Origin of the sequence: Photobacterium lutimaris (assembly GCF_003025555.1) — a bacterium.
Classification (GTDB): Bacteria; Pseudomonadota; Gammaproteobacteria; order Enterobacterales; family Vibrionaceae; genus Photobacterium; species Photobacterium lutimaris.
The window spans coordinates 115,344-230,686 of sequence record NZ_PYMH01000005.1 but is presented as its reverse complement, the minus strand read 5'-3'; the positions used below and the strand labels follow the sequence as shown (position 1 = coordinate 230,686).

The following is a 115,343-nucleotide window of genomic DNA, read 5'->3' as shown; positions in this document are numbered from 1 at the left end:
TCTTCAAGGCCTTTCCATAAGGAATACTGGTCCAATCCGGTGCCACGTCGACGATGGGATACGAAATTGACCAAATAGAAGCCTCCGTGGCACCGCCGAGGCTGAGCAACTGAGTATCGGGTAGCAACGCCTTGCTGCGCTGCGGCAGATCGACCGGTATCCAATCACCACTCATCATGACATGCCGCAATGACTGAACTTGCTCGGTGTTATCGGCCTGAAGATCGGTGATCAGCAGGTCATAGAGGGTCGGTACGGTATTCCACAGCGTGATGTGATTCTCGGCAATCAGCTGCTGCCAATGTTCAGCTTCAACCCGACGAGAAGCGTCAGGAACGATCACCTTGCCACCGGCTGCCAACAGACCGAAAATATCGTATACCGACAGGTCGAAACTGAGCGACGATACCGAAAGGATGCTGTCACACTCCGTGACACCCAAACGCTCATTGATATCCAGCAAGGTATTGACCGCCCCCTGGTGATCGATCATGACCCCCTTGGGCATTCCGGTCGACCCGGAGGTAAAGATCACATAGGCCAAATCCGTAGGGCGGCAGCCGACATTCGGCTTGGTTACTGCCTTACCCCAGTATGGCGTATCTTCCATGACCGCAGCACTGACCCAGTTCGGCCAGTCAAAAGCCTCCCTCCACTGCTGCTGGCACAGGGCTAGCTTGGCTTCTGATTGCTCCAGCAACTGCATGCATCGAGACTCAGGTAAGGCCGGATCAATCGGTACATAGGCTGCACCGGCTTTCAAAATTGCCAGTACGGCAACCACCTGCTGCCAGGACTTTTCCATCACCACAGCGACCAATTGGTTGGCTTCTAACCCTTGCTCAATGAGGTAGTGAGCAACCTGATCACTCATGCTATCGAGTTCGCGGTAGGTCAAGCTCCGATCACTATGCACCACAGCTGTGTTATCAGCCCGGCACTGGGCTTGTCGCTCAAACAACTGGTGCATGAGCGCCTGTCTGACAGGCGTGGCGGTATCGTTGGCTTTCGCCACTAACTGCTGGTGCTCCCTCGGGGTCAGGGAAACCCGCTGCTCTTGCCACGCCTGCGCATCGGCAGCGAGCCTGCGAACAAATTGCTGGTATACAGAGAACATGTTATCGAGCATACCGGCCGGAAACACGTCTTCAACCGCATCCCAATCAACCACCAGCATTCCCCGGTCAAGAGCTATCTGGCAATCAAGCCATACCTGCGGAGTCTGAGTAATGACATAGTTTTCTTCACCCAACCACGAGAAAGGAGCCACACTGTCGCTTTGGCTAATGGCGCTGGTAAAGACCATCGGCATTGCGGCTGCGGCTGGACTGTCATTACGACGGGCAATATCTCGAATCACATCCACGCCCGAATAAAGGCTGTAGTCGATATCTTGCCATAGTTGAGTTTGCAGCTTATTTGCCCGCTCTTTAAAGCTCTGGTAAGCGGTCATATCGACTTCCAGCAACACGACAGAGGTAAAATCACCCACCAGCATATTGACCTGCGGATGAACCGGATGGCGGTCGAACAGCGTCAGGTTCAAGGTAAAGTGCGGATCCTTGCTCCATGTCGCAAGCACAGTGGCATAGGCTGCCAATAACGCCACCGACGGCGTCACCCCGGCACTGCGGCACTGCTTGCCAAAGTGGCTCCACTCCTCTCTATCAAGACGAAAGCTGCGGCGGCTAAATAGCGACGTTTTGCCCTGCGTCTTTTGGGCTACGATGGGAAGCTCCGGCGCTGCGGGGAGCACATCAACCCGCTCTTGCCAATAGGCTTGAGCTTCTTGGTAGTCCTGCCCCTGGTGCTTGCTGTGCTTATGATTTACATAGTCTCGGAAACTGGCTTCCAACGGCTCAAACTCCAGTCCGGGAGTGCGGTACAGTTGCTCCCATTCACTGCTCAGGATATCTAAACTCCAAGCATCGAGAATAAGCACGTCAAGACTGATGTGCAGCCGTGCGCGATTTGCTGACAAATGGCTGATCCGCATGTCAAACAGTGGCCAGGTCTCAGTATCAAAGACCTGGTGAGACATGGCGCCCCGGGTGGCCAGCAAAGCGGCATCACGATCTTCTGCCGCGCACTCGCACAAATCTTCCTCGGCCATTTGGTATTCCGGAACCTCTGGTAATACCCGCTGCCTGCCATCCTCATCCACGACAGCACGAAGCATATCGTGGCGTTTGACCAGCTGATTCCACGCCCGGTTGAGGTGCGGCAAATCCAAGTTTTGGCAATCAACCTCCATATAACCGTGGGCTGCAATCTCGCCCAAATCGAACCCTTCTCGGCGACCTACCCAATAAGCCTCCTGCACTTCCGTTAACGGAAAGGGCTCGAACCGTGCCTTCGGCGCGAGCGGTAACTCAGCCTTGTCTTGACGAGGTTGTGTCTGGCGAATCTTTTTCAGCAATGCAGCCCTGCTTTCTGCTGATAACTTACTCAGTTTGTCGCGAAGCGTGGCGTCAGGCGCTGAGCTTTCAGGGGATATCTCACTCATCGTTCAATACTTCCTTTAACAATCCTTCAAACTGTTCGGCATCTAAGTGGCCGATTTCATCCATAAATTCTTCAAGCTCAAGTGAGTCGCCTGTTGCCAGTGAATCAACATGGGTTGCTAATTCAAATAACCTAGGCGAGTTAATGACATCACTGAGATAAATTCTGATATCGAACTCTTGTTTAATTTTCTGAACCAAGCGCATCGCCAGGAAAGAATCGCCGCCTAATGCAAAGAAATCATCATCAAATGTAATTTCATCCAAGTTCAATACTTGTAGCCAAATATTCTTCAGCGTTATTTCAGTAAGGGTTTCTGTTCTATTTTCCGAGCATCCATCAACCACCACTTCAGGTGCACACTCGACCCAGGTCAATTTTGACCTATCAACTTTGCCATTGATGGTCAAAGGCAGTTTTTCAAGCACCTCGATGTGTTCAGGCAGCATATAGCCAGGCAGCAGGGCACGTAGCTGTCTATTGAGCTCATCACTCAACAGACCAGCGCTGTGTGTGCGATGTTGACTGCCAACAAAACCAATCAAGCGATAGGCTCCCTGGCCATTGGCAATAGCCTTCACAACCACTTCATCCACATCCGGTGACTGGGCAATAACAGACTCGATTTCACCCAGCTCTATTCTGAAACCATTTATTTTGACCTGATGATCTTTGCGTCCGATATATTCAATATTTCCGTTATGACGATAGCGAACAATATCGCCAGTGCGGTAAACCGCTCCCTTTTCTTTATTTGGTAATTTGATAAATGATGTTTTATTAAGCTCATCCCTATTCAAATATCCCGGCGAAACACTATCCCCTGCGATATATAATTCACCAGAAACGCCGATCGGCACTTCATTTAATCGTTCATCAAGAATATAGAAGCGAGTATTATCTATCGGCTTACCGATATGTACGTCGCGAGCACAGTGTGGCGGCAGTTCGGTGTAACTCACATAGGTGGTACATTCCGACGGCCCATAAAGATTAAATAGCTTAATTCCTTTGTACTGAGAATATATCCGCTCGACCAAGCTCGGTTTCAGCGGCTCGCCAGCCAAATTGACAACCGCTAGTGACTCTGGCAGCAAACCCCGTTCTAGCATCTCTACCATGACCGACGGCACGGTATTGAGTAACGAGTAACTCCCGCCTTGATCAGAATCAATCACCTCGAGGGCATTTTCGACCAATGTCAGCGCACCGCCAGTACTCAATGGCAAAAAGATTTCGAACACAGACAAATCAAAACAAATTGACGTCGAGGCTAGGACCTGCTTCAGTTCATCTCGACTGAATGTGTTTCGGCCCCATGCCAGCATTGCTGCAGCATTGCGATGGGTGAGCCTGACGCCCTTAGGCCTGCCGGTTGAGCCCGAGGTATAGATCATATAGGCCGTGCTATCTTCGGCAATCGCTATCTCCAAGTTCTCAGTACTGTATTGACCGAGTTGCTCGATGACCGTCTCGATCTCAACTAGCTTGGTACTTACAGATAACCTATGTGGCGTAGTTTGGGCTTGACCAATCACCACATCCACACCGGCGTCATCAATCATCATCGCCAGCCTGTCCTGAGGGTAGTTTGGATCCAGGGGAATGTAGCTGGCACCGGTTTTGAGTACGGCAAGCAACGAAACGATAAGTGCCGACGAACGGTCAAGGCATACACCAACGCGATCCCCAATCTTTACACCCTTGTCAACCAGGTACCTAGCCAGCTGATTTGCCTTCTCATTAAGTGCTTGATAAGTAAGGATCTCATCACGACAATACAGTGCCATCTGCTGGGGTGCTCCCCCCGCCAGCGCCTCAAAATCGGTAACCATTCCCCGATTACCAACCTGATAATCGGTCTCGGTTTGGTTCCATTGATCCATCAGGGCCTGTTCTTGGCTGGCCATTACCGATACCTCTTTCGCCGAAGCGTCGGTGGCGCTGAAGAAGCGGTGTAATAGTGCCTCCATCCGCTGCAGCAGCCTTACTGCGGTCTCATTGCTAAACAGCTTGCTGTTATAATCCAGCACCAGCTCAATCGCCCCATTCAGCTCCATGGCATTCATGGTGATATCGTACTTAGTGAACTGGATTGGCGGAATGGTGAACAGAGCCGATAGCGGTCCAAAATCGGGCTGCTCCACGGTTTCCATATTGAACAAAGCTTGGATTAAGGGTGCCCGGCTAGTATCTCGCGGTATATCCAGCATCTTCACCAAGTCGGCAAACAGCAAATGCTGATGTTCATAAGCATCGAGCAACTCGCTGCGCATTTTGGTCAAGTAACAGCCCAAGGTTTCATCGCTACCCACCTGGCTGCGGATGGGCAGCAAGTTGAGGCAATAGCCAATCAGGTGTTCAGCCTCTTGGGCGCTCGGGCGAATGGATACCGGTGTGCCGACCACAATATCGTCCTGGCCTGAAAGGCGATGGAGCAGCAAAGAGAACGCCGAGAACATAAACATAAACGGGGTACAGCCCCTTTGCTTGGCGAACACTTTGATCTGCTCGGTAAACGCAGGTTCCAACGTATGTACACATCGGCCACCGTTACAGGCCAGCACCGCCGGGCGCGGGAAGTCTGTCGGCAGATCTAGGGCCGGGGGCAACTGGCGCAGCTGATGCTGCCAATAGGCTTGCTCCTTGCTCAGTTCCGGCTTCTGCTGGAGCCACTCACAATAGGAGTGGAAGCCCATAGCCGGGGCAAGCGGGATACCTTTACTACCTGCATTATAATGTCGGTACAGCTGACCGATCTCATTGATCAATACGTGATATGACAGCCCGTCGATAATCGCGTGGTGCGCAACAACCACTAGGAAATGGTGCTCATTGCCAAGACGGGCCAAGCCAAAGCGGACCAAGCTATTGGTCGGCTCCAATGCAAAAGGTCTGGCGATTTCCTCTTCCAGCAAGCGGGTCAGGCACTGATGGCTGGTATCCCCTTCTTCGTCCAGCAGCCATGTTGCCAATTCAACCGTGGCGCCGGATTCGAAAGCCTGCTCGCCTTCGGTGATATTAACCCTAGTTCGCAAGGCCGGATGGCGCCCGACTACGTGCTCTATCGCCTGTTCGAGGGCAGCTACGTCCAATTGCCCCAGTAACTCCAACACTATCGGTTCGTTATATGCACTGGCGATATCCCTCGCGGCTTCGGACGCCACCAGCACATGCTGCTGGGCCGACGTCAGGGGAAGGCTCGATACATTGTTGCCCGCATCACCAAGCTGCGCCGCCGGCCCTGCCGGTGAACCAAAGCCCATTGACGTGACCCCCAACGGCTGAACATCCTTTCCGATCAGGAAGCCCGTTTCGACCAGGCCGCGGACACAGTCTTTGATTGACGAGACGATATAAGCAATGTCGTCATCGGTATGGGCCAGGGATAGGAAACAGTTGCGCCCCTCCCAAATAAACAGACCACGGTATTGCAGGTGGTAATACAAGATCTCCAGATCCCCGGTATACTGGAACCGGAACAAGGAGCCGCAGTTGAGTACCTTCAGCGGGGTCCCGATTTCGCCGAAGAACTGATTCAATTCGTCGGCCAACCGATCGGTTTTCGCATTGAGCCGCTCCTGAAGCGCTGGACCTTCGTCTTTCAGGCGCTGCAACGCCGCCCTTGCCGCTGCAAGCATCAGCGGGTGCTTGCAGAACGTCCCCGCAATGAACGTGGTATTGCTGCTTTCAGGAGCAGAATGGTCCCCGTACTGCCAAAAGCCACCGTCAACAACATCCATGACCTCGGCTTTACCGGCGACAATGCCACAAGGCAAGCCCCCGCCGGCGATCTTGCCGTAAGTTGCCATATCAGCTTGGATTCCATACCACCCTTGGGCGCCTTGCTGATGAATACGGAAGCCGGTCAGGACTTCGTCAAAAATCAGCACATTGCCCTGCACAGAAGTAAGCTCACGCAGGGTCAGCAAGAACGCTTTCGGCTGAAGTGTCGGGCGGCGGCTCTGGACACCTTCGACCAGAACTGCGGCAATGTCGCCACCGTGCTCGCGAATATAGTCAATCGCCACCTGCTCGCCATAAGGCAGTACCACTAAGTCATCAATCATCCCCTGCATGACACCCGGCGCGACCGGTACCGACTCGGCATTGTCTTGCTGGTGGTTTTCCCGTCCGAGAATACCGTCGAAAGTCCCGTGGTAGGAGCCACTGAAAATGACGATCTTGCTGCGATCGGTCGCGGCCCTGGCAATACGGCAAGCCGCCATCACCGAGTCTGATCCGGTGTTGCAAAATGTCACCCGCTCCATCCCGGTCAATTGGCACATTAAATCGGCAACCTCGCCCACCAGCGGAGACTGTGGCCCCAGCGGCATCCCCTCATGGAGCTGTTCGGCAATTGCTTGATTGATAAAGTCCGGATTGTGACCAAACAAGCTGGCGCCAAACCCCATGGTCAGATCAATGTATTCATTGCCATCAACATCGTTCAAACGCGCCCCAGAAGATTGCTTAACCACCAAGGGGTAGAGCATTTCCTTGGTGCTGACCCGAAACCCGGCCACCGTTCGATTGTCCGCCAGCGATGTGCGGTATTGCTGGGCATAGTGCTTCGAAGATGGGGTACGGCGGTTAAAAGTATGTATCCACTGATCAAGCAGCTGCTTCTGCTGCTCGCTGTAACTATTTTCGTCATCGGTACGCGGACGCCACGGTGGCAGCACGACTTTCTTTGCGCTGGCCTTCGCCTCTGGTTTGCCGCTCACATTGGCCACTTTATTACTGCTGTCGCTAACGGTTTGACCGGTACCCAGCAGTGCCAGTTGGGACTGGACCAGTTCCGAAACCAGCTTGATCTGCTGCTCGAACAATCCATGATATTGAGGGTTGGTGGCACGTTCCGGCAAAGAATGCGATACCGGCAAGCTAGCCGGCTCGCTGACTTCTGCACAGCACGCGGCAGTAGAGCTGGCTGAGACTGGCGGCGTGGCAACTTGGCTTTCTACCGCATGTTCGGCGACAAAATCAGCCAATGATTGGACATCCGTCAGCTGCTCAAAAATTTGTCGAATCGAAAGCTGCACCCCAAAGACGTCTTCAATTTGGCCTATCATCCGCACCAAAATGATCGAATCGGCCCCCAACTCGAAGAATGTGCTGTTGGGATCGAGCGACGAACGGTCGATCTTAAGCACGTTGGCAATCAGCCCGACAACCGGTTCGGACGATGCCTCCGCCCCGTTCTTGCTCTCTGCAACGAGCGGAGTGCCAACATCCTGAGACGGTGACAACTGACTGGCCACCCAATACGGTTTGTGGGTAAACGGATAAGTTGGCAACGGTACCTGACAACGACGCTTGCCCCCCAGGGCTGCAGACCAGTCGACATTCGCCCCGCGGGTATACAACCCTGCCAGTACCCGCCCAAAGCTTTGCTCAAGCGGCTGTTCGGTGTCCATACAAGCAGCAACGCCCTCTTTACCGACACCCGCAAGCTGCCTGACAAGTTGCGAAAGTACCGGTTTGGGACCGATCTCAATGAAAAAGTCACATCCGGCATCGACGGCGGTCTTGACCCCTTCGGCAAACTGGACCGGGGACAGCAGGTGCTCAGACCAATAGCGGCTAGCAATCGCCCTATCGCCGTCATGCTGTCGGCCGGTCACATTCGAAATCAAAGGATAACCTGGTGCCGAGAAGCGCATGGCTGCCGTAAACTTATCCAGCTCGCCAGCGACATCAGCCATCAGCGGCGAATGGTAAGGCTTGTTGACCTCCAGCCGGCGATAGACAATACCTTCCCCCTCTAACCGGTAGCAACAGCTCGAGATATCGGCTTCTGTCCCTGACAGCGTAATGGCTCGAGGGGCATTGCTGGCCGCAATGCTGACGCCCTTGCCCAGTAAGGGGAGCAGCTGCTCAGCCGTTGCCGATACCGCCAGCATCGCTCCAGTCGGAGAAAGTGCATCGATCAACTCGGCCCTGCGGATCACCAGCTCAAGGCCATCTTCGAAACTCATACAGCCCGCAATCACCGCACCGGCATATTCACCTAGGCTATGGCCAACAATCACCGCGGGTTCCACTCCGATGGCTAGCCACCAGCGGGCTATGGCAACTTCAAGCACATACAGCGCCGTTTGGGCAAAAGGCGGGGTCGCCAGCAGCTGCTCAGCGCCGGCATTCCCTGTTAGCAAGTCCAATAAGCCGCGGTGGCCATGGGCCGTGATCACGGTATCGGCCTTATCAAACAGCGCCCTGGCCTCTGGTAGTTGTTGATAGAGGGCTTTGCCCATCCCGAGGAACTGGGAGCCTTGGCCGGTAAAAACAAAACCGATACGGGGTTGACGGTCGGGACGAGCCTGGCCTATCAAGCCACTCTGCTGCGGCAGAGCCTCGATGGCCTGCTGTACCGAACCGGCAACCACGGCCAAGCGGTGGGTATGGTGGCTGCGTCTGGTAGCCAGCGCATAGTTTACGTCAGTCATTACCGAAGGGGCATGTTGCGCCAGCCTCCCTGCCAACTGCTCAGCCAGCGCCTGCAGGCTTGAGGAAGACTGGGCTGACAATAACGTTACCTCGGGACTGAAGTTCGTTGCCGGCTGACTGCTAGCAGCCTTGGCTTCGCGAACGATCACGTGCGCGTTCGCACCACCAAAGCTAAAACCACTGACCCCCGCGACGCGTGGCAACTCGGCCTTCCACTTCCGGCCAGCCTGTAAGAGCTCAATCCCTGAATGCTCTAGCTGGATATGGGGGTTTACCTGCTCAAAGTTGGCTAGCTTGGGGAGCCATTGGTTCTGCATCGACAGCACGGTTTTGATCAGTCCGGCGATACCGGCAGCGGCTTCCAGGTGGCCAATGTTGGTTTTCGCCGCCCCCAATGCCACCGCCGTTTTGCCAAATACCGCCTTCAGCGCATTGATTTCGATAGGATCACCCAGCGGGGTACCGGTACCATGCGTTTCCACGTAGCTCAACTCACTTGGGCAGACTTGGGCATCAGCCAATGCCTGGCGGATCACATCCTGCTGGGCCAGGCCATTCGGGGCGGTAATACCGTTACTCCGGCCGTCTTGGTTGGTTGCCGAGCCGATGAGCCATGCCTGAGGTCGGCTGTGCGCCAGGGAAGAACTGTCCGCCCGCGCCAGGATCACCACTCCGCACCCTTCGCCCCTTACATAGCCATTGGCCTTGGCATCAAAGGTATGGCAAGCCGCATCTGCAGACAGCATGCCGGCTTTGGTCAGCGCTTGGTTCCACTCAGGATTGCGGATCATGTTTGCCCCGCCGACAATAGCCAGCTCACACTCCCCCCGCTGCAAACTTTGCATGGCAAGATGAACAGCAACCAGGGATGAAGAGCAAGCGGTATCAACAGCTAGGCTGGGCCCTTTCAAATCAAGGAAATAGGAGATCCGGCTGGCCGCCAAACTGTGAGAGGCGCCGGTACAGGCATGGGCATCTATCGCGGCACCTTGCTTGGCAAGCTCGATGGCATAGTCTGACGCTGAAATGCCGACAAAGACACCTGTCCGGCTACCCGCGAGTGAGCGTGGTGGGATCCCAGCATCTTCGAGTGCATGCCAAGATTGTTCAAGCAACCAGCGTTGCTGGGGATCCATCTGCTCAGCCTCGAGGGGGCTGATCCCAAAAAACTCCGCATCGAACCCTTCGGCATCGTCGAGGTAACCTGCGTCCGGCAACTCACCGGCACAACGGATACTGCTCTGTCCTTCGGCCAACATGGCCCAGTATTGCTCTCGGTTAGCCGCGCCGGCAAACCGACAGGCCATGCCGACAACCGCAACGTCATGCTCCTGCGAGCCGCCGGCCTTGCGGCCCTCACCCTCAGAAACCGTCTCACCAGCCAGCGCCCGCGCCAAGTCTCGAGTCGTCGGATAATCGTAAAATACTGTCGGCGAGACAGCCTGGCCGTAGAACTCCTCCAGTTCACCAGAAAGGCCAACCAAGGCTCGCGATCCCAGCCCGAAAGAAGAAAAAGGCGACTGGCTGTCGATGTCATCCACCGGCTTGGCCGTTAACTCGCCCAATTTAGCGATCAGCCATGCCTCCAACTGCTGAGCAGTGTACGCGGTCCCAGAGCGCATCGCGGAAGCAACCGCTTGCGTGCCTGGTTCCTGAGCTTCGACAACCGGCAATAGCGCAGCGCTGTACCAGCTCGCGACCTGCTTCAAAGACTGTCCGAGGAACCCCTGTTTATTCGCGGCACGCTGCACTTTCCCCGATGTCGTCTTCAACAAGGCACCAGGGCGAAGAAGTACAATGCCGGCAACCTCCAGGGCATGATGCTTTGCGATCTGATCGCGGATCACCTGAAAGATTTCCTCACCAGACTCCGCTTTAAAATTGCGCTCAACCTCCTGGACGACCCCAAGGTGGTCTTTGCCGTCGATTGTAATGGGGAAGGCCGCACAGCCACCGGCTCTCACCAACGGATGGCATTTATCAACAGTCCATTCAATGTCCTGTGGATAGTGGTTCTCCCCATCGATAACCAGCAAATCTTTCAGCCGGCCGGTCATATACAGCTCGCCGTCACGAACGAAGCCCAAGTCTCCGGTTCGAAGGTAGCACTTGCCGTCGTCGACTTCAGTGCTGATTTTGAAGTGGAATGCATCGGCCGTTTTGCGACTATCCTTCCAGTAGCCTTGGGAGAGGATGTCGCCCTCAACCCAGATCTCGCCGATCTTGTTGTCCTCACATAAGGCAAAGTCCGATGGGTTGACGATCTTGACCACTGTATTTGGCGCGGGAACACCGCACGAGACGATCTCCCTTGCCGTATGCACGTCGGCAGCATCACGGATCCAGCCCTGCTCGAGCGCATGGCTATCGGCATACACGGTTCCGGGGATCCCTTCTGCTGGCGTGGACGTCACCTTGCAGGTTGCCTCGGCGAGCCCATAGGCAACACAAAAGGTTTCAGGGCGAAAACCAACGGGAGCAAACTTGTCACTAAACTGACTGAGGGTTTCCGTTCTCACCGTCTCGGCTGCATTTTGGGCAACTCGCCAATTACCCAGATCTAACTCTGACAGTTGCTCCTCGCTCACTTTGCGGAGACATAAGTCATAAGCAAAGTTTGGGGCCATTGTATGGGTAGCCCGGTGCTCACTCATTGCTTTAAGCCACCGGTATGGCTTCTGAATGAAAGTAACCGGAGACATGATATAGGTTGAGAATCCGTTGTAGACAGCCTGTAACATACCGTAAATCAAACCGAGATCGTGAAAGTGGGGCATCCATGTCACCATCCTCGAGTTTCGGTCATGACCCCACCGGTAATCAAAGCTGAACATGTTTTCAATCAGGTTGCGGTGGGTAAGTACGACACCTTTAGGCTCGGATGTAGAACCGGAAGTAAACTGCAGGTAGGCAACCTTTTCCGGAGTGATAGGTACCGGTTGCCAAGCTTGCTCGCAGCGCGATTCCAATGTATTAGTCGCAACCCAGTTGTAATTATCAAGCTCTGGGATTTTTTGCTTTAAATTTGCGAGCTTATTTAGCATCGTTGATGTGGTGAGGATCGTCGTGGTACCGGCTGACTCTGCTATCTTCATAATCTTTGGCAACATTTCAGGAAGCCTAGAAAAACCATGCATTTGTACCGGAATACCAATAATTCCACCGTAGAAGCAGGCAAATAATGATGTGAGAAAATCAAGTCCAGCGGGATAAAGCAATACTGCGCACTCGTCAAAAGATAGGTGCTCTTTAAGCTGAGTAGCATAAGATTTTGATATGCTGTCGAGCTCCGAAAACGTCAAGCTTTCAGATACAGTCTCTCCCCCCTTGAGAAAACTATAGACTGTAGAATCAGGATCAATTTCAGCTCTTCTGGATAATATTTTTACCAAATCATCGTATTCATTACCTAAAACATCACTTTGCATGGTCATTTAAACGTCCTGTTAAATTATATACCGAGTTCAAAACTGTCATTCAGTTTTTAGATGCAATTAAATAGACCTCCCCACGTAAGAAGAAGTCTTTAATATATTTAATCCGATTTATTAGAAGTAGTACTTAACGCCAAGATACAATACATTTTCTATATAACGAGTAAACTCACTACGTTTATCATCACCATGAGTCAATATAAGATTCCCCGAAACACCCACATTATCATTCAAGTAATAGTTAACAACTGAAGTCAACTCACTACTTTGTGTATCGATATCGTGAGCCAGAATAAAATTCACACTCAAATCAGGAATCACATCGCGTTTAAAGTATTGTGCATAAATGTAATTCCTACCTATTGTCCGCATTCCTGGATCAGAGGCTATATAGAGTAAATATTGAGATAAGGCACCTAAATGACCAGAAACTAGGTTTCCGCCTGCGGCTTGTGCCAAATCATAATAGATATCCAGCTGACTTTTATTATAACCCTCTTGGTTGTAACGGTATTCAAGGTTATAGGTCGACCCTCCCATCGTAGAGTAAGACAGGCCGACAACGCCATCCGTATAAAATTGCCTATTTGACGTTGATATCTCGAAATCATAACCTAGTGCATTGCTGCTTTTTACCGGTATATAGACTGTACTTCTATCTTTCACTCCGATATCTGTATAAAGCATCACAGAGTCAGAGACGGTCCACTGCCCGAACATGCCAAATAGATTTGTCTTATCCTGCCTTGAAATTATCGCTCCGGCATAGTAGCTGTATGATATATAGTCAGCTTTAATACTCAGTGTCTTCTCAAAGGGGTGAATAAGATTTTCTGTTCGCCCTTCGTTATAAGAATAAATCAATGATGATGAGAAACTGTCACCGTGATAGCCATCCAGCCTAATAAAGTCTAACGCTGGCTCCTCAACAAATGGATTGGATTGATCCGTTGTTGCGTAGAAAGGGTTGGATGGTGAGGTGAACAATGATGGTCCCCAAAAGTCCAATTCACGATAAATAGAGAGCTTCCAATTATCCAGGAGATAGCTAACATTATATTCCTGTAAATAGATCTCGTCATCAGAAATAGAATCAGAGTTAACTTTGCTTTTGGTGTACTTTATATTAGGTGCTAATGAAACGGTAAAGTCATCAAACTCGCCGAATATATAACCTCTGAGCAAGAGAGTATTTTCATAGTCTGGTAGTTCACCAATTGCATTCCCAGGGTTGAAGTAAGAATGATTATTTAGATCATATCTCGTTGTGTACGCTTCGGCGTTAACCCGATAGGAAACAGCACTTTCCCATTCAATGGCCCCTGTCTGGGTACTCAGCAACAAGCCAAGGACCATAAAGTATCGATTCATATTTTGGCTACCCTTGCATCAATGCCCGCCGATCGAAGCGTGAAGCCGGTATTGTCCTTGCCTCAATATCGAAGTACTTCATAATAGTCATACTGTCTTTACGGATTGCATCGTATACCTTCATTTCATCGATAAACTTTAATTGCGAATCCAGCAAGGTAATCGTATTACCGTAACTCATCAATGCATATTTGATCATCTTATCAGAGGCGGTAAAGAAATCAGACTTAAGCGCAAGATGGCTATCCTTGGCAATATAATACCTGACCTGTTGATATGTGACGTTCTTTTCTTTTGCTGTTAACCACAAAACATAGCTATCAATACCTTCGACCTTAGCTTCGCCAATCACAACGGCATCGTAGTCTCGACTGTAGTTGGTTGTGGCAATATCACCGTTATTCGCCTCCCCCAGCAACCTTTGCCTAGGTGATATCGGCACGGGACGCTTGGTAGTCGGTGACAAGAACCACATATTTCTTGACCGGACAAGTATGCTGATCCCCCGAGAGCGGGCTGGCGCTGTAAATGAAACTAGATTATCGTCACCAGCCGCTTCGATAAGCATACCAAAGCTGTTGACCTCCTCGCCTTCTTTGAATGAAGTGAGCTCCGCATTGAACCGAATGCCATCAAGGTTTCCCCCTCTGGCCATGTCACTTCTCTTGAGTAAATCATCGGCATCCAGAGAGATTGACTCCAGTGGCCTGATATCAGTCACGATTGATTGATCCTGATAGCTCGTCAAGCGGCTCAGTGGCTCTGCCTGTGCAGACATCACTGCAACCGCTGATAGTACTATGGAGAGTAAGTATTTATACATGACCAAGTGCCTCCGTTATCGGCTTCTTGGCTGCCTTTTTCGCAGGCAGATAGGAAGCAAAGGCCGCCAAGGCAATAAACACAATGGACGTCGAGATAAGGTTCTCGATCAATAGATCAATAATCAAGTTCACTTCGGACGAAGAATCTGGAGCTAGATAACGAATATCAGCATAATTTATTGCGCCACCGATAATATAGGTCGCGATGAGGCCGACAACACTCCCTATCGCGACAAGTAACATCCCTTCGTAGACAAATAATCCCGTCAGGGTTCTTTCTTTCATGCCAATCGCACGCAAAGTGCCAATTTCACGGGTACGCTCGACAATCGCCTGTCCCATAGTATTGAGTACGCTAAAAAGTACAACAAGCACAACAACCAGGCTAATAAATAGATGCATCATGTCGAACAAGCCTTTGACTTGAGAGTAGTACATCGACAGCTCTTTCCAATCCTTGATCTCGACATCCAGCCCCGACTGCTCTAGCAATGCAAGAATATTCGGCATTGCGGCCTCCGCCTGATCAGGCGTCTCCATCAAAATAATGACCCTGTCCGCCCCCTCAACATCATAGAGCTCTCTTGCTAGATCCAATGGAATAAGGACGAACTTATCGTTGGTCGCAACACTGCCTGTATCGGTCATGTCTGCGATATTGACATCACTCGCACTCATCATGCCATCGATGGTGGCGGCGACAATGACAAGATCTTGTGAGGCATAATTATCGGGATCGACATCCAGCATTTTGGCCAATCCGCTACTGAGCACGGCCCCTCGGTCATCCGTTGGATCCAAATAACCCGGCGCGTCCTCATAAATGTCCCCCTTTCTCAGCTGTAACAGGTCATCAGCCAAAATCCCTTCACTCAAAAATATATGGGATACATCACCATTACTGATTAAGCCATTAATATGTAACCGGGGACTGATCATCTTTATTCCATTAACCTGGACTAGGCGTTCAGTCATCGTTTCTAGTTCTTGACTATCAAATACGTACTTTTTGGGTTCAACCGAACCTTTCTCGTAAAAATCCGTTTTGACAATAGTCAAGTGACCTAATCTTTCACCTATAATTGCCTCTTGCTCTAGCGACCGATAAATGTATGTAAAGTATCCTTCAAATAAACTTAAAGCTATAAATCCAATACTAATGCTCAGTAAAGTCACGACACTTCTACGCTTGTTCTTAAGAATATTACGTGAAGCCATTTTGACTTTAGTTATAAAACTAAATGCCATGTTTTCATTACCTATTTGCTATGCACCGATGAGAGAAAGATCTGACTTATTACTAACTTTCTCGATAGGAGATGGATACACTTTCCCATCTCTCAAATAAATATTTCTAGAGGCGTGCTGCACCAAGTCCTGATCATGCGTAGATAAGATAAACGTTACGCCATGATCTCGGTTTAATGACTTCATTAACTCAATAATTGCCAGCGATGTTGTCGAATCAAGGTTAGCCGTTGGCTCATCGGCTAAAATAATACTGGGATCACTCACTAAGGCACGAGCAATTGCGACTCTTTGCTTTTGTCCACCACTGATATTATCAGGAAGTCGTTGTAATTCATTCTCCAACCCAACTTCGACAAGAATTTCACGGGCTTTATTTCTTGCCGCTTTTTCAGGCTCCCCTTTAATCAGCAATGGTAGCATGACATTCTCAACAGAGTTTAAGACAGGAATAAGGTTAAAGCCTTGAAATATATAGCCTAATTTATCACATCTAAACTCACTACATTGGTTGCTCGTCAGTTCATTAATACTAACACCATCAATAGTAACCGTCCCTGATGTTGGTGAATCGATTAAACCGAGAAGATTTAGTAAAGTCGATTTACCACTTCCTGACTTCCCCCAGATACAAACAAATTCCCCCTTATTAACCTTAAGGTTCAAGTCATCAATAGCTGTTACGGGTACTCCACTGGTATCATAAGTCTTTACCAGATTATGTAAGGTAATCATCACATTCATTCCATGAAAATAATGTCAATTACCGTACCACTCAAAAAAATAATTAACAACAAGAGTAGTATGTATTTTTTATTTTAATCAATACACTTCACACAACAACAATAATAATATTTACAACTTTGATTATAAACAACCAAGTCAATATAAAATCGACAAGTAACTGCATTACAAACAAGAAAACAAAATCATTCAACAACAATAAATATGAAAAACAACAATAAAGTTAAAGCTCTAAAATTCAAAAAATAAAGACAAGATCAAAAACAGTGAAAACAGTGAAAACAGTGAAAACAGTGAAAACAGTGAAAACAGTGAAAACAGTGATATAAAAGCCAACTGCAAAGCACTAACACGAATAAAACAGACATATATACTATTAACTCTTTAATATAGACTAGAATATATTGCAATCCATTTATATAAGACAATCTAGTTAAAGTGATTTCTTAAAACACAACATAAAGACTTATTAAAAATATGATATCAATATTGATTTTTAGTTTCATCGTTACAACTGCTATATAACCAAGTAGAATAATTAATTCTTACTGATAATCTCGATATTAAACTGTTCTCTACTAATTCAGTTTTCCAATTTATTAAATCAAGATCAAATACTGCCTCATCACTACTTTTCATCTTACTAACATAAAAAAGCCAGCACTAACGGTTAAGGCGGATAGATAAGCGCTCCCCCCCTACAGCACTTAGGAATTGTCAAATGGTGAAGGCTATCCAAATCGGATATGGCCATCATCGTGTAATTTTCTCCAGGCTTCTATGCAACATATAGGGCAAATTGCTGATTGCCAAGTTATCCGGTGGCTAGTTTTGAGGGTTAACCGCCAGTAACCAACATATTGTGGGCCACGATATAGATAATCGTTTAGGCCTTAGAGGGGCGTTGTTGATCAAATCATTGCTCAAGGCGCATTTATACCAAGGCTTCCCCGCAGTTATTCAGCGGGCTGATGCGCAGGCATACCCAGTCTTATGACTTTGTTCATCGCTTTCACTCCGGCCAGTACTTCGCCTACCTGTGCATCATAATCACGTAAGCTCAGCTTTGGATTTATGAGTTGCTTATAACGATACATTGCTGTTTCTGACAAAGAACGCTGATGATAACCGTTGTCCTTTTTCCACTGATTTAAAGTATCGTTTTTTAGTGCAAAAACTGCGTCATTACGTGGGTGTCCTTCTTCCCAATAACCAGCATCAGCTCGAGGCGGGATGGTGGGTTTTGCACGCTTCTTACGAAGTAGTTTATGGCATTCCTTGGTGTCATACGCTCCATCGGCTAACACTTGCAGTAACCGCCTTCGCAATGGGTTAAGTAACGTTGGCAGAACTTCATTATCGCCAACATTAACCAGGCTAACTTCAGCGGCAATAACCTCATGGGTGTCAGCATCGACAGCTAAATGCAGCTTACGCCAAGTCCGGCGCTTCTCTTTGCCATGTTTGCGTGTTTTCCACTCACCTTCACCAAACACTTTAAGGCCTGTAGCATCAACAACATGGTTTACCGGGCCACGGCTTGGGTTACGGTACTTCACTGGAACTGTCTTCTCTCGCTTGCTGATACTGCTGTAATCTGGTGATTTCAGCGGCACATCCATCAAGTCAAATAGCGAGTTAATAAAGCCTTCTAAGGCTCTGAGTGACACACCGAAAACGCCTTTTAGCATCAAGCCAAAAGGTAAGTGAACCACGATTTACCAGCGCTTGATTGTACTGCTTCCAGTTCGTGATTTTCCGATGCGGTTTGCTCATGGTGTTATTCCCAAATAAGTGCTTATGGGATCAGATCACCGATACTTCATAAGGTTCAATCGATTTGTTCAACAACGCCGAACAAACCTGGCAGTGACAAAACGCAGCTCCGTGTAGGCCAAGTCGTCTGTGTTATTAACGGTATTGTTGTTATCTTGATGGCCCAGCTATTTAGCAGCCTGAAAGAACTTAGCCTGTTTGACTTGATGATGACAGTGGCAACACTGGCTCAATCGCCAATTCTTGTTCCGCTGTTTATGGGCATGTTCATCAAGAAAACGCCTAAGTGGGCAGCATGGGCAACCGTGTTATTCGGTATGTTTGTTTCTTTCCTATGTATCAAGGTCTTTACCCCTCAAGCGCTTGGCCAGCTAATCGGTGTTGAATTTACCGGTCGTGAAATTGGTGAGCTACGTACCATGATTACTATTGCGGCGCACCTGTTCCTGACTGCAAGCTTCTTCTGGGCAACGACATTGTTCTATAAAGAAGAGACTTTCAGCAAAGAAGAGAAAGAACAAGTCGACACCTTCTTCGAGAACATCGAAACTGAGTGCGTTGCCGACGGCTCACAAGATGAATTCGACAAAATGCAACGTGAGAAACTAGGTAGCATCACCATGATGATGGGGGTTGGTCTACTCGCCATGGTTCTACTGCCTAACCCATTATGGGGACGAGCATTGTTCCTAGGTTGCTCAGGTATCATTTTGCTTACGGGCTACTTGCTTAAGAAAAGCGCCCAAAGGAAGCCGGAGTCAACCGGGGAGCTAGCCTCACAAAGTTAATCCCAAAACATCCCTTATCAATGCCGCCTCATTCAACTGAGGCGGCATTTTATTTTCAACAGCGTTCCATGCCAACTCGGCTAAATCGTTCATTGAAGAGCATGTTATGAAGAAGCCTTTTCTTGATCAGCACTTTTTGCTGCATACCCCAACAGCGCAACACCTATACCACAGCTATGCCAAAGATCTTCCCATTATTGACTATCACAATCACCTAAGCGCGCAGGATATCTATCAAGATAACCACTATCGCTCCATTGCCGATGCTTGGCTTTCTCACGATCATTATGTTTGGAGGGCAATGAGAGGAAATGGTATCGATGAGCACTACATTACTGGTGCTGCAAGTGACTATGAGAAATTTCAAAAGTGGTGTGCAACCGTCCCATACCTCGCTGGCAACCCTTTTTATCATTGGGCTCATATGGAGCTACAACGTTACTTTGGCGTCACTGACCTGATCTGCACTGAAAACTGCGACAAGATTTGGCGGCAGTGCAATGAGCAAATTGACGGTGACGGCTTCTCGGCAAGGCAGTTACTAGAACGGATGAATGTCGAGTCGCTCTGTACCACCGATGATCCACTGAGTGATCTTCGTTACCACCGTCACTTAGCGGAAACCGACTTCGCCGTTAAGGTACTGCCTACCTTTCGGGCCGATGATATTTTCAATATCGACAACAGCAAAAAGTTTGTCAACTGGGTGGCCAAGCTCAGCTCACTGACAGACTTAAGAATCAACAAGATTGAAAGTCTTTACCAAGCATTAGATCTGCGATTTGATTATTTCCATGAACATGGCTGCCGCCTATCGGATCTTGGACTTAAAACCGTTCCCTATAGCGACTCATCAACCCTCAAAGATGCCGACCGTGCCTTGAGCAAGGCCCTGGCCGGCCAGCCGTTGTCGGACAAAGAAATCAATCAATTCAAAACCAAGCTTTTCCAGTATTTGGGGCAAAAAAACTACGATCTTGGTTGGGTGATGCAACTCCATATCGGTGTACTGCAAGACACCAACCAACGTCGATTTGAACAGCTTGGGGGCGCCACTGGGTTCAGTGCGATAGACGATACCTGCATTGCACAAAACCTAGGAAAGCTGCTCAGTTTGTTGGATTATCATCGTGCTATGCCCAAAACCATCCTCTATTGCCTAAACCCTAAAGATAACTATGTGCTCGGGACGATGGCTGGCGCATTTCAAGACAGTGACTTTGGTCCGGGGAAAGTGCAGCTGGGTGCTGCCTGGTGGTTCAACGATCAAAAAGACGGCATTGTTAACCAATTAAAAACACTGGGTAACCTTGGTGTACTCGGGCGATTTGTCGGCATGCTCACAGACTCAAGGAGCTTCCTCTCCTACCCTCGCCATGAGTACTTCCGCCGGATTTTATGTAACTTGATCGGCGAGTGGGTTGAGCTAGGTGAACTCCCCGATAATGAAGCATTACTCAAGCGCATGATTAGCGACATTTGTTATTACAACGCAAAGAGCTACTTCAGCTTGTAATTGATCACTTAGGCACCGTTATAATTACAGCCAGTTTACGCATAAAAAAAGCCAAGTCGTATTACGACTTGGCTTAACTCTCAATATAACACTAGTTAAAAGCGATTCCTTACACGCCTCAACCATGAACCAGTTGTTTGTACCTGTCTCGTAATTAACGGCATCATCGCACTGGCTATTTACAGCAAAGCGCATTGACAGTATGTCAGTAAAATCACCCAGCTTTAGAAGAGACAACAAAAAACCCGCCGAAGCGGGTTTAAATAAAGCTATATTCGCAAAAATTAATACGTTTACGCTTTAAATTGCTCTGGGATATCAGCAATATACAGGCTTGGTACACCTTCAAAATCACTGGTAAACAGCACACCATTATCGTTTGGCGTAAATGATGGGTGCGGGTGGGTGATCTGGCGGTCACCGTCTAGTACTTCCCATGACGTTGAGTGCTTCGCCAGACGAACCGATGTCTTGTTCTTGGTGTTTAGGATATACAAGAATGGGTCATTCTCGATGTTGTAGCCATCACTGTCAGCCACATCTACTGGCGCATCACAACCATCACCCACCATTAGCGAGCCATCAAAGTTGCTCATTAGGTGTGAACATGGCGGCATCACCATCACTTTTTCATTCTCAAGCGTTACAGGATCTGCTTTATAGATCACTCGCTCAGTCTGGCCTTTGAAATAAGAAACATATGCCATTGCCGAGCCATCTGGAATCCAGAACTCATGAGTACAAGACTCACCTTCCTCATGCTCTTTGATCTTGCGAACGTTTGAACCATCCTCGTTAACCAGCCACATGCGCGCATCAACCAAATCATGCGGTCCTTCATGGCAGAAGCCAACAGTTGAATCATCGAAAGGACGATAGATAGGGTGGCCTAGCCATGCATCATCTTGGTGTACTACTTCCAGATCACCCGTTTCGATGTCCACTTTAATTAAGCGGCAGGTAGGGTTGGTATGATAGAAATCTTGGAACTTCTGCCAATCAGTCAATGGCTTCCAGCATGACTTCAGAATCTCGATACCCACGAGTTTGGTACAGTCAGAGTTTGCCACCCACGTACCGTAGCCCTTCCACTCGCTATCTACGGTATAAACAACCGTTTCTTCTAATGTTTCGAGATCCACCTTCATCAAGTGAAGCTCGTTTTTCACATAGAAAAAGTGCTTTTCATCAGTAGAAATGAAACCGCCAAAGGTATTATCCCCTGTGCCTTCAGTCAGCTGTATCGCCTGCTGCGTTTCTAAATTAAGTAGGTAATAGTTACGGTTACCGTCGAAATCACCAGCAAACAGCAACTTACTGCCGTCATTGGTAAAACACTTTTGGTAGAAGTAATTTCGGTGGCAAGTGATGCCTTTCGGCGTCAAGCGAGTTACCTTCACCCCAGTATCACTGTCTTCAAAAGACTCAAAGCTCAGATCAATTTTACTACCCTTGGCCATTCTATTTCTCCGATTCATGTTCTCAAGTGACTAGCTAGCAAAAAGTTAATACACCAAACATAAAAAAATTAACAATTAAAAAATCAAAACGTAGTTTCAATACCACTTATTATACGTCTACTCGAGCACTGACACACGAAGGAAATCAAAACAGCGGTTCATTTTGCCTATATAGATATAGTAAATGTGATATTGATCACCCTACGAGGCGACCAGCGTGACAGTTATAGGTCGCTAATCCTATCGAACGATATCGCTTGGCACTGTGAATAGCTCACCATTACACGGAAAAAATGAAACATCATTTCTTTTTTGTTGAAATGACGCGCAAAGATGATATCCTTTCATCAAGCTCAACCAGCCACTATCACGAGGAATTGGCATGATACTCAACGCATTTAATCTTGATGGCAAAGTTGCCATCGTTACTGGCTGTAACCGTGGACTGGGGCAAGGTATCGCACTGGGGCTTGCTCAAGCAGGTTGCAATATTGTAGGGGTAAGTTCGTCTGGCAGTGAAGAGACAAAAGCCAAAGTCGAAGCACTGGGCCGCAAGTTTATCGATGTCCGCGCCAATTTGATGAAGCTTGATGACATTCCTAGCATTATAGAGTTAACGCTAGAGCAGTTCGGAGCCATCGATATTCTGGTCAACAACGCCGGAATTATTCGACGCGAAGACGCAATCAACTTCAGTGAGCAAGACTGGGATGATGTCATGGACATCAACCTCAAGACCACCTTCTTCATCAGCCAAGCGGTTGCCAAACAGTTCATAGCCCAAGGCAAAGGCGGTAAAATCATCAATGTGGCTTCGATGTTATCTTTCCAGGGTGGTATCCGTGTCCCTTCCTACACCGCGTCAAAAAGTGGCGTGATGGGTGTAACGCGTTTGATGGCTAACGAATGGGCGAAACACAACATCAATGTCAACGCGATCGCCCCAGGCTATATGGCAACCGACAATACCGCGCAGCTTCGTGCAGACGAGCAGCGTAATGCACAAATCCTAGATCGAATTCCAGCTGAGCGTTGGGGTGAACCCGCAGATCTCGCCGGCCCTGCGGTGTTCCTTGCTTCAGAAGCCGCCAATTATGTTAACGGATTCACAGTGGCTGTGGATGGCGGCTGGTTAGCTCGATAAGCCATTTTCAAATTAAAAAGCCAGTCAAACAAAAAGGCCAGAGCAATGAAAGATGCTCTGACCTTTTTTTATTTCGTAAAGATTATGCCTCTACGAAATCCTTACGCATTGGCGTAAAGGTATCAATCAAAATACCCGCCTTCAGGCAACGGCAGCCGTGCAAAATTTCAGGCTCTTTGTACATGGTATCGCCTGCTTTGACGATTTTCGTATCATTACCAATGGTAAATTCAAACTCACCAGACAAGACATAGGTCAATTGCTCGTGCGGATGAGTATGCAGCGCACCGATTGCACCATCTTCGAAGTGCACTTCAACTGACATCATGTTGTCGTTGTGAGCCAGGATTTTACGGCTGATGCCTTCACCCAAATCTTCCAGTACGACATCGTTATTAAATACAAACATTTGAACACCTTTTCTATGGTTCTGAGTATCACTTGCTTGGCTACATCTTACATCAAACACCAAACAAGTGAAATAATTGAAATCACGTTTCACTAAATAAGGATAACAAAAAGGTAAACTCCACCATCTTCCATCGAAGGTAAAGACAAGGCAGGGAGCCACATCAAAACAAAACACCAAAAAAGATGATAACAACAATAAAACAAAGACTTAAATAGAACAAACCGCGACTAACTAACAGGATAAGTACAAACACAGCAGAAAACCAGTGCACTACATCAGTAGAATCCAATAGCGAGCCTTGGTAAATCAGCGCAAAATCACAGTTTAAAATAATTTAATTTTTATTTTTTTGAAAAGCCTTTTCATTTTTAAATCTCTATCTTATACTTACTGCATCAACGACAGAGAGATATTGTTATGAAAATCGCACTAATGATGGAAAACAGCCAAGCGCCAAAGAACGCTATGGTTGCAGCTGAACTAAACAACGTTGCTGGTGGCCTTGGTCACGACGTTTTCAACGTTGGTATGAAAGATGAGAACGATCACCACCTAACGTACATTCACCTAGGTATCATGGCGAACATTCTTCTCAACTCTAAAGCTGTAGATTTCATTGTCACTGGTTGTGGTACTGGTCAAGGTGCAATGATGGCAAGCAACCTGCACCCAGGTGTTGTTTGTGGTTACTGCCTAGAGCCATCTGATGCGTTCCTATTCAACCAAATCAACAACGGTAACGCTATCTCTCTAGCGTTCGCTAAAGGTTTTGGTTGGGCTGGTGAGCTAAACGTACGTTACATCTTCGAAAAAGCGTTTACTGGCAACCGTGGCGAAGGCTACCCTATTGAGCGCGCAGCACCTCAACAAGCAAATGCAGCGATCCTCAACGACGTAAAGGCAGCTGTATCAAAAGATGTTGTTGAAGGCCTACGTGCTATCGATCAAGAGCTAGTTAAAGCAGCTATTGGTAGCACTCAATTCCAAGAATGTTTCTTCGCAAACTGCCAAGATGAAGACATCAAAGCATACGTACTGGCGCTTCTTGAGAAATAATTTGTCATTACACTGAAAACACATAGATTGCGGTTTTCGAAATGATTAAGGCTCTGGGCATGCTCAGAGCCTTTTTGTTTATTAGTCTCTGTTAACCGGGCGTAAACTAGAGCGTGCTTGATACAAGCCTTGGCATTTATTGTAATAATCATAGGGAAGGAAAGCATACTCTGTTAGACTCCCATGCCCTCTTTTCCTCTGGGTTTAAGAGCCTGTAACACTGCCGTGTTTGATTGAAGACTAGAGCGTAGATCCCCAACCAGCCTTGGTTAACTAGATACTTAGGAACTCATTATGATGACTGATGAAGAAAGAATTGAATTACAACAGAACAACCCATTGCACGGTCTTAAGTTAGAAACGCTACTGCAAGAGCTGGTCGACTTCTACGGTTGGGACATTCTTGATACGGCAATGCGTTTTAACTGCTTTAACACCAAGCCATCGATTGCCAGCAGTGTAAAGTATTTGAAGAAAACTGACTGGGCGAGAGAGAAGCTGGAAAACTTTTACCTATACCGCTTTAAGCGTATGCCTCGCGCTTCGAGCGAAGAGTTTGAAATGTCACCACGCGCTCGCACCTTCCCGCACGGTCTTAAGCCGAAAGAGCCGATGGAACTGACGGTTGAGTCAATTTTAAAATCACAAGCGAAAGCAGCATCAGCCCACAAAGAACGCTCATCACGTGGTCGTCACTCGCGCCGATAGTTGACGTTGGCTGCGGTATTAAGCCGTAGCCTTAAGTCAATTGCGAAGAATCAGCTAAACCTGATTTACCTGTTGTTCCAAATTCGGCCTCTCCAGTTTGGAGCAATAAGGCCTGCACCCAATGCCCCCCCAAGGGGAGAGCTATCACGACTTATAGCTTGATCATAAGTATTGGCCACAAATGCTCACGAGATCACTCGGCGAGCGAATAATAAAATCAGGCTGAACAGCCCACTCTTCAGGTACTGCACCACTGTATGCAGCTGCAACTGAAATGACAGTAGACTGCAAACCCAGTGCAGATTGCAGGTTTCGGGCAAATTGCACATCGGCTTCATGATCACCAACATACATAATCACCTTCTTTTCGGGGTTATCGAACAACCTCTCAACGCACATTACCCCACCCTCAGGTGACGGTTTCTGGCTATTTCTAGAGACATCATCATAGCCTATTATCTCTTTGAAATAGGTATCGATCTGCGCCTCTGATAAAACATTCAAGATGTTCTTTGACGAGTTCTGCGAACAGATACCATGTGGAACAGCAGATAAATCTCGCACAGTATCATCCATCCCAGCAAACAGTGTTACCGGCATGGTATTGCTCAACTGGTGTTCCGCCCATAATGAGCCAGCAGTCAACATTTCCGGCTCAGTCATTCCATAGTATTTTATATAGAGCTCTTGCCAGTTTTTTGCCGCATGATTGACTTGATGGTACGCCGCTTCACTTCGGAGACAGCGAGGAAGGTTATCTCCTGTCAAATGCGGTGCGACGATGGATAAAATAGATTTAGTAATATCGATATTTTTGGGCACAGAGTTAACAATTGTGCCGTCATAATCCCATAAAATCGCATCTAGCCTCATAGCGCCCTCATAAACGTACATAGTAAGAACCTAAAATATATATGATTAATGACGCGCAAACTCGTAAATAGCGTCCACACAGAGAAACGATGCGTTGACGCTATTATCAGCGATAATTCGTTATCAATGATGATGTAAGCTATGGCTGCCAGGGAGGCTATTCAGAACGGATACGTAACAACGATTGACGCATCTATATGGGGATGTAATGAGTTTGTGGGTATTGGCAAGATAATGCAAAAAAGGCTGTTAGTTTCCTAACAGCCTTTTAAGTCAGAGTTGATTAGCTACTTGAAACGGTAACCTGCTGAGAGGATTGATTAAGTTGCGCACTCCTCTTCAAACCATATCCCACAGCAAATATCACTGCAGCACATCCTAAGAAAAGCAACCGTCCCCAAAGTGGATTTGGAATCAGCACCATTAAGGTCAAGCCCGCAGCCATGTATATGACCAATGTGCCAAGTTTTGCACGTTGCATACAGTCGACAATATCTTGGCCTTCTTCAGAAACACACTCGGTCTCCAGGTCCTCAAAAAACTCTTTCGTAGTCTCAATGTATGGGTCATTTTCTTCTTTGTAGAACAACGTTGTCAGGCAGAAGAAACCAGCAGTAAAAATAAGGTGAGCAGCAATAGTGATCATCGTGCGCATTTCACCCACTTCACGACCTGTTAGCTCTTCAATACCGAACCAACCAGCGACGAAATGCGGAGTAAATACCTTCACTACAGACCAAGATACCAGCATACCAACTACTACCGTTGCCCATGGCGCCCACTTAGGGGTCTTACGAATGACGATACCTAGGAACAGAGGAACCAAGATTGGCGACTGCAGCAGCGTTGCAACTTGCATCATTAGGTCAAACAGACTTAGGTGCTTCAGTGAATTAAAGAACTGAGCCATTAGGATGACCAGAATACCATTCACGAGACACGCTATCTGGCCTGCACGTAATAGCTCTCTATCGCTCGCCTGACCTTTTCTAACAATGTTTGAGTAGAAGCTACGAACAAAGATACCTGAGTTGCGGTTTAGTGCTGAATCCATCGAGGACATTGTGGCAGCAAATAAACCCGCCATTAGCAACCCAACCGTACCGATAGGCATAGTTTCACGAGCAAAAACTAAATAAACTGCATCACTTGCTTTGGCGCCAAGTTCAGGATAAGCCGAAGCGGCTTCTGGATACAGAATTGCTGATGCCCACGGTGGAATGAACCAAATAATCGCACCGAATACCATCATAACTAGCGCCATTGCAGCGGCTTTAGTTGCATTCTTGGAGTCTTTAGCGTTCAAGAAGCGATAAGACTCTTGCATGTTATTAATACTTTGCAACTGTTTAACCACAAAGAAAATAAACGTACATACAAGCAGCAGCGGATAGTTCATATCTGGTCCCATAATGAATCCACCAGGGAACTCATTAATGATCTCACTTGGACCGCCAACGAAATAAAGAGCAACGCCAGCACAAGCAATAGAAATGACCGCAACAACCAGTGTCTGGATGAAATCTGACGCCACGACACCCCATGCACCACTCAGCAGGGAAATCACAAGCACTGCGGCACCCGTGACATAGATAGTCGTGATGATATCGGCATTAAATACCGCTGAAGCAAACACGCCTAGGCCATTTAGCCATACACCCGCGTTAATGACACTAAGAGGAATGATGACCCAAGTAAAGAACTGTTCATTAACCGAGCCGAAGCGACGCTTAACACCTTCAGTTGGGGTATCCACACGCATCTGACGAAAGCGACGTGCAAAGTAGAGGATGGCAAATACATACGCCACCATGTTACCGATAAATACCGCCAGAACCGCAAAGCCATCATTAAATGCTTTACCTGCAGCACCGGTAAATGTCCATGCGGAAAACTGTGTCATAAACGCGGTCGCACCAACCATCCACCAAAGCATTTTACCGCCCCCACGGAAGTAATCACTGGTACTGTTACTTGCCATTTTTTTGAATAACAAGCTAATTGCCACCATTAGGGCAAAATAGCCAGCTATCACTAGATAATCATATTGCATAATCAACCTCAAAACGCCGTTTTATTTTGAGTGGATTATAGTTTCAATAACCTCTGGTTTCCGTGACAAAAATCGAAACAACGGTTCATTTCCTGACTTTTGCGTAAGAATGTGATCTCAATCACTGTCGTAGGTATTGTTCTATTCATTTATCGACACGAAACAGAAGCAGTCTTCTGCTGGCGATATAACCGTAGCATTGTCACCACATTCACACTCAATAGGGTAGCTTCAAGCAACGTACCGCCAATCGAGCCCACCACGATATTGTTACAGAGCCAGCACAACGCCCCAATCAAGAACGCTAGACGCATCTTGATCCCTTTGAGGCAAAATAATGCGTAGGTGCCGATACATGCCCCTGCAATCGGCATCAAATCCAGCCATTGCTCCGCCAAATAAAAACCAACCGCTAAGTTACAGGCAACAAAGAAATAAGCGAGGCCCCTCGACTGGAACTTTACTGACAGAGCAGTACGAAAAGCCGACAGCAAGGAGCTAAAACCCGCCGTCACGGCGCCAAGCAAGAAAAAGTGCAGCATATGGTTGATATTAAAAATCACCATCACCACTTTGAGTTTCTGGTCGTCTTTTTGGTAAAACGCAGTGATTCCCAATGCAAAACTGACAAATCCCAGGACTTGTGCAAGCGATAAATCACCCATCACTATCCGGCCCCTTTACTAACCATCACCAACAACGAAAACAACGGTTTTAACCTGCATGGCTCAATGAATTCAGTTGATATAAACAAAAAACGGCCGCACCCATACAGGTGCAGCCGCTGTCAGATATCTTTGTGATTAACGAGCTAACCAGCCGCCATCAACAGCCAATGTGTAGCCATTTACGTATGAAGCCGCATCAGAAGCTAGGAATACACATGGGCCCGCAAGATCTGAAGGCTCACCCCAGCGATCCGCTGGAATGCGCTCTAGGATTTCAGCATTACGCGTCGCGTCAGCACGTAGCTGTGCCGTATTGTTGGTTGCCATGTAACCCGGTGCGATCGCGTTCACGTTGATATTGTGCTTCGCCCACTCGTTAGCCATCAGGCGAGTCACGCCCATTACACCGCTCTTAGACGCTGTGTATGAAGGTACACGGATACCACCCTGGAATGACAGCATCGACGCGATATTCACAATCTTGCCACCGTGACCTTGAGCGATGAACTGCTTAGCAACAGCCTGAGACATAAAGAACACAGACTTGATGTTGATGTTCATTACGTCATCCCAGTCAGATTCGCTGAAGTTGATCGCATCTTCACGGCGAATGATACCGGCGTTGTTGACCAGAATATCGATTTTACCGAACTTTGTAACCGCCTGATCAACGATGCTTGCGATGTCATCCGTTTTCATCAGGTTAGCGCGGATATCAAGGAACTCACGACCTGTTGCTTTGATTTTTTCAATTGTTTCAGTCGGTTCAACAATGTTGACACCAACGATGTTACAACCAGCTTGAGCCAAACCCAATGCCATACCCTGACCAAGACCGGTGTCACAGCCTGTTACGATGGCAACTTTACCTTCTAGGTTGAATGTATTCAAAATCATGTCGTTTCCTCGATGTGTGTCCGCAGTCGTCAGACCCCGAACAAGAATTTGATGTTCCCGTTAATGTGGTGCAACTATATCAACACCAAAAACCCACATCAAGTTTTTTGAAAAGCCGTTTTAATTTTCACCTTCTCCTTTGATCGCAGTCACACAAACCGGAGTAATTCGCGCTGATTCATATTTTTTGAAAAAGGTTTTCATAAAAATAGATAGGAAAAACGTTAGGACGTATAATGCAGGTAACAACGAATATAAAGAAAGGAATGATAGATGGAATCCGCAAAACAGCCTGAAGCCGTCTCCTCAGTCATGAAGGTGTTCGGTATCCTTCAGGCACTGGGCGAGCAAAAAGAGATTGGTGTTACCGAACTATCTCAGCGCCTAATGATGTCAAAAAGTACCGTGTACCGCTTTTTGCAAACCATGAAAATGCTGGGTTATGTCTCTCAAGAAGGTGAAACAGATAAGTATGCGCTGACTCTGAAGCTATTTGAGCTTGGTGCAGCCTCATTAGAACATGTGGATCTGGTTGATCTGTGTGACAAAGAGATGCAGCTGATCTCCCAGCAAACCAACGAGGCCCTTCACCTTGGTGCATTGGATGAGAATGCCATCATTTACATCCATAAGATTGACTCTGGCTACAACCTCCGTATGCAATCACGCATTGGCCGACGTAATCCTCTCTACAGTACCGCTATTGGTAAAGTACTGCTGGCTTACCGCAACGAAGAATTCACTCGCAATGCATTGAATGGCATTGATTTTATCAAGCATACTGATAAAACACTGGAAAATATAGACCAGCTGTTAAGTGAGTTAAAAGCCGTCAAAGAGCAAGCCTTTGCCGAAGATAACGAAGAGCAAGAGCCGGGCCTGCGCTGCATGGCTACACCTGTTTTCGATCGCTTCGGCAATGTCATCGCTGGCCTATCGATCTCACTACCGACTATTCGCTTCGATGAGAAGCGCAAGGCTTATTATGTGGAATTGCTTCAGAATGCTAGCCGTAGAGTTTCAGAACAGCTTGGATATCACAACTACCCACAATAAATAGAAACGGTATTTCATTTTTATTGACTTGCAAGAGCTTATTGTTAAAAATACCCTCAACAACCAATCTTGAGGGTTTTTTTATGGCTTTAAAACGTGTTGCTGTGATCGGTGAATGTATGGTCGAACTGCAGCGTAAAGGCGAGCTCATCAAACAGAGTTTTGGTGGTGACACGCTCAATACTGCACTTTACCTTTCCCGCTTGACCCACCAGCATGGTGTCGAGACAAGCTATATCACAGGTCTCGGCACTGACAGCTTTAGCCGCGACATGTTGGCTGAGTGGCAGCAAGAGCAAATCAATACCGAATTGGTCTTTCAATCCGAAGAAAAGAACCCTGGCTTGTATCTGATCGAAACTGACGATACCGGCGAACGCACCTTCCACTACTGGCGCAATGACGCAGCCGCTCGCTATTGGCTTGATAACATCGACAGCCAAACACTGGTCGAAAAGCTAAGCGGCTTTGAAATGATTTACCTGAGCGGGATCAGCTTGGCAATTTTGCCAACAGCTGCCCTGGATAAGCTTTTCCTAGTTCTTCAGGCTAGCAAGGCGCAAGGCAGCAAAATTGTTTTCGACAATAACTACCGTCCTCGCTTATGGCAAAGTGCCGATATCGCAGCAAAACGCTACCAAACTATGCTGTCATTGACCGATATCGCCCTACTGACCTTTGATGATGAAATCATGCTGTATGGCGAGCATTCTGTTGAAGAGTGTATTTCCCGTACCCAACAATGTGGTGTGAGTGAAATCGTGATCAAACGCGGCGCTGAAGACTGCCTTGCGATTACTGCTAATGGTAGCCAGTCAATCGCAGCGACTAAGGTCGACAACGTTGTCGATACCACTGCCGCCGGCGATTCATTCAGTGCCGGTTACCTGGCAACACGCCTGACCGGTGGTAATACCGAACAAGCCGCAAAAAATGCCCACTTATTAGCTGGCACCGTGATCCAACATCAGGGCGCCATTATTCCAGCCACAGCAATGCCTGTGTTATTCAATTCGAATTAAGGAAGACATCATGACTACGCTAAATGCTCGTATGGCCGAGCTGAAAGTTATCCCTGTAATTGCTATCAAAGATGCTGATAAAGCAGTAAAACTGGCTCAGGTGTTATCTGAGAACGGCCTGCCTTGCGCCGAGGTGACTTTCCGTACCGAAGCGGCCGTACAAGCTATCCGCAACATGCGTGATGCCTACCCTGATATGCTGATTGGTGCTGGTACTGTGCTAACTGCCGAGCAAGTAGACCAAGCTATCAACGCAGGCGTAGACTTTATTGTCAGCCCAGGCTTCAACCCAACTACCGTGAAATACTGCCAGCAGCGTGAAATGCCAATCATCCCAGGCGTTAACAACCCAAGTATGGTTGAGCAGGCCATGGAGCTTGGTCTTGATACCCTGAAATTCTTCCCAGCAGAGCCGTCTGGTGGCGTTAGCATGCTAAAAGCGATGACTGCGGTATACCCTGTTAGCTTTATGCCAACCGGTGGCGTAAGCCCATCCAACGTGAAAGACTACCTAGCCGTTAAGTCTGTGTTTGCATGTGGCGGTACTTGGATGGTTCCGGGTAACCTGATCGACGAAGAACGCTGGGACGAGTTGGCGGAGTTGGTTAAAGAAGTGGCTAACGTAGTCGCTTAATGATCGCATTACCTTAGTACGGCTCAACATTTAATAGGTAGAGGGACGAAATTTCAAAAACGCATAGACACATCTATGTGGCTCCAAACCGTCATCCCTGACGGTTAAGTTTTTGAAATTTCCCTCTGCCTTTCTCGTTATACTGTCTTGCTATTGCCCTGCCCTTCCGCTGCAAACTTCCAGCCTGCTGTTACACTTGAAAGACCCTTAAATGTTTTCCAGCTAGAAGTCTTTCACAATGAAGAACGCCAAACAAAAGTCTCGCTATCTGCTCCCTTTAAGACTCACTATTTACAGCTCCGCATTGTTCGCTGTGGTTCACCTCTATGCAGAGCAAAGCAAGCTGACTGTCGCCATCTCAACCGATATGCCCCCTTATGTGATGCAAAGTGGTAGTGAAGGGCTTGAAGTGGATATTGTCAGGCATGCATTGGAAGGATATGAACTAGAGTTTGTCCAAATGCCGCTGAGTGACGTACAAAACGCAGTACAAGACAAGAAGGCCGATGTCGCTATTGGCGTATTAGTGGATGACGGTGACATTTTTTATTCAGATCACCTCGTCACCTTTGTAAATTTCGCCATCACTAAAAAAAGCGATGATCTCGCAATTGATTCTATCGATGATCTCAAAACCCACCCGGTACTGACTTGGCAGAACGCCTACCTTGAGTTAGGTGGCGAATTCCAGGATCTGTTCTCTCCGGGCTCAGAATACCGCTCCAACTACCATGAATTTGGTGACCAAGCCAAGCAGGTCGCGCAATTCTGGAAAGCAGACAAGCAAGTTATCGTCATCGACCGTAGTATCTTTGAGTTCTTCACTAAGGTCATGAAACAACCTATTGATAGTGTTAACTATCACAGCCTGTTCCCACCCGTGACGGAATTCAAAGCCAGCTTCAAAGACAAAGCGATCAAAGATTCATTCAACAAAAAGCTTAAGGAAATGTGCCAAAGCGGCAAGTACGTCAAGCTGCTAGAAATGTATGACGTCGAGTTGGAAACCACAGTGTGTGACAAACTGCCGCAATAGCTAGCCTAGAATATAGAATCGAACAAAAATACCACGGACACGCTTGTGTTCGTGGTTTTTTTATAAACAGCAGGCCCCCAATAAGATCTATATCAGAATAAAATACATATCCCCATCCCTTATATGAGCGCAGAGTCATTGTGACAAAAAACCGCTATTAACCATAGAGAATTTTCAACAAATAGTTTGCATTTTTCACTCAATATTTATTTCTTATTTATTTTCAATAACCTCAATATTTAGATAGAAATAATGAAACATCCCGAAACAAACTCGGACACCCAATGTCCGATTCCTCTTTATAATTGGGTACCAGCAACCAGATCTCATCACGTTCTCCCACTATTATTTCCCCACAAAGGAGGTTCCATGCTCAAGCAACAACGTATCAATACTATTCGCTCTTTATTACTTAAAGAGAAACAGGTGTCGGTTGCTGAGTTAGCAAGATTGTTTGAGGTAACTGACAGAACAATCCGTAGGGACTTAAAACAATTAGCAGAATCAGGCGTCGCAGAGCTGTTCTTTGGTGGAGCAAGATTCGCAACTATCGAAAATAATGCTTTATTCAAGCAAGTGGGTATTAACAATATTATGAATGCACTCTCTAGCAAATATATTAATGGTCAAAATGGAAAATCACCAAAATCTAATCATATGTTGGGTGTTTATATTCTTGGTTCTTTTAATATTGATATTGTATCTGAAGTGCCTGACTTTCCGAGAGAAGGCGAAACAATCCATTCCCTTTCCACTGGGTTTTATGCTGGGGGAAAAGGCTCAAATCAAGCAACAGCAGCCGCAAAAGTTAATGACCACGTACATTTAGCTGTGAAAATCGGTGACGATGAATTTGGCAGTAAAGCACGACAATATTTCTCCAGTACGGATATCCATTCATTCTCTATTTTCGAAGACAAGGAAACGCACACGGGTAATGCCTCTATCTTTGTCTCTCAGCAATCAGGTGAAAACTTTATTGCGATAGATTTAGGTGCCAATAAAACCATTACTGACCTAGAACTTCATCAAGAATATGAGCTTATTGAAAACAGTAGGGTTTTTCTCACCCAACTCGAAAACAATTTCGAAGCGACAAGACAAGCGATTGAATGTGCGAGTGCTACCGGGTCATTGGTGATGCTTAACCCTGCTCCTTATATCGACGAATGCAAATCGATTATACATCTAGTTGATATCGTCACCCCCAATGAAACCGAAGCCCAAGACATGACGGGAATTGAGGTCACCGACATTGAAACGGCTAAGCAGGCTGCTCAAGCCATCCATAACATGGGGGCCAAAGTTATCGTCATGACGATGGGCAGCAAAGGTGCACTGATGTTCGATGGACAACAATATCGGCATTTCCCACCTTATAAAGCCGTCGTTACAGATACATCCGGCGCTGGTGATTCATTCAACGGCGCACTGGCAGCTAGCTTAGCTAACGACCTACCTCTTGATTATGCAATTAAATTTGCTTCTGCTTACGCCTCTCTTGCCGTCGAGCGAAAAGGCGCCTCGAACATGCCCGAAGCATCACTGGCCGAAGCTCGACTAACAGAACAGGAAAAAATGTAATGGCAAACCACGAACTAGCTCTAACGCAGATGAAAGCTAAATTCTCTTCAATGACCCTCTCTGAGCGGATGGCAAAGATGGATATCCCTACTTCTGGGAATATTGCTACCGTTATTGATAGTGATACCTTCAATGAAATTGATGATCAGTTCGCCATTGCATGGGCAATGCTTAGGCATGATCGTATTGATCTGCAAGCAATTTATGCCGCTCCTTTTACCAACTCGATGTTTAACGATAGCCATGAAGCCGTCTCAGATCCTAACGTGGGAATGACACTGAGCTATGAGGAAATTGAGCGCGTTATTGATCGAGTAAAAGTAGAGAAAAAACCTGAGATCTTCAAAGGTTCAACTCGCTATGTATACCAGAGCACCACTGCGGAGCGTTCTGACGCCGTCAATGATTTGATTGCCAGAGCCCATGCCTGCGAAGAGGTACTTCAGGTGGTCAGTATTGGCGCACCAACTAACATTGCACACGCTCTTCTTGCAGACCCATCAATTACCGACAAGATCCACGTATTGTGGTTAGGTGGTCACAGTTTTGACTGGCATGACACCGAAGAGTTTAACCTGCTGCAAGACAAGGATGCGAGTCGAGTACTATTAAACTCAGGTGTCGCCCTTACCCTATTTCCTTGCATGGGGGTCACCAACACCCTAGCCACCTCCGTACCGGAATTGCAGTACTACCTTGCAGGTACCAGTGAAATTGGCGATTACCTCGCACAAGAAGCACCTAAGTGTCCATGGATTGGGTTTGCTAACCGAAAAGTGATCTGGGATATCGCACCGATTGGTTACCTTATTGACGCTAGCTGGTACACCGAAACATTTGTCGCCTCGCCGATACTAAATGACAACTTAACATGGAGCTTTGATAACCGCCGCCACCCTGTTCGCGTTATTAAGTTTATCGAGCGTGACGAATTGTTCGTCGATTTATTCAATCGATTAATCAAAGGGTAAGCATAGAAAATGCAAACACTAATTCCTCTTTTAGGCATGGCGGTTTTACTCTTTATTGGTTGGATATTTTCATGCAACCGAAAAGCGATTAAATTACGCACGGTAAGTATTGCCCTTATTCTCCAGGCTTCAATTGCAGCATTTATTTTATTTGTACCAGCAGGCCAGGTCATATTGATCGGCATTTCAAGCGCCGTTAGTTCAATCATGGACTACTCTGGCGAAGGGATCCGATTTCTGTTCGGAGAGTTAGGCGCTTACGGCTCTGGTTTTATCTTTGCCATTCATGTGCTACCAATCATTATCTTCTTTAGTGCATTTATGTCAGTGCTCTATTACTTAGGCATAATGCAACGTCTTGTAAAATATATTGGCATGGGTGTTCAGAAAGTATTAGGCACATCTCAGGCGGAATCAACAGCCGCAGCAGCCAACATATTTATCGGCAACACCGATGTCTTTGTCATGATGAAGCCATATGCCCCAAAAATGACTAAGTCAGAGCTTTTTGCGCTGATGACCGGTGGCTTTGCATCTATTGCTGGCTCGGTGTTGGTTGGCTTTGCGGGTATGGGGATTGAAATTAAGTACTTGGTATCTGCAGCCTTTATGTCAGCTCCAGCGGGACTGCTATTTGCAAAAATCATCTATCCTGAGACCGATGAGCCCGTCGAGGTCGATTTCGATATCTATAACGATGAAGACAAGCCAATCAACATCATCGAAGCGGCGACCAGCGGCGCATTCAGTGGTTTGAAAATGGCGTCAGCCATCGGTGTCATGCTGCTGGCACTAATTGCTTTGATCGCAATGTTTAATGGTATGCTGGGCAGCTTGTTTTCACTGATCGGTATTGACGGTGTAACTCTTCAGGCTATCTTTGGCTATCTGTTTGCACCTATCGCCTTCCTACTCGGCGTTCCTAGCAGTGAAGTCCTCATTGCCGGCAACTTCCTTGGTCAGAAACTGGTATTGAATGAATTTGTCGCCTTTATGAGCTTCTCTGAAGTGCGTGAAACCTTGAGTCATGAGACCCAGGCCATCATCACCATGGCACTGGCTGGCTTTGCCAACCTCTCAGCACCAGCTGCGATGATCGGGGTCCTAGGAACAATTGTCCCTAAGATGAAACCATTTATTGCCTCTATGGGATTCAGGGTCATTCTAGCAGCAACACTTGCCAACTTGATGAGTGCTGCTATTACCGGTTTATTCATCTCTTTCGTATAAATTAAAGTGGGAGTCATTGTGACTCCCTCCTATTTCAAATATCTCACATTAATTCGGCAATAAATAGCTGAGGACTTTGTGATGCCTAAATCCAAAACAATATGGTGAAATAAATAATGAAAAAGATTCTTGGTTCATGTCTTTTATGTTGCACGCTCGCAACAAACACAGCCATTGCTGATGAATATTCAGGTTGGGGAAACCTTCACTTTGATTACCAAGCATGGGGACATGGTGTCTCTGAGAGTGAATTTGATCAAGCATTGATCGGTATTGAAGGTGGCTTTAATTTCGAGTGGGGCGAACTGTTTGGTTTTTATGACTTCGAAGGGCTTGATCGAGATTCAGGTAAGCAAACAGCAACTTATAATTTGCAGGCACATACCTATCTAGGTGATTCAGGCGCAAGTGTTTTTTCTAAAGTTTACAGCTCCCATGGCACTGAAATTAAAGAGACAAACAGTTTCCTCGGCTTTGGCTATACCGATATCAGTGGTGACGGTTGGTGGTTTACACCTTGGGTTGCAGGTAACTATACAACGGTTTATAACGAGTTTGCGGATATTACCAACGTTAACGGATTCAATGGTGCAACATTAGGGTGGAGTGCAGGGTATGTCTTTGAGGCTTTTGGGCAGTCTTTCTTATTAAGTAACTGGACAGAAATTGAAATGTTCAGAAATGATGAATATGCGCAGAATAATTATGGAGAGACAGGAGTGAATGGTGGTCTTAATTTAGGTGTTGATATTACTAAAAATATCAATGCAACCATAATGTACCGGTACTATTATAATAAACTCGGCGCTGATGGCTATGGTGATATCATGATTTACCGTTTGGCATATAAATTTTAATTGAATACACACAGCCATTTATTACGAGTGTAAATAATGCTTAATCCGTCTATCCAAATATAAGTTAAACCATGCCCATGCTACGAGGATAACGATGCATGGGCACAACCAATACCATTGAAACTAAGTCACTCTTGCCTTTCGGCCCGTCATGAAGACAACCGAAATACCTGCTTACATTTACCGATAAATAGCAGCCAAATGCTACGAAAACGTCCGCTTTTGTCAGCTTTGTGTTATTTCAATCTGCCCACTAATTACAAACTGTATCCCACCCTCCATAATCCTCACGACTCCTATCCACACAGTAATAACGACAATGAAAAAGATACTCTCGACGGCTATTTTTCCTTTGCTGATCACCGCGCCCGTGATGGCCAACGCCCACCATGGCCCCAGCTACCACACGCACCACCATTACCATAATAGCAATCACAACCCTTATCAGGGGCCTCGGGTCGGGCTTGGGATCTCGTATCTCTCAGACCGCCACATCGATACCGATACCGGCTTCAAGCTTGAAGGGGGTTACGATTTCAACCGCATTGTTGGGTTTAACCTTTCCTACGAGGAATCAGGGTATGATTATTACCGTGGCTCTATTGATTACAGCACCGTGAAACTTGGAACAGACTTGGGCTATGCGTTCCCTCTCAGCCCAAGCGTGTCATTGAAGCCCTACGTATCACTTGGCTTTCATCGCACCACCGAAGATAACCGCTGGTGCTCAAGCAAAAACTGCTATTCCACAAATTATTCTGATACCGATAGCTATTACGGTATTGGTATGCGCCTGACCGCAGACATGTTCTACATTAATGTGTCTAACGAAGTGCTTAATATGGATGTCGGGCGTTACCGTCACGAGCTAGATCAGATCGCAGTGACTTTCGGCCTGAAGTTTAGATGACAAAAAAGGCCTGGAGATCCGGGCCTTCGTGCTTCAGAAGAAGTCATCCAACAAATCATTGATGATAACCATGTCGTTTTATCATCAGATACCTTAGTTCCACCCGACAACCGCGCGACGTGGAACCTCTATGACTTCTGCCCAGAGCATGGAGTGCGCCTGACCAGGGATCGCAATAAACCCGAAGAGCACTGTTGCCCTGTCGATAGCAAGGGCTTTACCGGCGAACCTTACGACGGCGCGTGGTGACGCTGGCGTCAGGGCCACAGCGATTGAAAGCCCAGTTGTTGAATCTCCCCTTGAAGGGCCGTTGGCTCGGATGTCCCAATGCCAGGTGGTTGAAGCCACAGAAAACATCACACGATTTGATTATGATGTCGGCCAAGCAACACCTTACCGCCAGTACATGAGTGTTGAAGGTGGCGAGCAGTGGCTAACCGGATTAGCGCAAGATAACCAGAGCCTGCAAGTCAACGTGGATTTTTCAACGGGTTTCATCACCAAGCAATAAAAAAAGAGGCAGCCTAGTGTGAACTGGGCTGCCCTTTCTCTAGGCTTTCATCGTTTATCGTCATGAAGGTGACGTCAAATGAGCAAACTCGAAAATTAGCTCTTAGGGGCAGCCTTCAAGCGGTAACTTGGGCCGATTTCATCCGCGGTCAGTACATGAAGTTTTGATACGTCCGCGCCACCTTCAGCGAACTGGTAGAAGTCGCCAACCTTGGTGTAGTTTGGTTTTTGTTGAGAGACGCCCTCTGGCACCCCGTCGATACCATGTACCTGACCAAAGTAGGTTTCGCCTGAATACATTGGCTCAGTCAACGGCGTTGCAAGATCAGCTCGTAATGCCTGCAAGGTTTCATCGAGGTTATACACGACGTTCTGGCTAAACTGGATCTTATCCCCAGTAAAGACGGTTTCCACTTGGCTGTTATCAAACAGGCTGACACGGTGGCCCTGGTTGCCGTGAACCATACCGAACTCAACATCAACCATGGTATTGTTTTCCACGATGACATTTTTCGGTGTCCACTGCTTGTTCAGCTCTTTGCCCTTGACTGCTTGGTCAAGCTGCTCGTTGTTCTTCACATCAATGATGCCGGTGTTGATCACCACACCACCGCGCACATCGGCGTTACCGGCGATCTGGCCACCGGAACCGCGCAAGCCTACAAGATAGTTATTGCGGACAACATGATTTTCATCGTAAATACGGATACCACCAGTATCTTGCTTGTTGTTACCAATGATCACGTTGTTCTCAACCGTATTCGCTTTGCCGTGGCGTAGCGAAATCATCGCGGCGCTTTCAAAAATGGTGTTGCCGGCAATGCGGTTCTCGCCCGATTTTATAGAGATCAGTTCACGCTCACCGTCGGAGTCCACCAGCAGATTGTTCACGAACTGGGTGCGAGAAGGCCACTGGCTGCTCTTCGAGTCACCGATGCGGATCGCTTCCCAACTGTTGCCGTTGTATCGTACCGCCTCTTTGATCGCCAACTCGTTGTAGCGATTCTTCTTCTGGGAATAAAAGATGTTGCCTTCGATAAGGTGGTTATCCGCCTTATCGTCAATATTCTTCTGGATACCAATCAAGGTGCCGCGTTTGTGCTTGCCCTCGAAGCGGTTGTTGACAACCTTGCTATCTTTGCCCCACAACGACACCCACAAAAAACGTGGGTACTCACTACGCCTTTCGTCCGGTTCGTACGTGTAGTCATCATTGAAGTAGTAGAACGTTGAGTTCTGTAACGTATTGCGCATACCTTCCAGACGCACGCCACCAAAGCGTTCAGCTGGACCACCTTCCGTGAACACTAGGCTATCAAGCGTAATATCGTCGCCTTTGGCTACCAGCTGTACCAAGCCAGTCAGCAAAACCGTACCGGCTTGCTCTGCTTTCACCGTGATATCATCCGCAGTCAGGTTTACCACGCCCAAGTTAGCATAACGACCCGGCGCAATAGTGATCACTTCGCCCGACTTGGCATTTTCAAGTTGCTGTTTCAGCGCCTTAACGGCGGCTTCATTGGCAGACTCTACGCTTGCGATATCAACGACTTCGCGGGTCGCGGCTTCAACTAACTGCTCAGCAGTGAGTGATTGCAGTGAAACGTTAGCCACTGATGGTTCAACAGCGTTCTCAGGCCGCTGAACGGGTACCGAGGCTGATGAATCTTGAGTTGCATGCACATTGAAAGACAGCGCAGCCAGCAATGCCAGCGTGATAGGCGTGTGTTTTTTCATTTTAGGTTCCTTATTCCGGGCGGCAGGATTACCGCCCGGGAATTACAGGGAGGGGGTTACAGTTTTGGATACAGCAGGTATGCGTCTCGCTCGGCCCACACTTGGGACAGGTTATTTAACTCGGCATTTTCAAAACCAATCTTCTCGATAACCTGATCGTAGTAGTCGGTACCCCAGGCCAAATCTGCTTTGCGATATACCGTCAACATACGGTAGGTCTGGAAACGGCCCTTCTTCACATCGTTGTCAGCGTGCGGCCAATCTTCGATACGCTGGTATTGCGCCACGTAATCAATCGCCGACTTCATGCTGCGACCACGATAATCATGGTTCCAGATATCGACACCCAGCTTATCGCCAAGTTGCGCCAAATACGCCATCGCATCCAGGTTGAAGTAGCTATAGTGGTAGCCTCGGGTACGTGCCAGCTCTTCTGGCTGAGTCCCCTTGCTATCCAGCTGCTCGCGGATACGCCACTTAGTTTGCGCAACGGTCATCTTGGCAATGTCTTCACGGCCGAGGTAGTAGGCAATACCGGCAATTTGGGCCTGCATCCAAGTGCCATGGTTGTTTGGCGAAAACTGCTCAGCCGTACCTTGCTCGGAAGTGATCAGCCAATCAAGGAAGTCATTGAGCCATGCCCGCATCGCCGTATCGTCTTGCTCGGTCCAGTGATCCGACAGCTCAATCAGTGCCAGAGCATCAACCAAACGGTCAGAGAAACTACGTGAGTCAATCATGCCACTGCGACGCTGGTCATCGACACCCGGAACCGCTTGTGCGTAACGTACATTCGGGTTCATGCGTGTCTCAGGGTTAATAAACCAATGACGAAGCATGTCAGCGGCCTGCTCGGCGTACTTTTCCTCACCCGAGAAGTAATACGCCACACCTAACGCCCTTACCGAGCGAGTGAACAAGCCAATGCGCACTGAGTCAGTAGCATCTGTTTTCGAGTCCGGATTGGTATTGCCATCATGGCGAATCCAAGGCAAACCGTCTTCGGTCTTCTCGTTCGGCCACCAGTATGGGCTGATAGAGAAGTAATCATGCTTGTCGCCGCTTGGCGGCATCAGGGTCTTGTCGGTCACCGACAAGGGCCCTACTTTCATTGCCGCTTCCGCTTCGTCCAGCAGGCGCTGGTAGCTTGCCTGCGCTTCTTCAGTCGCCGTATCGTTGTGAATACGCGCCTTGCTCTCGGCAATCAAATCAGCATCGAAGAATACGGTATTGGGTGTACCGTCTACAGCAAACACTGGAGCGGCAAACAAAGCACCGGCAATAGCCATTGAGGTTAACGTACGTTTCAACATGCTCACTCCTTAATCCTGTTCAGTCGCTAGTTCAGCATTTGCTTCGACTTTCTCATCCACCGCCTTAACCAGCAGCAGACCAACAGCCAGAACAATGGCACCACACAGAACAAAAATCATTCGGCCCCAGAATGGGTTCGGCAGGACAAACATGGCCATCACACCCACGCCCGCTGTCGCGATCAGTGAGCCCAGCATGCGGCGCTGTTTGTTATCCAGCTTCTTCTGTTCAGTGGATTCAGCAACCAACGGTGTTGCTAGGTTATTGAAGAAACGGTCAACGTCCTTCTGGCGCTCTTCCGTTAGCGGCTTGTAGAACACAGTCGATACAATGAAGAAACCAGCAGTGAAGATCAGGTGACCAATCAAACCGATAGCGACTTTCAGGTCAGCCCATTCTCGGCCTGTAAGCGGCTCAAGGTCGAACCAGCTCTGAATCATGTCTGCGGTAATAACAAAACCAACGAAGTATGAAACGATACCACCGACAACCAGCGTACCCCAACCAGCCCAATCAGGCGTCTTCTTGATGAAGAAACCACAGAATGCAGGAATAGTCATCGGGAAGCCGATAAGTGCCCCCACATACATCATGGTGTCAAACAGGCTTAGTCCTTTCAGTGAGTTGATAAATAGGGCAACCAGGATGATTGCGATACCGAAGAAAGTAGAAGTCAATTTAGAAACAACCACCAGCTCTTTTTCAGACGCATTTGGACGTACGATTGGCTCGTAGAAGTTTTTAACAAAGATACCTGAATTACGGTTAAGACCAGAGTCCATTGAAGACATGGTTGCTGCAAACATCGCGGAGATAAGCAAACCAACCATACCTGCAGGCATATACTGCTCAACAAAGTATAGGTAGGCAAAGTCACCCGCTTTAGAGCCCGCGTCTGGGTATTGAGCGACGAGGTCAACACCTTGACCAGCGATGAACCAAGAAGGCATGAACCAGATTAGTGGACCCATCGTCATCAGGATACACGCTAGCAGTGCTGCTTTTTTCGCATTCTTAGAATCTTTGGCCGCTAGGTAACGGTATGAATTCAGCATGTTATTGGTGATACTGAACTGCTTGAAGAAAAGGAAGAATGCCCAGATACCAAAGATGCTTAGGTAGTTAAGGTTGTTACCTGATACAAAAGATGCACCGTCTTCCAGAGGGAAGTTGTTAACGATCTCGCCAACACCACCACCCTGGATAATTGCGACAATCGCACAGGTAACGGTTACTGCCATGATGATAACCATCTGCATAAAGTCAGATGCAATAACCGCCCATGAACCACCTGTTACAGACATGATGAGTACAACCAGACCCGTTAGGACGATTGTCATGGTCATATCGAAACCAAAAATACCGGAAGCAATAATCGCCAGACCATTTAGCCAAATACCCGCAGTGATAACGCTATTTGGCATACCTGACCAGGTAAATACCTGCTCATTGTGCTTACCGAAACGCAAACGAATCGCTTCGATAACGGTAACCACACGCATCTGGCGGAACTTCGGCGCGAAGTATAGGTAGTTCATCAGATAGCCAAAAGCATTAGCCAAGAAGATGATCGCAACAGCGAAACCATCGTCATAGGCTTTACCCGCCGCACCAGTAAATGTCCACGCACTGAACTGGGTCATAAATGCCGAAGCACCTACCATCCACCACAGCATGCTGCCTCCCCCGCGGAAGTAGTCACTGGTGGTATTGGTAAATGTTCGGAACATCCAGCCTATTGCAATCAGAAATAGAAAGTAAATACCGACGATCATGATATTAAGATCCATCGTTTGAAGTCCTTTTGAGTAGTAATTTGCTTATACTATAAAAACTCCAACGGCAAACTTGTACTACAATATTCTTTAATCGGGATAACGATCACGAATAATTCACCCCAAAAGTAACACAAAACAATTAAACCCTTTAATTTCAGCCACTTAAAGTGTTTACATGTGATACTAAAGAAGCTCGACTATGTTTATTAAAATTAATATGTCTTACTATTATTGATCTGCTTCACGTTTACGACCATAAAATCAATAACAAAAATACTCACCACCAACCATCCATCCAATTGAATTATAAAGATATTAAAAGCAAGCCGTGATCATACTCACCGTTGATCATGATCACAAACAGCCCTAGACCCTGATTGACAGCAAAAAACAAAATAATAGTATTGTATTACTTATTTGATAACACCTTACAATTCAGGAATAAATATTATGTTCAAACACTCTCCCCTGATGATACTTATTGGCTCTTCGCTTATTGCAGGTCAAGTCAGCGCAGCTTCAATCGATTTCCGTCACGAATACAAAGGAAAATCAGAGCAGCATGCTAGCCGGGTTAAAATCAACGAAAGCATTGGTGATCTGTATTTCAGTGGTGAACTGAAGTTTAAAGGTGCTGATGGTAAGTTTATGGAAGACTTGCAAAACAATGGCTGGGAGTTTGACTGGGGATACCGCTTCCGTAACGGCAATTGGACCCTTCAACCAGGAATGCCAATTGAAGGCCGTAGCAGCGGTATGACTTATAAGCCGCAAATTCGTTTAACTTACGCCTTTGAACAAGTAGAAGGCCTGACACTAAGCGGTCGCTACCGTCACGACTTCAAAACCTACAGCAATAGTAACAGCACAGACAAGCGCCACCGAGTGACCGGTAATGTGGGCTACCGCATGAACGATTGGCAGTTCGGCCTAGAAATGAACTACTACAAAGCGGAAGGTTACGAGCTTTACGATGGTAAAGACACTAACTACGAAAACAACATCAGCATCCGCTACCGCCCTGGCGCTTGGAGCCCTTATGTTGAGTTCGGTGATGCGAACTACAACCGTAAAGATGCAAACGGCAACAATAATGACACCCGAGAACTACGTAGCCGTGTCGGTATTACTTACCGTTTCTAATCAGTCACTCATTCAATATCGAATTTCGATAAACGGTATACCGGTCCCAAAGAGGTTTAGCTACGATATTTAGTCACGATGTCTAAAGCAGATAACGCACTTACCGTACATCGCTCTAACAAAGCTCTGACAATTTTGTCGCTAGTAATTGCCCCTAACGGCAAAGTTTATTACGATAAAAAGCCGACGAAAGTCGGCTTTTTTGCCTGACAAATTCGAAACTACTCAAGTAAAAATACGAAATCCAGTATACTGTAGTCATATAGTCATACATATTGTTATCGAACCAAGGATTAACATGTCTTCTAGTTTTACCGCGATTGCGGGATCCAAACGCAGCCTGCATGTTCAGGTGGCCCGTGAAATCGCCCGTCGCATTCTCTCTGGCCAACTTGCGCAAGGCCAAGTGATCCCTGGAGAAATGACGCTTTGTGAGCAATTCGGCATCAGTCGTACCGCTTTGCGTGAAGCCGTTAAGCTTCTGACTTCAAAAGGCCTTCTTGAATCCAAACCAAAGATCGGTACCAAAGTCGTTAATCGCCTGAACTGGAATTTCCTAGACCCTCAACTGCTGGAGTGGATGGAAGGTTTAGAAAATGCCGAGGTCTTCTATCACCAGTTCCTAGGCTTGCGTAAAGCCATCGAGCCAGAAGCATGCGCGCTTGCTGCCCGTAATGCGACTGCAGAGCAACGTATCGAGCTATCTGAAACCTTCCAACAGATGTGTGATATTGCTGCTGACTTTGACCAAGGTCGCTGGGCAGAGGTCGATATGCACTTCCACCGCCTGATTTTTTTCTCAACAGGGAACGACTTTTACCTTCCTTTTGGTAATGTTATGGCGACCATTTTCATGAGCTTCATTCACCATTCATCAAAGGATGGCGGCGTTTGTATTAATGAACACCGAGCTATTTATGATGCCATCATGGCAGGCAACGCTGACAAAGCCCGTGCTGCATCGCAATTCCTGCTTCAAGAAGAGAAACATCGCCTGCCAAGCGAAGTCATGTAACTCGCCGTCTCACGCTAACTGTATATACCCAAGAGGCACCCTAAGTCGCTTGGATATATACAGTCATTTTTCATCTCGCTCCCTCATTCTGAGTTCTTAACACCACAGGCCTGTCATATCAGCAGCCACTGTTAAGGTTGATATCCTTGATCATTGTTCTGCCTTTTCCTCCGCGCGCACATTAGCCGAATCCTGTACCAATTTGAATAAGCACCTGTATAACTTTTATTACAAAATAGTATATAAAAACATACTAACCTCCCGTTATCATACCCACTCGAGGAATCGCAATCGATAATTGAAGAAGGTATTTCATGCTCAACTCGCTCAAAGGACAAACGGTTATAGTCACAGGTGGAAGCAAAGGGATCGGCAAGGGCATCGCAAGGGTCTTCGCCCGCCAAGGTACCAATGTGGTTATCGTTGCTCGTGGTGAGGAATCAGCACAACAAACGACGACTGAACTTAACGAGCTGGGGTTCAGCACTGAATATTTTCTTACCGATGTCAGTGACTGGCAGCAAATGCAGAAAATGGCAGAATATGTCAAAGAAAAATATGGCCGTATTGACATTCTATGTGCCAATGCTGGGATCTTCCCGCAAGCTAGCCTTTGCGATATGGAACCTGAGGATTGGGATCAGGTAATGAACACCAACCTCAAGAGCCTGTTCCTAAGCGTTAAGGCCGTTACCCCATTTATGAAGGAACAAGGTAAAGGCCGGATCATCGTAACATCCTCGATTACCGGACCTATCACAGGCTTTCCAGGGTGGTCCCACTACGGCGCCTCGAAGGCCGGTCAATTGGGCTTTATCAAAACGGCAGCAATCGAACTTGCCCGCAGCGGCATTACCATCAATGCGGTCATGCCAGGCAATATCTATACCGAAGGGTTGCAGGACCTTGGCCAGGACTACCTCAATACCATGGCCGCTTCCATTCCGCTCAATCGTTTGGGTGATGTCGACGATATCGGTAATACTGCACTGTTCTTTGCCTCCGATGAAGCCGGCTATATTACCGGGCAAACCCTGGTCGTCGACGGCGGTCAGATTTTACCTGAATCGCTGGAAGCGCTAGAAGGCTTATAACGCAATCACAGCGCGCCATCCGGTGCGCTGCTTCTACACTGCATATCGGCCGCAAAAAAACGATTAATTTCATATTCAACTTTACCTTTTAGTTACTTCTCTTCATATTAAAGGCAAGGAAGAACAACAAAAAATTCTGCAATGTGTTGGAGAGTATATGGATGTTATCAATCAACTTTATCCTTCAGATAAACAACTAGCGAGACTCAATACTGAGCCGGACACTGGCGAAATTCACCTGCTTAATTTATTTAAATTCCGTGAACAAGCTGAATATTCTGATGGCCGGACAACCAACCTCTCCGGCAAAGAAGCCTATGAAATTTACAGTAAGTCGATGGTTGAAGTCCTGAATAAATATAGTGCCGAAGTGGTATTCTTTTCAGACATTACAGGGTTAATCATCGGCGAAGTTGATGAATTATGGGACGCTTTCGTCATTGTAAAATACCCGTCACGACAAGCATTGTTAGACATGGTCAACTCCGATGAATTTAAGGCATTTAGTATCCACCGAGAGGCCGGGCTAGAAGGGCAATTAAATATAGAGACCAGCATACCCTAGGGGAATATAAAAAATAATGGACTACATATACTCGCTGGTATTATTTGCGGTTGTATCATCAGCAACTCCTGGCCCCAATAATATTCTAGTAATGACATCAGGTCTAAACTTTGGCATTAAAAAAAGTTTGCCTGTATTGTGCGGAATATGTATCGGCTTTTCCTTTATGCTGCTGCTTGTCGGTTTTGGTTTCGGTCAGGTCTTCGAACTATTTCCCAGCATGCACACCATCATAAAGATATCAGGTATTCTGTATCTCCTTTACTTAGCATGGCTTATTTCAAGCTCAAGTGGTGGGCTTAGCTCAAAAGAACAATCGCAGCCATTAACCTTTCTTAATGGTGCCTTATTTCAATGGATAAATACCAAAGCATGGGTGGTAGCCACCGGTGCCATTGCGGCTTTCACGGTATCTGGCAGTGAATTTACAACTCAAACACTGATTCTCGCGAGTACATTCTTGATTGTGTCTTTTCCTTGTGTAGGAATTTGGTTGTACTTTGGGTCATGGCTAAAAAAGCATTTAAATAATCACGTACACCGTAGATGGTTCAACTTTTCCATGTCGGGCTTATTGGTACTCTCAGTACTGCCCGTTATTCGTGAACTACTCAAGCCATTTGTTTGATCCATTACCACTAAGGAGAATACCATGTACCAACTGTATTATTACCCCAATAATGCCAGTTTAGCTCCCCACTTATTGCTACACCATATGGGACTGGAATACGAGTTGGTGTTGGTCGACAAGAAAGCCAATTCACAAAAGTCCCCTGAATACCTGAAACTCAATCCGGCAGGCCGGATCCCTACCTTAGTTAATAATGGCATGGCACTTTTTGAAAGCCCGGCTATCTGTATCCACCTATGTGAACGACATCCAGAGCATGGTTTAATACCGGAACTAGGTAGTCAACTACGTCCTTTATTTTTCCAATGGTTAACCTATCTTAACAACACCCTACAGGCAGAGTTGATGGTTCGCTACTACCCTCACCGCCACACCAATGACGAAAGTACCATTCCCAATGTCATTGCCGCGCAAGATGAACGCATCGCCGATGCTTTAGCGGTGATAGATAACCAACTGGCAGGCAACACCTACTTATTAGGTGATAACCTCACCGCCTGCGACTTCTTCCTGTTCATGCTGGCGGAATGGTCACTGCCTATCAAGAAATCCCCCCTGCACTTTGTGCATTTGGCTGCCTACCTCAAACGGTTGTCACAACACCCAACGATCCAGTCTGTCAGTGCATTAGAAGACATCGATCTCACCCCATTCCAGTGACGTATCTGGTTAAGGTCTCCGCCTGCTCCCAATAACCGAGGTAGCTTCACTGCACCCCGAGTTGTTCATGAGTGTATGCAAAAGCAACGCGGGAGGTTTTGGCTGGTGTTTGAACGGCTAAATAGTTGAATACAAGCGGAAGCAGAAAACAACTTCAGGCGTGAAATACAGGCAAAAAAATAGCGCTCCGTCCTAGAGCGCTGTTAGACAAGGCAAAGCTTAAGTTAGGAAGTAGGTTGTTATAATAAGTCAGTCTCAGGGTAGCCATTGAGGAACGGCTATCTCGATTGATGCGTACATCATAAGGCAACACAGACAAAAACGCAAAACGTTAAATCAAAAAAAATAAAACTTAATTTCATAAACAAAGAGGGTAGAAGGGGAGAGAGGTTAAAAAAATAGCGCTCCGTCCTAGAGCGCTGTTTAACAAGGCAAAGCTTAAGTTAGGAAGTAGATTGTTATAATAAGTCAGTCTCAGGGTAGCCATTTGAGGAACAGCTATCTCGATTGATGGTCTCATTATAAGATTACGCCCCTTGTAATACAATATACCAAGAGCATAAAAGCGTTATAATTTAAGATTATTAACAAAAGCATTGCTAGAGCGTGACGTGTATCATGCTTTTTTGGTATTCAACATCACCACCACCCCTATTAATAATACAAAAGACCTAGCAAATTTCTGATTTGGGCTTTGAACCAACCTAGGTGTTATAGGCGACACTCAGGTTATAGACGCAAAAAAGCCGGGCAAGCCCGGCTTTTCATTAATCACACTTAATGAGTGTTTGTTACAGCTGCGCGTATGGACCTTCCCAGCTAAAGGTCTCACCGGCAAAGCTCACTTCATGCTTGCCGTCTTGCAGACCACCGATTTGGTTCGATACGGCATAGGTCAGTACCTGAGCGTCAACAAGGTGAAGACGAACCACTGATGCAACATCATCCATACCCACCACTTCAACGCGTGCAACCTTACCGCGAGCATCAACCGATGCTTCAACCGCTTCGTTGAAGTAACCGTGCGTTTCTAGTACGTTGGCGAAAAGATGAGATTTCGCTTTCTGACGCAATACGAACATTGGCTCAGAACGCAGGTTGAAATCAGGGTCATTCGCACCAAGACGGCCGAAGATCACTTCACTATCGTTACCAGCAGAGCTAACTAGGCTGTAGTAGCTGCTGTCAGCTAGCCAGCTAACCAGCGTACTGTCAGCAGACACTTGGCCTTGCGCTACCTGCCAAATGTGCTGGTAGCCGTCACTTTCACCCATAGGCTTCAAGCTAGCATTGCCTTGGTATTCGAAATCGGTACGGATGATCTGCCCCTTGTGGTGAACAGGGAAGTCATACTCGTGCTCGTCTTCAGTGATCAATCGGTAAAGGTCAATCACCAAAGGGTTCTCAATACCGTCCACTTTCACCAGTAGCACGCTACGCTGCATATCAACACCTGCGTAGTATTCGCGTACGATGCCGCTCATGCCCTGGAAGTCTTCGTTGTCAGTTTTGAAGAAGTGCAGTTCACCGTTACGCGATTCAGCCATTGCTGTGTTGAATTCGTTCTGGGTCTTGCGATCAACAACGACTGTGTTGTGCGCAATAGTTTGCTTACAATAGCTCTTGTTCTCTGGAATGTAGCGACCACCGAACTTAGGCTCAACGTTTACCCAACGACCAAAGCCGTAATCGTGAAGCGTTTCATGGCCTTTGTTGAATATGCTTAGGTGCAAGCCGTCGTAGTGGCCGTGGTCTAGCGCAGAGTGGTACTGGTGATCAGAGCCATGCTGGCCAAACCATAGCAACGCCATCGTGTCTTGGTCTTTGCTGTCACGGTGACGCAGGATAGTCAGACCACCCTTGTCGCCGTCAGGGCCGTCTGTTACGAACAGGCTACCCCAGTTGAATGCCGGGATAGATTCTTCTTTTGCTACCGCGTCAGACAATTTCTTACCAGAAATATGTACCCACACATCTTGCTGGTGTGCAGCCATCGCCAACAGGTTGGCATCTTCTTCGTAACGGCCAAAACAAGCACTTGTACTAATTAAAACGCCTTCATCATTGATATCCATCGTCTTAGACGAGTCGTTCAACGCCGGTAGCGTACCGTCAGGGAATGCCGTTGACATTACCGCATAACTCGTTGTTTTAATGACACCGTCTTTGTGGGCGAAAATACCCACTTCAGGTTGACGACGCTCAATAGCTTCAGCAAACAGTTGGATTGGGCGCAAAGAGAAACGGTGGTAGTAAGGGCCTTCCATGTAGTAGCCATCTGGCGAGAACAACTGAGACAGCTGGGCCAGGAAGCCACCGCTGACGCTGTCGCCCTTCAGACCATACAGTGCTTTATCAACAATTTCTTGATTCTGGATGGCATAGCCACAAATACCCACACCCGCAACGGCCCATAGACCGTGGTTGTGAATAATGTCGAAGTCGTGCGCGTAAGTGTCGACAAACATATCTGCCATGATCTGGAACAGATCGTTTTCGATCAAGCTACGCTCATCATCAGTCAGCGTGTGGTGGATACAGCTGTACGCACATGATGCATAAAGCATCCACATGTTCTCGTTCAGCGTCTGGTGGAAGATACGACCTGGGTGGTTACTGTCAAGGCTGACGTTCAGCTCAAGTGACGGGTAAACCTCTGCATACGCTACCAATAGGTTACGAATGTAGTCACGGTACGCTTCGTTCTCGGTGATCAAGTACAAACGACCAGCAATATCCATATGGATGTAGTTTTGCTTGTGGCGGTTGTGCTCATAACCACCACCCTCGCCATGGCCTGGTACTTCAATACCAACCGTTGCGATGTAGTCTTCCAGTTGTTCAATATCACGGGCAAGTGCATTGCCCATTAGGGTATCTTTACCCAGATCTTCGCGAAGGATTGCGGCTTCGTCAAAGCTGATCAATAGTGGTTGGTACGTCATTATTTCGTCTCCTGCTCAACAGCAAGGAATCCTTTCCAGCTATAAGTCTTGTCGTTAATGATAATTCGATGTTCGGTTGTGTCGGTCACATTTGGCTGGTTGCTCACCATCACAATAAAGCGGATACCTTCCCCTTCAATGGCAACTACTGAGCCTGTCTCGTTGTGCGCGAGAACGTCAATATTGTTAAGCTTGCCACGGGCATCGACAGACGCTTCCACCGCTTCATTGAAGTAACCATGGGTCTCCAATGCCGAGGCGAACAGCAAATCTTTGCCGGTGGTTCGCATAATAAAACTGGTTTCATGACGCAGGTTAAACTGCGAATCATTGGCACCGGTCTGGGTGAAGATCACCTCATTGTCAATGCGTGAGCTGGTGCCAAGCCAGGTATAGTAACTATTGCCTTGCAACCAACTCACTAAGGCATGGCTACCCGCTTCGCCGCGGGCAAGGTTCCATAGATGTTGGTAACCATAATTATCACCCAATGGGTGTAATTCAGAATTAGTCTTGTATTCAAAGTCGGTGCGGATGATCTGACCTTGATACTGGTGCGAATAGTCATATTGATGCGGCTTATCGCTGGTCAAACGATACAGATCAATCAGCAACGGATTTTCCAGCTGGTCTGATTTAAGCAGCATCACAGTACGCTGCATTCCCACACCGGGGTAATGTTCGTCAGCAAAGGCACTCATTGCTTGAAGTTCTGTGCCTTCCCCAATAAAGAAGTGCGGCTTTCCGTGCATGCGGTCAGCACGATCGACAGCAAAATGGTTCTGGCAGCCTTCATCTACCGTCACACCATTGTGGTTAATCGTCTGGCGGGCGTAGCTCTTGTTCTCATCAAGGTAGCGGCCACCAAACTTCGGTTCGATATTGACCCAACGGGCAAAACCGTATTCACGCAGAACCTCTTGACCACGGCTATAAAATGCAACACCCAAGGTATCAAAGTGGCCATGCCCCATACCGTGCTGACCGTAGTTCATCGAAAGCTGGCAAATGTCTTTGTCATTGCCTTGCATACGCAGGAAACCTTGCGCACCACATGTGCCATCAGGACCTTCATTCAACTCAACGCTTGGCCAAAATGGCGGCTCAATATTCGCTTCGGCATCGCACGCTTCAGACAATACTTGACCGCAAGGGTGCATCCACACCTGCTCCTGAATTTGTGCCATTCCAAGCAGGTTCTTATCAAAGCCGTAACGCTTGAAGACCATGCTCACCGCGACCACGACCCCCATATCGGTGATCCCCATGGATTTGGATGCATCATTCAAGGCCGGAAACAGACCATTGGGATAAGCCGTCGCCAGCAATGCTTGGGTGGTCTGCTTAATCACCTGCCCTTTGTAGTTGTAGATATCCAACTCAGGCATATGGCGGTGCAGCACCTCAGCAAAAACCGCCAATGGACGAATGGCAAAGCGATGATAATACGGCCCTTCGATATAGTAGCCCGATGGCGAGAACAGTTCTGACAACTGTGCAAGAAAACCACCAGCCTTACCGTCACCCTTCAACCCATATACAGCCATCTCAAGGTATTTGCGTTCACCGATGGCAAGACCGCAGATCCCCGCAGCGGCTACAGCCCAGATACCATGGTTATGAATGCGATCAAAATCGTAGTCATATTTCTCTGTGGCAACGTGAAGCATGGGTTTGAATAAGTATTCAACGATGTGTTCACGCTGCGAACCAGTCAGCCATGTACTAATACAGGAATAGCCTAAACTTGCATACATAAGCCACATGTGCTCGTTCAGCATCTGATGAAACAGGCGACCAGGGGGGTTAGTGTTACGCTGAACATGAAAGTCGAGCTGTAAGTATTTGTCTGCATATTGGGTCAACAATTGTCCCGCATACTCGGCATAACGCTCATCTTTAGTGATCAGGAACAAACGACCAGCAAGATTAATGTAATGGTAGTTTTGCCGATGCTTATTATGTTCATAGCCCCCGGCTTCACTTTGTCCGGGAACATCCATTGGCAACCCCATATATTGCTCAAGATCAGTCTGGAGCCTCTCAATAGTTTTTCCCATTAATGACGAACTACCGATTTCTTTATATAAATCAGCAACTTCATCGTGATTGAATAATACTGGCTGGAGAGTAGTGTTCATGTTGACCTCTAGATTAGAGCGTATACGCACCTCTTCGATACACATAAAATAATACAAATGGTTTTTTGTTTCACTACTGTTTTGAAAAAACTCGACAGCTATCACATTTCAATACCCGTATTGATCCACATCAAAATCAACACATAAGGCATTGTTTATTAAGGATATCGGCAGGGCTATGAAGGTAGTGAACAATGAAGCACGTAAAAATAAATATGATGGCGGTCACGAAAACAACCCACTTGTATTACAATATAACTTTTCAATTATTACACTACCGCCAATTCGATAAACTTAAGGCTGAAAAAGATGACCATTGATACTTTCGTAGTTCTGGCCTATTTCCTATTTCTGATCGCTATCGGGTGGATGTTTAGAAAATTCACCACCTCTACCAGTGATTACTTCAGGGGGGGAGGCAAGATGTTATGGTGGATGGTAGGTGCTACCGCCTTCATGACTCAATTTTCAGCATGGACGTTTACTGGTGCAGCAGGGAAAGCATTTACAGATGGTTTCGCCGTAGTTATTTTGTTCTTAGCAAATGCCTTCGGTTATTTCCTCAACTATCTGTATTTCGCACCAAAATTCCGTCAGCTACGCGTGGTGACAGCGATTGATGCCATCCGTATGCGTTTTGGTAAAACCACAGAGCAATTCTTCACTTGGGGGAGCATGCCTGACAGCCTGATTTCAGCAGGTGTTTGGTTAAACGGCCTGGCAATCTTTGTTGCCGCTGTATTTGACATCCCAATGGAGGCAACCATTGTCTTTACGGGTATCGTCCTGATGGGGATGGCGGTAACAGGTGGCTCTTGGGCCGTTATCGCCTCTGACTTCATGCAGATGCTGGTGATCATGGCGGTAACCATCACGTGTGCGATTGCAGCGTACTTCCACGGTGGCGGTATTGGTAACATTGTTGATAACTTCCAGGGTAACTTCCTGATTGGTAACAACCTGAATTACATCAGTATCTTCATCCTTTGGGTTGTCTTCATCTTTGTTAAGCAGTTCGGTGTGATGAACAACGGCATCAACGCTTACCGCTACCTTGCAGCGAAAGACAGTGAAAATGCGCGTAAGGCGGCAGGTCTTGCTTGTATCCTAATGGTTGTAGGCCCAATTATCTGGTTCCTTCCACCATGGTACGTCAGTGCATTCATGCCTGACTTTGCTGCGCAGTACGCATCAATGGGTGACAAAGCCGGTGATGCCGCTTACCTTGCTTTTGTGCAGAATGTGATGCCTGCCGGTATGGTTGGTCTCCTCATGTCTGCCATGTTCGCTGCAACCATGTCTTCAATGGACTCAGGCCTGAACCGTAATGCGGGTATCTTTGTTTGTAACTTCTATCAGCCAATCTTCCGCCCACACGCGAACCAGAAAGAGCTGATCATTGTTTCTAAACTAACCACTATCTTGATGGGCTTCATCATCATCTCGATTGGTTTGTTCATTAACTCACTGCGTCACCTGAGCCTGTTCGATATTGTATTGAACATCGGTGCATTGATTGGCTTCCCAATGCTTATCCCTGTCCTGCTGGGTATGTGGATTCGCAAGACTCCTGACTGGGCCGGTTGGTCAACACTAATCGTTGGTGGTGTTGTTTCTTTCATCTTCGGTATTGCACTAAAAGCCCATCACATCGAGAGCCTATTCGGCCTTGAACAGCCACTAACTGGCCGTGAGTGGAGTGACCTAGTGGTTGGCCTAAGCCTAGCAGCACACGTTGTGTTTACAGGTGGTTGGTTCATTATGACCAAATTCTTCTACAAAGGCTTGACCGTTGAGCGTGAGAAAGAAGTCGAGAAACTATTTGAAAACTGGAATACCCCACTTGTATCTGGTGGTGACGAGCAGCAATCGCTAGATACAGCCCAGCGTTCAATGCTTGGTAACCTAATCAGTGTTGCAGGCTTCGGTATTCTAGCAATGGCCTTGATTCCAAACGACCCATCAGGCCGTGGACTGTTTATTTTGTGTGGCTCTATCGTACTAACGGTCGGTATCTTGCTGGTGAGTGCTTCTAGAAAAAAGCCTGACGCCGCAGCCGAGACGAGTGCGGCTTAAACAATAACATCAGCAAAGGCTGACCCTTTGTACCCTACTTTCAATTGTATTATTTTAACACATTATCTTTCGGGAGAATCACACAATGTTTTTCGAGATCAACAACACTCAGTGGGAAGACCTAGGCGATGGCATCAAACGTAAAATCGTTGGCCACACTGAAGACCTTATGGCGGTACACCTAATCTTCGCAAAAGGCGCAATCGGCCACCCACACGCCCACGATATCCATGACCAGATTGGCTACGTGGTAGAAGGTAGCTTCGAAGCTGAAGTTGACGGTGAGAAGCGCGTACTGAAAAAAGGCGACGCTTACATCGCTAAGAAGCTAGCGGTTCACGGTGCGGTAGCACTAGAGGAAGGCAGCATCCTTCTAGACATGTTCTCACCTGTTCGTCAGGACTTTTTGAAGTAATTCCCCTTATGGGAAGGTCACCAGTGCCCTTCCCATCACCTTTTTCCGGAGTATGTATGGCTACAATGAACATTGCCATTCTTGGCGAGTGCATGATTGAACTGCAACAAGCCAATGACCAACTAACCCGTAACTTTGGTGGTGATACCCTTAACACAGCGGTATACCTGTCTCGTCTTACTAAGGACCATGACATCAACACCACTTACGTAACAGCCCTAGGTAACGACAGCTTCAGTGATGAAATGTTGGCAGCTTGGAACAAGGAAGGGATCAATACTGACTTGGTGCTGCGCCTTGAAGGTAAACTTCCTGGCCTTTACTACATCGAAACCGACAGCACTGGCGAGCGTAGCTTCCACTACTGGCGTAACGATGCAGCAGCAAAATACCTGCTTGAACAAGAGCAAAGTGCAGATCTGCTGAACAACCTAATGGCTTTTGATGCGATTTACCTAAGTGGTATCAGCCTAGCGATCCTAACGGCCGAAAGCCGTGAGCAGTTATTTACTTTCCTTGAAGATTTCAAAGGCAAAGGTGGCAAGGTATTGTTCGACAACAACTACCGTCCAAAGCTATGGGCCTGTGTGAAAGAAGCACAAGAAGCCTACCTTCGCATGCTATCCCTTACTGACATCGCACTACTGACGTTTGATGACGAGCAGCTGTTGTTCGGCGATGAAACGCTCGAAGAATGTATCGAACGTACCCAAGGTGCCGGTGTTACAGAGCTGACTATTAAGCGTGGTAAAGATGCTTGCTTGGTTGTGACCAGCGAACAGAACGTATTTGTGCCTGCACTTGTTGCTGACAACGTTGTCGACACGACTGCGGCAGGTGACTCGTTCAGCGGTGGCTACCTAGCCAAGCGCTTCACCGGCGGTTCAGCGACTCAAGCCGCACATGCTGGTCATCAGGTTGCCTCGACGGTTATCCAATACCGTGGTGCTGTTATCCCTGCCGACGCAATGCCAACGATTTAACACACGACACTAAGTGAGAGTAAAGAATTATGAGTAACCTAAACGACAAACTAGCTGCGCTGAAAGTCATCCCTGTTATTGCTATCAAAAACGCTGAAGATGCGATCCCACTCGGTAAAGCCCTGGTTGACAACGGCATGCCTTGTGCTGAAATCACTTTCCGCACAGAAGCAGCGGTTCAAGCTATCCGCAACATGCGTAAAGAATTCCCTGAAATGCTGATCGGTGCTGGGACGGTTCTGACTAAAGAGCAAGTTGACCAAGCTATCGATGCCGGTGTTGATTTCATCGTAAGCCCTGGCTTCAACCCAACAACGGTAAAATACTGCCAGGAAAAAGGCGTTGCTATCGTTCCTGGTGTTAACAACCCAAGCCTGGTTGAGCAAGCAATGGAGATGGGTCTACGTACCCTTAAGTTCTTCCCTGCTGAGCCTTCTGGCGGCGTTTCAATGCTTAAAGCACTGACTGCTGTATACCCAGTTAAATTCATGCCAACTGGCGGTGTTAGCCTAAGCAACATCGATGACTACCTAGCCGTACCTTCTGTACTGGCTTGTGGCGGTACGTGGATGGTTCCTGGTGACCTTATCGACAACAAGCAGTGGGCTGAGCTAGGTCTGCTAGTGAAAGACGCTGTTGCCAAAGTACAGTAATTGCTCCCCCCCGATGAATTTTCTGATTTTAGTCGATCATTTTGATTTTTATTAGTTACTTGCCAAAGTAATTACATTAACGGATCCATTTGCCCCAGTCATAGACTGGGGCTTTTTTTTATCTGGATAAAGGCTGCAACAAACAGGCGCAAGTACAGGCAATAAAGGCGCTATATCAAAACGAATGAAAAAATGTCACTTAACCAACAGGCGGGCGGGGATAGTGATAAACCTCAGGCGGCGGCCTGTCGATCATTTCCGAGGTACGGTACAGCTCCATATATTGACGGTTGATAGGCGGTTCAGCATCGCTGCGAGTAAACATACGGCTTTCACACCCCATCAAGGCCAAAAAAGCACATCCTATTAAGAATGCTTGAAAGCACAACGTTATGCTGACTCTTTCCCGGTCTTTCATCAGATGCTCTCACTCTTTGGATCGCATCTTAACTATAAATCAGATTCTCACTTTCTGGAGAGCAAGAGAAAACAAGCGATATTGAAACCGCTTAAATGTAAAGTATAAAGGGCGACTCAGGCCCCTCGTAAAACTTATCCGTTGGTCGTCAATTCATAGTGGTGGATGTCATACACCTCTTCCAGCCTAGGTTTCGATTGGCCAAAACACTTGCTCATCAGTGCCAACAGCAACTCGCCGGTGGCAACCGCATCAATCAAGGCACCATGGCTAGGGTACTCCGGCAAGCCATAGCGCTGGCGGATAGAAGACAACCTATAGTCACCTTCTTCTCGCATATGGCGATTGGTCACCAGCATTTTCTCAATCAGCAAGGTATCCAGCCATAGCAATGGCGGCATAGCGATGCCGAACCGCTGTTGCAGGTAGTGCTCAAGGAAGGACTTTTCGACGGTCAAACCGTGGACCAACACAATCTTATCCACCATTGTTGCAAACAACCCTTCCATCGCCTCATCTAACGCCTGGCCGGTTGTCAGCATTTCTGGGGTAATTTGATTGATAACCGCCGATTGGGCATTGATGCCACTGCTGTCTTTGATAAAGGTTTCTTCACAACTGCTCAGGTTAAGCATCCCCTTTTGCATCTCGACATAACCAATACTCAAGATCTGATCTTTGTTGGGGTTAAGCCCTGTCGTTTCGAAGTCTAGGCACAGAATATCGATCTCAAATAACGAGGCATTAGGTGCGAGCAGCTCAGTGCTAGGCAACTGGGCAAGCAACTCGAAAGACGGATTAGAGGCGTGAGTATCTCGCCATTTCGTTTGGGCTCTGGCTAAACGGTTCAGCGGCTTAAAATACGACAGCATGCGTTTCATTATACTGAAATTCCTATTCTTATTAGGCTTGGCTGAAACGCAGCTTTACTGCATCCTGATGTTCCGCAATGATCCGGAATGCATCCTTAAGGTGCTTACGCTCAAAGCTCCCAAACATATCAGGAGAAATGTGGTTATCCGCCACGTCGCCATTTTTCAGGGCCTGAAGTTGATGGCTATAGCGTACCCGGGTGATAAAACGGTACGCGCCAATAATATCCTTAAGGCTTTCTTCGCTCAGGCTGCCGTGATCAAAAGCATACTGAAAGCGCTCCTCGGTACCGGTCAGGGTGCAGCCCACTGACAAACTGTAGATCCGCGCCAAATCGACGATCAAGTTCAGAGCGTACTTCTTAATATTGAGGGTGTTGCTCTGATCACCATTTTTTTCCAATACGAACTTATTAAAGATCCCGAGTGGTGGCTGGGTAGCAACGGTATCCTTGGTCAAAATACTCAAGAAACTGCTGTTCTCTCCCAGTAGGCTCATCAAGTGCGCTTGGAGTTCTTCCGATAACTCAGTTTGCCCATAGATAGCCCTGACTTCCAAGAAAACCGTAATATTAAGCAGTCGCTCGTACTCTGGGTTTTCCGCCCATTTTGAGTAGTAGGTCTTCCACACCGACAATGGCTGGCACCACTTTTGAACCGATGCCATATAGTTGCCGCTACACAAACTATAACCACAGGCGTCCATCCACTTGCAGACATCCATCGCCAGCAACTTGAAATACATCCGCTGATCGTCGCTCACATCATCAGACAAGATAATGGCATTGTCCTGATCCGACAAAGCATGGACCTCATTACGGGCGTGGGAGCCCGCAACCACCCAAGCATATTCACACGGTGGTGGTCCCATCTTGGCTTCGACTAATTGCAAAATACGGCGATTGAACGTATCCATGATCATCGCCATGACCTGGCCGATGATCTCGGAGCCGACATTCCCCTCAATAAGGGCTTCAAAAATGGCCTGCCGCTCTGGCGCCAATTCCACCAGCTCTTCCAGCGAGTCGATATAATTGATTTTTTCAATCAAGAAGATTGCCTGTACTCGGTGTTTTTGCACTAAGTGGGTTGTTGTCAGCACCCCGACCACTTGACCTTCTTTCACCACCGGCAAGCTGCGGACATTGTGCTGCATCATCAAAGAGGCCGCTTTCATCACCAAGTCATCCGGCGCGACAGTCAGTGGATTGGGTGTCATCACTTCTTGGATCTGCCGGCTAGGATCAACACATTTGGCCAGTACCCGCTTGGCCATATCCCGATCAGTCATCACCCCGACAAGGGTGTTGCCATCCTTCACCACAGCAACGGGCGACGGCGTTTCAATTGTCATTCGGTAGGCGGCCTGTTGGATCGACATCGTTGCCGAGACAACAGCGACCTTATCACTGGCAACCTCTGCGACGGTTTTGAAGAACAAACCCTTTTCATCATCCGACCACACCACACTCAGTGCGGATTGAATACGTACTTGCGCCTGAGCAGCAAAGTGCTGGGCATATTCCGGATAAGAACGCAGGATATGCTTTAGCTTGCTGTGTGGAATCAAATAAAGCAGGGCGTTTTCCATCGCAGTTGCCGTATAAGCCATCTCCGCTTTGCTACTGTCACCTTCGGTTTGCAGGAAACTAAAACCGAAAATATCTTGCTCACCCAGCTTGGCCCTGAGCACCCCATCAGATTTACGCTGCTCCATCGCACCGGTGCGGATGATATAGAGATAGCACTCTTTCTGGTCGGTCGAGAAAGCGATACGCTCCCCCTGGCCGAGATAATTAATCTTGATACAACCCGCGATTTTTTCGAGGCAGTCCTGAGGCAACTTATCGAAAGGATCGACATGGGTCAGAAACTCAATAATGTTCGGCAGCAAGGTGTGAGACATGGCAATTTCCGGTTGGGAGAGATGGGCGAGCAGAGCCTATCCAAAGACAAACTATCGATAGAGATTATAATAATACAATTGGGTTTGATTCGAAATACAAGTTCCTACCATGACGTGGCTCGACATCACGGTTCACAGCAAAGACTGTTGGTATCGGAATTAAGTGAGTGTTGTGACTGACGAACGGGCTACCAGCCGACCAGCAACAGTAGGGGGTTGCTCGATTGGCAGGGGCTTACCTTCAACAATGCTCTGTACCCGCTTAAGGCAATCATCAATCAAGGCCTCAGTGGGATAACTGATACACGTCAGCGGTGGATACAGTAAACTTGCCAGCGGTGAATCTTCCAAACTGATGATCGAGACTTCCTGCGGCACCGCAATATTGAATTCACGCATTAGGCGCATCGCTTGGGCAGCATGGCTATCTCGTTTCACCACCAAAGCCGTGTACTTGGTAAAGCTGTTGATCAGGGCCAGCAACCCTTGCTCAACATCGTTTTTGGCTTCCACCACCAGCAGGCGGTTGAACGGGATAGAAAGGTTTTGTAGCGCACTGCGATAGCCATCCAGCATCTGCTGGCTGGCGGCCTCCTTGGCATCATCAACGAGCAGGGCAATGTGACGGTGACCTTTACCGAGTACATAGCGACAGGCGCTTTCGGTAGCAAAGGCATAGTTATAGCCACTGACTACGCTGCCTTCAATGCACACATTATCAAAGTGGACAACATTAGCGGGCCGAGGGCCAGCCGGTGGTGCCCCCATGACAATGATGGCTTCACACTGATCTTGCAGCTCATCAATGACTCGGCGCTGATCTTCGGCATCACTGGCATAGTGGAGCAGCATAAATTTATTGAGGGACTTTAAACCTTTGGATAGCAACGGCAGGTAGTTGGCAACGTTGGTTGCCTCTGCCGATGGCAACACGACACCGATATAGTGAGAGACTTGCTTCGCCAAGTTCTGCGCAGCAACGTTTGGCCGGTAGTTTAACGCCTCAACAGCCCTTAGTACCGCCGAGCGGCTCTCTTCCTTTACCCCACGCGTACCACTGAGCACACGGGAGACCGTGGCCTTAGACACATTGGCTAGCTTTGAAACATCAGTGATAGTTGCCATGATTCGTACTACATCGTTGTTACCCAAAATTCCCTACTGCACCTGGCCGGCCTTTGCCCACCCAGAAGCAGCACATATCTATCATACCATAGCCCCTACAACATTCATTCCACCACGCCAAAAAATCTCTTTAATCTCGGGGGGTTTCCGTTGGTTTCCCAAAAGACATGCAAAGCAGTTCAATCGCAGTCAAACGCCTAATAGCCCACAACCGTTCAGGCAACCTCGGCATGCATCGACGGCAGCCATGCAGCCCCGCGCGCACCACTGCTGTCACCAAATTTGGCTTTAACAATCTGGGTATTGCTCAGTAAACCCAGTCCCTGAAATAAAACGCTCGATACCGTTATCTTTACCGCAGTAGCAAGGCTGGTGGGTATGCGCCAGCAAAGCACCGTGTCATCCTGCGCGTCCAGCACCACGCCCTCAATTTTTGTCCCGCCGATACCCAGTCCTAACTGCAACATCTGCCCTCCCCCTCAATCTATTCTTTACTATGTTTGCTTCAGCATGGCTCAGCTATCTCATCTCACTGGGAAGAGAACAAAAAAGCTCGGCGATAATGAAACGTTACTGATGGTAAAGGTGTTTATGCAAGAGGGCCCATTGTCCCTCTCGCTTTGTTTAACTCACTGAACTTTGCGGTGCAGTTCGATGAGCTCTGCGACCAACTCTTTGGCCAGCATAGAGGTCATTAGGTGGTCTTGGGCATGAACCATAATCAGTGTCATCTTGGTTTTCCCCTCACCCTCATCAGCTTCAATCAACTGGGTCTGTACCAAGTGAGCTTGGTTAGCAAACGTCTGGGCTTCCTTCATCAAGCCCTCGGCCTCATCAAAATGACCTTGCTTGGCATGACGCAGTGCTTCGTAACACAGGCTACGTGACTGGCCTGCATTGATGATGATACCCATAACCTGTTCTTCTAAATCCATTTCTTTATCCCCTTTACAGCCACCCCGCTGCTAGGCAGCAGGGGTTGTTATGGCTTGATATACATAATTTTTGCTTGTGTTTAAGCGGTAACTGGTTGGCCTTTGGGTGCTTCTTCTTCCGCTCTATTCGCCGCTTCTTGCTCAAGCAGTTGCTTTTCGTACGCCTTCAAGAAAGGCATGTACATCAAGGCCGCGGATGCCATACAAAGCAGGCATAGAATGACTGGGCTGAATGACCAGTTCGCCGCCCATGAAGCACCGATAGGGCCAGGTGTTGTCCATGGCGTTAGCGATACCACGCGGGCAACCAAATTAAGGTCCAGAGCGATATATGCCAGCGTGGCGTTAACCATCGGGACCAACACAAATGGTAGGAAGAACAATGGGTTCATGATGATTGGTGCGCCAAACAGGATTGGCTCGTTGATATTGAACATCCCTGGAACCACACCCATCTTACCGATAGTGCGAAGGTGAACAGCTTTGCTACGCAGCAGCAGGAAGGCCAGTGGCAAGGTTGATCCCACACCACCGATCAGTAGGTAGTGATCCCAGAAACCCTGCACGTAAATGTGAGGGATCGCTTCACCTGCCGCCATAGCCGCTTGGTTAACCGATAGGTTCGCCATCCAGAATGGGTTCATGATACCGGTCACGATAAGCGCGCCGTGGATACCGGCAAACCATAGGATCTGACACACCAGTACAGATAGCAGTAATGCCGGTAATGTATCGGATGCTGCAACCAGAGGTTCGACCAATGCCATGATCGCCTGGGGGATGATCATGCCGGTTTGCGACTCAATAAACAGGTTGAGTGGGTGCAGCGTCAAAATCAGCACCAACACCGGGATCAGGATTTCAAACGAGCGGGCGACACCGGTCGGTACCTGAGGCGGGAGACGGATAGTGATGTTATTGCGTTTCAGGAAGGCATACACTTCAGTGGCATAAATCGCGACGATCAATGCTGTGAAAATACCTTGCCCTGAGAAATATGCGGTTGAGATCAAGCCATTTTCTAGCGGTGCAGCCACCAGCATGAACGCCATCAACGACAACATACCCGTTGTAAGAGGGTCAAGATCATGGTGGCGTGCCAAACTGGCCGCCACCCCGACCGAGATAAACAGGGTCATTATCCCCATGCTGAAATTAAACGGCAGCATCAAGGTTTCAAAATGTCGTTCAGAAAAGTCCAGCCATGCGCGGGCAAAGCCCCACGTTGTCTCTTGCGAAAACGGAGGGAAAATAAACACCAGCATGAATGAACCAACAATCATGAAAGGTAATGCGGCGATAAAGCCATCACGGATAGACGTGACGTATTTTTGCTGGCCGATGGCACCGGCCATTGGAGTGATTTTCTGCTCAATCACTCCGATCAATCGGTTGTATAGGGCACTCATAACGATTCCTTTATTCTTGTCTTTTGTGGTCATTAACCGCCAATAAGCGACAGGGCAAAATCCAACACCTTGTCGCCTTTCTGCATCCCGTAATCCATCATGTTGATCGGCTCAACCTTAATGCCATGGGCGTCAGCTTTCTTTTGCAAATCCTGTTGCATGTATTTCACCTGCGGACCAAGTAATACCACTTCGTATTTACCGACCTGCTGATCAAATTCCGCAGCACCGTACGCCTTAATCTCCGCCGCCAAGCCACGCTTATCCGCTTCGGCGACCATTTTTTTCACCAATAAACTGGTCGACATACCCGCTGAGCAACACAACATGATTTTTTTCATTTTAAAGTCCTTTATCAAATGATTTCGCTCTGGAATATACGATCTACGGAAAACGTTGGAAACCGGTTGCCAAGCGATCCGTTTCTAATTGTGAGAATGATCACCAGAAAAGCCGAGATGTTCTGGCAAAATGTGATCCGCTCAAGGTTAAGACCGGAAACTGTTTCCAAAGGATTAGCGAAACTTATGAACATCCAAGTGATGAATGTCGCGGCCAGTGTGATCGAACAACGTATATCACCCCTGGCAAACTGGCTGACACGCAGTAATCACATCACCGCCTTAAGAGATGGCTTTTCATTGGCCATGCCGTTTGTGATCGTCGGTAGCTTGCTGGTACCCTTTATCTTTCCACCATTTTCCATCGACTACACCAGCAGCGTCGGGCAGTTATATCTCACCCTAAGGCCCCTGCTGACACCAACGTTCGAGCTGACAATTGGCTTGATTGCGCTGATTGTCGCCTTCGGCTCAAGCGCCAGCCTTGCCAAGCAATACCAAATCCCTGAACGCTTATCCGGCCTCACCGGCTGTTTGGCTTTCTTGCTGTTTATTGGTTTTAGCGGCAACACAATGTCCAACGTCTACCTTGGGGGGATGGGGATCTTCACCGCATTGATATCAAGCACTTACTCAATTGAAGTTATTCGTTTATTTTACAAAAAAGGCTGGTGTATCACTCTGCCGGATGAAGTACCGATCATGACCCGCAATGGTTTTCGGTTGATTGTGCCGCTGATGTTTATTCTTATCTCCATTAGCATTATCAATGCCTATCTGCAGGTACACACCGGGTTGATTTTGCCAGAACTGATCGCAGCCGCCTTCCAGCCGTTAATCGTTGCTTCAGATACCTTAACGGCAGTATTGATCTCACTTGTTATCTGCCATTTACTGTGGTTTATCGGTATCCATGGCGCACTGATCATCACCGGAATCATGAATCCGTTCTGGATGACATACTTGGTTGAAAACCAGCAGGCCCTAGCCAACGGTGCCGAACAACTGCCCCATATCTATATGCAGGGTTTCTGGGATTACTACCTCTTGATAGGCGGTATCGGCTCAACACTGCCACTCATATTCATGGCCATTAAAAGCCAATCTAAGCAATTGAAGTCAGTCGGTAAAATCGGCCTCATCCCATCACTCTTCAACATCAATGAACCGATCTTGTTCGGCTTTCCGATCATCATGAACCCGCTGTTCTTGATCCCCTTTGTCGGCGTACCTCTGATCAATGCCTGCCTAGCCTGGTACCTCACTGACATCGGGATTCTCGACAGGATGGTGGCACTGCTACCGTGGTCGATGCCGGCACCGCTCGGAGCGGCATGGGCAGCGAACGGCAGTTGGAAAAACATGTTCATGTGCCTGTTTGCAATATTCAACTCATGGATGATTTACCGCCCATTCTTCAAGGTCTATGAAAAGCAGCTTATCGAGCAAGAAGCCCTCCGACAGCGCTAAAAACACACTAGCCCCTCAAAACTGCCCTCCCTTTACAAAGCCGCCTGATCTAGGCGGTTTTTTTGTTTCGATCCACATCACAGAATCAACGATACCCGGTCCGTATTTTGTGACCACTCTCATTTTACGGAAACCGGTTTCCGTTTTAATCTATATTTTCTCAGTTTATGCCAGTAGATTTCCCCACCACCAGAACAACTAACAGGCAGGACACAATGACGACCCAACATTTTCTTGTACTGGATATCGGCGGCAGCGCTGTCAAATATGCCGTGATGGATAGCGCCGCGACCTTGCTCCGCAAGGGCAAGTTCACCAGCCCCAAAGCCTCTCTCGATGACTTCTGGCTTGCGTTAGACAGAGTAGTTTTACCCCTGCGCCAGCAATATACCCTCAGTGGCATTGCCATCAGCGCCTGTGGCGCAGTGGACTGCAACAGCGGTGTGATCCATGGTGCCAGTGCCCTGCCTTACATCCATGGCCCCAATTTCAAGTCCATCATTTACGAACGCTACCAATTGCCGGCAGAGCTAGAAAACGATGCCTGCTGTGCCGCCCTTGCCGAATTATGGCAAGGCTCAGCCCAGCACATCACAAACTGCTGTCTGATGGTGATTGGTAGCGGGATCGGTGGGGCAATCGTCAACAATCGTCAAATCCAGCACGGCCACCAGCTCTATGGCGGCGAATTCGGCTATATGATCACCGGAGAGAAAAACGGGCGACCGGTGACCTTCAGTGACATGGCCTCAACCCGTGCCTTGGTTGAAATGGCTGCAGAAAAAATCGACGTGGAGGAAGAGAGCCTGAACGGCAAGATGGTGTTTGATGCCGCTGACAATGGCGATGTTCGTCTTGAAGCTGTGGTCGAGCAATGGTTCCGCACGCTGGCAACAGGCTTGTTCAATATCCAGTACTGCATTGATCCTGAAACCATCATCCTTGGTGGTGCGGTCAGCGAAAGACCGGATCTACTAGAACACCTTAATCGCCATCTTGATGAACTCATACAGGTGATACCGATTGCCAGTATCAAACCCAAGCTCGCGACTTGCCAGGCCGGCAATGATGCCAACCTGATCGGTGCCCTATTCCATTTCTTGCAACGGCAGGCATAACCCATACCAAACAAAAACATTTTCCGGCACCACCTATCGCACAATGACTGAGGCAACTATGACAACTTACACTTTTCCAGAAGGTTTCCTGTGGGGCGCAGCAGCATCGGGGATTCAAACAGAAGGCACTACCAATAAAGCCCATCCATCAATCTGGGATACCTGGCACGAGAACAACCCTGAGCGCTTTTTCAAAGAAATTGGTCCAGCGAAAGTGTCCCAAACCTACGAGCGCTTCCAAGAAGACGTCGCACTGATGAAAAAGATCGGGATGAACTCTTTCCGTACCTCGATCCAATGGTCACGCCTGATCAAAGACTTCGAAACCGGTGAAGCCTGCCCGGATGCGGTCACTTTCTACCTTGCCTATATCGACGAGATGATTGCCAACGGCATCACACCGATGATCAACCTTTACCATTTCGATATGCCGGCCGAGCTGCAAGATCAGTACGGCGGTTTTGAGTCCAAGCACGTTATCAAGTTGTTCGAGAAGTTTGCCCGCACGGCATTCAAACACTTCGGCCATAAGGTCAAACACTGGATCACCTTCAACGAGCCGATTGTGCCAGTTGAGGGCGGTTACCTGTATGACTTCCATTACCCGTGCAAGAAAGACGGCAAATTAGCGGTGCAGGTGGCTTTTAACACCATGGTTGCCCATGCCAAAGCGGTACTGGCCTATCATGACATGAAATTGGATGGTGAAATTGGCGTGGTATTAAATCTGACACCGTCCTACACCCGCAATGGCAGCGACGCCGACCAAGAAGCTGCATGGTATGCCGATCTGCTGTTCAACCGCAGTTTCCTCGACCCTATGGTGAAGAACACCATCCCAGAGGAGTTGTGCCAGATCCTGCGTGACAACGACATCATGCCTGCATTCAGTACCGCAGAAATTGATGAAATCAAATCTGCTGAGGTCGACTTCCTTGGCGTCAACTACTACGTACCACGCCGCGTTAAAGCCCGTGAAGCCGAGTACACGCTCGACTATTTCACGCCTGAGAAGTACTTTGAGAATTACATTAACCCACAAGGCCGCTTCAACCCGTTCCGTGACAACAACGAAATCCTGCCAACCGCTGTCTACGATATCGCCAAGAATATCCAGGACAACTACGGCAACATCAAATGGTACCTGGCCGAGATCGGTATCGCGATGGATCTGGAGTCAGAAGGTCCAGTCCAACACGATGGCATGATTGATGATAGTTTCCGTACCGAGCTGATGACAGAGCACTTCATTCAACTCCACCGCGCGATAGAAGACGGTGCCAACTGTTTCGGTATCCACCAGTGGACGTTCATTGACAACTGGTCTTGGCTCAACTCCTTCAAGCGCCGCTACGGCTTCTACCGTTTGGATTTAGAAACCGGCAACCGTATCCCGAAACGCCACTCAACATGGTTCAAGGAGCTAGCAACGACCAACCAATTCACAGTGTAAATCGCGTGAACCAATCGGATCCCACCAAGATATAACAGCCCATAAAAAAACCGCTAGCATCACTGCTAGCGGTTTTTTTTAATGTTACTGCTTAGTTCGCAATTAAGCGTGAAGCAGTTCCATTGATTCTTTGGCGATTACCCATTCTTCGTTGGTTGGGATAACCATCGCCACTGGCGTGTTTGGTTTGGTGATGATACCAGCGTTACCAAAGCGCGCTGCAGCATTGCCTTCTTCGTCTTCACGGTAGCCGAAGATCTTCAGGTTCTCTAGGATCTTGCTACGGATTGGCTGAGAGTTCTCACCGATACCTGCAGTGAAGATGATAGCGTCTAGCTCGTCTAGCGCAACCATGTAAGAACCGATGTACTTAGCAACGCGGTAGCAGAACAACTCAAATGCTAGCGTTGCACCTTCGTGGCCATTTTCCATCGCTTCGATGATACCGCGACAATCGCTTGTTAGGCCAGATACACCGAGAAGACCCGACTTCTTGTTCAGCTCGTCGAACACTTCTTGCTGAGACCAGCCTTTCTTCAGTAGGAACTCAATGATACTTGGGTCAAGGTCACCACAACGAGTACCCATCATTAGGCCAGCAAGTGGTGTAAAGCCCATGCTGGTATCAACACTCTTACCGTTCTTAATTGCACATACCGATGCACCGTTGCCAAGGTGAACAGAGATGAAGTTGCTCTCTTCAATTGGCTTGTTAATCACCTTCGCGGCTTCGCGGCTAACGTAGTAGTGACTAGTGCCGTGGAAACCGTAACGACGGATACCGTAGTCGTTGTATAGCTTCTGAGAGATAGCACCAGTGTATGCTTTAGCTGGCATCGTCTGGTGGAAAGCGGTGTCAAATACGGCGTACTGAGACAGGCTTGGGAACGCCTTCATCGCAGCGCGCATACCGATAACGTGAGCTGGGTTGTGAAGTGGGGCTAGATCGCTCAAGTTGTCGATCTCTTCCAGTACTGCATCGTCAATCTTAACAGTCTTCGTGAATTTCTCACCGCCGTGAACTACACGGTGACCGACTGCAACGATATCTTGCTTCATGCCTTGCTCTTCAAGCAGGGCAACGATGCGATCAACGGCCTGCTGGTGATGGTTACCTTCAGCATCAAGCGCGTGCTCATGCTTTTCACCATTGATTTTCCAGCTCACTACGGCTTCAGGCATGCCAAAGCATTCGCCAAGACCGCTCAGGGTCGCTTCGCCGCTGACAGTGTCGATAAGGGCAAACTTAAGTGAAGAACTGCCAGAGTTGATTACAAGTACTAGAGAGTTGCTCATGGGTTATCTCATCAGATTAAATTGGGCTCTAGAACAATATGTTCCGTTACACGTCTATCCGGTCTGTTGACCTATCTAGAAGAAAAAGTGTGGAGCAGCATTTTCTTCTAATTTATAGCTTTTGATTACATTATTCAATTTTTTTTGAATAACTCAACTTTTGTTTCGATAATTTTGAATAAAATTGAAATTTCACTGGTTCAGATCAAGTTTAAAGCACCGAAAACGTTTTCGTGCGCCTATTTTATAACCAGAGCCAACCAAAACACGTAAATTTTTGTTTATGCAACTAAACAAATTATAGAAAAAAGAAGAGCCCAAAAGGATAAAAAAGAAAAGGGCGAAGCCAAAAAGCGTTCGCCGTAAATCTAATGATATAAAATATATCGTAACTAGCTGATTAAGCGGATTTTATCATGGTCCTCTCGGAACCATTCACTGATATAAGCGACCAAATGCCGGATTCTTGGATTGATATGGACGTCATGGTGACACACCAGCCACCAGTTCACATCAGGTAAAGTAAGATCAGACAAGGGGATAGGCTCTAATTCCGGGTAGCGTTTGGCGATCGAGTGAAAGACAACGGCAATACCCGCCTTCGCTCTCGCCAACTCTAGCTGCATCTTGAAACTGTCGGTTCGAAAGTTGAAATGTGACTTATTAAGCGGCTCTCCAAACTGACTAGCCGTCTCAATGTAGACTTCCTGCTGATCATAACCAATGATCTGATAATTGCTGGTGTACATTTCACGCACCGTGGCAGGTTTGCCAACCTGCTTCAGGTAATCCCGATGAGCGTAAAAACCTATCTCCTCACTGTGCAGCAAGCTAACCACCAAATCCGATTGCTCTGGTTTGACTTTCGATATCAGCACATCAGCTTCACGCTTGTTAAGATTGACCTCCTTGTTGGCTACCAAGTATTCAATTTCGATCTCGGGAAACTGTCGTTGGAATTCATTAAGCAGTGTTGGCATAAAATAGAAAGATATCGTGTCGCTGGCTGCCAACCGTACATGACCCACATGTTTACTACTGCGGGCAGACGCTTTGGTGATAAAACCATCCACCCCCCTGGCCGTCTCTTTTGCCGCACTTAATAGCTCATTGCCCTCCAGTGTCATGCCCAACCCCTGCGTTGAGCGATCAAAGAGGTTGAAGCCCACCTTCTCTTCGAGGGCTGAAATATGCCGACTGATTGTCGGCTGTGACATTCCCAACTTCTGGCCAGCCGCCGACATACTCCCTTCTTCGGCAACGGCAAGAAAAATACGAATGCTGTCCCATTCCATGTTATGCATTCTCAAATACCCACTATGTGTTTTTATCTATTCACTATACCGTCAAAAAGCTCTTTACTAGGGAATATGAGTTTGAAATGAATCGCACGGTTGGAGTGAAACATGAAGAGAGCCTTAGTATTAGGTGCTGAACATGAAATGGGGGCACTACTTTGCCAATCGCTTGCGCAATATAATTGGCAGATCACTGCGACGATAGCCGATCCCAGTCAACCTTTCTCTCTGTCAGCGAACCTGACACTGGCCGAACTCACCAAGCAAGATGGAGAGTTGCTCGATGACCTGGTGGCCGACACCGACACTGTTTTCCTGCACCTGCCTGATCCTATTTTAGACAGGCGGGTGATTTTTTCTCTCGATGAGATCTTGAAGCGGGTGATCCGATGTCAGCGTAACTTGGTTATCACCACCAATGCGTACGATACCCGCCAGCCTTGGCTAGACCGCTTAATTTTCTGGAAAAAAAAGAAACCGGTTGATTACGCCTTACCAAAAAAAATACGTACCCAGTTAGAAAAGGCCGCGGCCGCAGGAGCGAATATTAAAGTTCTTTGTTTCGGGCATAACCTGAACTTCTCCCTCGATCAGAGCTATCTCGGGATTTTGGTCAAAGAAACCAACCATAAACTCATTCTGCAGTCCCCCAGTGCCTATGGGGTCAATCATTACTGGACATATCTCCCAGATTTAGCAGAGAACATTGCTCTGCAAATCACGACCGAGCCCACGTTCACCTGTCCGCTGGCTATTGATTACTACCCAGGCCATCAGGCCAGTATCAAAGATATAGCCCGTGGCTTGGCACTCAGTACCGGAAAGCCGGTGACGGTCACTCCGCTGCACTGGACTTTACTGGAAGCGTTCTCATTGTTCTCGCCGCTGTTCCGTCGCTTTATCAACATGCGCTCCTTATGGCAGCAAGGGGGGAAAATACCTATACCTCCCTCGCCGTGGCAGCAATCCATGCTCAAGCATACCCCGCTGGAACTTGCCTTGCAGCGTAGCTGGCATCAGCTGAGGCACCCTTCCTGCTAGGCCTGAACAGACCCCTAGCGGGAGTATTACCTTACTGAATCGCAGCTTAATTGCTATGAATTAGTTATCAAACCGGTCACATAACCCACACTCTGCCAATGCAATCGCGCCATAAAATCAATACGATATATACCACGTCACCCAGTCAGCTTAACCACCATGCCTCAAATTCCCTGCGCGTCGATGTCGATCCACAAAGGCTGGTGCGACATGCTACAACAAACGGCGGTTCAATTTGGCCTCAAGCCAGAGGACTACTTTCCGGACGACGAATGGGGCGAGAGAATTCACATTCATCCCGCCGACCTTCGCGCCTTCGGTGCCAAATTCAACCAGCTGTGCCAAGACAGTGGAGAGCCGCTATTACCTGTATTTGCAGCCAAACATGTCTCGCCGCTTACCTTTAGTTGCTTTTCGCTGGCATTGTGGACAGCCAACAATCTCAACATCTTTATTCAAGACGCCTGCCAGTACTGCATCTTGATTGGCTCTCCCATCCGGCTAAAACACCACATAACGCCACAAGGCAACAACGAGCTGTGGGTGATCAACCATGATCCCCACAACGACAAGTCAAAGGTCTCTGATCTTGGCTTTATGATGTATATCGCCACCCTAATCGAGATGATCCAGCAAGCCACCGGCGGCATGCACAACCTGGTATTGAAAATCAGCCGTTGGCCATTCAACTCTCAGCTTCAACACCAATTCGAGCAAATGATGCAGTGTAAAATCGAGATAGGTTCGCCGATCATCAAAATCAACTTTCCAGTCGGCGCTGAGACCCTAAAACTAAAAAGCAGGGATCCCGATGTCTATTCCGCCTCCGTTCCCCCCTTGCGCCAAGCTGTAAGCAAACTGGCACAACACGATATCATTCTGCATATTTACCGGTTGTTAGATAACGAAGTAAACCTGCAGGCCCTCTCGCGGGACAAAATCGCAACGCAGATGCTGATGAGTGTGCGAACACTCAACCGTCGCCTTGCCGCCTTGGGCTGCTGCTATCGCCAAGTACTTGAACAATACAAGTTGGAAAAAGCACTGCTACTGTTAAGCCAGCCCAATATCAACCTAACCGATATTGCCTTTCGGCTTGGATTTGCCGACCTCAGTAGCTTTTCCCGGGCATTCAAGAATTGGACAGGCCACAGCCCAACGCATTTCCTGTGATCACCCGCCAGCAGATAGAAATACAACAACGGCCAGCAAGCTGACCGTTGTTGTATTCATTATTGTCGACTTTATCTACGACTCAAAGTGCTTATAGCGCTCGAACAGGACGTCGATATCGTTGCTGCACATCACGTCCATGTTCTCCTGTAATCGTTTCACCGGCCAGTCCCACCATTTCATTTCAAGCAGCATCGCGACATGCGGACCGCTAAAACGTTTTTTGACTTCCTGGCCGGGATTACCAACAATCACAGCATAAGGTGCGACATCTTTCGTCACGACAGCCCGTGCACCGATCACCGCCCCGTCACCGATGGTAACCCCAGGCATAATGACACACTCACTGCCAATCCAAACATCGTTGCCGATCACCGTATCGCCAGCGCGTTCGAAGCCCGATTTAACCTTGTCACCAAATTTACTGACATCAAAGGGAAACGATGAAATCCAATCATGCCGATGACCCTGATTCCCAGCCAGCATAAAGGTAGCCCCAGATGCTATCGAGCAGTACTTGCCGATAATAAGCTGGTCGACTTCACCGAAAATCCCAGACTCCCACACCGCTCGGCTAGAGTGATCGCCCAGCAGATACCGAACACAATGATCCTCGAAATGTTTGTCATGGTAATAGCCGGAGTAATACGTATGCTCCCCGACGGTTATGTTTGGATTCTTTACATGTTCCCTGACTTCATAGCCGCCAAGCCATGAAGGAAATATGGATGAAGTCATAGCCCCCCCTTATAATTGTCACCACTGCCTCACCCGGCGTTTTCAACCAAGACTATCAACACAGGCACCTGCCCATGCAAACAAACCCGCTTTATTCCGCCTACCTCGGTGAACTTTACGGCATTGCCTTTTTTACTACTTTTGCCAACAAGTATAGTGACGATAGCCACATCCATAAATGGCAACGTCTAATAAAGGTCGAGCAAATCACTGCTACCAAGCTGAAAACAGGATTAAAGGCTATCGGCATTAACTGTCCAGACCATGTTGCTGAGATGAAAACCAAGGGATTGCAAGATGCCGAACAGTGGCTGGCGCTTGATTGGGAAACGTTAGTTGACACCCTTGAAGAATGGGTTGAACCTTATGCCCTGCGTTACCGCCAGCAAGCTGCCAGCGCCACCAAGCATCATGACCTGTACCAACTGGTCGCCCAGCACGAAGATGCAATCTGGGCATTCTTGCATGCTGAGCAAAACGATGTCGGATCGGGTGCAGCCATCCTTGATGCCTTTATCACCCAATATAAGTAGGCCGAAGCGTGACTGGCGTTCAATGCGTGCTGAATCAAATTATTCTTAATCTTTTATAACCAGTTAGCGATACAGCTAGCAAAATATCAATCTCTATATTGTCGAATACTCAGGGCTGGATTAACAATCAATGCAGCAAGATATACAGGATGAAAATATGAGTAAGGTTCAGCCCTATCACGCCCGTTGCGTGATCTTTGATTGCGACGGCACCTTGGTAGACAGCGAAAGGCTGTGTAACCAGGCCTTAGTGAACATCTTTTCCCGGCTTGGTGGACAACTGAGCCTCGACGAGTGTATTGAGCATTTCCAAGGCGGTAAGATTGTCGATATCCTCGCCGAAACCCGCCGACGAACTGGGGTCACGGTGTCTATCGATACGCTTGAACCTATGTATAGGGAAGAGTGTCGTAAACTATTCAACGCCCACCTGACGCCTATCGCTGGTGTGCCGAATTTGCTCGAAGAGCTCACACAATTGGGGATCGATATGTGTATCGCCTCCAACGGCCCCATCCATAAAATGGAACATACCCTGAGCCTGACCAAGATGCTGCACTATTTTGAAGGCAAGCTCTTTAGCGGCTTTGAAGCCAGCAGCTGGAAGCCAGATCCGGATTTGCTGCACTTCGCCGCCATGAACATGGGCTACCGACTGCAAGACTGCGTGTTTGTCGACGACACCGCACGCGGCGTGCAGGCTGGGCTCAATGCAGGGATCCCAACCTTCCACTATGCTGCGCCGCATGCGCCTGAAATCAAGGATCCAAGGGTGATAACCCTAACCGAAATGCCACAGCTACTGGACTATATCCAAGCCCAATAACGTAAAAAGGCCCAGCTTCGTTGCGATATAGCAACGAAGCTGGGCCTTTGCGGTAAGCATTCGTCCGTCAGGACGTATCTTTCTTCGTTTCACTTCCAGAAAGAAGACTGTCCCATGACGCCTGCCACGGTTGTTGCTGATAGCCCGATATTGATGCGTGACTTTGGGTACTCTGAGCGCTAAACGAAGCCGGTGTATCAGCGGTAGCCTGAGTTGCGACAGCATCCGTTTCGGACGAAACCCTTTCCGCTGTATAGCCATTGTGACCAAGCTCACCTGATTGCGCTGTTTCAGCTGGTTGCAACGATGACATTTCACTGGCCAGCTCACCCAAAGCCAAGACATCGAGCATCTCATCCGTTGGCCGGTATCCCTTTCTACCATAGAGCCTATCCAACAAATGGATCACCGTGTGGGCAGGCATGTCATCGCCTTTTTTGAGCATTTTATAGACTTTGTTCGCCACATTCTGCACCGCGAGTATGGTATCAATATCAAGCAGCTGAACCACTTCATCTCGCGCTTCCTTCGCTTGACTATAACCATTCACATAGGCCAGCGAGTACCAGATATAACTGATAGCCGCATCAGTCATATTGGACCGATTATGCATTTTAGCCACCAGCAACTGTGCCTCACCGTCTCCTCTTTCTGCCGCCCGCTCCAGCCAATACATCGCGCGGCGACTGTCCTTGCTCACACCAACTCCCGCCTGGTAACAAAACGCTGTTTTCATAAAGCCATCGATATCCTCCAGTCTGGCCGCACGAAACCGCCATATGAAGGCCTCCCGCGGCTCATGTGGATGGGCAAACTCCGACAGATACCAATCACCAAGGAATAACATGGCAGCGATCAACTGTTTATCTGCCGCCTCCAAGACCTTTTCTAAACCCGATTCGACATCAATATCCGTTCCCTGACCACGGATCAATACCAGTCCGAGTTCAAATAACTCTTTCGCCTCACCACGCTTAGCCTTGATAACCAGCTCCCAATATCGCGACTTTGCTTCGCCATCAGGATCGTCAATATCCGAGCGGCACAACCGTGCCAGTGCATTCTGAGCGATGATATTATCTTGCTTGGCCGCCTTTTCGTACCAGTTAATCGCTTCCCGGACATTGGTGAGTTCATATTCCTTGGCCAAGGATAACTGGCTCGAAACATGCCCAGTCTGGGCCTTGAAGATCTTATCTTCTCGCTCAGCAATTTTGGCTTTTTCCAGCACGAGCTGGTAGCGGGCTTCTTTCTGCCGCTTTTCAGCCAAAAGCTGCTGCTGTTTGCCCCGAGAGGCAAAAACACGGTAGAGGATCCACGCCAGTAGGCCCGCTGAAAGGCCAGTAACAACCATTAGATAAGGCATATCCCCTCTGCACGTCTTATTTATTTCTATAATACCGAATATCGCTATCGCATTCGGTGAGACCACCGCTCTCTACCCCAAAAGCAACGGTCTTTCTCTCGTTAACTGTTTATATCGACCAACAGGTCAATAACTGGAGGGTTGATTCCCCAGAAGTATCCCCCCTATCCTCCTACCAATATTGCTTGGCGTCAAAATAAAGCTAATAAAAACAACATTAAAAGCAAAACAATGCTAATTTTATTTATGGTTACCACTATAGGTAACCATGAACAAATTGATTGCCTTTTAAGGACAAGGAGCAAGGATGTTTCTCGACTATTTTGCCTTGGGCGTATTGTGCTTTGTCGCGATTTTCCTGTTCTACGGGATCATCGCCATCCACGATATCCCCTACGAAATCTCAAAAAAACGTAACCATCCCCATCAAGATGCCATTCACTATGCCGGTTGGGTCAGCCTATTTACCCTGCATGCGCTTTGGCCTTTCCTTTGGATCTGGGCCACTTTATGGCGTGAAGATCGCGGCTGGGGGTTTACCAAAATCCAAAACGAGCAGAACGAATTGCACCATGACATGCTGAAATTGTCTGAACAGGTCGAAAACTTGACCAAAAAAGTCGCCGAGTTGGAAGTCATGCAGGTCAAGCAGTCCAGTTACGGTAATTCGACAGACAATCCACAGGGAGATGAGCACTAATGGATCTATTACTCATTCTTACCTACACCGCGCTGTGTATTGCCATCTTTAAAATCTTCAAAATCCCTCTCAACAAGTGGACGGTACCGACTGCGGTACTCGGCGGCATCATCCTGATTGGGACATTGATATTGCTGATGAACTATAACCACCCGCACAGCAACATGGGCGGGCAGTTTTATGTTACAACCCCCATTGTGTCTGGCGTGAGAGGGAAGGTGATAGAGGTCCCAGTTGAGGCCAATACCCCAGTTAAAAAAGGCGATGTACTTTTCCGTATCGATCCCACCCTATACGAAGCAGAAGTCCAGCTGCAGTTAGCGACCCTTGCTGAAGCGAAGCAAAATGTCATGGGCCTTGAAGCGGCATACCACGCCGCCAAAGCCAGTACCGAGCGGGCGATAGCCGAACGAGATCGGACTCTGGCCCAATACCAGCGCTATGAAAAGGGGTTTAAGCGCGGGGCGTTTACCAAATCGGACGTGGATAACCGCCGCCAATTCTACCGCAGTGCCGAGGCATCACTCTCCGCAGCTCGGGCGGAAGAACAACGCGCCAGACTCGCCTACGAATCGCAAATCATGGGGGAAAACACAGCGATTGCCAAAGTACGTGCCCAGTTGATACAAGCCCAGTTCAACCTCGATGAAACCGTGGTCCACGCTCCCACCGATGGCTATGTTACCCAGGTAACGTTGCGGCCCGGCATGATGGCTGTTCCCTTACCACTAAAACCGGTAATGACCTTTATCCACCAGGAAGAGCAATTCTTTATCGGTGCCTTCAGGCAGAATTCACTGCTCAGGCTACGCCCTGGGTTCAAGGCTGATTTTATCTTTCGTGCCCTGCCTGGCAAGACATTCCAGGGTGAAGTGATCGAGGTATTACCGGCTATTGGCGAAAGCCAGGTTCAAGCCTCGGGCGTACTTTATGGCAGCGATCAACTGCTTCGCCAAGGCCGCCCATTGGTTAAACTGAAAATCACCGATGATTTGAGCGAATACCACCTGCCGCAGGGCGCCAATGTCGAGATTGCGGTTTACTCAGACAGCTTCGAACATGTCTCGGTAATGCGCAAGGTGCTGATCAGAATGAAGAGCTGGCAGAACTACCTATTCCTTGACCATTGATCCGGCAAAGTCACAAAGAATACAAATAAGATATTGGCCTTGACTCTAAGGCCATCTAGCCAATAAGAACCTTAGCGAACAATTTGTTTGCTTTGCGCAGAAATGCTTTCACTCATCAGCATTTCTGCGATTGTTTTTTGGAGGAACACAACCTTTGGTGCTCTTTAAATACATCTACATTGCGATATTTGAAAAAACCGGTCGAACAACATAAAAACCTCCCCCTTAAACCTATAGCCAGTATATGCTTTTAGTATTAGCGGCTTGCAAGACGACTTTATGCCACCAGCTGGCAGAGTTATTTTAAGGACGTACTATGTTATCGATCTTTGATATCTATAAAGTGGGTGTTGGCCCATCCAGCTCCCACACCAATGGGCCAATGCTGGCCGGATTTGATTTCTGCGTGAAAATCGCAGCCATATTAGACGATGTGGCTCGGGTGCAGGTGGACTTATACGGTTCCTTGTCTCTGACCGGTAAAGGGCACCACACCGACCGCGCGTCAATCTTAGGCTTGATGAACAACAAACCTGATGCAATTGACATTCAAGCAGCCAATCGAGCGATGGCTGAAGGGGTCGCCAACAAAACCTTGCCACTTGCAGGCAAGAAGACGATCAGTTTTGATGTCGATACTGACATGCTGTTCCACAGCGATAACCTGCCTCTGCATGAAAATGGCATGACCATTACCGCCTTCGACCAATCAGGCAAACAACTTTTCATCGAGACCTACTATTCGATTGGTGGCGGTTTCATTGCTACCGCTGACGAGCTACAAAACGGCAAAGCCACCAGCGAGGTCACAGTACCGTTCGCATTTAACTCCGCTGAAGATATCCTGAAAACCACCGAGCGCGAAGGGATCAGCATCGGGGCGATGTTCCTGCGCAATGAGCTGGCTTTCCGCAGCCAAGAGGAATTGGATGCCAAAGCTGCTCAAATCTGGCAGGTGATGTCAAGCTGTATGGCCCGTGGTTTTGAAACTGAGGGAATACTGGAAGGGGGCCTACATGTGGTGCGCCGCGCGCCGGCATTGCTGAAAAAGCTCGAGTCCAATCAAGAGATCGAAAACGATCCGATGGTGATATTGGATTGGGTAAACCTGTTCGCCTTTGCCGTCAGCGAAGAAAACGCAGCAGGCGGCCAAGTTGTCACCTCACCCACCAATGGGGCTGCGGGGGTGATCCCTGCCGTGCTGATGTACTACAACAAGTTTATTCGCGAACTGAACGATAAACAGCTCAAGGACTTCCTAGCTGTCTCTGCGGCCATTGGCATGCTATACAAAATGAATGCGTCTATCTCGGGGGCTGAAGTGGGCTGTCAGGGAGAAATTGGCGTGTCGTCTTCGATGGCGGCGGCGGGGTTAACGGCGATTCGCGGCGGCAGCAACGAGCAGATCTGCATGGCGGCAGAAATTGCCATGGAGCACTCGCTGGGAATGACCTGCGATCCAATCGGTGGACTGGTTCAGATCCCATGTATCGAACGCAATGCGATGGGCGCGATGAAAGCGATAAACGCCTCGCGTATGGCGCTCAAGCGCAACAGCAAGTCGCGTATTTCCCTCGACAAGGTCATCGATACCATGTACCAAACCGGTAAAGACATGAACAAGAAATACCGCGAAACCTCGCTAGGCGGCTTGGCAATGATCCACCTCGCGCCACCGTGTGAGTAGGCCTCTGGACCGAGGCGGAGGTCAACCAATACTAAAAAGGCCGGCAATAATGCCAGCCTTTTATCTGCTTCTCTACACTTAGAAGCAAGGTTAGAAGACGTACGCGAAGTTGAAGCCACCACCGTTGTCGGTACGGCTAGATTCACCACGGAATTCATTCAACTCGTTACGCTTGGCTTCGAACGACAATACCGTTTTCGGCGTGAAGGCGTAAGACAGGCCGACAGCATAGACTTGGCGGTCGCCAGTCACATCGCCTTCACCATCGAAGTCAACATGCGAGACATAAGCGTATGGACGAAGACCTGAGTCCAGCGCGTAGTGGGCATACACATCGACGGCGTTGGCATCAGCCCATTCAGTGCGAGGGCCCCCCTGCAGACCCGCTTTGTGGATGTTTTCACCCTTGGTGTAAACCGCTGCTACTTTCAAGCCACCAGCCACATACTGACCACCTACGGTCAACGCTGTCTGCTTGTCACCGTCTTCAAGGCCATTAACATCGCTCGCTTTTGCCACTTCGACCTTGTTCTCAAGGTAAGCCACACCCAGGCTCACACCCGAGTCAAAATCGTAGCTGGTCGATAGCGCGTAGTTGTAGTCACGCTTAACGGTATCGCTTTGAACTTGCTTGTCTTCATCTTCAAAGCTGCCAGTTTCACCATTACTGGTAAAACCGTAGTGCGCCGATACGTTGACGCCGTTGTTGCTGTAACGATAGGCGACCAAGTTATCACCACGGCCCGTAGCCGCAAAACCGCCATCTGTCCCTTCTGAATAGATAGGCGTGGCATCCGGGTCAATGATGATCAGGTTATCCATGTAACGCGCAACATCATGGTAAGCCGACCATTGCTTACCAAAACGCAGGCTACCCAGCTCATCGTTATTGATGGTTACATAGCCCAAGCGGTTTCGGAAGTTGCTACTGCCCGAGGTTGGGTTATTTAAAAACTGATCCCACTCGAACTTGGCATCCAGTGTCCAGCCTTCTTGTAACTGGCGCTCAAAGCCCATGTTCAGGATACTTCTTGTGGCAGAGAAAATGTCATCCTCACCCCAGACAGGTTGGAATGCATCAAGGACGAAAACGCCACCAATATCGAATTTGTTTTGGTCATCTTCATAAAGAGTAAAAGCCGATGCTTGACCAGCGAGTAAAAGGGTAGAGATGACAACAGAGGAAATTTTCAGCTTCATTTAACCGGTACTTCTAGTGATAGTTTGAACAATAATGCGTGTTTGCCAGCACAAGCTATCAGAACCACCGCAACAATGTAATAGTAAACTAGTACACGGATAGGTTAAATTTGCGTTGCCCACTTCACAAAACCAACTTATAACCCTTTAAAGTCAAAAGCTTATACAAAAACGGAACACTCAAATATATTTTTATCAAATTCGTTCAAGTGATTAAAAATCAGTCAAAACAACTGTATAGGCTTTGCTTTACCGATAAAAAAACGGCTTCTCAAAAGAGAAGCCGCTTGCTCTAAGACGGTTTACGCCAAATCGATTACTTAAACTCAACCAAGTTTTTCTGGTAAGCGTCGAACTGTGCTTCCACTTCTTTCGATGCACCACCAGTCATCTTGCTCACCACAACAATGGTGATGGTCGCAAAGATAAAGCCTGGGACAATTTCGTAAAGATCAAAAATACCGCCAGTCAGCTGTTTCCAAATGACTACGGTCAGTGCACCGACGATAATACCGGCCAGCGCACCGTTGCGGTTCATCTCTTTCCAGAACAAACTCAGCAGCAATGCCGGACCGAAGGCAGCACCGAAGCCTGCCCATGCGTATGACACAAGGCCAAGTACAGTGCTATCTGGATTCATAGCCAGCATCAGCGCAATAATCGACAGGACGATAACCGCAATACGGCCAACGGTGACAATCTCTTCCGATGTTGCTTGTGGGCGGAATACCTGCTTATAGAAGTCTTCTGCCAACGCCGATGACGATACCAACAACTGGGAGTCCGCCGTACTCATGATTGCCGCCAAGATAGCCGCTAGCAAAATACCGGCAATCACAGGGTGGAACATAGAGTTCACCAGTAGCATGAAGATACGTTCACCGTCATCCAAATTACCGGCTAGCTGGTTATCAACAAACAAGATCCCCACCAAACCCACCAACACGGCACCGGCCATCGACAAAGCAGTCCAGCCTACCGCAATGCGGCGAGCGGTTGTGATATCAGCGTTGCTACGGGTTGCCTTGAATCGCGCCAAAATATGCGGCTGACCAAAATACCCCAGGCCCCAAGCCGCCAGCGAGATAATCGCAATGGCCGATAACGGTTCACCCTTCACATCATTGAACAAGGTCATCAGCTCAGGGTTTTTCGCTTCCAGCGCTATGGCCAGATCACCCGGGCTACCGTTCATCGCAGCAATAGGCACAATCAGCAATGCCGCCGACATCAACAAGCCCTGCACCAAGTCGGTCCAAGAAACCGCAAGGAAACCACCGAACAACGTGTATGAGACCACACACACCGTACCGACAACCACCGCGATAGTGTAATCAAGACCGAAGACCGTCTCGAACAACTTACCACCGGCAACCAAACCCGAGCTGGTATAGAAAAGAAAAAACAGCAAGATAAAGAATGCTGAAATAGTTTGGAGCAGCTTGGATTTATCGTTGAAACGGCGAGCCAGAAACTCCGGGATGGTCAACGCATTATCGGTCGTAATACTGTAAGTACGCAGGCGCTTGGCACAGATCAGCCAGTTAAGCCATGTCCCTAGCAACAAGCCGCCAGCCAGCCACAGGGACTCGAGACCTGCCGCATAAGCGTAACCAGGCAGGCCCAGAAGCAACCAACCACTCATATCCGATGCTCCAGCAGACAACGCTGCAGGCCACGGTCCGAGTGTGCGTCCACCGAGGAAATAATCGGCTGAATTAGACGTACGCTTATAAGCGATGTAGCCAATGGCCAGCATACCGATCAGGTAGGCGACGAACGTTGCTGTAATAGCAAAGCTATTCTCTATCATTGTTTGAGTTCCCTCACTTAAAGCCCCTGTTCGTTGCAGGGGCATTTTGGTTATAACGCTGACAATCAGCGATGGGTTGCTGTCAGCCGCCGGCAGGTTGCAAGCTAGTCCTCCTGCATATAGCGGCACAACCCAAAGTTAGTGTTCCTCACCACTCCCCAATTCCAGCAAGGTGGCATTACCACCAACCGCTGTAATATTGATAGTCCGTGTCCTCTCGGTCACAAAACGCAGTGAGTATGTTGGGCTGCCGATCACCGGAAGCTTGTCGGTATCAGTTTCACTGATAAGCTGAGCAAGCAAGCCGTCTCGGGCAGCAAGTTGGCGCGAAAGCGCCTGGGTGGTTGACAGCTTGCCGGCATAGGCCACACCAGCCACCGAAGGGTGGCTGACCAAGTCAGCAAGCTGATCGTTATCGATAGCAGTGATCACACCGCCAGCACAGCCGCTTTGTTCTAACTGTGCGACCAAGTCTTTTGCTTTCACCGGGTAATCTGCAGGCAGGCAGACATACACGGTATTGCCTGTTACTAATGCTGCAGAAAGCTGCCCTACCAGGGCCACCATAGATGTGTCACTGTCAGCAATGATAATAAAGCTGCCACGTCCAGCACAGTAAAGCTCGTTGGTTTCACCGGTTGGACCCGGCATCAACAAGGTGGGAGCCACATGCTCTTTAGCATGACGACACTGAAACTCCACCATGGCATGGCTTTCGGTGGTCAGTTGTTCGCTCCAGTGACGCAGGATGCGGGTTCGTACTTCATAGCCTAGGTTGTTCCAGCCTTCCCATGCCGCCGAGCTTTTATTTACCAATGTTTGAATAGTCATGATCACTCCTTAAATCTCTCGACGGTTATTAGGCTTCAACACAATCTTGGGTAAAGCGGTACAGGTAGTGCGGGCCACCTGCTTTCGGGCCAGTCCCCGACAGTCCCTGTCCACCGAATGGCTGGACACCAACCACCGCACCCACCTGATCCCGGTTGATGTAGCAGTTGCCGACGCGAGCACGACGCTCGATATGGCTGTAAGTTCGCTCATTGCGGCTGTGTACACCCATGGTCAGGCCAAAACCGCTATGGTTGATTTGGTCGATCACCTGATCAAGCTCGCTCGCCTTGAAGCGGACGATATGCAGGATCGGGCCGAAGTTTTCATTTTTCAGAACATCAATAGATGGAATTTCAAACGCCGACGGTGGCACAAAGTCACCGTGCTGGCAGCTGGCAGGAATATCAGCCTGCGCCACTAACTTGGCTTGGTTTTTCAGCGACTGGATATGGGTTAACAGCTTGTCGCGGGCCGTTTTATCAATCACCGGGCCAACGTCTGTGCTGTGCAGTTCAGGACGTCCTACCGACAGCTCGGCCATGGCCCCTTTGATCAGACCAATCACCCTGTCGGCGATATCCTGCTGGATAAACAAAACTCGCAGCGCCGAGCAGCGCTGACCGGCTGAGGCAAAGGCAGAGCGCACCACATCACGGACGACCTGCTCAGGCAAGGCCGTACTGTCGACAATCATGGCATTCTGACCACCGGTTTCGGCAATAAACGGGACCGGCTCGCAATCACGGGCTGCTAGGCTGCGGTTGATACGCTGGGCCGTTTCAGTTGAACCGGTGAACGCCACCCCGGCAATACGGGTATCGCCAGTCAATGGCGCCCCCACCTCAGCACCGGTACCCGGCAACAACTGGATAGCGCCAGCAGGTACACCCGCTTCAAGCATCAGCTCAATCGCTCTGAAAGCAATCAGTGAAGTTTGCTCTGCCGGTTTGGCCACCACGGTATTCCCCGCCGCCAGCGCGGCAGACACTTGACCAAGGAAAATGGCCAGCGGGAAGTTCCACGGGCTGATACAAGCGAAGACGCCACGCCCCTGATAGCTAAGCTGGCGAGTAGTACCGTCAAAGCCCATCACAGGTTTTGGCAGGGCAAACTCTTGCGATGCCTGATTGGCGTAGAAGCGACAGAAGTCTACCGCCTCGCGAATTTCATCAATACCGTCCTGAATGGTTTTACCCGCTTCGCGATGACATAGAGCCACCAGTTCACCGGTATGCGCTTCCAGCAAATCAGCCAGACGCTGCAAACACTCTGCACGCTCGGAAGCGGGACGACACGACCACTGCGGGAAAGTATCCGCTGCGATAGCAATCGCTTGTTTAACCTGCTCTTGATTAGCAAAGGCCACTGTTCCCACGCTCTCGCGGCGGTCATACGGCGCGGTCACAGCCACAGTACTTTCACTATCTATGACAGCAACCCCATTGATAATCGGGCCGGCCTGCCATTGATGATGGGCAAACGCCTGAACAGATTCGCTAAACGGCTGCCATTGCGAGGCAATATCAATGTTGATCCCAGCAGAGTTCTTACGCTCGTCACCGAAAATCTGCGGCGGTAACGGGATCAGACTGTTGTGCAGGGTAGGACGTGACTTCAAGGTATCGACCGGATGCTGGATCAGGCTTTCTACCGGACAATTGGCATCAACCAAACGGTGAACGAACGAGCTGTTAGCCCCGTTTTCCAATAGGCGGCGAACCAAATACGGCAGTAGATCCTTATGGCTACCAACCGGCGCATAGATCCTGACGTTGGTCTGGTGCATCTCCATCACGTGGTTATACAGTGCATCCCCCATGCCATGAAGACGCTGGAATTCAAAGTTTCGGTGTGATTGGGCCATCGCCATCACCGCCGATACCGTATGGGCGTTATGGCTGGCAAACTGAGGGTAAATCAGACCATTAAGGTGGGAGGCCAACAAGAATCGGGCACAGGCCAGATAAGAGGCATCAGTGGCTTCCTTGCGGGTAAACACCGGGTAAGCACTAAAGCCACTTTGCTGGGACAATTTCAGTTCGCTGTCCCAATACGCCCCTTTTACCAAGCGCAGCGGGATAACATCACCCTGCTCTTTGGCCAATGCTGCCAACCACGCCAGTACCGGCAAGGCACGTTTCGAGTAAGCCTGGATCACCAACCCAAAGCGCCCCCACCCTTTTACTTCATCAGAGCGGTAGAGTTTTTCGAATAGCTTCAGTGAAAGCTCAAGACGATCAGCTTCCTCGGCATCAATGGTAATGCCGACATTGAGTTCACGGGCACGCTTGAGGAGCGACAGCACCGACTCGTACATTTCATCCAGCACGCGGCCTTCGTTAGCGACATCATAACGTGGATGCAACGCTGAAAGCTTGATAGACACTGTGGGATCAGGCGAGCGGGTGTTGCTACCACTGTCACTGGCATAGCTGTCACGACCAACCGCCTCAACAGCCATCACGTAATCTTTGAAATATTTCTGAGCGTCTTGGGCAGTTAGGGCAGCTTCGCCCAGCATGTCGAAGGAATAGGTAAAGCCTTGGTCACGTTTGCTTTTGCCATTTTTCATGGCTTCGGCAATGGTACGTCCAAGTACAAACTGGTGACCCATGATCTTCATTGCCTGGTTCATGGCTTGGCGGATCACCGGCTCAGACATCTTGTTAACAAGGCGGTTGATAACATGGCTTGGCGTGCCGTCTTCCTTGGCATCCAAACTCACCACCTTACCGGTCAGCATCAGGCCCCAAGTAGAGGCGTTAACAAATAGCGAATCAGAGCTTTTCAGGTGCGATTTCCAGTCTGCCACGCTGAGTTTGTCACGGATCAAGGCATCGGCCGTGGCGGCATCTGGGATACGCATCAGCGCTTCAGCCAGACACATCAGCAAGATCCCTTCTTTGGTGTCCAAGCTGTATTCAAGCAGCAGGGCATCAATCATCTGGATCGCGTTCTGATCGGCTCGCACCCGCTCGATCAGACTGGTGGCTTGCTCGGATGTAAACTGCCGCTCTTGCGCTGTTGGCTCGGCCAACGGCATCAACTGCGCCAGCCATTGTGATTCATCCACGCTGTAGAGTGGCGAAATCAAAGACCAGAGCTCATCCAGTGGACGCTCAATAAACCCAGGCTGAAGTACTTCTGCCGCATTGAACATAGTGATTCCCTCAATAGTGTACCGGATCAGGTAGACAGCATTTTCAGTTACTGACAGCCCCTACCCAAGAAAATTGTTACATCAGTGTTACCAATGAGGGGATTTTATTTTCCGCCACTCCGATAGTCTTGCTATATTCTCCGATACTTTTTAGTAAAAGTCCGGCTTTTAACAAAAATAGACAGAGATTCTTTAAAAAATATGCATTTTTCCATAACCAGCAGCCTAACACTGCTGAAAAATCATGCAAACACAGAACGATGATCAAGAAAGAGCGGAACAATGATCAAGCAAGATCAGCCCGTGGAAAGCCGCCAGAGCGACCCATCGATAAGATAGGCAACTAAAAGGGTATATAGCCAAATGACTTCAAGTTGCAGGATTCAGAGCTCCTTGAAGTTATTTGGCTATGTAAAGCAGGAAAGTCAGTCGGTTCAGTTAAGAGCCGCTATAAGTTTTAACATACAGGCAGATGTTGATGATGAGATTAATTTGCAGGGTTGTCACGGCGATAACGCGCCGGTGGCTTGCCATACAGCCGGGTAAAGGCTTGAGTAAAACTGCTCTGGCTGGCAAAACCCGTGCTCTGGGCCACTTGAGCAACACTTAGCTGAGCCTCTTCAATCAGATCTCTTGCCAGCTCCAGGCGCTTGTTCAATACGTACTGATGTGGGGTGGCCCCTGTCTGCTCTTTGAACAGGTGGTGAAATTGGCTTTCTCCCAAAAAGACCAGGCCAGCCAACTGGGCAACAGAAATTTTCCTGGTCAGGTGCTGAAGAATATACTGATCGATCACGTCCATGTTCAATCGGTAGGTCTGGCGATCAAGTTTGAGCGGCTTGAAATGGCGATGCAGCACGCACATCAAGGTATCGGTACACGCTCTGCTAAGCAGCAGATCATCGGGGTGGGCTGCCATCTCGGCAGTCAGCGCTTGAATAAGGTTCTGCGCTTGGCGATCAAGATGGAAATAACCCGATTGATCAAACAGCTGTGCAATATGGTCTTGGGAATAAGATGCCTTAAATTGCTCAGCAGCAACATTCAGTACCAAAATTTCATTATTGCCGATGCCGGAAAAGGCATGCTCTGAGTCTGCCGTTACCAAACACCCCTGACCGGGGCATACCAGATTACCCGCCCCTTCAATATCAAATTCCGTTTGCCCCGATAGGCCAATGACCACCTGATTGTAACCATGGTTATGATGATCCATCTGCTCTGGCAGTTTGACGATTTCTGAAGGTTTGAACATTGGCGTGTTTAGCTTTTCTTTCATGCTAAATAACCGAAGAATATGACGGTGATTCGTAGACAGATAATACCATAGTTCCCCCAATTGCTATACCCAGCCCACACCAGCTAACAATCATGGCTGTCAGCATTGAATCCCTGAGCGGTTATATCGGAACCATGATCAAGTAAGGAGATTTTACGGCCAGTGTCATTCTGATGCTATTTTGTTGATTTAAAAACCAGCTATCGATATGTTCACCGAACAAAGCTTGAAGCGCCAATCCATGACTGACCAGATAAAGCAACCATTTATCAACCTCTTAACTAAAAGTGAGTGAGCTAGGCCCAAATTCCCTCGCTAGCTGCTGGCACTTTGACCAGTCAGTGCCAGGGATTCACTTGATCATCGTTCTGGGAAAACAGGCCAAGATCGTGATCTCACTTGATCATCGTTCCAGTCGGAACGACATTGTCCGTTATTGCATTGCTCTTGATCATCGTTCCATCTACTTTCAGTAGGTTGCCAGCCTCAGAGACCAGAAAAAATCGATCGAAACAATGATCTTTGATCCTGTTTCCTATCGCGAAGCTAATTGTGTTACAAATAGCATTCTGAATAGGAATAGGCGCTCATGACCGAACTGCTTGCACAACTACATTATTCATTTTCCATCACCGGCCCCATCTTTCTCATGCTTGGACTGGGGATCTACCTCAAACGCATCGGTATGCTGACGGAAGCATTTATCGAAACCGGATCCAAACTGGTTTTCAACCTAACCTTACCCGCCATGTTGTTTTTGAGTGTTTCCCGCTCCAACATCTCTGAAATAGGGAACCCTGACTTATTTCTGTTTGCACTGGCAGCAAATATTATCACTTATCTACTGTTCGAATTGCTGGCAAAACAAGCCATCAAGCAGCGGCAAGATCGTGGGGTCGTTGTTCAGGGGGCTTTTCGCGCCAATACCGGCATCATTGGCCTTGCCTATGTCAGTAATGCCTTCGGCGACAGTGGCCTGGCACTCGGCTCATTGTATGTTGCCGTCATCACCGTGGCTTATAATATCCTCGCCGTGATCACCTTATCTCGTTCAAACCCAAATTTACCGAGCCTCAATGCACACTTCCTGCTTCGTTCCATCATAAAAAACCCTTTGATTATCAGTATTTTGTGCGCGCTTCCATTTTCCATCTTTGCTATTCCATTACCAGAGTTAATCACTCAATCCGGAGGGTACTTCGCGGGAATGACACTGCCACTGGCGTTGCTTTGCACTGGTGCAAGCCTCGACTTCAACCAATTGCGTCAAGAGCCAACCAATACCCAATTTGCCAGTGTCGGCAAACTCATTATTGCTCCACTGCTTATCACTCTCGCCGGTATTGGGTTGGGCTTTAGGGAACTCGAACTTGGATTAATTTTCCTGATGAGCGCCGCGCCAACAGCCGCTGCCAGCTATGTTATGGCACGAAATATGGGAGGTAACGCCTACCTCGCTGCAAATATTATTGCCGTTACAACGCTCGGCTCGATATTCACCAGTAGCGTAGGGATCACTTTGCTGAGGACATTTAATTTAGTCAATTAATTAAGGGGAATTTCCCATTAATAACTAAAAGGGTATTACAATGTTACAAACGGCTAATTACCTTGCGTAATTAGCCGTTTTTATTTAATAAGATATTCCTATTCGATAAAAGCTTGCTTGAGCATGAAAATATAATTCCCATGTATTATGAATATAAAGCCATATGCCTGCAGGTGTATTCATATCTAGACACCCGCGATTGTCTCACCCCATCGATGCTCATTTTTCCATCAAAAAAGTGAGTCAAGACAGACACAAAAATATGCAAAGCAATTGAATAAGCTCTCGTTTTTCTACAAGCCATCACTGTCATCTCACAACAATAATAGTATCCGTCGCAAGGCGGGCACTTTTATGCTTCTTGTTTTACAGCGCACAAGAAAAAAACACCAACCACACAGGCGGGTGGATGTCAATAGGTGATTTCCCCCCTTACTAGCCTATCGCACTATTGTTATAGTGCTTTCCGTCGACAGGGAGACGGTTGTTACCGCCTTCTGTCTACAGTATCCAGCATTGGATACATGCCAAGCGGGTTTACTTTGGTATACACCCTCATACTAAAGATTATGAACCTGATTGGATACCTCTTCTACACGTCGTACAGGATTGTGCTCTTCGGAGTCTAACTCTTGTCTTTGCCGACCTATTAGGTCGGCTTTTTTTTATCATTTTTTACAAAAGTGTCCAAAAACCCGTCATTAAGATATTGTAACCTCTGACTATTCAATTAAACTTCACTGTTGCAACTGCTCTATTCTATTAACTCAGGCACACGTAGTGAAAAATAAAGTCGACCCCTCTTTACTACATATATTTAATCAGCTCCCAGGATGCTGGGGATGTAAAGATAAGGATTCTGTCTTCGTTTATGCTAATTCCGAGTACGGAAACATAATTGGTGTTGATCATCATTTAGATTGTATCGGCCGTACTGATTTTGACATGCCAAGTCCGACAGTTGAATGTGCAGAAGCGTTCAGGGAGCAAGATAATCTTGTGGTGGCATCAGGAAAAAGAATGCGGGTACTGGATATCCACCCTTATTCTGACGGCAGCTGGCGTGCACACTTATTCACTAAAACGCCTTGGAAAAATGATGAGAACGATATCGTCGGAACCATTTTTTCAGGTGTCGAACTCAAGGATACGGCAGTATTAGAAGTTGGCCACTGGATTTGCCGGGCAGCCGGTATCGATCCGAAAGAACAAGCCTCCTTCAACCTTGATCTCAACCACTGCGCCATCAATCTTAATACCCGCGAATCCGAGGTCCTCTTTCTGCTGCTGTATGGCAAAAAGCCACAGTACATGGCCAAGGTGCTCGGTGTTTCGGTTAAAACAGTGGAGAATTATGTGATTCGACTGCGCGAAAAGTTCAATGCCCGTTCAAAGAACGAATTGATCGACATTGCGCTCGATCTCGGCTTTGGCTCGCATATCCCAGAAAGTATGCTGAAACGCCAGCTATCGGTGATTTTAAAGGAATAACCAGACCAACTTTGTCATTTGTAATCACAAAAGACGCAGACTTAGTTTGCCTTTTTGCAATCCAAAGCCTGTTTCCAGATCAATTTTTGTACTGGGCGGATTATCTATAATCTGCCCAGTCATTACATTTACCGGCCTAAGTGCCAACGATATGCTGGAAATACTATGAAGCAATTTACAATCACCTATGTTGTACACCCGCACTTCAACATCCCTTGCAAATACCAAATCCAAGCGGTGAGTGAAATCGAGTCCATCTCCAGTGCCGAAAAAGCCCTTAAAGTTCGACACCCTGAAGGGGTAAGCATCGTCACTAGCCAACAGCAATTGGCAGCATAAAAAAAGAGCAGCGAATCGCTGCTCTTTTAGTTCTTAGCCAACTGATACCAATCAGGATAACTCGGTGATCAAATATTGATATAGATTGATATGATCATGGTGCCAGGCGCTCAATGTCCCATTGTTGCGCTTCGTCTTGGGTCCGGGTATACAAAAATCGGTCATGCAAGCGGTTTGCACCGCCCTGCCAGAATTCAATCGAATTGATTTTTACCCGATACCCCCCCCAAAACGTCGGTACTGGCACATCACCTTTGGCAAATTTGTCTTTTAACTCGAAAAACTTACTTTCCAAGGCCTGCCTGGCAGAGATCCGCTCACTTTGTTTGCTTGCCCATGCGGCAATTTGGCTCTCTTTTGGCCGTGACGAGAAATACTTCAACACTTCCAATTTAGACAATTTTTCCGCACAGCCGGTAATGTGCACTTGACGCTCAAGGGGATGCCATGGGAAATGCAGGCTAATTTTGCTGTTGTCAGCCAAATGCAGCGCCTTGCGGCTACCTAAATTGGTATAAAAGACAAACCCATCTTTATCAAAGTGCTTCAATAACACAATACGCTGATAAGGCTGCCCATGCTCATCGACAGTCGCCACCGTCATCGCTGTCGGATCAGTCAGCTTTGCTTCTATCGCCTGCTCAAGCCAAGTATTGAAAAGTTGTTCCGGCTGCTCCGGCAAATCATGACGGCGCAAACCACCTTGCGTATAGTCGCGACGAATATCAGACAATTCCATTGTTATCTCCGCTCATTTTCTAGATGTTTCTTAAACGCTGAAATTGTGCGCTTTGTCTGCTAGAAACACAAGTAAATAGCCTAACAGTCCCAATCAGTACATGACTATGCAACCAAGCTCGACGTTTCCAGCTGATGAATTTGCTACATTGGCAAGAAAAGGCCTTCCTATGTCGAGTAAAAAAAAATTCGCCTGCATTGCCCTACTGATAGGCTGCGCCGGTGCAATGCTCATAAGCTGGGTCACTTTGTCACAGATCCAACGTCACCTTAGCGATAAGCTCATTGTGGACGTCACTCAGCTTGGCACCAAGATTGACAGCCAACTCGAACGCTACAGCCAACTCCCCGATGTCCTTGCCAGTGATCCGCGGTTGCTCCCTCCCCTTCTAGCCAGTCGCAACCCTACTCCAACGGCCAGCGAACAATCACAAGCCGTGAACCAGCTTCTTGCACAGTGGAGCCAAACTTTGGGTGCAGATACCTTGTACCTCATTGATATGAATGGCACAACGCTCGCGTCCAGCAATTGGCAACAACCCGATTCATTTGTAGGACAAAACTTCAGCTACCGCCCCTATTTCCAACAGGCCGCTACAGGCCAGCGCGGCCAATACTTTGCGTTAGGTGCACGGTCGGATAAACGGGGATATTATTTTTCTGCGCCGGTTACGGTAAACCGGCAGCCTGTTGGCGTTCTCACCATCAAGGTGGATCTGTCACTGCTCACCGATATCTGGCAGCACGACGATATTGAATATGCGATTACGGATCGCCTGGGGATCATTTTCTATAGCTCTGAACCCCAATGGCTTTATCACTCGCTGACGCCGCTGGACGAAACCACTAAGCAGCGGATTAACCAATCACGGCAGTATGGCCATGTTGATATTGCGGCGCTTACCCAGGCTGAAAGTCTCATGGCATTAAACCAGCAGCCCGTCACTCTGTACGGAGCAACCGCGACAACATCGCATACCTATATCAACGCTCAGCATGATATGGAAAAAGCAGGCTGGTACATCTTTGGCTTTACACCGCAAACAAAAGCCTTTGAATATATGGGGCAGGTACTGCTGTTGTTTGTCCTTATCTATTCCTTGCTGTGCGTCGCTGTCCATTCCTGGTGGCAAACCTATCGGGCGAGGATCGATCTGGCCAACCTCAACAGTCGGTTGGAAAGGCGGGTAAGCCAGCGTACCCGACGGTTACAAGAAACGAATCAACAGTTAAAAATAATTCTGAGCCAATATGAGCATAGCCAGGCGGAGTTGAAACAAACCCAGGATGAGCTGCTGCAAGCCGCCAAGCTCGCGATGCTGGGCGAACTTTCTGCCAGCATCAACCATGAAATCAACCAGCCACTTGCAGCAATTCGGACCTATGCCGAGAACGGCAGGAAGTTATTAGAAAAACAGCGCTACGATACAGTCAGTGGCAATCTTGACGAAATCATCCAGCTTAACCAGCTGATCACTGACATCATTGCCCGGTTCAAGATCTTTGCCCGCAAGCGAAATTTGCGGCAGGCCTCGCCTCGTACCAATGCCGGAGATTCTATCCGCTCTGCCTTATCATTAATGCACACCGCGCTGATCAAACAAGGGATCGTACTTCGGTTGGAGGACTTCCCAGACAAAGTGATCATCAATATCGATGCAGTGCAATTCGAACAGGTATTGGTTAACCTGTTGCAAAATAGCCTGCAGGCACTCAAAGATCAGGCGGAGCCTCAGGTTGGCATCACGCTGACAGTCCATTCAGGCCACGCCGAATGTCGGGTATGGGACAACGGTCCCGGATTAAGCCAAGAGCAAAAAGAGCAGGTCTTCTCACCATTTTACACCACAAAAGCAGACGGCCTTGGCCTCGGGATGACTATATCAAAACGTATTATCGACGCCTACCATGGCACACTCAGTGTCAGTGACCACCTCGGTGGAGGGGCTGAATTTACCCTTTGCTTACCATTAGAGAGCGAGAGTACACCATGAACACCCCAGTTATCTTTATCGATGACGAAAAGTCCGTTCGACACGCCCTGGGTCAAACACTCGAGTTGGAGGATTACGACGTCACACTCTTTGCCAGCGCCAAGCCCGCCTTGGATCAGCTCGCCAATCAGTTTCAAGGGGTTATTATTTCCGATATCAACATGCCCGGCATGGATGGGCTCACCTTTCTCAAGCAGGCGCTAACGTTAGATCCCGAGTTTTCCATCATCATGCTCACTGGCCATGGGGATATTTCCATGGCCGTTGAAGCCATGCGGCTTGGTGCTTATGACTTTCTCGAAAAGCCTTTTTCAACAGAGCACCTTCTTGATGTCGTCAAACGGGCTGCCGAAAAGCGTGAGTTAGTACTGGAAAACAGGGAACTTCGGCGTGAACTTGAAGTGCAGAGTGGACCCGGTCCACGTATTTTGGGCAATGATCCGTCCATCAAGCAGCTTAGGCGGATCTTATCTCACCAGTCAAAAACACACGCCCCCCTGTTTATCCACGGTCCCAGTGGTTGTGGCAAGGCCTTGGTTGCTCGCTTTGTCCATGATCATGGTTTACAGCCACAACAACCGTTTATTACCATTGATTGCAGTGCCCCCGGTGCCGAGGCGCAACTGGGGGAGCTTATCGGCAATCACACAGATCAACCATATGGCTGTGGAGCTCAACCGTCACCACACTTTGCCACCCTCTACCTTAAGCACATCAACCTAACGCCTCAGCAAGTTCACCCCGCACTGGAAGCTTTCATTGAAACACTATGCAAAGGTAATGAATCTGTTCGGGTAATTGTCAGTGCCGATACCGACTACCACCGACAGAGCCAAGCCGGCCTGCTGCACAGTCTCTATTTCAAGTTGGGTTTCATCACATTGGATCTGCCACCGCTTCATAAACGGCGGGATGATATTGCTTTGTTGTTCCATAACTTTCTCCGTACGGACTGCAGCCGTTTTGGCATCGAGCCCCCACATATCGATGCGCGACTTGAGCAGTGGTTGACCGAGCAGGATTGGCCGGGAAATGTGCGGGAGCTGCGGCAATTTGCCGAGCGCTATGCCTTGTTGGGATCCAAGGCTATCGGCACTCAAGATCAACACGGCAGTGACCAATCACCAACAGCAACATTGGCGATAAGAGTAGCCGATTTTGAATGCAAGGTACTTCATGATGCACTCAACCGTCATCAGGGAAGGCTGAAGGAAGTGCAGCTCGAACTGGGACTTGCTCGTAAAACCTTATACGACAAGTTGCGAAAGTATCACATCGACAAGAAAGAGTTTAAAGCCTAGCCCCCCACCGCCGGAACCACAAGACAGAGCCCGATGAAATCCATGGCTGATTTACACTATTATTCGAACTATCTCCAGAAAACAAGATGTTAATCGGCCCTTCTCGTCTGCAAGCTGGAAATTTTGATACCTTAATTAAAGCGCTAGAATTGACAACCTCAGTCGCCTGAACGCTTCCCCATCAACCATTTTCTCTTCATGCTTGCTGAGATACACTATGAACTTATTTCGCTACACTTTTACTTGGATTGCGAGTACTTTCACCGCCCTGTTACTGTGCTTTATGGCTTTACATATTCTGAGTATACGCAGCGCTCTCATTGAGCAGTCACAGCAACAACTTCACTCGAGCTTCGCTTATTTTGAACAGCGGCTGGGATTATCGGATATATCGGCCCCCCCGACCGAAGCGAACTATACGATGCTGCTAGAGCAACTCGGTCGGTTCTCCCCGCGGGTGGAAACACAACTGCTGGTATTGGCATCCAACCAATCACTTTCATCACCGCCTTTACGTCAATCAATTCAAACTGCTTCGCAACCTCACTTTTTCTGGCCGGCTTTGTCGATGCAACGTACCTTGTTCGCCAACAGTGCTCAAGCTATACGGTTTACGGCTACGATTCCGGTAGGCACCGTTACAGCATCGTTTTGGCTCCAACTTTTACCAGGATTAGCAATGGGGACCGGGGGCTACCTACTCGTGTTGTTGCTACTGTTTGTGCTGCTCAAACGAAAACTCCAACCGTTGACCCAACTCGCCCAGCAATCTTCGACGCTAGGCCATCGCTCACATTCACTTCCACCGGTTTTATTAAATAGCATCGAGGCAAGAGCCTGGGTCAAGATGTTCGGTCATTTTAAAAAACAGCTCGATGACATTTTTCAACAACAGGCTAATGAAGCCAACAAACTCAAAGCCCAGGCCTATCAGGACAAAGTCTCAGGCCTTGGTAATCGCCATTATTTCATTAATCAACTTAATGCCTGGCTCGATAACCCACAGCAAGGTGGCCTGATTTTACTTAAGTCGACGCTACTTGATGAAGTGTATCAGCAAAACGATTTTGAAAGAGGGGATGGCTTCACCCGTAAGTTTGCCGATGAGCTTAATACCAGCATCATCCACGCCCAAGTCTATCTAGCTCGATTGTCCTATGATGAGTTCGCCGTTTTGTTACCCAACATTGCAACACAAAAGTTGATGCATGTTGCCGAAGCAATGCTTGAAGTACATCGACAACAAGAAAAGACATACCGTGGTGAAACCACCGACAGTGCATTTTTGGGTCTGCTGATGATTGAGTCTGCCAGCAGTGCTAGCCACATCCTGGGCCAGCTGGATAATATACTGGCTCAAGCGACCCGCAACCCCGCACAGCCTATCCAGCTAGCGGATAGTCAGCATCAGGTACCGAGTTTTGGTAAACAGCAGTGGAAATCATTATTGCTCAACGCCATCGACAACAACGCAATGAGCTATCAGTACCAGCCGGTTGTCAATGAACATCAACAACCCATTCACTTCGAAGTTTTCTCGTCGCTCAAAGCTGAACAGTCACGCTACAATGCCAACCAGTTTCTTGGTGCGATTGAAGATGTCGGAGCCGGAGTACTGCTCGATAAACATGTCATTGCCCACCATGTGAATATTTTGAATGGTGATCAGGCCCGGGGGCCATTTGCCATCAACCTCACCATTAACAGTATCACTGATCCAGCCTTCAACCGCTGGCTTGATCAGCTCCTGTCGCGTAACCAACACCTATCACAGCGGTTGTTTTTCGAAATCCCAGAAGCCTGTTTCATTCGGACCCCGGATGCTTGCGGCTTATTGTGCTCAGCCATTCGCTTTTACAAATTCCGCTATGGGGTGGACGGCTATGGCCGCTACTTCAAATCACTGACCTATCTCGAAGAGTTCCGTCCCGACTACGCTAAAGTGGATTTTTCGTATACCCATCAGCTCAATGATGAATTGAAGAAACAGCTACTTTCATCAGTATGTCGAACCGCCCACAGCCTCAATGTCATGACAATTGCGACCCGCGTAGAAACGGAAACCCAGCTCGAAAGGCTATCAGAGTTATTTGTCAGTGGCTTCCAAGGTTTCTTCACCGAGCAGAAATCTAAAGAGAAGCGCCTACCTAAACAACCGCATCTGCATTATTAAGCTTGTAAGTGGCTTTCAAATTTACAGTGTAAATTAGATTTACACTGTAAATTTAAATAGCCCAGTTACAGTGGCGAGCACTGAAAGACATGTTCAAAGATATGAAGTTTGGAAGGGCCATGATCTTGAGTGATGAGAAGGTGTTCTTTTTCCAAACAGCTTTGAACCCCCGCATAGAGCCGATTCAGTGCGGTGATCGTCACCCGCGACCGCAGCTCGTCGTATTCGCCTCGTAACTGTTGGTAGTCAGCATGAAGCAAATCAATCTGTGACTTATGTTGCTCCGCCGCATTGTTAATCCGTTCACTCAATTCGACTGGGCGCCTATGCTCAGGCAGTTTCAACAGTTTGAGCTTAGCCTGTTTAATTTTCTCGACGTTTTGCAGTTCAACCTGATAGTCATGATGTTTATCTTGCAGTTGCTGTAACAGGCATTCAAATTTAGTAAATGCAGTTACCACCGTAGGAACACCTGACAGAGCACCAAGATTGATCGCCCTGATACTATACCCAGCCTCAGTCACCCCACCACTCAAGCTCCCTTGACGCTTGAATTGATCCATCACAATGACTTCACCCTCAGCGTGGATAGTGCTGTGAAGCACATGCAAGGTGAACAACGCATTTTGGCCACATGTAATATCTGCAAACTGGGCAAACTTACTCGTGACACTGCCTGCGGCCTCAATAGTGCAACCAAGCTTGTTACCTTCTAGCTTACGGCCAATGATTCCCTTAATAATTGAAATATCGCCGCCCGCTTTCAGTTCAGCCAGTTCAACAAACCCTGCGACGGTAATATTCCCCGAAGCTGTGACCTTCATGCCTGGTGTTACGTCGCCGGTAATCAGGATACTACCGTCGAAGTTAATATGTCCTGTTGCGACATTCACGCCTTTAAGGGTCAATGCCTCATCAACCTGCATTCCACGGGGTTTGGCAACGGGGATCCCGGATTTCTCGGCCAGAAGCAAGTTCGAGTCTTGTTCGCTGATAATTGTCCCGTCTCCGGGTTGGAACTCGCTGTCCTTACCCGGTTTGGCCGGTAGGGCCTTCCCTTCAACGGTAAAGCCTGCGACACCTTCGGTCGCAGGAATGCGCCGCATCAACGTCTGGCCAGCTCTAACCGTGATTAGCTCGCCCAAATCACGCATATCTACCTTACCATCATCGGTCGCTTGCGGTTTCAAAATACGCTGGCTAGCATCGTCGACCAACGACTCGAACCGAACATCCACACCGTTTTCAGGTAAACGGCCAAAAGCCACTGGCAAGGTCAGTTTTTCACCGGGTTGTAGGCTCTGGGCTCGCTGTAAAAGCTGGTGAAGTTGCGTTTTTCGGATGCCTTTGACGATTCTGTTCTGCTTGAGCGCTTCTAAAATATCGGCCCCAGTAGCATGATTACCGCCGTAAGGTGCCGTGACAGTAATCGCAGCACGCATAAAATCTGAATCAGTCTTAACCACGAGGCTGGCATTACGCCGCTCCGCGATAACAATAGGCTCTGGGTAAGCGGTTTCGGGACTGGGCTCATCGTCACGAATGGTGACAGCAAGAGCTGAATCTATCGCTTTTTCATAAAAATAGAACTTCTCAGCACCAAGGCTAATCAGTTGTTCGATTAACAACTCACGTGTTGGGACCGATTGATTGTCTGCGTTTGCCGCAAATAACACTGATTGTCCATCATCAGCGATACGCAGAAAAAGATCTGCCATATCAACTCCTTTTCTCTGCTATTGGCGAACAATAAAGTAATGGTGCTCCTCAATATTACAGTAACAAATCAGTTACCTAGTACTTGTTCAGTCACAAATTTATGTGAAATATATCAATATAACCAACATAAACAATAGATTGCATATTGATTTAGGCCAAATATTCACGACAAGGTCAGACCAGTGCAATGGTGCGCAACTGATGTGCCGTCAACCACTGATCCGTAATGAACATATAGCTGCGATGATTAGGGTGCTTTTTATTAACCGAGACTGTATCTTTGCGCAAATAACCTTCCAGCATACCAACCGGTTGGAGATACAGTTGATAGCTGGCCGTCAGTGGCAAGGGAACAGATGATTCTAAGTAGATTCGATGCCGGGTGATTCTGTTTACCGTCACTTTAACGCCATAATCATAGCTATCGATAGTTTCACCACTGCTAAGCAGTTGGCCAAATAGGCGTCCAGCGATACCCCCTCGGCCTACGGAGTAGCACTTTTCGAGCTCTGGATCTTGATAAACAGAGGGATAAGTTATGTCTTTTAGTACCGGAGGAACATCTTTTATTAAACTCATGCTGACTCCTTATTATTATATTTTTGCCTATCACCATCGATGGATTTCGGCTATCAAGCAGCACAAAACTCAAACCAAAATTTAGAGGGATTCTTTAATCCTAGTCAACAAGGCAAAATAATACAAATCAAAACGTAAAACCGTTCCTGCTAGAATTTACAGTGTAAATTTAGATAACAAAAAAGGCGGCATCGCCACCTTTCTTTATTAACCGTTTTTGAGAGCATAGAAGATGCTGAAATTTACAGTGTAAATTAACTCACCTCAATGACTGAAACTCCGCGATAGAAGCATGGCCACGAGACTGGAGAAACTCAATAAACCGAGAAGCACTGGTTGAAACAATCGAATCTTCGTCAATATTAACTTTCTCGAACAGCGCAAGCGCAGAGTCAAACTTACCAATGTCATGAGCAAAATGTGCATCAGACCCTGTTGTAAAACTCACGCCGACCTCTTTGCCAATTTCGGCAATACGTTCACACCTTGGCTGACTCCCCATTCGAGACCCAGACAAAGAAGAGTTATTGATCTCAACCAACACATTGGCTTCTGCCGCTGCCACCAAAACACGTTCAAAATCGAAATCGAAATTGGGGTTACCTAAATGACCCAGCGCATCAACTCGACCAGACTGAATAACATTAAGCAATGCTTCGGTATGGACAGCCGACGAAGACGGGGCAAACACCGGCTCATGAAAACTGGCCAGAACCCAGTCAAGATGACCTTGCACTTTAGTGGAAATATCGATCTCACCGGCAACGTTCATAATGTTGGCCTCAACACCGCGCAGGATACCCACGCCATGAAGAAAACGGGGCAAGATCCTCTGATTGGCAAAATGCCAGAAATGAGGTGCGCCCGGCATTGAGGAAGCGTGATCCGTGACACACAATAATTGCAGCCCTTTCTCGGCAGCCGCTGCAGCATTTTCTAATACTGTGCTATATGCATGCCCGCTTGAAATGGTATGGCTATGGGTGTCGACAACAAATTTCATTACTCGCTCCTTGCTATAGAATGCGTTTGAAAATCAGCACTGACAAAATCACGTAATGCTTGTTCTGCTTGCTTACGACCGGTCAGTTGGAATTGATGAACAATGTCTTGCCATGTTTTTCGTTGAATAACTTTCGCCACTGCCAGGTTTAATGTTACTCCCTCAGAAAGCGATCCGGTTTGAGCTAAACGCTGATAAAGATATTGCTGCAGCGCTGGCAACACTAATTCGTATCCCAGACCACCTTGGCAATATAGGGAAAGCTGGTGTTCAACCCATTCATTGGGAAGGGCTGCGGGCGTCACTTCAGACGATAACGACTCGACCAACAGCGGCCGAAACTCATCGGTTGCCATGTCACGAAAGGCTTCACAGGCATTGGCCGTCAACCCCCTCGCAAATAGTACCCTTGCTTTGGCAAACCACTGCTGACTCAGTTCACCGATAGGTTGTACACACAACAAGGACGGATAACCGCTCGAGGCATCTTTGTGTAATCCCAAGCGAACAGGCTGGTATCCCGCGCGTTGCCAAAAATACAGAAGCTCAGTTACATAGCCAAAGCTGGTACCAAGAAAATCATAACGTCCTTGTGACCAAAACCTGACAGCAGACAATAACCGCTGACCAATGCCTTGTTGCTGAAACTCAGGATGAACCGCAATTCGTAGTATACGGCCAGAACGTTGCGTTGCGGCTTCAGAAATACCGAGATGGGCAGCAAGAGACTGGGCAAGCAGATGCCCCCTTGGTCTTCTCACGCCAAGTTGGATTTGCTCGGCAAGCTCTGGAGAAAAACCACCTTCATCAACAATCAGACAACATGCCAACACATTATCGCCATTGCGGTATACCCATATATGTAAGCAGTCATCATCGAGTAAGTTCACCAGATCTGCAGGGGAGGTTTGATAGTGCGCATTAATCAACAAGCCAAATAAAGAAGAGAGTAAATTATTCGAACGGAGCAACTCGGCTTTATCAATACATTCGCAGTGTGCCGTACTGGGATCGAGTCCTGACGCGGCTGTTTCGGCATCAAGCAGCAACGCATTGAAGACCCACTTTTCCAACGGATCGTTGTCCGCCCAACGGATCGCTTGCTTCATCTCAAACGCACGCCATTGCGGCATCACATCATCGAGTTGTTGACGGAACTTAACGGCAAAACCGCGTCCCGTCCCCTCGTAACCATGAACAGTACTGGAAAAAACCAAGCGACCATAATTCTTGAGCAGCGCATTAAGAACAGGAGCAGGAATAGCCGCGGCTTCATCGACCATCACCAAATCAGCTGCTGGTTTTTCTGACAACAACGCATCCGGCGCGATAAAAGCGATCGAACCTTTGCCAAGCTCGAGAAACTTTTGGTTGCTAAACGGCACCCCAAATTGCTCAGCAGCGTGGCGAAACACCGTCTGGCTGGCAACAAAAGACGGTGCGGTAACCACGATATGAATGTTACGTTCGGCCAGCAAACTTGCTGCGGCTAATCCCAACGACGCCGATTTTCCCCGGCCACGATCAGCGGTTAAAACCAAAGGTCGCTTACGGTGGCCTGTTACTACCCGGCGGATAGCGTCAACAGCACTCGCTTGGCAAGCGGTCAACGTACCAAAAGGGAGAAGAGATGCTGTTTCGACACCGCTGTCCGCTTTTGCTAATTCATCAATAGGCAATGCAGGCAAAGGCAAGCCCGGCTCCAACATCATGACCTCGGGCTGCTGCAGCAATAAGCTCAACCGCTGGGTAAAATTCGAACCGCTCTTTTCGAACCACTCCGTTGGCAATAACAACAGCAAGATCCCACCGCCGACGACGGTACCGGATAATGCGCCAAGGGCTTGGGCATCCAGGCCATTGTGTCCGTTGACAGTCAGCATCTGACATTCACGCCCTAACCAGTGTTTGGCTTTCTTGAAAGGAATGGCATCCGTATCAGCACTGATCGGCTCACCACAAAAAAGTGGATTAACATAAAAAGGGGCAAACGCATCTATAACTTGTGCGGCCCAGTCCGTTCCTCCTTTGGCAACAACGAGGTAACGGATATTATGTGCAGCCGCACTCACAGAGAGTGAACGGCAAAAATCAGAAAGTTGGGACATGCTAAGACTCAATGGCAAACAACACCCCCGATAATACCAATATCCGATAGCGGAGCGAAAAAAAACCACGCTCGAAAGCGTGGTTTTAATCAACATACTGAACGGAATATTCTATTTCAAATAATCAGCCAGATACGTGAGGATTTCATCGGCTTGGCGCTCGGATAATTTCTTCAGCTTAAGCTGAAGCTTATCACCGTCACGCAAATAGCTGATTTTCCCCTTCACCAACTCTTGCGGTTTAGGCTTCTCGATCTCAACTTTTGGTTGGAGTGTCTCACCAATCTGCTCAAGTTTGCTGGTCACTTCGCGGGTAATGCGGGTGATACCTGAGGCATCGATAGACTTCCACATCGCTTCGTCACCAGCAGATATTTCGCTCACAAATGTTTGTTGCTGATCGTTGTTGAGGCCGAAAAACAGGCGGTGAAGTTTCACAATCGTCGGTCGGCCAAGTTCACCGACACTCGGATAAGCCATCAACAATTCCATCGGTAATGATGCCGCTTTCAATGCCCCACTAACCAAGGCCTCGCTGCATTGACAATACCTTGCTAGCTCTTTTTGATCGGCGACTTTACCGGTTTCAAGTAACGCCTGCATTTCCTTACCCCGCTCAAACAATGACAGCGGTTTATGTGCATTGGCGACATCAGAAAGGAATTTAGCATGTTCGCCGTTAATTCCCTTACCCACATAGATAAGGAAATCTTTTTCAGCCAAGATACAAGACATGCGACGGCGGCTACCATCAAGTACCTCGATCCGGCCATCTTCCAACCAACGACCAACCGCTGGGTATTGCTGCCCACGCTCTTTAAGCGTGTTTAGGATATCGGCCAGCGCATGCTCGTTAAGGAAAGCCTGTTCACGGGCATTTTCGGCAAAAACACGCGTTTTCTCAGCAACCTGGTCGGCTTGGATTTTGATCAATTCAAACGCAACGGTTTCCTCGCCGGCTACAGCCAGTTCAATAACGGATGCTTTATCACGTGCCGCTGTTTGGGCCTCTGTTGGCGTTGTTGCACGTCGTTTGTCGGCTTTACCGAACAAGCGCGCATTAAGATCTTTGGTTTTAATCGCCATCCACTCATTACTCCCGGTTCAGGTTAGCCCAGTGAGAGTGCATTACACGCTCTAACTCTAGGCCAACACGTTGGATCGCATCTTGCGCTGTTGAAAGGGTCTTTTTGCCCCCTTCAAATTCGGCCGCCGTTAGGTCGAACACAGTGCTATAGGTATCGGCACAAGTCTCAAAGGCACGGCTTCGCGGTACCGTAGCCATCATGACTTGTTCACGAAGCAGGTAATTCATTTCGGTGAGCACCGAAACCTGCTTCTTATTGTCATCCTCGAACATAGTCGGCATCAGTCGGATAAACTCCAAACCGTGCCAATCTTCAGGGAACATCTCGTAAACTGTAGGTAAATGCTGGAAAAAGTTAACAGTAGAAGCCCAGTCAAGGCGCTTTGCCGCACAAGGAATGATCAGTGCATTTGAAGCATACATGGCATTCCAAACCAGCGGATCAATGTGCGGACCGGTGTCGATCATGATGATGTCGAATTCATCAGCAATAGGATCGATAACTTTTTCCTTAAGCAGGCGCACAATGTTCAAGTCCTGATTTTCTGCCAGATCCTGCCATGCATCGGCATTAAACATGGCATCTTCAGGGAAGGCTGCAATGGTTTTCAAATTCGGGTATTGGGTTGGCATCACCACATTACCCATCACGAATTCCTTATCGATGGCTTGACCCTCAGGCACATTTTCCAGCATGACATCAACCGCTGAATAAATGGTTTCCTGATCGCCCACACTGATCTGCGGGTTAAGGAACAAACGCAATGAACCCTGTGGATCAAGGTCAATCAGACAAATTCGGTAGCGCTTGTCCAGATCCAATGCAAGACATGCTGCTAGATGTACCGCTGTCATCGATTTGCCGGTACCACCTTTCTGATTCTGGACATTCACAATCCACGGCTTGCGACCGGCACCTTCTCGCTCGTAAAAAGCCGGCTTTTTTGTCGCATCCATCAACTGATGGGCTTCTTCCAGGCTAATAGAATAATGATTGGCATTGTTTTTAGTAAATTGATGGCCATTCGCTTCCATACGGGAAATAGCATCATCCAATTTGCGGCGGGTAAGACCCGAGCGACTTTCCATCAATGCTTTTGACATCGGGGGGAACGCTTCTTCGCGGCGCTCTTCCAATACAATCTCAATTCGGTCCGCTTGGACCTGCTTCGTCTGCTCGGCGATATTGAGCAAGTTGTCTATGGTTTGTTCCCTGTTCATTGTCTTTATTCACCTTGAAACATTTTGCTTTATTGTACAGCAAAAAAACACCAAAACAATAAAAAGCTGAACGTAGACATGTGATATTTATCTCAGCATAAAGCGAAATAAAGCGTAAAAAACCGACAAATTCCAGTCGAATGTAGATGACAAACGAGAGTGATTGACTTGGAAATACTCAAAAAGTAAAAGTGTTACGGCGTCACAATTTTACAATGTAAATCCTAATTAAGGGCTATTACCCGGAAGCGTGGCTTTTTTGGCTAGTTTACGGACGCTGTCACTTTGACTCAATTTCATCCTCATTTTCCACGATGAACCGCTCTCTATGGAAATTGGCAAAATTTATAATGAAATCGAACGATTTCATTATGATCAACCAAATACAGCAAAAGTCCGTCCGCGTCGATCAGCATGAAATTAGCGGCCTGGCTTGATCGACACTCACTTGAATGCACATCGGCTTGATCATCGTTCCTGTATATTGAACAAGATCACGAAGCATGATCAAGGTAGAAATCCAGCGAAACAAAGCCCGGACAGTGCGCAAGCTTGATCGGAAAAATGATCAAGTGATTGACGGTGTAAATTGATCTTAGAACGCATCTTCCCGAAAGCATGAAGATAACCGGGTAAATTACGGTGAATGTAGGTCTGATAAGGGCTTAGCCGACAAGAACACGACTATTTTGCAGTACCAAAGGCTGTAAATTGCTCTTTGATGTTACAATTGAAATGCACGAGCAATGACTTGATCATACATCCGCTACGGACACATGATAAATCTCTGGTAGAATACGGCGAGTGTCAAATCAACTATGGTCAATATTTCTTCGCTAAAGAGTGCACCTAGGCAAAAAGCACTTAACATCACGTTAAATGACACCAGCGTGATCATCTTTCCGGTGCCCAAAAGGGTAAAATGGAAGACTAGGGCTTCTCTGATACACCGAAAGAACCCATTTTAAGACTGATTTTTAATTCCCCCTGTGGATAACCTGTGGGTGCACCATGATCATGCTTTCTTACTCTTGATGATCATGTTTGCAGATTGATGATGATCATATTTCCAGCCTCTTGATGATCATCGTTTCAACTAAGCGTTGATCATCTTTCCAAAAGTATCATGATCATGCTTTCGATCTGGCTGTTTTTTATCTCCTTTGATTTCAATGACTTGCGGGCGTGTGAACGTCCAGATCATAAGATCATATAATCAATAAGATCAAAATAAACAATAAGATCAGTTTAAAAAAAGCCAATAAAAGATCTTTCTTTCTTGTCATATTTCTATTAATCTTTCACGGAAAAATGATGCATCTACGGCTAATGACAAATGAATTCCGCGCTTTCATCAAAGAATAACAATCCTGAGAAGATATTGATCCACGCTCCACGATCCCACAAAGATGGGCATTTGTTCTCGATCCCGGCAAACTTGATCGATTGGCTTCCACAGTACCAACACTTCAAAGGTGTCACCAAAAGCATCATCGAGTTACTCAACTTGATTTCGCTACGTGGCTTATCTACTCATGATGGTATGGTATCGACCACCGAGTTGGTTGAAGCAACGGAAGGCCATTTGACCCGAGCTGCGATCCAGCAACGCTTAAGAGCGGCGGTTAATATCGGTCTGTTCAAACAACAGCCCGTAAGGTTTGAAGAAGGGCTTGCGGGTAAGACCATGTTGCATCATTTCATCAACCCAGCCATGCTGATCTCACAGCTTGGCACCGGAAGCTTGAATTCAGAGCAATCCAAAGCCAAAGAAAAACAAAAACGTTCAAAGGCATTGGCACAAAATCATGTAAACCGCCAATTACTGAGTGAACATGGTTTGGGTACACCGCCAAGCATGCCGGATGAAGCTGATCAGATTGTGATCTCTCCCACCAGCTGGGCGGGGATCATCGATCAGGCACTGGCCCCACCTCGCACCAAAAAGAGCTATCAGAAATCTATGGTGGCGATCAGTGGTACCAAGGCGATCATCGAGACACGATCTTCAAAATCGATCATGACCGTTGATGATCTGATGACCCTGTTTGCCTTGTTCACCCTGACGGTGCAATACCACGATCATCACATTGCCGATTATGAAATCCAGTCACGCAGTATGGGCAATAAAACGCCGGTATACATCACAGATATTCTTGCACTAAGGGGCAAGAAAGACAGTGGTCCTGCTCGTGATTCTATTCGCGAAAGTATTGATCGTATTGAGTTTACTGATTTCCAGCTGCATGAACTGACCGGTCGCTGGATGAGTGAAAATATGCCGGAAGGGTTCAAGAGTGACCGTTTCCGTTTCCTGGCCCGAACCATCACAGCATCCGAAGAAGCACCGACCGAAGGGGATGATGGTGAGATTAGGATCAAGCCAAATTTGTATATCTTGGTGTGGGAGCCATCATTTTTTGATGAGCTGCTGACCCGGGATTATTTCTTCCTGTTTCCGCCGGAGATCCTGCGCCAGCATACCTTGGTGTTCCAGCTCTATTCGTTCTTCAGAAGCAGGATGTCACGCCGCTACACTGACTCGATGATGCTGAGTGAGTTGAACCAAAAGTTGGCCCGCAACATTGAATGGCGTCGTTTTTCAACCGACTTGATCCGCGAGCTGAGCAAACTGGCCGAAGATAAGATCACCGATCATGTATTTGCGGTTAACTTGTGGGGGTATCATTTGACGATCACACCGCACGAGGAAGGTAAGCGTTATTGCGATTACCAAATCGATATTCGCTGTGATGTCGATGAAGTGATCCGTTTTTCTCGGGCGAAAACGACCAATGAAGGCAAGCGCACCATGGCACCGACCATGCCAAACCCGCTACGGAATGAAATTTTGCCGAAGCGGGAGCTTGATCAGCTTTCCGAGATCATTGACGGTGAATTTGAACCGATCCAGCGCAAAGAAGGCCGTCCGAAGGGACGCTTGGGTCGCCGTGTGAAGCTTCGTAAGCACTTGGTTGAGATCAATGCGGATGAATTGACCATTACCTTGTCGAAGTATACATCCTCAGAAGCCCTACAGCGCAGTATAACGGCGTTATCGGCAATGAGCGGACATTCTATCGCCTCAATAAGTGAAGAGTGCCACAGCTTATTGGAGAAGCTTGATTGGCTTCGAGTTGGTGGCGATGTTGTCCCATACGAGACCTTGAGTAAAACGATTGAGTTGTACAACGCTCAGCAAGACCAGGGCCATTTGTCGATCGAGCGGCTTATCTCAGGTCTGGCAGTAAGGCGTAAAGTCTGCAAGTTGGTTTATGAAGGCCACGTCAACGAACAGGTGATGCATGCGCTGAGCGATATCGCCAGCGGCAGCTAAGTTCGCACTATGAATAATATAAAAAACCGGTCAGTGACTTACTGACCGGTTTTTTTATATGCCTGTTGTTCAGCTAACTTGGGTATATTATACCTACGTTAGCAATATTCTGATCATATGTGTTACTCGATGTTGATGGATATGAATACATCAAAATACAGTGCCTTATATCTGCTCCTTTTAATTCTCGTGGGTCGGCCTGAATATTGGTGAGTTTGGTGTTATTGCGATTAATCCAAGTTATAGGATGTGTCATGGAGTGGCGGAAAATGTGTCGGCGCTGGCAGGGCAGTTTGTTGCTCACTGTTGTTGGGGTTGCTTCGGCAACCTTCAGCGCAGTGGCGGCAGAATCTCGCCCACAGATCGGCGTGGTACTCAGTGGTGGTGGTGCTAAAGGGGCTGCTCATATTGGCGTACTATCGGTATTGGAGGAGAACCGGATCCCGGTTGATGTGGTCACCGGTACTAGCATGGGGGCCTATGTGGGTGGTATGTATGCCATGGGCCTGTCTGCCCGAGAAGTGCAGCAAAAAACGATGGCTGCTGACTGGCAGAGCGGCTATAACGATCGTGTGGGTCGCAATGATTTGGAGTTGCGGCGTAAACAGCAAAATGACAATTACCAAATCTATACCGATATCGGTATTGATCTTCAAGGAAACTACCAATCCAAACCCGGTGCCTTTCAGGGGCAGGGCATGGCTATTTTGCTTGGCCGCCTGACCGACAATCTCCCTGCGCTCGATAGTTTTGACGATTTGGCGATACCGTACCGGGCAGTAGCAACAGACATCGTCCATGTTCTGCCGGTGGTGCTTGAAAGTGGGCACCTGGCCACGGCGATGCAGGCTTCGATGACGGTACCGGGTGCTCTTCAACCGATGCGGGTTGGCAACCAGATCTTGGTGGATGGCGGTATCGTCAACAATATGCCCGTTGATGTGGCTCAGGCGTTGGGCGCCGACGTGATCATTGCGGTTGATCTTCGTGATGCGTTATTCGTAGAAGACGATCTCAACAGTGCGTTCAATATTATCGGTCAGCTCACCACGTTTATGACCAATACCAGTTCCGATCAGCAAATGGCGTTGATGGGCGAGGGGGATGTCTATCTTCAGCCAGATGTATCTTTCATGTTGGCTCCTGATTTCGACAAAATGGAGCGAGCTTATGTTGCCGGTCGCAAAGTGGCGCAGGATGCACTGGTGCAGCTCAAGCGCTATCAGCTATCAGAACAAGATTACCAAACGTATCTGAGTGATAAACTGGATCGTCGTTCACAGGTGCTGGCTAGCTCGGCTTACTATATCGACCGGATTGAGGTGAATAATCACTCCAAGCGCTCTGATTTGGCATTGCTTGAAATCATGGATCTCAAGGCGGGTCGGGTGATCACCAACGAAGAGATGGATGAAGCGGTGAAAAGGCTCAACCGACAAGATATCTTCGAGCGTGTCACCTATCAAATCGAGCATCAGAATGATGAGAGTACATTGGTGATGGATGTCCGGGAGAAGTCCTGGGGGCCGGGTTACCTCAACTTGAAGTTTGCGTTGGAAGATGACTTTGCCAACCGCTCGGATTTTGCCTTCGGCACCCAGTATATCTATACCAACCTCACTGATAAGGGCGGGGAGTGGCAGTTTGAATGGTTGCTGGGGAGCTGGAAGAAAATTGATACCAGTTTCTATTTTCCGCTCGATTACCAAAAAAATACCTATACCTCATTCGGTATCAACTGGAATCGCGAAGTGCGTGAGTTTATTTTGTCGGATGAGCAAGCGGACATGATTGGCCGAGAGCCGGGCACGTCGGCCAAAACCGAGTACAGTGTTTACAATGGCTATGCTGAGCTGGGGTGGAATTTGCAACCATGGAGTTCGCTGGCGGTGGGTTACCGGGGGGGGGTTGGTGAGGTCAGCGAAATCAATATCGCTAATAATCAGGACTATTCGGTCCATGGGCCCTATGTGTCTTTTGTCTATGATGATCTAGACAGCCTGTTCTTCCCGCGCGAAGGTTTTATGCTCCATACCGAAGTTGGGCTTGGCGCCAGCCGCAGTTCGTTCAATGATGAAGGTACGATATCGAGCGACAGCGTTTACGCACAAATGAAGCTACTTAAACCGTTTAGCTATGAAAGGCATAGCCTGATCGCGACCATGCAAGCGGGTGGTTATGATGGCGATGATCTGTTGCCGGTTTATGTGCAGGACCTGGGGGGGCTGTTCAATCTGTCGGGTTACCATCGCTATGAGCTCAATGGCCGGTACAAGCTGTTTGGTGCGTTAGTGTATAGCTACCGGCTACTGGATAATAATTTCGGTGCCGTGTCGGTTCCGGTGTATATCGGTGGTTCGTTGGAGCAAGGCGGGGTATGGGATGATAAGTCGGACATTAGTGTTGACTCCAGCTTGGCGGCTGGAAGTTTGTTTGTGGGGTTAGATACCCCTATCGGACCGGTATACCTAGCCTATGGCATGGCTGAAGGGGGGCAGAGTTCCTTCTACCTCTCGCTGGGCACCACGTTTGACTAGCGAGGCATAAACCCTTAGTTGTTATGAACTGAGGTTGCTCCCTGCATTTCCGAGCCGTCACTGAGCTGTTTCATGAAAATTGGAACCGTGACCTCATGGGTAGACATTGCTTTGTTATTTCTGACATTTTCCTGACAACAGAACGTTGTGCTGAGGCAAAATATTCTACGGATATAACCTTTGTCCCTTTCGATGAGTTAGGTTTTCACTGGTATGGATACTGGGTTGACCTAGTCACCCTCTCGAAATGCAATATATGAGTTATTTTGCGAGCCATCGACCGGCTCGCTTTTTTTTGCCTGTAATATGGCTTCCTGCCCCGCTCATTCTTTCCCGTCTCTTCAATGGTCAATTTCACCGCCCACCAGCTTCTCCCTTTCTATACTGACTATATCAGCTGTAATTTTCCCATTCCCCTCAGAAGGATACTGCGTGCGTTTGAAAGGGACTCTGATCAGTATACTGCTCCTCGCTTTGCTGGTAGCGGGTATTGCCTACAAGGAATACTTGTCAGCTGGTGTGTCCGCCGTACGTTCAATGCCGACGCCAACGGTGGTGGTGGCTGAGGTGCAAAAAAAACTGGTCCGGCGTGAAGTGGAGGCGCTGGGCACCGTAAAGTCACGTGAGTCGATAGTGCTCACGGCCAAGGTGACCGAAAAAGTCGATAGGATCCTTTTTGAGGATGGCCAGTCCATTTCAGCAGGCCAGTTACTGGTTACTTTGCATGCCGACGAGCAGCAAGCCAAAGTACGCGCTGCCAAGGCTAATCTCAAAGAGCAACGCCGCGAGTACAAGCGTATCGAAGGGTTGGTCAAGCGCAATACTATTGCACGCTCTGAGCTGGATGCTATCTATACCGATATTGAAGTGGCTAAGGCGGTGCTGGCTCAGATTGAGGCCGAATTAGCGGCAAGGTATATCCATGCGCCGTTTTCCGGTGTATTGGGGTTTCGCCAGATCAGCCCCGGTGCACTGTTGACTCCAGGGGTAGTGATCACCACCCTTGATGATATTGCCACGGTAAAACTCGATTTCTCTATTCCTGAGGCGTTTTTCGCTTTAGTTAATCAAGGCGCGGTGATCGAAGCCAGCACCGCAGCGTATCCCAATGAAATTTTCCGTGGTCAGGTCGCCAGTATTGAGAGCCGTATTAACCCCCAGACCCGCGCAATGGTGGTACGGGCCGATATTGCCAACCGTGACTTACGGTTACGGCCCGGCATGCTGATGACCCTCTCCTTGATCGTTGGTGAGCATCAGGGGTTGGTGGTACCGGAAGAAGCGCTGGTTTCCCGCCAGCAGCTGCATTTTTTGTTTGTAGTGAGTGAAGATGGCACTGTCGAGCAGCGTGAGGTTGAACTGGGATTTCGCCGTCGGGGCGAGGTTGAAGTGCTGGTTGGCATCGAGGAAGGTGAGCGAGTGATCACCCGCGGGATCCATCGGGTGAGGCCGGGGCAGAAAGTGGAAGTCCGCGAGCAAGAGCGTTTTACCTTTAGGGAGGCTGGCTGATGTGGCTGTCGGATCTCTCGGTCACCCGTCCGGTACTGGGCTCGGTGATCAGCCTTCTGCTGGTGGTGTTTGGCTTGGTGGCGTTTGAGCGGCTGCCGCTGCGTGAATATCCCGATATTGACCCGCCGGTTGTGACGATATCCACCAGCTATCGGGGCGCGTCGGCAACTATTGTCGAAACGCGGATCACCCAATTGGTGGAAGATAGGATCGCCGGTATCGAAGGGATCCGCTCTATTAGCTCAAGTAGCCGGGATGGTCGTTCCAGTGTGACTCTGGAGTTTTCAATCGGTCGCGATATCGATGCCGCGGCTAACGACGTCCGTGACCGTATTGCAGGTATTCTCAATAATTTACCCGATGAAGCCGACCCGCCGGAGGTGCAAAAGGCCGCCGCTGGCTCGGAAGTGATCATGTGGCTTAACTTGGTCTCGGACAGAATGGACACGCTGGCGCTGACGGATTATGCCCGTCGCTATTTGGTCGATCGATTCTCGGTGCTCGATGGGGTCGCGGGGATCCGCCTTGGCGGCGGCAAATCCTACGCCTTGAGGATCTGGATCGACCGGCAGAAATTAGCGGCTAGGGAGCTGACGGTTACCGATATCGAAGATGCGTTGCGCGATGATAATATCGAATTGCCCGCAGGC

The 115,343-nt window shown here is 48.1% G+C and carries 86 protein-coding genes and 2 pseudogenes (2 of these 88 cut by a window edge); 46 read left to right on the top strand and 42 right to left on the bottom strand.

Annotated elements, in window-relative coordinates:
- The 7 genes and pseudogenes from C9I99_RS12930 to C9I99_RS12900 all read right to left on the bottom strand — a co-directional run.
- On the bottom strand, positions 1-2,506 hold the 5' portion of the coding sequence (locus tag C9I99_RS12930; protein WP_107349296.1) for a non-ribosomal peptide synthetase. The gene continues 1,667 nt to the left of window position 1, outside the view; the window shows 2,506 of its 4,173 coding nt (coding positions 1-2,506); the start codon lies at positions 2,504-2,506; its stop codon lies off the left edge, out of view.
- Complete coding sequence (locus C9I99_RS12925; protein ID WP_107349295.1) at positions 2,499-12,389, bottom strand: hybrid non-ribosomal peptide synthetase/type I polyketide synthase; 9,891 nt, start codon at positions 12,387-12,389, stop codon at positions 2,499-2,501. Before C9I99_RS12925 ends, C9I99_RS12930 begins: the two co-directional genes overlap by 8 nt.
- Positions 12,390-12,503: 114 nt before the next feature.
- Positions 12,504-13,760 carry a hypothetical protein gene (locus C9I99_RS12920; RefSeq protein ID WP_107349294.1) on the bottom strand — a complete coding sequence of 419 codons (1,257 nt, stop codon included), beginning with the start codon at positions 13,758-13,760 and terminating at the stop codon, positions 12,504-12,506.
- A 7-nt stretch (positions 13,761-13,767) separates the two neighbouring features.
- On the bottom strand, positions 13,768-14,583 hold the full coding sequence (locus C9I99_RS12915; RefSeq protein WP_107349293.1) for an outer membrane lipoprotein-sorting protein: 816 nt from the start codon (positions 14,581-14,583) through the stop codon (positions 13,768-13,770).
- On the bottom strand, positions 14,576-15,643 hold the full coding sequence (locus C9I99_RS12910; protein ID WP_166645463.1) for an ABC transporter permease: 1,068 nt from the start codon (positions 15,641-15,643) through the stop codon (positions 14,576-14,578). Before C9I99_RS12910 ends, C9I99_RS12915 begins: the two co-directional genes overlap by 8 nt.
- 207 nt (positions 15,644-15,850) lie before the next feature.
- Positions 15,851-16,567, bottom strand: coding sequence for an ABC transporter ATP-binding protein (locus C9I99_RS12905; protein ID WP_243734633.1), 717 nt, complete (start codon positions 16,565-16,567; stop codon positions 15,851-15,853).
- A gap of 965 nt (positions 16,568-17,532) precedes the next feature.
- A pseudogene (locus tag C9I99_RS12900) lies at positions 17,533-18,352 on the bottom strand (IS5 family transposase).
- 158 nt (positions 18,353-18,510) lie between these two features.
- On the opposite strand from C9I99_RS12900, the gene C9I99_RS12895 reads away from it, so the two are divergent.
- On the top strand, positions 18,511-19,140 hold the full coding sequence (locus tag C9I99_RS12895) for a hypothetical protein (protein ID WP_107349290.1): 630 nt from the start codon (positions 18,511-18,513) through the stop codon (positions 19,138-19,140).
- Between the two features lie 106 nt (positions 19,141-19,246).
- Complete coding sequence (uxaC, locus tag C9I99_RS12890) at positions 19,247-20,656, top strand: glucuronate isomerase (RefSeq protein ID WP_107349289.1); 1,410 nt, start codon at positions 19,247-19,249, stop codon at positions 20,654-20,656.
- Between the two features lie 293 nt (positions 20,657-20,949).
- Here the strand turns inward: uxaC and C9I99_RS12885 are convergent, their stop codons facing one another.
- A complete protein-coding gene (locus C9I99_RS12885) occupies positions 20,950-22,116 on the bottom strand; it encodes an oligogalacturonate lyase family protein (RefSeq protein WP_107349288.1) in 1,167 nt (388 codons plus the stop codon).
- 382 nt (positions 22,117-22,498) lie between these two features.
- Here C9I99_RS12885 and kduD (C9I99_RS12880) point away from each other — a divergent pair, with 382 nt between their 5' ends.
- Positions 22,499-23,260, top strand: a complete 762-nt coding sequence (kduD, locus tag C9I99_RS12880) for a 2-dehydro-3-deoxy-D-gluconate 5-dehydrogenase KduD (RefSeq protein WP_107349287.1) — start codon at positions 22,499-22,501, stop codon at positions 23,258-23,260.
- Between the two features lie 82 nt (positions 23,261-23,342).
- On the opposite strand, the gene C9I99_RS12875 is transcribed toward kduD (C9I99_RS12880), so the two are convergent.
- Positions 23,343-23,669 carry a cupin domain-containing protein gene (locus C9I99_RS12875; protein WP_107349286.1) on the bottom strand — a complete coding sequence of 109 codons (327 nt, stop codon included), beginning with the start codon at positions 23,667-23,669 and terminating at the stop codon, positions 23,343-23,345.
- Positions 23,670-24,089: 420 nt separating this feature from the next.
- Between C9I99_RS12875 and C9I99_RS12870 the strand changes: the two genes are divergently transcribed.
- Together C9I99_RS12870 and C9I99_RS12865 are read left to right on the top strand one after the other, a co-directional pair.
- A complete protein-coding gene (locus C9I99_RS12870) occupies positions 24,090-24,728 on the top strand; it encodes an RpiB/LacA/LacB family sugar-phosphate isomerase (protein ID WP_107349285.1) in 639 nt (212 codons plus the stop codon).
- Positions 24,729-25,025: 297 nt separating this feature from the next.
- A complete protein-coding gene (locus tag C9I99_RS12865) occupies positions 25,026-25,436 on the top strand; it encodes a VF530 family protein (RefSeq protein WP_208113426.1) in 411 nt (136 codons plus the stop codon).
- 162 nt (positions 25,437-25,598) lie between these two features.
- Here C9I99_RS12865 and C9I99_RS12860 read toward each other — a convergent pair whose 3' ends face one another.
- From C9I99_RS12860 to kduD (C9I99_RS12845), 4 genes are all read right to left on the bottom strand, one after another.
- A complete protein-coding gene (locus C9I99_RS12860) occupies positions 25,599-26,309 on the bottom strand; it encodes an HAD family hydrolase (RefSeq protein ID WP_107349375.1) in 711 nt (236 codons plus the stop codon).
- 283 nt (positions 26,310-26,592) lie between these two features.
- Positions 26,593-28,362, bottom strand: a complete 1,770-nt coding sequence (locus C9I99_RS12855) for a sodium:solute symporter family protein (RefSeq protein WP_107349283.1) — start codon at positions 28,360-28,362, stop codon at positions 26,593-26,595.
- 149 nt (positions 28,363-28,511) lie between these two features.
- Positions 28,512-29,027: a YgjV family protein gene (locus tag C9I99_RS12850; protein ID WP_107349282.1), complete on the bottom strand. Its 516-nt coding sequence runs from the start codon at positions 29,025-29,027 to the stop codon at positions 28,512-28,514.
- Positions 29,028-29,165: 138 nt separating this feature from the next.
- Positions 29,166-29,927 carry a 2-dehydro-3-deoxy-D-gluconate 5-dehydrogenase KduD gene (kduD, locus tag C9I99_RS12845; protein WP_107349281.1) on the bottom strand — a complete coding sequence of 254 codons (762 nt, stop codon included), beginning with the start codon at positions 29,925-29,927 and terminating at the stop codon, positions 29,166-29,168.
- 273 nt (positions 29,928-30,200) lie between these two features.
- Between kduD (C9I99_RS12845) and kdgR the strand changes: the two genes are divergently transcribed.
- The 11 genes and pseudogenes from kdgR (at position 30,201) to C9I99_RS12790 (ending at position 39,738) form a co-directional block, all read left to right on the top strand.
- Positions 30,201-30,983 (top strand): DNA-binding transcriptional regulator KdgR, encoded by a 783-nt coding sequence (gene kdgR / locus C9I99_RS12840; RefSeq protein ID WP_107349280.1) that lies wholly within the window; start codon positions 30,201-30,203, stop codon positions 30,981-30,983.
- An 83-nt stretch (positions 30,984-31,066) separates the two neighbouring features.
- Positions 31,067-32,005 carry a 2-dehydro-3-deoxygluconokinase gene (gene kdgK / locus C9I99_RS12835; RefSeq protein WP_107349279.1) on the top strand — a complete coding sequence of 313 codons (939 nt, stop codon included), beginning with the start codon at positions 31,067-31,069 and terminating at the stop codon, positions 32,003-32,005.
- A 10-nt stretch (positions 32,006-32,015) separates the two neighbouring features.
- Positions 32,016-32,639, top strand: a complete 624-nt coding sequence (locus tag C9I99_RS12830) for a bifunctional 4-hydroxy-2-oxoglutarate aldolase/2-dehydro-3-deoxy-phosphogluconate aldolase (protein WP_107349278.1) — start codon at positions 32,016-32,018, stop codon at positions 32,637-32,639.
- A 238-nt stretch (positions 32,640-32,877) separates the two neighbouring features.
- On the top strand, positions 32,878-33,675 hold the full coding sequence (locus tag C9I99_RS12825) for a substrate-binding periplasmic protein (RefSeq protein ID WP_107349277.1): 798 nt from the start codon (positions 32,878-32,880) through the stop codon (positions 33,673-33,675).
- A gap of 369 nt (positions 33,676-34,044) precedes the next feature.
- Complete coding sequence (locus C9I99_RS12820) at positions 34,045-35,259, top strand: PfkB family carbohydrate kinase (protein WP_166645464.1); 1,215 nt, start codon at positions 34,045-34,047, stop codon at positions 35,257-35,259.
- On the top strand, positions 35,259-36,230 hold the full coding sequence (locus tag C9I99_RS12815; RefSeq protein ID WP_208113422.1) for a nucleoside hydrolase: 972 nt from the start codon (positions 35,259-35,261) through the stop codon (positions 36,228-36,230). The genes C9I99_RS12820 and C9I99_RS12815 overlap by 1 nt, the downstream gene beginning before the upstream one ends.
- Positions 36,231-36,239: 9 nt before the next feature.
- Entirely contained in the window at positions 36,240-37,460 is a 1,221-nt protein-coding gene (locus tag C9I99_RS12810; RefSeq protein WP_107349275.1) for a NupC/NupG family nucleoside CNT transporter, read from the top strand.
- A gap of 116 nt (positions 37,461-37,576) precedes the next feature.
- Positions 37,577-38,317 (top strand): outer membrane protein OmpK, encoded by a 741-nt coding sequence (locus C9I99_RS12805; protein WP_107349274.1) that lies wholly within the window; start codon positions 37,577-37,579, stop codon positions 38,315-38,317.
- Between the two features lie 319 nt (positions 38,318-38,636).
- A complete protein-coding gene (locus C9I99_RS12800; protein ID WP_107349273.1) occupies positions 38,637-39,227 on the top strand; it encodes a porin family protein in 591 nt (196 codons plus the stop codon).
- 45 nt (positions 39,228-39,272) lie between these two features.
- A pseudogene (locus tag C9I99_RS27630) lies at positions 39,273-39,473 on the top strand (heparinase II/III domain-containing protein); the annotation flags it as partial.
- 73 nt (positions 39,474-39,546) lie between these two features.
- A complete protein-coding gene (locus tag C9I99_RS12790) occupies positions 39,547-39,738 on the top strand; it encodes a hypothetical protein (RefSeq protein WP_107349272.1) in 192 nt (63 codons plus the stop codon).
- A 95-nt stretch (positions 39,739-39,833) separates the two neighbouring features.
- On the opposite strand, the gene C9I99_RS12785 is transcribed toward C9I99_RS12790, so the two are convergent.
- Genes C9I99_RS12785 through C9I99_RS12775 form a run of 3 tightly spaced genes read right to left on the bottom strand, consistent with a single transcriptional unit; the run spans position 39,834 to position 44,578 of the window.
- The gene (locus C9I99_RS12785) at positions 39,834-41,474 is read right to left on the bottom strand and encodes a polysaccharide lyase 6 family protein (protein WP_107349271.1); all 1,641 of its coding nucleotides are present in this window, start codon (positions 41,472-41,474) and stop codon (positions 39,834-39,836) included.
- Between the two features lie 56 nt (positions 41,475-41,530).
- Complete coding sequence (locus C9I99_RS12780; RefSeq protein ID WP_107349270.1) at positions 41,531-42,787, bottom strand: alginate lyase family protein; 1,257 nt, start codon at positions 42,785-42,787, stop codon at positions 41,531-41,533.
- Between the two features lie 9 nt (positions 42,788-42,796).
- The gene (locus C9I99_RS12775; RefSeq protein ID WP_107349269.1) at positions 42,797-44,578 is read right to left on the bottom strand and encodes a sodium:solute symporter family protein; all 1,782 of its coding nucleotides are present in this window, start codon (positions 44,576-44,578) and stop codon (positions 42,797-42,799) included.
- A 438-nt stretch (positions 44,579-45,016) separates the two neighbouring features.
- Between C9I99_RS12775 and C9I99_RS12770 the strand changes: the two genes are divergently transcribed.
- From C9I99_RS12770 to C9I99_RS12745, 6 genes are all read left to right on the top strand, one after another.
- Positions 45,017-45,709 (top strand): oligogalacturonate-specific porin KdgM family protein, encoded by a 693-nt coding sequence (locus C9I99_RS12770; RefSeq protein ID WP_107349268.1) that lies wholly within the window; start codon positions 45,017-45,019, stop codon positions 45,707-45,709.
- Between the two features lie 298 nt (positions 45,710-46,007).
- A complete protein-coding gene (locus C9I99_RS12765; RefSeq protein WP_107349267.1) occupies positions 46,008-46,724 on the top strand; it encodes a FadR/GntR family transcriptional regulator in 717 nt (238 codons plus the stop codon).
- Positions 46,725-47,038: 314 nt separating this feature from the next.
- Positions 47,039-47,818 carry a 3-oxoacyl-ACP reductase FabG gene (gene fabG / locus C9I99_RS12760; protein ID WP_107349266.1) on the top strand — a complete coding sequence of 260 codons (780 nt, stop codon included), beginning with the start codon at positions 47,039-47,041 and terminating at the stop codon, positions 47,816-47,818.
- Positions 47,819-47,975: 157 nt separating this feature from the next.
- A complete protein-coding gene (locus C9I99_RS12755) occupies positions 47,976-48,383 on the top strand; it encodes a DUF1330 domain-containing protein (RefSeq protein ID WP_107349265.1) in 408 nt (135 codons plus the stop codon).
- A gap of 16 nt (positions 48,384-48,399) precedes the next feature.
- Positions 48,400-49,011 carry a LysE family translocator gene (locus tag C9I99_RS12750; protein WP_107349264.1) on the top strand — a complete coding sequence of 204 codons (612 nt, stop codon included), beginning with the start codon at positions 48,400-48,402 and terminating at the stop codon, positions 49,009-49,011.
- A 24-nt stretch (positions 49,012-49,035) separates the two neighbouring features.
- Complete coding sequence (locus tag C9I99_RS12745; RefSeq protein WP_107349263.1) at positions 49,036-49,674, top strand: glutathione S-transferase family protein; 639 nt, start codon at positions 49,036-49,038, stop codon at positions 49,672-49,674.
- Between the two features lie 791 nt (positions 49,675-50,465).
- On the opposite strand, the gene C9I99_RS12740 is transcribed toward C9I99_RS12745, so the two are convergent.
- The gene (locus C9I99_RS12740) at positions 50,466-52,619 is read right to left on the bottom strand and encodes a heparinase II/III domain-containing protein (RefSeq protein WP_107349262.1); all 2,154 of its coding nucleotides are present in this window, start codon (positions 52,617-52,619) and stop codon (positions 50,466-50,468) included.
- Complete coding sequence (locus C9I99_RS12735) at positions 52,619-54,760, bottom strand: heparinase II/III domain-containing protein (protein WP_107349261.1); 2,142 nt, start codon at positions 54,758-54,760, stop codon at positions 52,619-52,621. The genes C9I99_RS12740 and C9I99_RS12735 overlap by 1 nt, the downstream gene beginning before the upstream one ends.
- 309 nt (positions 54,761-55,069) lie before the next feature.
- Between C9I99_RS12735 and C9I99_RS12730 the strand changes: the two genes are divergently transcribed.
- The 4 genes from C9I99_RS12730 (at position 55,070) to C9I99_RS12715 (ending at position 58,887) form a co-directional block, all read left to right on the top strand.
- The gene (locus C9I99_RS12730; protein ID WP_107349260.1) at positions 55,070-56,836 is read left to right on the top strand and encodes a sodium:solute symporter family protein; all 1,767 of its coding nucleotides are present in this window, start codon (positions 55,070-55,072) and stop codon (positions 56,834-56,836) included.
- 85 nt (positions 56,837-56,921) lie between these two features.
- Positions 56,922-57,251, top strand: coding sequence for a cupin domain-containing protein (locus tag C9I99_RS12725; protein WP_107349259.1), 330 nt, complete (start codon positions 56,922-56,924; stop codon positions 57,249-57,251).
- Positions 57,252-57,307: 56 nt separating this feature from the next.
- A complete protein-coding gene (kdgK, locus tag C9I99_RS12720; protein WP_107349258.1) occupies positions 57,308-58,234 on the top strand; it encodes a 2-dehydro-3-deoxygluconokinase in 927 nt (308 codons plus the stop codon).
- 29 nt (positions 58,235-58,263) lie between these two features.
- Positions 58,264-58,887 carry a bifunctional 4-hydroxy-2-oxoglutarate aldolase/2-dehydro-3-deoxy-phosphogluconate aldolase gene (locus tag C9I99_RS12715; protein ID WP_107349257.1) on the top strand — a complete coding sequence of 208 codons (624 nt, stop codon included), beginning with the start codon at positions 58,264-58,266 and terminating at the stop codon, positions 58,885-58,887.
- A gap of 199 nt (positions 58,888-59,086) precedes the next feature.
- On the opposite strand, the gene C9I99_RS27555 is transcribed toward C9I99_RS12715, so the two are convergent.
- The 8 genes from C9I99_RS27555 to C9I99_RS12680 form a co-directional block, all read right to left on the bottom strand.
- Positions 59,087-59,212, bottom strand: a complete 126-nt coding sequence (locus C9I99_RS27555; RefSeq protein WP_275937928.1) for a hypothetical protein — start codon at positions 59,210-59,212, stop codon at positions 59,087-59,089.
- 227 nt (positions 59,213-59,439) lie between these two features.
- A complete protein-coding gene (locus tag C9I99_RS12710; protein ID WP_107349256.1) occupies positions 59,440-60,186 on the bottom strand; it encodes a 3'-5' exonuclease in 747 nt (248 codons plus the stop codon).
- Positions 60,187-60,208: 22 nt separating this feature from the next.
- Positions 60,209-62,083, bottom strand: a complete 1,875-nt coding sequence (locus tag C9I99_RS12705; RefSeq protein ID WP_107349255.1) for a DUF294 nucleotidyltransferase-like domain-containing protein — start codon at positions 62,081-62,083, stop codon at positions 60,209-60,211.
- Between the two features lie 159 nt (positions 62,084-62,242).
- Complete coding sequence (locus C9I99_RS12700; protein ID WP_107349254.1) at positions 62,243-63,208, bottom strand: LacI family DNA-binding transcriptional regulator; 966 nt, start codon at positions 63,206-63,208, stop codon at positions 62,243-62,245.
- A 215-nt stretch (positions 63,209-63,423) separates the two neighbouring features.
- Positions 63,424-63,675 (bottom strand): hypothetical protein, encoded by a 252-nt coding sequence (locus tag C9I99_RS12695; protein WP_107349253.1) that lies wholly within the window; start codon positions 63,673-63,675, stop codon positions 63,424-63,426.
- A 162-nt stretch (positions 63,676-63,837) separates the two neighbouring features.
- Positions 63,838-64,143, bottom strand: coding sequence for a PTS N,N'-diacetylchitobiose transporter subunit IIA (chbA, locus tag C9I99_RS12690; protein ID WP_107349252.1), 306 nt, complete (start codon positions 64,141-64,143; stop codon positions 63,838-63,840).
- An 80-nt stretch (positions 64,144-64,223) separates the two neighbouring features.
- Positions 64,224-65,552, bottom strand: a complete 1,329-nt coding sequence (locus C9I99_RS12685) for a PTS sugar transporter subunit IIC (RefSeq protein ID WP_107349373.1) — start codon at positions 65,550-65,552, stop codon at positions 64,224-64,226.
- A gap of 32 nt (positions 65,553-65,584) precedes the next feature.
- Positions 65,585-65,893 (bottom strand): PTS sugar transporter subunit IIB, encoded by a 309-nt coding sequence (locus C9I99_RS12680; RefSeq protein WP_107349251.1) that lies wholly within the window; start codon positions 65,891-65,893, stop codon positions 65,585-65,587.
- Between the two features lie 186 nt (positions 65,894-66,079).
- On the opposite strand from C9I99_RS12680, the gene C9I99_RS12675 reads away from it, so the two are divergent.
- The 3 genes from C9I99_RS12675 to C9I99_RS12665 all read left to right on the top strand — a co-directional run bounded on the left by C9I99_RS12675 (position 66,080) and on the right by C9I99_RS12665 (position 69,934).
- Positions 66,080-67,363 carry a PTS sugar transporter subunit IIC gene (locus tag C9I99_RS12675; RefSeq protein WP_107349250.1) on the top strand — a complete coding sequence of 428 codons (1,284 nt, stop codon included), beginning with the start codon at positions 66,080-66,082 and terminating at the stop codon, positions 67,361-67,363.
- Positions 67,364-67,578: 215 nt separating this feature from the next.
- Complete coding sequence (locus C9I99_RS12670) at positions 67,579-68,481, top strand: ROK family protein (RefSeq protein ID WP_107349249.1); 903 nt, start codon at positions 67,579-67,581, stop codon at positions 68,479-68,481.
- Positions 68,482-68,539: 58 nt separating this feature from the next.
- A complete protein-coding gene (locus C9I99_RS12665) occupies positions 68,540-69,934 on the top strand; it encodes a glycoside hydrolase family 1 protein (protein ID WP_107349248.1) in 1,395 nt (464 codons plus the stop codon).
- 102 nt (positions 69,935-70,036) lie between these two features.
- On the opposite strand, the gene C9I99_RS12660 is transcribed toward C9I99_RS12665, so the two are convergent.
- Entirely contained in the window at positions 70,037-71,230 is a 1,194-nt protein-coding gene (locus tag C9I99_RS12660; RefSeq protein WP_107349247.1) for an acetate/propionate family kinase, read from the bottom strand.
- A gap of 392 nt (positions 71,231-71,622) precedes the next feature.
- Positions 71,623-72,534 carry a LysR family transcriptional regulator gene (locus C9I99_RS12655; RefSeq protein WP_107349246.1) on the bottom strand — a complete coding sequence of 304 codons (912 nt, stop codon included), beginning with the start codon at positions 72,532-72,534 and terminating at the stop codon, positions 71,623-71,625.
- A 102-nt stretch (positions 72,535-72,636) separates the two neighbouring features.
- On the opposite strand from C9I99_RS12655, the gene C9I99_RS12650 reads away from it, so the two are divergent.
- Positions 72,637-73,569 (top strand): Rossmann-fold NAD(P)-binding domain-containing protein, encoded by a 933-nt coding sequence (locus tag C9I99_RS12650; protein ID WP_107349245.1) that lies wholly within the window; start codon positions 72,637-72,639, stop codon positions 73,567-73,569.
- 210 nt (positions 73,570-73,779) lie between these two features.
- The gene (locus C9I99_RS12645) at positions 73,780-74,742 is read left to right on the top strand and encodes a helix-turn-helix transcriptional regulator (protein WP_166645465.1); all 963 of its coding nucleotides are present in this window, start codon (positions 73,780-73,782) and stop codon (positions 74,740-74,742) included.
- Between the two features lie 75 nt (positions 74,743-74,817).
- Here the strand turns inward: C9I99_RS12645 and C9I99_RS12640 are convergent, their stop codons facing one another.
- A complete protein-coding gene (locus C9I99_RS12640) occupies positions 74,818-75,480 on the bottom strand; it encodes a CatB-related O-acetyltransferase (protein WP_107349243.1) in 663 nt (220 codons plus the stop codon).
- 74 nt (positions 75,481-75,554) lie between these two features.
- On the opposite strand from C9I99_RS12640, the gene C9I99_RS12635 reads away from it, so the two are divergent.
- Together C9I99_RS12635 and yieH are read left to right on the top strand one after the other, a co-directional pair.
- Positions 75,555-76,013: a hypothetical protein gene (locus C9I99_RS12635; protein ID WP_107349242.1), complete on the top strand. Its 459-nt coding sequence runs from the start codon at positions 75,555-75,557 to the stop codon at positions 76,011-76,013.
- A gap of 157 nt (positions 76,014-76,170) precedes the next feature.
- The gene (gene yieH / locus C9I99_RS12630) at positions 76,171-76,839 is read left to right on the top strand and encodes a 6-phosphogluconate phosphatase (RefSeq protein WP_107349372.1); all 669 of its coding nucleotides are present in this window, start codon (positions 76,171-76,173) and stop codon (positions 76,837-76,839) included.
- Between the two features lie 67 nt (positions 76,840-76,906).
- Here the strand turns inward: yieH and C9I99_RS12625 are convergent, their stop codons facing one another.
- On the bottom strand, positions 76,907-78,205 hold the full coding sequence (locus tag C9I99_RS12625; protein WP_107349241.1) for a tetratricopeptide repeat protein: 1,299 nt from the start codon (positions 78,203-78,205) through the stop codon (positions 76,907-76,909).
- Between the two features lie 307 nt (positions 78,206-78,512).
- Between C9I99_RS12625 and C9I99_RS12620 the strand changes: the two genes are divergently transcribed.
- The 3 genes from C9I99_RS12620 to C9I99_RS12610 all read left to right on the top strand — a co-directional run bounded on the left by C9I99_RS12620 (position 78,513) and on the right by C9I99_RS12610 (position 81,722).
- Positions 78,513-78,905 carry a DUF3302 domain-containing protein gene (locus C9I99_RS12620; protein WP_107349240.1) on the top strand — a complete coding sequence of 131 codons (393 nt, stop codon included), beginning with the start codon at positions 78,513-78,515 and terminating at the stop codon, positions 78,903-78,905.
- Positions 78,905-80,035 carry an HlyD family secretion protein gene (locus C9I99_RS12615; protein WP_107349239.1) on the top strand — a complete coding sequence of 377 codons (1,131 nt, stop codon included), beginning with the start codon at positions 78,905-78,907 and terminating at the stop codon, positions 80,033-80,035. The genes C9I99_RS12620 and C9I99_RS12615 overlap by 1 nt, the downstream gene beginning before the upstream one ends.
- A gap of 316 nt (positions 80,036-80,351) precedes the next feature.
- Positions 80,352-81,722, top strand: coding sequence for an L-serine ammonia-lyase (locus C9I99_RS12610; RefSeq protein ID WP_107349238.1), 1,371 nt, complete (start codon positions 80,352-80,354; stop codon positions 81,720-81,722).
- A 90-nt stretch (positions 81,723-81,812) separates the two neighbouring features.
- On the opposite strand, the gene C9I99_RS12605 is transcribed toward C9I99_RS12610, so the two are convergent.
- The 5 genes from C9I99_RS12605 to C9I99_RS12585 form a co-directional block, all read right to left on the bottom strand.
- On the bottom strand, positions 81,813-82,922 hold the full coding sequence (locus C9I99_RS12605) for a porin (protein WP_107349237.1): 1,110 nt from the start codon (positions 82,920-82,922) through the stop codon (positions 81,813-81,815).
- A gap of 316 nt (positions 82,923-83,238) precedes the next feature.
- On the bottom strand, positions 83,239-84,735 hold the full coding sequence (putP, locus tag C9I99_RS12600; RefSeq protein WP_107349236.1) for a sodium/proline symporter PutP: 1,497 nt from the start codon (positions 84,733-84,735) through the stop codon (positions 83,239-83,241).
- A 138-nt stretch (positions 84,736-84,873) separates the two neighbouring features.
- Entirely contained in the window at positions 84,874-85,566 is a 693-nt protein-coding gene (locus tag C9I99_RS12595; protein ID WP_243734626.1) for an aldehyde dehydrogenase family protein, read from the bottom strand.
- Between the two features lie 28 nt (positions 85,567-85,594).
- The gene (gene putA / locus C9I99_RS12590) at positions 85,595-88,729 is read right to left on the bottom strand and encodes a bifunctional proline dehydrogenase/L-glutamate gamma-semialdehyde dehydrogenase PutA (protein WP_107349234.1); all 3,135 of its coding nucleotides are present in this window, start codon (positions 88,727-88,729) and stop codon (positions 85,595-85,597) included.
- 487 nt (positions 88,730-89,216) lie between these two features.
- The gene (locus C9I99_RS12585; protein WP_107349233.1) at positions 89,217-90,008 is read right to left on the bottom strand and encodes an AraC family transcriptional regulator; all 792 of its coding nucleotides are present in this window, start codon (positions 90,006-90,008) and stop codon (positions 89,217-89,219) included.
- A 589-nt stretch (positions 90,009-90,597) separates the two neighbouring features.
- Here C9I99_RS12585 and C9I99_RS12580 point away from each other — a divergent pair.
- From C9I99_RS12580 to C9I99_RS12570, 3 genes are all read left to right on the top strand, one after another.
- Entirely contained in the window at positions 90,598-91,557 is a 960-nt protein-coding gene (locus C9I99_RS12580; RefSeq protein WP_107349232.1) for an AEC family transporter, read from the top strand.
- A gap of 780 nt (positions 91,558-92,337) precedes the next feature.
- Positions 92,338-93,048 (top strand): helix-turn-helix transcriptional regulator, encoded by a 711-nt coding sequence (locus C9I99_RS12575; RefSeq protein ID WP_107349231.1) that lies wholly within the window; start codon positions 92,338-92,340, stop codon positions 93,046-93,048.
- A 165-nt stretch (positions 93,049-93,213) separates the two neighbouring features.
- A complete protein-coding gene (locus C9I99_RS12570) occupies positions 93,214-93,387 on the top strand; it encodes an addiction module component (protein WP_107349230.1) in 174 nt (57 codons plus the stop codon).
- A gap of 94 nt (positions 93,388-93,481) precedes the next feature.
- On the opposite strand, the gene pdxH is transcribed toward C9I99_RS12570, so the two are convergent.
- Positions 93,482-94,126, bottom strand: a complete 645-nt coding sequence (pdxH, locus tag C9I99_RS12565) for a pyridoxamine 5'-phosphate oxidase (RefSeq protein ID WP_107349229.1) — start codon at positions 94,124-94,126, stop codon at positions 93,482-93,484.
- A 169-nt stretch (positions 94,127-94,295) separates the two neighbouring features.
- On the opposite strand from pdxH, the gene C9I99_RS12560 reads away from it, so the two are divergent.
- From C9I99_RS12560 to C9I99_RS12550, 3 genes are all read left to right on the top strand, one after another.
- Positions 94,296-96,119, top strand: coding sequence for an ATP-binding protein (locus tag C9I99_RS12560; RefSeq protein ID WP_107349371.1), 1,824 nt, complete (start codon positions 94,296-94,298; stop codon positions 96,117-96,119).
- Positions 96,116-97,420, top strand: coding sequence for a sigma-54-dependent transcriptional regulator (locus tag C9I99_RS12555; protein ID WP_107349228.1), 1,305 nt, complete (start codon positions 96,116-96,118; stop codon positions 97,418-97,420). The genes C9I99_RS12560 and C9I99_RS12555 overlap by 4 nt, the downstream gene beginning before the upstream one ends.
- Positions 97,421-97,637: 217 nt before the next feature.
- Entirely contained in the window at positions 97,638-99,593 is a 1,956-nt protein-coding gene (locus tag C9I99_RS12550; RefSeq protein WP_107349227.1) for an EAL domain-containing protein, read from the top strand.
- A 65-nt stretch (positions 99,594-99,658) separates the two neighbouring features.
- On the opposite strand, the gene C9I99_RS12545 is transcribed toward C9I99_RS12550, so the two are convergent.
- The 6 genes from C9I99_RS12545 to C9I99_RS12520 all read right to left on the bottom strand — a co-directional run bounded on the left by C9I99_RS12545 (position 99,659) and on the right by C9I99_RS12520 (position 107,310).
- Positions 99,659-101,311, bottom strand: coding sequence for a flagellar assembly protein A (locus C9I99_RS12545; protein ID WP_107349226.1), 1,653 nt, complete (start codon positions 101,309-101,311; stop codon positions 99,659-99,661).
- A gap of 175 nt (positions 101,312-101,486) precedes the next feature.
- A complete protein-coding gene (locus C9I99_RS12540; RefSeq protein ID WP_107349225.1) occupies positions 101,487-101,891 on the bottom strand; it encodes a hypothetical protein in 405 nt (134 codons plus the stop codon).
- 259 nt (positions 101,892-102,150) lie between these two features.
- Positions 102,151-102,894 carry a phosphatase gene (locus C9I99_RS12535; protein ID WP_107349224.1) on the bottom strand — a complete coding sequence of 248 codons (744 nt, stop codon included), beginning with the start codon at positions 102,892-102,894 and terminating at the stop codon, positions 102,151-102,153.
- Positions 102,894-105,002 (bottom strand): tRNA(Met) cytidine acetyltransferase TmcA, encoded by a 2,109-nt coding sequence (locus C9I99_RS12530; RefSeq protein WP_107349223.1) that lies wholly within the window; start codon positions 105,000-105,002, stop codon positions 102,894-102,896. The genes C9I99_RS12535 and C9I99_RS12530 overlap by 1 nt, the downstream gene beginning before the upstream one ends.
- Positions 105,003-105,113: 111 nt before the next feature.
- Positions 105,114-106,088, bottom strand: coding sequence for a ParB/RepB/Spo0J family partition protein (locus C9I99_RS12525; RefSeq protein WP_107349222.1), 975 nt, complete (start codon positions 106,086-106,088; stop codon positions 105,114-105,116).
- Positions 106,089-106,095: 7 nt separating this feature from the next.
- A complete protein-coding gene (locus C9I99_RS12520) occupies positions 106,096-107,310 on the bottom strand; it encodes an AAA family ATPase (protein WP_107349221.1) in 1,215 nt (404 codons plus the stop codon).
- Between the two features lie 1,336 nt (positions 107,311-108,646).
- On the opposite strand from C9I99_RS12520, the gene C9I99_RS12515 reads away from it, so the two are divergent.
- From C9I99_RS12515 to C9I99_RS12500, 4 genes are all read left to right on the top strand, one after another.
- The gene (locus tag C9I99_RS12515; protein WP_107349220.1) at positions 108,647-110,647 is read left to right on the top strand and encodes a replication initiator protein RctB domain-containing protein; all 2,001 of its coding nucleotides are present in this window, start codon (positions 108,647-108,649) and stop codon (positions 110,645-110,647) included.
- 254 nt (positions 110,648-110,901) lie between these two features.
- Complete coding sequence (locus C9I99_RS12510; RefSeq protein ID WP_243734627.1) at positions 110,902-113,184, top strand: patatin-like phospholipase family protein; 2,283 nt, start codon at positions 110,902-110,904, stop codon at positions 113,182-113,184.
- Positions 113,185-113,616: 432 nt separating this feature from the next.
- Complete coding sequence (locus C9I99_RS12505; RefSeq protein WP_243734628.1) at positions 113,617-114,693, top strand: efflux RND transporter periplasmic adaptor subunit; 1,077 nt, start codon at positions 113,617-113,619, stop codon at positions 114,691-114,693.
- Positions 114,693-115,343, top strand: partial view of an efflux RND transporter permease subunit gene (locus C9I99_RS12500; RefSeq protein ID WP_107349217.1) — the 5' portion only. The gene runs 2,445 nt beyond the window's last position; only the first 651 of its 3,096 coding nucleotides appear in the window; the start codon lies at positions 114,693-114,695; its stop codon lies beyond the right edge, outside the window. Before C9I99_RS12505 ends, C9I99_RS12500 begins: the two co-directional genes overlap by 1 nt.

Excerpts from the sequence above, each read along its gene's own strand:
- C9I99_RS12925 (WP_107349295.1), bottom strand. The coding sequence starts at position 12,389 with ATGACCATGCAAAGTGATGTTTTAGGTAATGAATACGATGATTTGGTA.
- C9I99_RS12920 (WP_107349294.1), bottom strand. The coding sequence starts at position 13,760 with ATGAATCGATACTTTATGGTCCTTGGCTTGTTGCTGAGTACCCAGACA.
- C9I99_RS12915 (WP_107349293.1), bottom strand. The coding sequence starts at position 14,583 with ATGTATAAATACTTACTCTCCATAGTACTATCAGCGGTTGCAGTGATG.
- C9I99_RS12905 (WP_243734633.1), bottom strand. The coding sequence starts at position 16,567 with ATGATTACCTTACATAATCTGGTAAAGACTTATGATACCAGTGGAGTA.
- C9I99_RS12895 (WP_107349290.1), top strand. The coding sequence starts at position 18,511 with ATGGCCCAGCTATTTAGCAGCCTGAAAGAACTTAGCCTGTTTGACTTG.
- uxaC (WP_107349289.1), top strand. The coding sequence starts at position 19,247 with ATGAAGAAGCCTTTTCTTGATCAGCACTTTTTGCTGCATACCCCAACA.
- C9I99_RS12885 (WP_107349288.1), bottom strand. The coding sequence starts at position 22,116 with ATGGCCAAGGGTAGTAAAATTGATCTGAGCTTTGAGTCTTTTGAAGAC.
- kduD (WP_107349287.1), top strand. The coding sequence starts at position 22,499 with ATGATACTCAACGCATTTAATCTTGATGGCAAAGTTGCCATCGTTACT.
- C9I99_RS12875 (WP_107349286.1), bottom strand. The coding sequence starts at position 23,669 with ATGTTTGTATTTAATAACGATGTCGTACTGGAAGATTTGGGTGAAGGC.
- C9I99_RS12870 (WP_107349285.1), top strand. The coding sequence starts at position 24,090 with ATGAAAATCGCACTAATGATGGAAAACAGCCAAGCGCCAAAGAACGCT.
- C9I99_RS12865 (WP_208113426.1), top strand. The coding sequence starts at position 25,026 with ATGACTGATGAAGAAAGAATTGAATTACAACAGAACAACCCATTGCAC.
- C9I99_RS12860 (WP_107349375.1), bottom strand. The coding sequence starts at position 26,309 with ATGAGGCTAGATGCGATTTTATGGGATTATGACGGCACAATTGTTAAC.
- C9I99_RS12855 (WP_107349283.1), bottom strand. The coding sequence starts at position 28,362 with ATGCAATATGATTATCTAGTGATAGCTGGCTATTTTGCCCTAATGGTG.
- C9I99_RS12850 (WP_107349282.1), bottom strand. The coding sequence starts at position 29,027 with ATGGGTGATTTATCGCTTGCACAAGTCCTGGGATTTGTCAGTTTTGCA.
- kduD (WP_107349281.1), bottom strand. The coding sequence starts at position 29,927 with ATGATTTTGAATACATTCAACCTAGAAGGTAAAGTTGCCATCGTAACA.
- kdgR (WP_107349280.1), top strand. The coding sequence starts at position 30,201 with ATGGAATCCGCAAAACAGCCTGAAGCCGTCTCCTCAGTCATGAAGGTG.
- kdgK (WP_107349279.1), top strand. The coding sequence starts at position 31,067 with ATGGCTTTAAAACGTGTTGCTGTGATCGGTGAATGTATGGTCGAACTG.
- C9I99_RS12830 (WP_107349278.1), top strand. The coding sequence starts at position 32,016 with ATGACTACGCTAAATGCTCGTATGGCCGAGCTGAAAGTTATCCCTGTA.
- C9I99_RS12825 (WP_107349277.1), top strand. The coding sequence starts at position 32,878 with ATGAAGAACGCCAAACAAAAGTCTCGCTATCTGCTCCCTTTAAGACTC.
- C9I99_RS12820 (WP_166645464.1), top strand. The coding sequence starts at position 34,045 with ATGCTCAAGCAACAACGTATCAATACTATTCGCTCTTTATTACTTAAA.
- C9I99_RS12815 (WP_208113422.1), top strand. The coding sequence starts at position 35,259 with ATGGCAAACCACGAACTAGCTCTAACGCAGATGAAAGCTAAATTCTCT.
- C9I99_RS12810 (WP_107349275.1), top strand. The coding sequence starts at position 36,240 with ATGCAAACACTAATTCCTCTTTTAGGCATGGCGGTTTTACTCTTTATT.
- C9I99_RS12805 (WP_107349274.1), top strand. The coding sequence starts at position 37,577 with ATGAAAAAGATTCTTGGTTCATGTCTTTTATGTTGCACGCTCGCAACA.
- C9I99_RS12800 (WP_107349273.1), top strand. The coding sequence starts at position 38,637 with ATGAAAAAGATACTCTCGACGGCTATTTTTCCTTTGCTGATCACCGCG.
- C9I99_RS12790 (WP_107349272.1), top strand. The coding sequence starts at position 39,547 with ATGTCCCAATGCCAGGTGGTTGAAGCCACAGAAAACATCACACGATTT.
- C9I99_RS12785 (WP_107349271.1), bottom strand. The coding sequence starts at position 41,474 with ATGAAAAAACACACGCCTATCACGCTGGCATTGCTGGCTGCGCTGTCT.
- C9I99_RS12780 (WP_107349270.1), bottom strand. The coding sequence starts at position 42,787 with ATGTTGAAACGTACGTTAACCTCAATGGCTATTGCCGGTGCTTTGTTT.
- C9I99_RS12775 (WP_107349269.1), bottom strand. The coding sequence starts at position 44,578 with ATGGATCTTAATATCATGATCGTCGGTATTTACTTTCTATTTCTGATT.
- C9I99_RS12770 (WP_107349268.1), top strand. The coding sequence starts at position 45,017 with ATGTTCAAACACTCTCCCCTGATGATACTTATTGGCTCTTCGCTTATT.
- C9I99_RS12765 (WP_107349267.1), top strand. The coding sequence starts at position 46,008 with ATGTCTTCTAGTTTTACCGCGATTGCGGGATCCAAACGCAGCCTGCAT.
- fabG (WP_107349266.1), top strand. The coding sequence starts at position 47,039 with ATGCTCAACTCGCTCAAAGGACAAACGGTTATAGTCACAGGTGGAAGC.
- C9I99_RS12755 (WP_107349265.1), top strand. The coding sequence starts at position 47,976 with ATGGATGTTATCAATCAACTTTATCCTTCAGATAAACAACTAGCGAGA.
- C9I99_RS12750 (WP_107349264.1), top strand. The coding sequence starts at position 48,400 with ATGGACTACATATACTCGCTGGTATTATTTGCGGTTGTATCATCAGCA.
- C9I99_RS12745 (WP_107349263.1), top strand. The coding sequence starts at position 49,036 with ATGTACCAACTGTATTATTACCCCAATAATGCCAGTTTAGCTCCCCAC.
- C9I99_RS12740 (WP_107349262.1), bottom strand. The coding sequence starts at position 52,619 with ATGACGTACCAACCACTATTGATCAGCTTTGACGAAGCCGCAATCCTT.
- C9I99_RS12735 (WP_107349261.1), bottom strand. The coding sequence starts at position 54,760 with ATGAACACTACTCTCCAGCCAGTATTATTCAATCACGATGAAGTTGCT.
- C9I99_RS12730 (WP_107349260.1), top strand. The coding sequence starts at position 55,070 with ATGACCATTGATACTTTCGTAGTTCTGGCCTATTTCCTATTTCTGATC.
- C9I99_RS12725 (WP_107349259.1), top strand. The coding sequence starts at position 56,922 with ATGTTTTTCGAGATCAACAACACTCAGTGGGAAGACCTAGGCGATGGC.
- kdgK (WP_107349258.1), top strand. The coding sequence starts at position 57,308 with ATGGCTACAATGAACATTGCCATTCTTGGCGAGTGCATGATTGAACTG.
- C9I99_RS12715 (WP_107349257.1), top strand. The coding sequence starts at position 58,264 with ATGAGTAACCTAAACGACAAACTAGCTGCGCTGAAAGTCATCCCTGTT.
- C9I99_RS27555 (WP_275937928.1), bottom strand. The coding sequence starts at position 59,212 with ATGTTTACTCGCAGCGATGCTGAACCGCCTATCAACCGTCAATATATG.
- C9I99_RS12710 (WP_107349256.1), bottom strand. The coding sequence starts at position 60,186 with ATGAAACGCATGCTGTCGTATTTTAAGCCGCTGAACCGTTTAGCCAGA.
- C9I99_RS12705 (WP_107349255.1), bottom strand. The coding sequence starts at position 62,083 with ATGTCTCACACCTTGCTGCCGAACATTATTGAGTTTCTGACCCATGTC.
- C9I99_RS12700 (WP_107349254.1), bottom strand. The coding sequence starts at position 63,208 with ATGGCAACTATCACTGATGTTTCAAAGCTAGCCAATGTGTCTAAGGCC.
- C9I99_RS12695 (WP_107349253.1), bottom strand. The coding sequence starts at position 63,675 with ATGTTGCAGTTAGGACTGGGTATCGGCGGGACAAAAATTGAGGGCGTG.
- chbA (WP_107349252.1), bottom strand. The coding sequence starts at position 64,143 with ATGGATTTAGAAGAACAGGTTATGGGTATCATCATCAATGCAGGCCAG.
- C9I99_RS12685 (WP_107349373.1), bottom strand. The coding sequence starts at position 65,552 with ATGAGTGCCCTATACAACCGATTGATCGGAGTGATTGAGCAGAAAATC.
- C9I99_RS12680 (WP_107349251.1), bottom strand. The coding sequence starts at position 65,893 with ATGAAAAAAATCATGTTGTGTTGCTCAGCGGGTATGTCGACCAGTTTA.
- C9I99_RS12675 (WP_107349250.1), top strand. The coding sequence starts at position 66,080 with ATGAACATCCAAGTGATGAATGTCGCGGCCAGTGTGATCGAACAACGT.
- C9I99_RS12670 (WP_107349249.1), top strand. The coding sequence starts at position 67,579 with ATGACGACCCAACATTTTCTTGTACTGGATATCGGCGGCAGCGCTGTC.
- C9I99_RS12665 (WP_107349248.1), top strand. The coding sequence starts at position 68,540 with ATGACAACTTACACTTTTCCAGAAGGTTTCCTGTGGGGCGCAGCAGCA.
- C9I99_RS12660 (WP_107349247.1), bottom strand. The coding sequence starts at position 71,230 with ATGAGCAACTCTCTAGTACTTGTAATCAACTCTGGCAGTTCTTCACTT.
- C9I99_RS12655 (WP_107349246.1), bottom strand. The coding sequence starts at position 72,534 with ATGCATAACATGGAATGGGACAGCATTCGTATTTTTCTTGCCGTTGCC.
- C9I99_RS12650 (WP_107349245.1), top strand. The coding sequence starts at position 72,637 with ATGAAGAGAGCCTTAGTATTAGGTGCTGAACATGAAATGGGGGCACTA.
- C9I99_RS12645 (WP_166645465.1), top strand. The coding sequence starts at position 73,780 with ATGCTACAACAAACGGCGGTTCAATTTGGCCTCAAGCCAGAGGACTAC.
- C9I99_RS12640 (WP_107349243.1), bottom strand. The coding sequence starts at position 75,480 with ATGACTTCATCCATATTTCCTTCATGGCTTGGCGGCTATGAAGTCAGG.
- C9I99_RS12635 (WP_107349242.1), top strand. The coding sequence starts at position 75,555 with ATGCAAACAAACCCGCTTTATTCCGCCTACCTCGGTGAACTTTACGGC.
- yieH (WP_107349372.1), top strand. The coding sequence starts at position 76,171 with ATGAGTAAGGTTCAGCCCTATCACGCCCGTTGCGTGATCTTTGATTGC.
- C9I99_RS12625 (WP_107349241.1), bottom strand. The coding sequence starts at position 78,205 with ATGCCTTATCTAATGGTTGTTACTGGCCTTTCAGCGGGCCTACTGGCG.
- C9I99_RS12620 (WP_107349240.1), top strand. The coding sequence starts at position 78,513 with ATGTTTCTCGACTATTTTGCCTTGGGCGTATTGTGCTTTGTCGCGATT.
- C9I99_RS12615 (WP_107349239.1), top strand. The coding sequence starts at position 78,905 with ATGGATCTATTACTCATTCTTACCTACACCGCGCTGTGTATTGCCATC.
- C9I99_RS12610 (WP_107349238.1), top strand. The coding sequence starts at position 80,352 with ATGTTATCGATCTTTGATATCTATAAAGTGGGTGTTGGCCCATCCAGC.
- C9I99_RS12605 (WP_107349237.1), bottom strand. The coding sequence starts at position 82,922 with ATGAAGCTGAAAATTTCCTCTGTTGTCATCTCTACCCTTTTACTCGCT.
- putP (WP_107349236.1), bottom strand. The coding sequence starts at position 84,735 with ATGATAGAGAATAGCTTTGCTATTACAGCAACGTTCGTCGCCTACCTG.
- C9I99_RS12595 (WP_243734626.1), bottom strand. The coding sequence starts at position 85,566 with ATGACTATTCAAACATTGGTAAATAAAAGCTCGGCGGCATGGGAAGGC.
- putA (WP_107349234.1), bottom strand. The coding sequence starts at position 88,729 with ATGTTCAATGCGGCAGAAGTACTTCAGCCTGGGTTTATTGAGCGTCCA.
- C9I99_RS12585 (WP_107349233.1), bottom strand. The coding sequence starts at position 90,008 with ATGAAAGAAAAGCTAAACACGCCAATGTTCAAACCTTCAGAAATCGTC.
- C9I99_RS12580 (WP_107349232.1), top strand. The coding sequence starts at position 90,598 with ATGACCGAACTGCTTGCACAACTACATTATTCATTTTCCATCACCGGC.
- C9I99_RS12570 (WP_107349230.1), top strand. The coding sequence starts at position 93,214 with ATGAAGCAATTTACAATCACCTATGTTGTACACCCGCACTTCAACATC.
- pdxH (WP_107349229.1), bottom strand. The coding sequence starts at position 94,126 with ATGGAATTGTCTGATATTCGTCGCGACTATACGCAAGGTGGTTTGCGC.
- C9I99_RS12560 (WP_107349371.1), top strand. The coding sequence starts at position 94,296 with ATGTCGAGTAAAAAAAAATTCGCCTGCATTGCCCTACTGATAGGCTGC.
- C9I99_RS12555 (WP_107349228.1), top strand. The coding sequence starts at position 96,116 with ATGAACACCCCAGTTATCTTTATCGATGACGAAAAGTCCGTTCGACAC.
- C9I99_RS12550 (WP_107349227.1), top strand. The coding sequence starts at position 97,638 with ATGAACTTATTTCGCTACACTTTTACTTGGATTGCGAGTACTTTCACC.
- C9I99_RS12545 (WP_107349226.1), bottom strand. The coding sequence starts at position 101,311 with ATGGCAGATCTTTTTCTGCGTATCGCTGATGATGGACAATCAGTGTTA.
- C9I99_RS12540 (WP_107349225.1), bottom strand. The coding sequence starts at position 101,891 with ATGAGTTTAATAAAAGATGTTCCTCCGGTACTAAAAGACATAACTTAT.
- C9I99_RS12535 (WP_107349224.1), bottom strand. The coding sequence starts at position 102,894 with ATGAAATTTGTTGTCGACACCCATAGCCATACCATTTCAAGCGGGCAT.
- C9I99_RS12530 (WP_107349223.1), bottom strand. The coding sequence starts at position 105,002 with ATGTCCCAACTTTCTGATTTTTGCCGTTCACTCTCTGTGAGTGCGGCT.
- C9I99_RS12525 (WP_107349222.1), bottom strand. The coding sequence starts at position 106,088 with ATGGCGATTAAAACCAAAGATCTTAATGCGCGCTTGTTCGGTAAAGCC.
- C9I99_RS12520 (WP_107349221.1), bottom strand. The coding sequence starts at position 107,310 with ATGAACAGGGAACAAACCATAGACAACTTGCTCAATATCGCCGAGCAG.
- C9I99_RS12515 (WP_107349220.1), top strand. The coding sequence starts at position 108,647 with ATGAATTCCGCGCTTTCATCAAAGAATAACAATCCTGAGAAGATATTG.
- C9I99_RS12510 (WP_243734627.1), top strand. The coding sequence starts at position 110,902 with ATGGAGTGGCGGAAAATGTGTCGGCGCTGGCAGGGCAGTTTGTTGCTC.